The following is a 114,041-nucleotide window of genomic DNA, read 5'->3' as shown; positions in this document are numbered from 1 at the left end:
AATACGGTGCTCGACGCCACCGACGGCTACTGGACCGTGACGCTGAACGACGTCGCGCCCGACGGCCGCTCGCAGGTGTGGACCACCGGGCAGCTCACCGCGTCGCTGCGCGCGCTGGACGAGGGGAAGTCCACCCGCTCGGCCAACGGCGACTACACCTCGCCGTACCCGTACCTGACCCTGGACACGCGGCAACCGCTGGTGCCGGGCGAGGCCACGGCCATCGATCTGGGTCTGTTCGCCACGGACGGCGTCCTGCAGCCGGGCCATCGCCTGCGCATCGACGTCTTCGCCGGCAACTTCCCCAGCAGCATCCTGTTGCGCCCGCTGCTGAACGAGAGCGAACTGCGGCCGCAGCACATCGAGTTGGATCCGGATCGGCCGAGCTGGGTGAACATCCCGGTGATCGGCGATCCCGGCTGGTGACGCCGGTCGGCAGGTGAACACCGCGGCGATGCCCGGACCGGATGGTCCGGGCATCGCCGTTTTCGTGCGCCGTGCGCGAGAACCATGCCTTTCACCTGGGGCTACGGCATCGGCGAGATTGTTCTAGTCAACTCGACTAAAACGATGCTATGGTTGCCGCATGATCGAAGCGATGGTGCGAACCGACACCGGGGCCCGGCCCGACGACGTCGAGTTCCTGCGGTTTCCGGGCGGGGAGTGGTTCCTCAAGACCGGACCCGGATTCGACCCGGCCGCACCGCGATTCGCGGTGGTGCGCGGCGGCTTCCCGGATGATCTGCTGGCCCTGGGCATGTGGTCGGATCTGGTGCGGCGGCACGGGCAGCCGGCCCGCGTGCTCATGCCGTACATCCCCGCCGCGCGCACCGATCGCGATATCCCCTGCGGTGCCGCGGTGTACGCCGCGGTCATCACGGCTTTCGCCGACGAGCTGATCTACGCCGACATCCACTCGCCGCTGGCGGAATCGAAGCTGACCGCGAGCACGCTGGTCCCGATTCCGCTGGGGCCCTTGGCCGCCGCCGCGCTACCGCGCGACTACCAGGTGGTCATCGCACCCGACGCCGGCGCCCGCGCCCGGGCCGACGAGGTCGCCGCCGCGCTGGGCGGGCTCGAGGTGCGCTACGGCCGCAAGCGGCGCGACCCCGCGAGCGGGCGGCTCGGCGGCTTCGAACTCGATCCCGATGCCGTCGCCGGGCGCCGGGCCCTGGTCGTCGACGACGTCTGCGACGGCGGCGGCACCTTCGCCGGACTGGCGGCGGCCGGCGCGTTCGGCGCGGCCGAACGGGTGGATCTGTGGGTCACCCACGGCGTCTTCTCCGGCGGTCCGCGCCTGCGCGGCCATCTCGCGCCCTACGCCGCCGTCCACACCACCGACTCCCACCCCGGAGCCCACGCCGCCGACCTCGGCGACCGGCTGCGCATCGTCCCCATCGTCGAACACGCTCTCACGCAAGGAATCCTGTGATGTTCCGCAACGCCATCGATCCGCTGTTCCTGACCGACGCCTACAAGCTGGATCACCGGCGGCAGTACCCGGCGGGCACCACGCGCGTGTATTCCAATCTCACCCACCGCGGTTCGCGCGTCCCGGGCGTCGAGCACGTCGTGCACTTCGGGCTGCAGGCGTTCGTGACCGATGTGCTCGAGGACGCCTTCGGCCGCTTCTTCGCCGCCGATGTCGATCGGGTGTGCGCCGACTACGAACGCCGGGTGACCGCGATCCTGGGCCCGAACGCCATCGGCAGCCAGCACATTCGCGATCTGCACGCCCTGGGCTACCTGCCGCTGTCGATCCGGTCGCTGCCCGAGGGCACCCTCGTGCCGGTGAAGGTGCCGGTGCTGACCGTGGAGAACACGCACCCGGACTTCTTCTGGCTGACCAACTACATCGAAACCGCGCTCTCGGCGGCGATCTGGCAGCCGTCCACCTCGGCCACCACCGCCTGGCGGCTGCGCCGCCTGCTGGACGAGCGGGCCCGCGCCACCGGCGCACCCGCCGCGGCCGTGGACTTCCAGGGCCACGACTTCTCCTTCCGCGGCATGGCGGGCATCGAGGCGGCCGCGGCGTCGGGTGCGGGACACCTGCTCTCGTTCACCGGGTCGGATTCGCTGGTCTCGGAGGACTGGATCCGCTACTTCTACCCCGGCGACACCGGCGAGCCGCTGCTGGCCTCGGTTGCCGCGACCGAACATTCGGTCATGTGCGCGGGCACGCGGGAATCGGAGGACGAGACCTACCGCCGGCTGCTCGAGCTGTATCCCAGCGGCATCGTCTCGGTAGTGAGCGACACCTTCGACCTGTGGCGGGTGCTCACCCACACCCTGCCCGCGCTGCGCGAACGGATCCTGAGCCGGGACGGCACCCTGGTGGTGCGGCCCGACTCCGGTGATCCGGAGACCATCCTGTGCGGCACCGGCGCCGATGACAGCCCGGCGGGCCTGGGCGTGGTCCGCCTGCTCTGGAAGGCGTTCGGCGGCACGGTGAACGACGCGGGCTACAGGGTGCTCGACCCGCACGTCGGCGTCATCTACGGCGATTCGATCACCTACGATCGCGCCGACGCCATCACCGCCCGCCTGACCGCGCTCGGATTCGCTTCCACCACCGTCGTTTTCGGCGTCGGCTCGTACACCTACCAGTACGTCACCCGAGACACCTTCGCCTCCGCCATGAAGGCCACCTACGTCGAGGTGGACGGCGTCGGCCGGGACATCTTCAAGGATCCGGTCACCGACAACGGCACCAAACGCTCCGCGCGCGGACGGCTCGCGGTGCTGCGGGACGGGGAAGGGGAACTCTACGTCCAGCAGCAGGCCACCCCGGAACAGGAAGCCGCGAGCGAACTGCTGGAGGTATGGCGCGACGGGACCTTCCTGCGCCGCACGGGATTCGCCGATATCCGCGCCCGCCTCCGGGCCACGCTCGATCGCCCCGCGGTGGTTCCCCCGGCAACGGAGACTCCCGCGGCGGTGTGAGGTGGTGTTGCGGCACCGGGGCTTGCCGGTCAACGGGTGCGGCGAGTTCGGTGTGGCCCGAGGGAAGTGCGGGAAGCCGGGGTGTCCGGGGCCGCGCGCGACCGGCATCGCTCCGCCGGTGCGCAGCCCTCGCCGTCGGCGCCGCCGTGGTGCGGGACTCGTCCGAATGAGTCCCATTGCGGCGCTTGGGAGATGATGGGGCGGTGCTGAGCATTTTCGACGAGGAGTTCGCCCGCGATCCGTGGCCGGTGCTGCGGTCGCTGCGGGACGGCGGGGGAGCGCATCGGGTGGCCACGCCGGACGGGCCCCCGGCCTGGCTCGTCACCAGGTACGCCGACGTGCGCGAGGGTCTGCTCGACTCGCGCCTGTCGACGAATCTGCGCCACAGTGCGGGGGCGGACTACCGCGGCTTCGCGGTGCCCGAGCCGCTGGATGTGTTCCAGCGCAGCGAACTCGACGAACTGGCTCGGCTGCGCGGCCGGGTGACCGGGCAACTGCGCCGGTCCGGGGACTGGGGTGAGCGGGCGGGCAAGCTGGTGGCCGACCTGCTCGCCGAGCTGGACGGCGCGGGCGATTTCGACTTCGTCGAGCGGGTGGCGCTGCCGCTGCCCGCGCTCGTCCTCGGGGAGCTGCTCGGGCTGCCCGACGTCGAACGGGACGCGCTGGCGAGCTGGGCGGCGGCCACCCTGCGGCCCGATGCCGCACCGCGGGCCCGCGACACCCTGGCCCGGATGGCGGAGATCGTCGAAGCCGTCATCGCGCACGGCCGGGCCGGATCCGCGGACACCGTGCTCGGACGGCTGGCGCGCGACGAAAGTCGCGGTCCGGCAGCGGATTCCGGTGAACTGCCCGGGGTGCTGTTCTATCTGCTGTTCGTCTGGTACGAGGTGCTGATGGATGTGCTGGCCGGCGCGGTGCTCACCCTGTCCGGCCGTCCGGAACAGCTCGGCACGGTGCGCACGGCGCCGGACGCCGCCGTGGACGAACTGCTGCGCTTCCTGTCGCCGCAGGTGCTGGCCGGACCCCGGTTCGCCGTCACCGATCTGGTGATCGGGGGCAAGACCGTCGCGGCCGGGGAAACGGTGCTGCTGTGCCTGGCCGCGGCCAATCACGATCCCGAACGATTCACCGATCCGGGCGTTCTCGATCTGTCGCGCTCGCCCAATCCGCATGTGGCACTGGGGCACGGCGCGCACGCCTGCGTCGGGGCGGGGCTGTTGCGACCGGTGCTCGGTGCGGTGTTCGGCGAGCTGTACGCCCGGTGGCCGGGCCTGTGCGCCACGGTGCCGGAGCGAGAGGTGCGGTGGCGCTCGGGATTCCGGCATCGAGGGCCGCTGCGCCTGCCGGTGCACCCGGGAAGGACTTCGTGAACGGGGCGAGCGACTCTGGTCGCCCCATTCCGACTCCGCGTACGAACCTCATCGATTCCGCTGTCCTCCCCTTCGGGGACAGCGACATCGGTGAGCGGAACGAAGTAGGGACGAGTATATGATCGGCATCACCACCGCTGTCAACTGCAGGAGACAGGATTAGAATGGTTGCCGCACAACAGCATCCGTTCACCAGCGCGCTGAACAGCCTGATCGGCGGCATGCATCCGCCCGTGACCAGGGACAGCCGGGAAGTGGAGATCACCCACCGGGCGCTGGCCGAGGATATCGCGCGCACCACCGGTGTGGGCCTGTCGGCGAACTATCTGTGGAAGTTGCGTACCGGGCAAACGGTCAATCCCTCCTTCGAGACCCTCGAGGCGCTGCGCGTCTACTTCGGGCTCGACAGCCTCGATCCGCTGACCAATCCCGAGCTCGCCGTCGCGCGCGGCCGGGAATTGGCTCTGATCAACGCGCTCAAGGGAAAAGCCGACTCGGCGGCGCTGGAACTGGTGCTGCGCGATGGCCTGGCGCACGGTACCGTGCGGGCCGAGACCATCGTGGCCATGCTCGATGTGCTCCGGCGGATCGAGGCCGAAACCTATGGGGAAGACTTGTGAGACATGCGGATCGCGGTCTGGGAGAGCTCGGGGGATGAGCAATCCATGATGGATCATCGCCGATTGCGGCGCGGGTTGCGGGACCTCGGGTTGCCCGGCCGGTTCACCGTCGCCGAACTGGCCGAGGCCCTGGCCCGCCGTCGCGGCCGCCCCCTGCGCCTGCGCCCGGAACCGTTTCCGGTGGCCGGCCTGTCCGGTGGCCTGCTGGTGACCAGGGACATCGATTTCCTGGCCTACCAGAGCAATACCAGTGAACTGCACCAGGACCACATCGTGTGCCACGAGTTCGGGCATCTGCTCGCCGGCCACGAACCGGTCACCGTCACCGGCCAGGACGCCCTGCGCCTGCTCGCGCCGAACATCGATCCCGCGGTCGTGCGGCGCATGCTCGGCCGCTCGTGCTCTTCCGAGGCCGAGGAGCGCGAGGCCGAGCACATCGCGGATCTGCTGATGGCGCATCACATCACGCGCTGGACGCCACGCGCGGAATGGGTGCTGCCGGACACCACTCCCGCCGACATCCGGAATCTGCTCGACACGCTCGGTCCCGGAATCGACTGATACCCGGTGGAATTCGCTCTCGTCTACGGCAGCGTCGGCACGCTCGCCGCGGTGGTGTTCACCTGGCGCCTCGTCCTGGCCGTGCGCGGACCCCGCGGCAGCGCGCGCTGGGCTGTCGCCATCGCCATCGCCTGCACCGCGGTCGGTTTCGTCACCGCCATGCCCGCCGCCTACGAATGGGTCGCGCGGGTGAGCGGCGTTCCCAACCTGGCCACGCTCATCGTCTACTCCGCCATCACCACGGCGGTGATGGCGCAGATCGTCTGGACCACCTACCTGGTGGTCCCGGACGGGAACACGTCGCCGATCCGGAATGTCAACGCTCGCAACGTGGTCGTCGCCAACGCGGTGGTGGTCGCGATCATGATCGGGCTGTTCGCCGTCGCGCCGGTGCACGACGCACCGCACGCGACCGACTTCGATCACCACTACGCGACCGAACCCGTGGTCGACGCATTCCTCGCCATCTATCTCACCGCCTACACCCTGGCGCTGCTGCGCATCGTGGTGCTGTGCCGGGCCTGGCTGCCGCACGTGCGCGAACAGCCCTGGCTGCGCCGGGGATTGCGGCTGCTGACCGTGGGCTCGATCATCGCGGTCGGCTACAGCGTGGGCAAGGTCGTCGCGGTGGCGGCGGCCTGGGCCGGGATCGACGCGCGCACGCTCAACAGCGATGTCGCGCCGGCGTTCGCCAGTGCGGGCGCGACCGTCATGCTCGTGGGGTACCTGTGCCCGTCGCTGCTGCCGCGGGCGACGGCCGCGGTCCAGCGGATCCGGGCGCTCCCGAGGCTGCGGCCGCTGTGGACGGCGTTGCGGACCGCGGCCCCCGAGGTCGCCCGGGCCGCGCCGGAGACGCGCCGCGCGCCGCGGGACCTGGTGTACCGCAGGGTCATCGAGATCCGCGACGCCCTGCTCCTGCTGCAACCCCACCTGACGGCGCGGGACACGGCGCTGGCGGAGCGGGTCGCGGACCGGCTGGGTGTCCGGGAGCGGGACCGCGCCGCCGCGGTGGAGGCGGCGCGCATCGCCGTCGCCCTGCGCGCGTACGAGGCGGGTGCGGTGGCGGTGGACGGCGGGGAGAGCTTCCGCCGACCGGACCGGCCCACATTTCTGGGTGAACTCGGTTGGCTGGTAGCGGTTTCCACCGCGTACCGCAGCTCCCCGGTCGTCCCGGCGGTGCTGCTCGAAACCAGTGAATCCGTTCCGCCGCCATCGTGAAAAGTCCTGCACAGGACCGTATTACGGGACGTTGCGAAAAGTTCTCGGTACCCCGACCTGACGAATGCGCGAGTTGGGGCTATCCTTTCCGATGCGGGGGCGGTGTTCGGTATCCCCTTCATCGAACACCGTACCCGTCCAAATCTTTTGTACCGCTACGGATTACGGCTGCGGACTACCCTCGCCGGGGTCCGGCAGCAGGGTGTACATCCAGCGCCCCCGGTGCGGTTGTTCGCCGACGAAGATGCGCACGTGCACCTGGCGCCAGTCCCCGCCCGCGAGCGGGCGAATGGTCATGGGCCGCCATTCGAAGGCCGTCGGCGGGATGTCGGTGCTCCACAGCCGTTCGAAGTCCGGTGAGCGGGCGCACTCGCGTTTGATCTCCTCGATCCGCCTCGGATCGGCGACGCCGGGCGCCATGTGCCGGAAGGACTGCACCAGGATGTGCGCCTCGCGCTCCCAGTCCTGCAGCACCCGGCGGGCGCGCGGATCCAGCAGCGTGTACGCGATGATGTTCATGCCGGGTTCGAGCCCCGGGAATGTCCGCCTGAAGGGTTCGTTGACGGCCAGCAGGTCCAGCGCCAGCGCGGTCAGATAGCAGGCCGGGGCGGGGAGGCCGTTCAGGAATCGCAGCTCGGCGGCATCGGGTGCGGAGTGTTCGTTGGCGATGGCTGTCAGCTCCGGCTGCAGGACGGTGTTCGCGTAGTCCCGATACATTTGCGGAACGCTCAGCGCGTCGAAGAGCGCGCTCAGGGTGGTGTGGGTCGGCGGGCGGGTGCCCTGCTCGAGCTTCTGGATCAGGCCCTCGGAGACGCCGGCGATGCGCGCCAGCTCGGTGCGGGTCAACCGGGAGGCCTCGCGGCGTTCGCGCAGGTAACCGGCAATGGTCATATGGGGCTCGACCATTCGCACTACCTCCGAGAACTCACTACCCCCCATACCGTTGCTTTCCCGACAAACTACCGTCCGGGCGGGTCCGGCTCGCATCGGGGAGTCGCCGGACGGTTGCCGGGCTCGTACGCGGGAGATCTTCGGCTTTTTCGCAAAAGTGATCTTTCGTGCGACGCCCGACAGAGCCGGAGCTGGGTGATTTACTGGGGACTTGCTGTTGGGAACGTGTTCTTGTGCTGCGAGGTAAGTTCGATGGCTCGAAGGGTTCACAAGCTCGGCGCCGGATCCGGTGTCACCCACCACGGGCCGAGCGATCCCGTGCCGATGATGCCGCAATGGCTGGTCCCGCCGCCGGGAGCCCTTGTCGCACAGCCGGTCTCGAATCCGGTCGAGCGGCGGCGCGGTCCGCGGCCCGATGACGGCGCACCCGGGGGTGAGGTGCTGCTCGCGCTGCTCGGCACGCTGAGCCTGGGCGCGGCCGGAGTGCTGGCCGCGCACGGCGACGTCCTCATCGCGGTGTTGCTCGCGCTGACCGGCGGCTTCCTGCTCTATTTCGCGAACGTCATCCGGGTGCGCCGCCGCGCGATCTAGCGCCCGGATCGGCCGCTGTCCGGCCGCGGACAGCGGCCCGGTCGTGACCGGGCACGACAATCCGTAATCAATGTGCCATTGACAAATGGCGCATTGATCAATGATTGTCTGAAGTATGACGAGAACAGGGTCAAAGGCGACCTTTGTATCGGCGGTGGTACCCGAGACGGCCTCGCGGCAGGCACGACTCGCGGCACACGCGTCGGTGGCCGGCCTGCGACGGATCAACGGTTTGCTGCCGCGCAATCGGGTCGGCATCCAGGCTGGACGCGGGCTCATCGCCGGCGTCATGGCGGCTTTCGGGCCACCGCTGCCGGGCACCCGGGTGGACGCGGTGCGCGTCGGCGGGGTGCGCGGGGAGTGGGTGCGGGCCGCCGGCGTCGCCCGGGGCGAGCGGGCCATCTACTACATCCACGGCAGCGGATACGTGGTGTGCTCGGCGCGCACCCATCGCGGCCTGGCGTCGCGGCTGTCGAAGCTGACCGGGCTGCCGGTCTTCCTCGTCGACTACCGGCTGGCCCCCGAACATCGCTTCCCGGCCGCGGCCGACGACATCGACGCCGGCTACCGCTGGCTCCTGGACAGCGGCTTCCGGCCAGAGAATCTGGTGATCGGCGGTGACTCCGCGGGCGGGCACCTGGCACTGGACCTGCTACTGCAGAACCAGCGCGCGGGCATCGCGCAGCCCGCGGGCGTGTTCATGTTCTCCCCGCTCATGGATCTCACCCTCACCCTGGCCGAGAGCCGCGATCGCGCACTGCCCGATCCGATGGCGCCCGCGCGGACCGGTCGCCGCCTGATCGAGCTGTACACGCAAGGGCAGCGGGCGGATTCACCGCGCCTGCGCCTGGACATCGCACCCGGCTCGGCGCTCCCGCCGCTGCTGGTGCAGGCCAGTGCGGGCGAGATGCTCGCCGACGACGCCAGGCTGCTGCGCGACATGGCGGTCGCCGCCGGGGTGCGCTGCGACCTCGAACTGTGGCCGGGGCGTATCCACGTCTTCCAGGCGCTGCCGCTGCTGGTACCCGAAGCCGTTCCGGCACTGCGGCGTACCCGCGACTTCATCGCGTCCGCGCTCGCGGACGCCGCTCCCGCGAAAGTGAGCTGACCATGGGAATTCTGGACGGGCTGCTGCCGGTGTTCGGCGACCGGCGCTCGCACGCGGCCAAGGCCGTCGTCACCGGCGCGGGCAGCGGTATCGGACGCGCCTTCGCCCTCGAAATCGCCGCGCGCGGTGGGGAAGTGGTGTGCGCCGACATCGACAAGGATCGGGCCGACGAGACCGCCCGCCTGATCGAGCGCACCTACGGTCGTCCCGCGCACGCGGTGTTCTGCGACGTATCGCGCCGGGCGGACGTGGAGAGCCTGGCCCTGCACGCCGAACTCATCTTCGGCGGACCGCCGACCCTGGTCGTCAACAACGCCGGCGTCGGCATCGGCGGAAAGCCGGTGGGCGAGATCGGATTCGACGACTGGCAGTGGGCGATGGGCATCAACCTGTGGGGCGTGGTGCACGGCTGCGAGATCTTCGCCCCGCAGCTGCGCGCCGCCGGGCGCGGCGGGATCATCAATGTCGCCTCGGCGGCGGGCTTCGCCGCGGCCCCGGGCATGGCGGTCTACAACGTGTCCAAGGCCGGGGTGATGTCACTGTCGGAGACCCTGGCCGCGGAGCTGTCCGGCAGCGGGGTCGCGGTGACCGTGCTGTGCCCGACCTTCGTGCGGACCAATGTGGTGCGGGACGGGCGCATCGGCTCGGGCGCCTCGCGTCTGGCCGCCGAACTCATGCGCTGGACCGGGTTCTCGCCCGAGCGCGTCGCCCGCACCACCCTCGACTCGCACGATCACGGCCGGCTCTACGTGCTGCCCCAGCTCGACGCGCACGCGGTGTGGCTGCTCAAACGGCACTTCCCGGCGCTCTACGCGCACGGTCTCGGCGTACTCAATCGAGTACTGCCCCAAGAAAATTCGCCCGCCCCGGCCACCGGCGGGATTGGCACGGAAAAGACGGGAGTCTGACATGTCCTTCGACTTCGACAAGATGCTGAGCATGATCGAGGCCAAGCAGTGGGCGCTGGCCGACATCGACTGGGACGCACCGGGCGCCGAGCTCATCGCCCCGGACCTGCACGCCAAGCTCAAGCCCTTCATGGCCGATCTGATGTGGATCGAGAACGTGGGCGCGCGCGGATTCGCGGCCATGGCGCAGAAGGCCCCCACCGAGACCCTCAAGCAGATCTACCGGTACTTCCACGCCGAGGAACAGCGGCACGCCAACGCCGAACTGGCGCTCATGCGGCGCTGGGGCATGCTCGACGGGGACGAGATCCCGGAGCCGAACATCAACGTGAAGCTGGTGATCGACTTCCTGGACAAGCACGCCGACGACATGTCGCTCTCGTTCCTGGGCACCGTGATTCCCATGCTCGAGGTGGCGCTGGACGGCGCGCTGATCAAGTTCATCACCGACGAGATCGAGGATCCGGTCGCGCAGGAGGTGTTCAAGCGGATCAACAACGACGAATCCCGGCACCTGGCCACCGATTACGCGGTCATGGAGCTGCTCGGGCACGCCACCGCGCGCAAGCTCGCCGCGGAACTGGTCGGCGGCTGGGTCAAGCCGTCGTTCCTGATCGGTGTGCTCAGCTACGTGCCGCTGCTGAACAAGATGCGCGACAACATCGTCGAGATGGGCGTGGACGAGGAGAAGCTCTACGCGGCCATGCGCAAGTTCAAGGCGGTGGGCGAGCGCACCCCGATCGCGAACCGGGTGCCCATGTACCGCATCGTCAAGATGCACAGCGGCTGGGTGATCAACCGCGATCATCCCTACCACCTGTTCGCCGATGCCATGGTCAAGGTGACCGCGCGGATTCCGGAGCGCTTCCTGGGCGCCGCGCCCACCTGGTCCAAGGAACTCACCTACGAGCCGGTCGCGTGATGGCGACCGTGACCAAGCCGCTGGACGTGGCCGTCATCGGCGCGGGCTTCGCCGGTATCGGTGCGGCGATCCGCCTGCGGCAGAAGGGCATCACCGACTTCGCGATCTTCGAGCGCGATGCTCGGGTCGGCGGGACCTGGCGGGACAACACCTATCCGGGAGCGGCCTGCGACATCCCGTCGCGGCTGTACTCGTTCGGGTTCGCCCCGAACCCCGACTGGTCCCACACCTACTCCGGCAGCGGTGAGATCCTGGGCTACATCGAGTCCATGGTCGAGAAGTTCGGGATCCGCCCCTACATTCGCTTCGGGCACACCGTGACCGGGATGGTGTTCGACGAGACCAGCGGTCTGTGGGACATCTCCTTCGGCGCCGGTCGGCGAAAGGTCAAGGCGCGCACGGTCATCGTGGCGTCGGGACCGCTGTCGAACGCCAGCTTCCCGAAGATGCCGGGCATCGACGGTTACGAGGGGCACAAGATCCACAGTGCCCGCTGGGATCACGACTACGACTTCGCCGGCAAGAAGGTGGCGGTCATCGGCACCGGCGCGAGTGCGGTGCAGATCATTCCGGAGCTGGTGAAGTCGGCCGCCTCGGTCAAGGTGTTCCAGCGCACCCCGGGGTGGGTGCTGCCCCGGGTGAACCTGCGCACCAACGCGGTGACCAAACAGCTGTACCGGCAGGCGCCGCTGACCCAGAAGCTGGCGCGCGACGCGTGGTTCTGGGGCCACGAATCGGTGGCGCTCGGCGTGGTGTGGACCTCGCCGCTGACGCGCGTGGTGGAGTCGGTCGCACTGGCGCACTTGCGATCCCAGGTGCGGGATCCGTGGCTGCGGCGGCAGCTCACCCCGGACTTCCGGGCCGGGTGCAAGCGGCTGCTGATCAGCAACGACTACTACCCGGCGCTGCAGCGTGAGAACTGCAAGCTCATCACCTGGCCCATCGCGCAGCTCTCGCCCAACGGCATCCGCACCGCCGAGGGCATCGAGCATCAGGCCGACTGCATCGTGTTCGCCACCGGTTTCGATGTATCCAAAGCCGGTGCGCCCATTCCTATTACGGGGCGCGAAGGGCGGGTGCTGGGCGAGGAGTGGAGCCGGGGCGCGTACGCGTACAAGAGCGTCACCGTCGCCGGCTACCCGAACCTGTTCCTGACCTTCGGGCCGAACTCGGGGCCGGGGCACAACTCTGCGCTGGTCTACATGGAAGCCCAGATCGAGTACCTGACCGACGCGATCGCGCTGCTGCTGAAGCGGGATCTGCGCATGCTCGAGGTCCGGCGCGATCGGCAGGACCGCTACAACACCCGCATCCAGCGGCGCCTGGGCGCCACCACCTGGAACTCGGGCTGCCGCAGCTGGTATCTCACCGAGGACGGGTTCAACTCGACCATGTTCCCCGGCTTCGGCACCCAGTTCGTGCGCCAGCTGTCCCGGGTGGAGCCGGACGATTTCGTCCTGACTCCGCGCGACGCCGCCCGGGCGCCGAGTGCCGGGCACGGAATCTCGGTGCCGCTCGGCTAATGTCGTCACCAGGCGTGCCGTCCGTCTCCGCGATGCTTCCGCGCACCGCGGAGCGGACGCCGCGCCCGGTCGATCGGCAACCGCGCGACAGGGAGGGCGAGCACAGGATGGCGGAGTACCGCATCGACGATCTCGCCCAGGCCGCGGGCATGACCACCCGCAACGTGCGCGCGTACCAGGAACGCGGCCTGCTGCCCACGCCCACCCGGCGCAGCGGGCGCGCCCTCATCTACGACGAGTCGCACCTGGGGCGGTTGCGCATCATCGACGCGCTGCTGCAACGCGGCTTCACCTCCGCGCACATCGCGGACTTCATCACCAGCTGGGAGACCGGCAAGGATCTCACCGAGGTGCTCGGGCTGCAACAGGCGGTTACGGCTACCTGGGGGAAATCCGAAGCGCCGCTGGAGGTTCCGCGCGAGCTGGTGGATACGTTCCTGGGTGACGCGGAGTCGGCCCCGGTGACCGGGGCCGAGCTCGAGCGGCTCGAGAACCTGGGGTTGATCCGCTCACACGCGGACATCGTCGAGTTCACCCAGCCCGAGCTGCTCGCGACCTTCGCGGCGTTGCACGGGTACGGCTATGGACTCGACGGCCTCATCGACGTGTACGCCGAGGTCGGGCAGCGGGTCGACGACATTGCCCGGCTCATGGTGACCGCCGCGAAGGATCAGATAGTCGCCGACCACGGCCCGGGCTGGCTCCCGGACACCGACGCCGAAACCGCGGCGCTCACGAAGATGCTCAACCATCTGCGCGAACTCGGCGTGACCGCGGTCCAGAACACCCTCGCGCAGGCGCTGGATCGCGTCCTGCAGAAGGAACTCGGCTCGTATCTGGAGACGGCCGCCGAACAGCGCGGGGCGGAGAAGCGGCAACAGACCTGAGCGTCAGGCACCGTCCGCGCGGGTCGCCGCGTTCACTTGTTCGGTGCCACCGAGGCGGCGACCAGGGGGATCGGTGACATCCACGCCGCGACACAATGCGAGCCGGACGTTTAGCTTGGCGAAGGGGTTGCTACCGTGACGCGGTGACCCGAGCCACTGACGCGACCCAGACCGAAGCCCCGGCGGACGACGCCGTGCGGGCGTACTTCCTGCCGCTCGGCGCGGTCTCGGACGGTTACGACCGCCTGCTCGCGACCGAGTCGACCACCAGCGTGTGGGCCTCGACCATGCAGCACGGCGCGCCGCCCTCGGCGCTGCTCGCCCGGGCGGTGGAGCAGTGCGAGCCCCGGCCGGACGCCCGTATCGCGCGCCTGACCATGGAGATCCTGGGTCCGATCCCGGTGGCGGAGATCGACGTCCGGGCCTGGATCGAGCGACCGGGCCGTCGCGTGGAACTGGTCGCCGCCGAACTCGCGTCGATCCAGCCCGACGGTTCGCGCCGTGTGGTCGCCACCGCACGGGCCTGGCGGATCGGCACGAGCGACACCGAAGCGGTCGCCTGGTCCGGCGACCGCGCCCTGCCGCCCGTACCGGAGCTGGACGCCATCGACTGGGAGTTCCCCCCGGGCTGGGATGTCGGCTACGTCAAGACCGTGGACATGCGCCCGGTCCCGGATGCCGGCGGCGCGCGCCGGGTGTGGGTGCGCCCGCGCGGCGTCGTCGTGGAGGGCGAGGAGATCAGCCCCCTCGTGCGCGTGTTCTCGGTCGCCGACGTCGCCAATGGCGTTGGGGCCCGGCTGGATCCGGCGCAGTACACGTTTCTCAACACCGATCTGACCGTCGATCTCTACCGGCTGCCCGTCGGCGAGTGGATCGGCCTGGCGGTCGAGACCTCGATCGGCCCGGATGGCGTCGGCATGTGTGCTACCGAGCTGTACGACGAGCGCGGACCGATCGGCCGGGTGCTGCAGATTCTCGAGGTCCGCGCCCGCGGCTGATCTTCCGGCGGTACGTGCTGCGCTACCGCCGATGTTCGTGCGGGTGTGTGTCCGGAGTGTCGTCCGTAAGTGGTGGCGGTGGTCCACCACATCCCGGCTCGACATCCGGCCACACCCACGGTGACAAGGCTGAGCATCCAAAGCGCGAGCACAGTCTCACCGCTCGAATTCGACGACGACATCGTGCACGAGCACGGCGAAAATGGCGGTGTCCCAGGGATCGGCATCGGCTCCGTCGAGGATCGCGTCCAGCAGCGGCGCGTACGCCAGGTTGCCCTGCCCGTGATACCCCGCCGCTCGCGCGCTGGCCAGCACGGCCTGAATTACCAAGGCGTACATGCCCGCTCGCGAGGCGGCGATGACGCTGCCGTCGCTCTCGATCCGCCGCAGCAGTTTCTCGGTGCACTCGATGACCTCTGTGAGTGCGCGGATCTCGACGTCGCGCAGTGCGCCGAAGTCCCAGATGGGGGTGGAGTCGGAAAGATCGAACATGGTGGGACCTCCCGTGTTTCGGGTGGTGCGGGGGTGGATGGGTGGGTGGGGACAAGCACAGCAGGTGCCGTCGCTGCGGGTCGGACAAAATGGGATACCGATTTAGACTGGCCCATTTCCCCACGACACGACCCGAGTTCGCTGTACAACTGACCCATCTACTGAACCGGCTTGATTCGAGTTTCCGAACCGAGGATTCACCGATGGCCACCACAGATGATCATGGCGACTCAGCGTCCACGCTGCCCCGGCGTCAACTGGGCCGATTCCTTCGCGAGCACCGAGAGCGGAATGGGCTGACGATCGAGGGCGCGGGCAAGCTTGCCGACCTCTCCAAATCGGCACTACAAAGACTGGAATCCGGACGGAATCAACGCATTCAGAAGCAGGACGTCCGCGCCCTGTGCGAGGTCTACGGCGTCGATGACGCGGACGCGAAGCAGGCGGTCGAGCTGGTCGAACAGGCCCGTGCCAAGAGTTGGTTTCACGCCTTCGGGGGATTGTTCAGCGACGAGTTCAACATGTACATCGGGCTGGAAGCCTCGGCGCGCCGAGCGGTCATCTACCACGAGCAGATCCCCGGTCTGTTGCAGACCAAGGACTATGCGCGTGCCCTGATCGGCACCTTCTATCGAGATGGGTTGCCCGAGGAGGTAGATCGCCGCGTAGAGCTCCGAATGAAGCGCCAGAACATCGTGACCCGCAAGTCCGAGCCTCTCGAACTCGAAGTGCTGCTTCATGAATCGGCGTTGCATCGAGTAGTTGGCAACCGCGCCGTCATGGCTACCCAGCTCCGTCACTTGGCCGAGTTCGGCAAACGTCCGAATGTCTCGGTCCGAGTCCATCCTTTCGCGGCAGGGATGACCTGGGGGATTCTGCACGGCCAGTTCGTCATTCTCGAGTTCGGCACCGATCCGCACGGTCGCTCGATCGAGCCGTCGATTGTCTACCTCGAAGGCGGACCGAGCAGCGATGTTTACCTCGAGAAGGTGGATGAGGTTCGGCGTTACGATGGCCTGGCGTCAGATATTCGGCGTACCGCGCTGGGCGAGAACGAGTCACGAGATCTGCTGCGGCACGCAGCGAAGGAGCACGAGCGTGAACACTGATCTATCCGAGGCGCACTGGTTCAAGAGCACCTACAGCGAGTCGGGTGGCCAATGCGTGGAAGTAGCCTTCCTCGCCGCCGAGGCGGTAGGTGTCCGCGACTCGAAGAACCCGTCGGCCGGCGTGCTCATCTTCAGCTCCACGCAGTGGGCGGCATTCACCACGGCCCTCGGCAACAGCGGGTTCGCCCCCTCCGAATAGTCCCGCGATCGAACACGTCGACATACAAGCCCCGCCGAATCGCCCTTTCGTATCCGCTGTCCGATAACGGTGTCGAAGTGGTCCAGTCTGGAACCGGATAGTCTGGCCGTGTGCCGGGCAGGGAGAGCCGGGCTCGATCCATGCGAGGGGGCAATCATTGACGAAAGAGGCAGCCAGAGAACCTGTTTCGTCGGTCCAGCATGAACGTGGTCTGACATCTCGGTCGCTTCGTTGCTGGCGAATCATCTGGGTTGTCGCTGTTCTCGCACTACTGGGGGCCGGAGCAGCAATCCTGGAAGTGGACCCGCAGCGCTATTACCGGCTCGACTCCCTGCGCCTATGGTTCACACTTGCATGTTGGACAGCCGCGTTTCTCGTCTATGTCGCTTTCGGGCACCGGCTGGCCCGCAACCACATCAAGCTGTGGATCGGCTGTGCCACCCTCATCGGCATCGTAATGCTCCCTTTTTGGTTGCTGACTCTGTTTTTTGTCACCTCGCCGCCCCCCGAGGACCACATTCGAACTGTGCAGGTCCAACTCACCCCCGACGGCCGTGTCGAGGCCGTCACCCTGTACGGCGACTACATGATGAACAACTTCTGCCAGGTTTGGCTGCGTGAACCCGACGGGCTGTTCGCACGCCGGGTCCTGCTCTTGAACCGGACCAGGTCCGGCTGCCCCAACGTCCAGTTCCTCGACAACACCACGATCAGCATCGATCAACGTGACGGCCGGCCGCCCCTGACCACCACCTTCGATCCCGACCGTATGCAGGTGGCCGAGTCCTTCGCTCCGCAGCCCTGATCGCCTCTGTCGGTAGATCTTCCGCCGGTCCGCGCCGGTCGGTTCGGCCTCGCAGTAGCGGACATGTCCTGGCCTGGGACAGCGATCTCTAGGGACGCTGCCCGATGATGGCGTTCACCGCGATTCCGATGTGGTGAACGTTGGCGCGGTCCTGGTCGATCGGCGTGCTTTCCTGTTCGGACGCGGGTCCGCTCTGGATGTTGATGATCGATCGGCCGTTTCGGTCATTGTCGACCGAGACGACGATGGTTGAGCCGTGACTGGTGAGGCTGGTTCCGGTGAGGGCGGTGCATCGGAGGTTCTTCCAATCGATGTCGGGCGTGCGAGTGGGAAGGTGCTCCACCGCGCGCAGGGCCGCCGAGAACACTCGATGTGGCGCCGAATCCACTGGGAATCGCGCGACTTGCGCGCCCCGGACCGGGAAGATGTCGAACTCGTGGACCGTGCCGTTATTCGAAGACTTCAGCCGGCGTGCAAGTACCCAGGTTGTTCCGGCCACCACTGCTGCCAGCACCCCGAAGCCGACCGCGACCGAGCCACTCGCACCGAGAATCGACACAATCAGCCACGCCGATATCGCAGCGCCGGACACGATTGTGAGGAACGAGTTCACGCTTGCTGCCGCGAAATTGCTGTCTCGAGTTCGGGTCGCGGTCTGCGAGCGACCCAAGCCCCACTGTTCCGGCTGACTCGAGATCTGGGTCTGGTTGCGTGCGCGGCGAACAAGGACCGTGGCGATGACGGCCATTCCCAGAACGAACCCGGTCCCCGCGATGCCCGCTGCGATTCCCATGCCTTGCCAGGCGTCCGAGGGGGTTCCCTCGCCGACCGCGACGGTTACGCCGGTCGTGTAATCGGCTGTCAGCCTGTAGATTCCGCCTTGATCGGCGTGGAACGTATATCCCGCGCGGCCTTCGACATCGTTGATGCCGTAGGACATCGTCGAGGTGACGCTCTGTAATCGGACGAGTTCGCCGTTGGGGTCGGTCAGGGTTACGGCGACGTCCTCGGCCGGCGGTCGTTCCCCTGCGCCCGCGTATTCGAAATGAATGGTGTAGTCGCGATCCGCGGCCAGCATGATTTGACCGGAGCCGGGTGTCTCGACGCGCTGGAACTGTCCGATCTTGTCGGGAAGTTGGACCAGAGCATTGATTCCGAAGATCGAGGCACAGATGATCCCTGCAACGATCGCGGCGATACCCGGGACGATCCACCACAGCGACGGCGTGGGTTGCGGAGGCCGAGACCAGGTCGGTTGCGGCTGTGGGTATCCCGGGTAGCCCATGTCGAATCCTCTGTGGCGGTGCTGGACTCGGCCCAGCACGGCGTTCCCGGCCCGGTCGAGTAAACCCGAGTCGAACGGAGCACGCCTATTTCGTGTCAATACACAACACTACAATGCGACTCCGACAGACGGTGCGGCGTTCGGGAGCCGCGCCCAGCGATTCGTTCGACCGCGACAAGCTCCGGCTTTCCGGAGACGGTGTCGCCTGCGCGCTATCGGGATTCAGTCGGTGCCACAATCAGACTCGGATGGTAATGCTGCATCTCGATGAGGATGGCCTCGACCGAGTAGGGGTGAAGTCTTTCCGGGGATAGGAGTATTGCCCTATGGCCCCGAGCATTCGACGCCGTCGCATGGAGCACAGGTCCGTCCAACGGCATTGTCGGCTCCCACGGCGCCCACTCGTTGAGGATGATCTCGACCGTGTACGAAGGTCCGATCCTGCGTAACCGGACCGCGGCTACCTGGTGCCAGAGAATCTTGTCCATCTCCGGAATCAGGAGGCCTTCTCGGTCGAGGACGAGTTCGGGCTTGTTTCGAATCAACGCTGCCCACGAAACCGCAGTCGCGCCCAGCGAAATCATGAGAACGCCTCCGCCGTACACGATTCGCTGCAGCAGGCCCATCTCCTCAACCAGGATGAAGAGAACGGCAGCCGCAGCCCACATGGGGGACAGCACAGCGAACATGATCTGCACAGCGCGCGAACCCGGATAGATCGTTTGTTCGCTCATCGATTCCTCAAACACCCAGATCTCCACCCATGCCCGCCGGGCCAGGCGTGGTCTCAGCACGACTACGACACGGGATTGCTCCGAACTCGACCCGTCACATCACCGACCCACGGCTGGCCGTCATACCGATCTTCTCCGACCCGGGATCCGAACTCAACTCCGCTGAACCACACCTGAGTGATCCGGCGAACAGAACTCGAGACGTCCCATCCCCAAACGGCCGGTCCGGTTCAATGCTGCTGTCGGTCACTCTGGTTCATCATTCGGGGCCCGAGTCCCGATGTCGCGCACAGCAACACCGATGCGGTAGACGTTGGCGCGGTCTCTGCCGGCGGAGGAGGGACGGGCAGGACCAGGTGGGCCGCTTTGGATGTCGATGACGGATCCACCGTTGCCGTCGTCCTCGACCGAGATGTGGATGGCTTCACCGTAGCCGCTCAGACCGTATCCGGTCAGTGCCGTGCATCGCCTGTTCTCCCAATCGATCTCGACCGTGCGGGGCGGGATTTCTTCCAATGCACGCATCGCGGCAGAGAACACCCGAGCCGGTGGTTTCGATACCGGGAAACGCGCGAACTGAGAGTCGTGGACGGGAAGGATGTCGAATCCGCGGATCTCCCGGCCGTCGAGGTGCTCGGGGCGACGAATCAGGAGCCAGATGCCGCCGACGACGATGGCGGCCGCCACCGCGCATCCACCGGCTACGAGGTTGCTTTCGCCGAGAATGACCGCCACCGCACCCGCGAGGAGTGCGACACCGCTGATCACTCGGATGAATGTGTCGATAGGTACTCCCACCAGCGGCCTTTCAGTCCAACGGGATTCGAGGTGATTGATACTCGATGGAGAATCTGACGCCGGGCAGCCTCGGAGCATTCCGCCGACCACGAGATCGCCGACGAAGAAACATCATCGGCGGTGTCGCTAACCGGCCCAGAACCCGATGAGATCCTTTTTCTCGGTGACGGATCGGCGGAACCACGTGGCGAGGGGGTCCGCATAGCCGCCGTGGTCGTCGGGGCCCGCAGCGTTGGCTTCCCATTCGGGTAGCAGTTCGGCGCAGCTTTCCTTGCCGATAGAGCCCCAGCCGCACGAGTCGGTGAAGGGAAACAGGTCGCCATCCATGTCGCTGGCCAGGCTGAGGATCTCCTCGGGAAGTCGCTTGTAGCCGAACCAGAAATTGACGTCACCGATGTAGGGGCCGAGATCCTCGCAGACCAGTTCCAGCGCGGAGACGTAGTCATCGGCGTGGTTCTCTTCGAACGGCCCGCCGGCGAAGATCGCCTGGAGTGCCTGCGGATGCTGCGCGTCCTCGCAGCGGTAGCACTCCTCGCACTCGGCGCCTTCGCAGTCGGCGGCATCGCACGGCTCGCAACAGCCTTCGCTGGGATCATGGTTCGGCAGTTCGGCCAGCAGCCGCTCGAGAAACTCCTCGTCCTTGGACCCGATAACGGCCTCGATCTCCGCGAGATCGACCAGATACACGTGCAAGATATGTGACACGCTCGAATTCTATTCAGCCCCAATGACATCTGGACCTGGTTGAGTTGACGCCCAGGGTTCGGCTTGGGGAATGAGGCCGCCTTCGGGTGCGTTTCAAGGACTACCTCGTAACGGCATTCGTGTCGGCAGATCGTTGTCCAACAATCTGATTGGTCTTCCAGATAGCTGAGTAGCCACCTTCGGTCGGGCTGCTCGATGAGGGTCATCAGCGAGCTGGAGAACATCCTGATCTGCGTGGCGGTGCGGAATTCCTGGGTCAGGATCTGCCGGGCGCGGACCTGCACCATGGCTCTGCCGGTTGATCTTTCGCCTCCCGTGCTGACCGGATCGGTCAGTGCATAACCACCTTCGGGGAGGAAGAGGCTGCCCGACAGGCCATGTAGGCACGTTTCACTGCTCCGCGTCGCGGACCAACAGCGCGATCTGCACCCGATTGGTCACCCCCAGCTTGGTGAACAGGTTGCCGGTGTGCGCCTTCACCGTGGCGACGGTGACCTGCATCCGGGCCGCGACCTCCGGGTTGCCCAGCCCGTCCGCGATGGCTCGTGCGGTCTCCAGCTCGCGTTCGGACAGGGCGGACAGGCGTTTTCGTGCGGCGGCGCGGGAGCCGGCGCGGGCCTCGGCGGAACCCGGGCCGGTGGCCGCGGCGATCACCCGTGCGGTGACCGTGGGGGACAGCACCGGGTCGCCGGCCGCGACGCTGCGTACCGCGTCGGCGATTCGAGCGGGTGGGGTGTCCTTGAGGACGAAGCCGAGGGCGCCGGCGCGCAGGGCGCCGAGTACCAGCTCGTCGGAGTCGAAGGTGGTCAGCATCAGGATCGCCGGTGCGGCCGGGATCGTGCGCAGGTGCCGGGTGGTGTCGACGCCGTCGCGGCCTGGCATCCGAACATCCATCAGCACTACGTCGGGACGGTGTTCGTTGACCGCCTCGATCGCGGCGTCGCCGTCGGCGGCCTCGGCGACAACGGTCAGATCCGGTTCGCCGTCGATCACCAGGCGCAGCGCCATCCGGACCAACTGGTCGTCGTCGACGATGACCACGCGCACCGGGGCCTGTTCACTGTGCACTCATGCTCTTTTCTCGCGGTCGTGCTCCGGCCAGGGAAGGTGCGCGGTGAGAACGTACCCGTCGTCGGAAGTGCGGTGGTGGTCGAGTCTTCCACCGGCTAGGGAGATCCGTTCGGCTAGGCCCAGTAGACCGAAACCCGACGCCGGTGGCCGGGAGACAGGCGCGGCGGCCGCCAAGTTTCGGACGCTGACGTGCAATTCCCTGCCGGGGGTGCCTGCGACAGTGATGTGTACCGCTGCGGCCGGGGCGTGTTTCGCGGCGTTGGTCAGCCCTTCCTGAACCACCCGATACCCGGTCCGCCCAAGGGTTTCGGGCGCAGCAGCCGTCACCGTGCTGTCGAGCGTGACATCCAAACCCGACGAGCGAGCATCGGCCACCAGATCCGGGATCCGATCCAGTGTGGGTTGCGGTGGTTCGGGGCGGTCGGTGTCGGCGCGAAGAACGCCGAGGACGTCCCGAAGTTCCTCCAGCGCTTGGCGAGAGCCGTCGGCGATCCCGCGGACCAGCGTGCGCTTGTCCGTGTCCGCGAGGTCGTCGCGGTGTTCCAGGACCCCGGCCTGCATGGCTATCAGCGAGATTCGGTGCGCGAGCACATCGTGCATTTCCCGGGCGATGCGGTTGCGTTCGGTGGCCTGTGCCTGGGCCGTACGGGCGACCTGTTCGCGCTCCGCGCTGTGGGCACGGTCTCGCAGCGACCGCAGTTCCGAGCGCCGGGCGTCGATGGCCACACCGGTCGCCACCGCGATCCCCGCGCTCGCCGCCGGCAGCGCGAGTGAGAGCCAGATCGGGACCGGTGGCGTGTCGAGGGGGTAGAGGTGTTCGCTGAACTGCGCCGCGGCCACATACGCAAGCACGACCACTCCTAGCTCGGCCGGGCGGCGGCGAGTGGCGAGCGAGCACAGGGCCAGCAGCGCCGCACCGGTGGCCAATGCCGATGCGGCCGAGGCGATCGCGACCACCAGTGCGACGGTGAACGGAAAGCGCCGCCGCCATAGCAGCAGCGTCAGGCAGCCGAGGGCGATCAGCGGATCACCGGTGATGAACCAGGAGCAGGTATCGGCCGCACAACCCACCGGCAGCGCCGTGGCGACCGAGAACCAGAAGACCGTGCCGATTATCGCGGCCGCCGCCAGCCGCCAGGTCTGCTGCCATGCCCCGAGCCGAGGCGCGCCGACGGTGTCCATCGGGCCATTATCGCGACACCCACCTGCCGGAAGCAGCAGCCCAGCGGCCGATACGCCATGCGACTCGGGTCGGACAGCCACCTCGACTTTCGTCGAACACCGGGCCCCTCGCCGGAGCGATGTGCGGGCCGAGCCTGCGCGAAAGACTTGCCGTATGAGTCGACAACAGTTTCGAAATCTGAGCCTGCTGGCCGTACTCGCGCTCGCCGCGGCGCTGGTGGGGACCCTCGTCGTGACCGCCCGGCCGACCGAAGACCCGGCGGCGCAGGTGCGTTGGGGCGCGTGTCCGGAGGGCGTCGAGGATCCCGCGTCGGGACCCGCTCGACTGCAGTGCGCCACCGTGCCGGTGCCCCTGAACTACAGCGAACCCGACGGCGAGCGGATCGAGATCATGATCTCCCGGCTGGCGAGCGGGAATCCCGGCAAGCGGCGCGGGGTGTTGCTGCTCAACCCCGGTGGTCCGGGCGGCTCGGGACTGGATCAGCCCGCGTTCCTGGCCGCGCAGGGACTGCCCGCCGACGTGCTGGACAGCTACGACGTGATCGGCATGGATACCCGCGGCGTCGGGCATTCGGCGGCGGTGAGCTGCGGATTCACCGACGACCAAACGTATTTCGGCAACATCCCGCCGTACGCGGCGAACGACGCGGCGGTCACCGAGCGGGCCGCGGTCGCGCAGGGCGTCGCCGAGCAGTGTGCGGCCAATGACCGCGAGGGCCGGTTGCGGTACATATCGACGGCGAACATGGCCCGCGATCTGGACCGGATCAGGGCGGCGCTGGGTGAGGAGAAGGCCAGCTTCCTCGGCTATTCCTACGGGACCGCGCTCGGCGCCGCCTACGCCTCGATGTTCCCGGAGCGGGCCGACCGCATAGTTCTCGACAGCAACATCGGCAACACCTATCTCGACCACGACGGGATGCGCCTGTACGGCCTCGGCATGGAGGAGACGTTCCCCGACTTCGCCGTGTGGGCCGCCGCGCGCCACGACACCTACGGCCTGGGCCGCACCCCCGAGGAAGTGCGGGGGACGTACCTCACCCTCGCCGAGCGGCTCGACGCGAATCCGGTGGATGGGTTGGACGGCAGCCTCTTTCGGTTCGGCGCCTTCTTCACGCTCTATCGCTCGACGCTGTACGCGCCGACGGCCGAGAGCTGGAAAACACTGCTGGAAACCGGACGTCCGGGACCCGAGGGCGGCCGCCCACCCGGTACCGGAGCACCCGCGCCGACCGATAACGCCTGGACGGTCTTTCTCGCCGTCACCTGCAACGATGTCGAGTGGCGCGAGGATGTCCGGACCTACCACCGTGCCGTCGCCGAGGACCGGGAACGCTACCCGCTCTACGGCGCCGCCGCCGCGAACGTGATGCCCTGCGCCTACTGGAAGCTCGGCCCGTCCGAGCCACCGGTGCGGATCGACAACACCGGTCCGGCCGACGTACTGATCGTGCAGAACCGGCACGACCCGGTCACCCCGCGCCGCGGCGGCGAGCTGCTCGACGAAAAGTTCGGTGAGCGTTCACGTTTGGTGACCGTCGACGGAAGCGGCCACGGGGCGTACGTTCTCGGCGAGAACCGCTGTGCGACCGAGGTTGTCACCGGGTACCTGGTGGAGGGTGCGATGCCGGAGAACGACCTGACGTGTCAGGCGGGTTAGCGCTGGTGTCGGGGCGGCACGGTTCGGCTCTCCCGCTCGTCTAGTGCGGAGAAGTCGATCCGGCACCGCCGCAACGAGTTAGGCCTCGGACAGAGGCATCGGCGCGTACGGGGTGGGGAAGGCGTGGTTGTCGTCTACCTGTACGGGCCTGCCCAGTTGGGGGAAGGCGCGCTGGCCGCAGTCGGCGCGTTCGCAGACCTTGCAGCCTGCGCCGATGGGCACGGCCGAGTGGGGATCGTCGATCGGCAGGCTGTGGGAGTAGACCAGTTTGTGGGCGTAGGCCAGGTCGCAGCCCAGGCCGATCGCGAACTCCCTTTTGGGGGAGAGGTATCCGGGGGTGTTCTCGTCGGTCGTGCGGGCCAGCCACAGGTAATTGCGGCCGTCGGGCATCTGGGCGATCTGGGTGCGGATCCGGCCGGGGGTCGAGAACGCCTCGTGTACCACCCACAGGGGGCAGCTGCCGCCTACCCGGGAGAAGTGGAAAGCGGTGGCGGACTGGCGTTTCGAGATATTGCCCGCCCTGTCGGTGCGGACGAAGAAGAACGGCACGCCGCGTTCGCCCGGGCGCTGCAGGGTTGAGAGGCGGTGGCAGACGGTCTCGAAGCCGACCTCGAACTTCGAGGACAGCAACTCGATGTCGTAGCGCAGGGATTCCGCCGCATCGCGGAATTGCCGGTACGGCAGGATCAAGGCACCGGCGAAGTAGTTCGCCAAACCGATCCGCAGGACGCCCTGTGAGCGTTCGGGGACCGACTCCGCCGCGTCTATGAGTGCGGACATCGTCGCGGATTGGGTGAGAAACGCCAGCTGCGTTGCCAATTGGAAGGCGCGCTGGCCGGGGGAGAGTCGGCGGGCCAGTACCAGCAGGCGATCGTTCGGGTCGTAACTGCGCTTGGGGCCGGGCGCGTCCGGATCGTCCGTGCGGATCATGACCGCGACCCCGTGCTGTTCCCGCAGTATCCGCGTCAGCTGCAGATCCAGCCCGCCGATCGTCAAACCGTTGCGCGCGAACAGCTCTTCGGCGGCGGCGTCGAAGTCGGGTATGTGATTGCGCCGGTCGTAGAAGTAATCGCGGACATCCTCGTAGGGCCGCGACACCGTGGGATCGGTTGTCCCGCCGTCCATTCCGGCCGACATGCGCTCGATCTGCTCGGTCGCCCCGCGCAGCCGGCGATGCAGCCCGACCAGCATGTGCGCGGCCGCGGGAACGCGGGCCACCAGGTCGTCGATCTCCGCCGTGGTGATCCCCGGACCGTCGGTGCCCTCGAGGCCCAGCGTCATCCCGGAGTCGTCGGCGAACACATCGTGCAGCGCGGCGATCAGCCGGGCGTCGGTGTCGGCGGCGAAGAACCCCATGTCCAGATCGAAGGTGGAGTTGAGCCGCAGCAGCACCGGGACGGTCAGCGGACGCTGGTCGTGCTCGAGCTGATTGATGTAGCTGACCGATAGCCCCAAGGTCTTGGCCATGGCGGACTGCGACAGGCCGCGCTGCTCTCGCAACGTGCGCAACCGCCCGCCCGCATACATCTTCTGCATGCCGCCCAATCTAGCAACACACACTTTTACAACTTTCACAGTTTCACAGCCCCGCTTCCGCAAAAATAGGCATTTGCGGGGTATTTCCGGCTTCTACGGCGCTGTGTAGCGTGCGAAAAGTACCGATGAACTCGATCCGAATCCGTGCCCAGGAGGTCCCGGCCCGTGAAGAACCATCTCGTCCGCACCCACCGCTCCGCGGAAGCCTTCCCGCGTGCGGAGCACCTGGCCTGGCGTATCGCCGAGGTCGCCGCGGATGCCGTGGAGGTTGCTCCGGAGACCGAGGAGATGATCGTCAACCGGATCATCGACAATGCCGCCGTGGCCGCCGCCTCGGTCACCCGACGCCCTGTGGCCAACGCCCGCGCCCAGGCGCAGCGCCACGCCTACACCCCCGGCGCGACCGTCTTCGGCATCGAGGGCACCTTCTCCCCGGAGTGGGCCGCCTGGGCCAACGGCGTCGCGGTCCGCGAACTCGACTTCCACGACACCTTCCTGGCCGCGGAGTACTCGCACCCGGGCGACAACATCCCCTCGATCCTGGCCGTCGCGCAGCACACCGGCCGCAGCGGCCGCGACCTGATCCGCGGTCTGGCAACGGGTTACGAGATCCAGGTCGACCTGGTCAAGGGAATCTGCCTGCACGAGCACAAGATCGACCATGTCGCCCACCTCGGCCCCTCGGCGGCCGCCGGCATCGGCACCCTGCTCGGCCTGGACACCGAGACCATCTACCAGGCCGTCGGCCAGGCGCTGCACACCACCACCGCCACCCGTCAGTCCCGTAAGGGCGAGATCTCCAGCTGGAAGGCCTACGCCCCGGCGTTCGCGGGCAAGATGGCCGTCGAGGCCGTGGACCGCGCGCTGCGCGGCGAGGGCGCGCCCTCGCCCATCTGGGAGGGCGAGGACGGCGTCATCGCGTGGCTGCTCGGCGGCCCGAACAAGGAATACACCGTGCCGCTGCCCGGCCCGGGCGAGGCCAAGCGCGGCATCCTGGACACCTACACCAAGGAGCACTCGGCCGAGTACCAGTCGCAGGCTCCGATCGACCTGGCGTTCCGCCTGCGTGAGCGGATCGGCGACCTGAGCCAGATCGCCTCGATCGTGCTGCACACCAGCCACCACACCCACTACGTGATCGGCACCGGTTCCAACGACCCGCAGAAGTTCGACCCCAAGGCTTCTCGCGAGACCCTCGACCACTCGATCATGTACATCTTCGCGGTCGCGCTGCAGGACGGCGAGTGGCACCACGAGCGCTCCTACGCCCCCGAGCGCGCGCAGCGGCCCGACACCGTCGAACTGTGGAACAAGATCTCTACCGCCGAGGACGCGGAGTGGACCCGCCGCTACCACTCGATCGACCCGAACGAGAAGGCCTTCGGCGCGCGCGCCGAGGTGACGCTGAAGAGCGGCGAGGTCATCGTGGACGAGCTGGCCGTCGCCGACGCACATCCGCTGGGCGCGCGGCCCTTCGCCCGCGACCAGTACATCGCCAAATTCCGTACCCTCGCCGAGGGCGTCATCGCCCCCGCAGAGCAGGACCGCTTCCTCGAAGTGGTCCAGCGCGCGGGCGAGCTGTCTGCCGCAGAGCTCTCCGAGCTGAACTTCGTCGTCTCGGCAGACGTGCTCGCCCGCGCGCCCCAGTCCCCGAAGGGTCTCTTCTGATGACCGGCCTCCTCGCCGCCACCACCTCCGCCGCCGACAAGCGCGCGGCCTTCAAGGCCGGACTGACCTCGGGACGCATCCAGCGCTTCCCCGGAGCCTTCAATCCGTTGGTGGCCAAGCTGATTCAAGAGATCGGCTTCGAAGGCGTCTACGTCTCGGGCGCCGTCCTCTCGGCCGACCTGGGACTGCCCGACATCGGCCTCACCACCCTCACCGAGGTCGCCGGGCGCGGACAGCAGATCGCCCGGGTCACCGATCTGCCGGTGCTCATCGACGCCGACACCGGTTTCGGTGAGCCCATGAGCGCGGCGCGCACGGTCACCGTCGTGGAGGACGCCGGGATCGCGGGACTGCACCTGGAGGATCAGGTCAATCCCAAGCGCTGTGGCCATCTCGACGGCAAGGCCGTGGTCCCGACCGCGGACATGGTCCGGCGGTTGAGCGCGGCCGTCGCCGCGCGCCGGGATCCGAACTTCGTGATCTGCGCGCGCACCGACGCCGCGGGCATCGAGGGCATCGACGCGGCGATCGACCGGGCCAAGGCGTACGCCGACGCCGGCGCGGACCTCATCTTCACCGAGGCGCTGCACACCCCGGCGGAATTCGAGAAGTTCCGGTCCGCGGTCTCGATTCCCTTGCTGGCCAACATAACCGAGTTCGGCAAGTCCGAATTGCTCGCGGCCGAGGTACTCGAGTCGATCGGGTACAACGCGGTCATCTACCCGGTCACCACACTTCGCCTGGCCATGTTCGCGGCCGAGGCGGGACTGCGTGAAATCTATGCGCAGGGAACACAAGCGGGACTCCTGGACAAGATGCAGCATCGCAGCCGTCTCTACGAGCTCCTGCAGTACGAGCGATACAACGAATTCGACACGGATATCTTCAATTTCACTCTGGGGAGGAACCAATGAGTGCCGTATCGCGGAGCGATTCGATGGGGGGCGGTGGTCGGGCGGCGGGTGGGCCGGAGACCGCGATTCAGACCATATACAAGGGTCTCGCCGGCGTCGTCGTCGACACCACCTCGGTCTCCAAGGTGGTGCCGGAAACCAACTCGCTGACCTACCGCGGCTACGCGGTGCAGGATCTGGCGGCCAACTGCAGTTTCGAACAGGTCGCCTACCTGCTGTGGTACGGCGAACTGCCCAATGACACCCAGCTGTCGCAGTTCCTGCAGCAGGAACGGGCATCTCGGCGGGTGGACCGCTCGCTGCTGTCGCTCGTCGCCAAGATGCCCGACAACTGCCATCCGATGGACGTGGTCCGTACCGCCATCAGCTGGCTCGGTGCGGAAGACCCCGACGAGTGGGACAACTCGCCGAAGGCCAACCGCGCCAAGGCGCTTCGCATGATGGCCGTGCTGCCCACCATCGTGGCCGCCGACCATCGCAAGCGGCACGGACTCGAGCCCATCGCTCCGCACTCGCACCTGGGCTTCGCGGAGAACTTCCTGAACATGTGCTTCGGGAAGGTGCCCGCGCCCGAACTGGTCAAGGCGTTCGAGGTCTCGCTGATCCTCTACGCCGAGCACAGCTTCAACGCCTCCACCTTCGCCGCCCGGGTGGTCACCTCCACCCTGTCGGACATCTACAGCGCGGTCACCGCCGCCATCGGAGCGCTCAAGGGCCCGCTGCACGGCGGCGCCAACGAGGCGGTCATGCACGACATGATCGAGATCGGCGATCCGGCCCTGGCCGAGGAGTGGATGCGGAACAAGCTGGCCAAGAAGGAAAAGGTCATGGGCTTCGGCCACCGGGTCTACAAGAACGGTGATTCGCGGGTTCCGACCATGAAGCAGGCCTTCCTGGACGTCGCCGCCGTCACCGACGGCGCGAAGTGGGTCGAGATGTACGAGATCCTCGAGAAGACCATGACCGAGGCCACCGGCATCAAGCCGAACCTCGACTTCCCCACGGGCCCGGCGTATTACCTGCTGGGCTTCGACATCGAGGTGTTCACGCCCATCTTCGTGATGAGTCGTATCACCGGCTGGACCGCGCACATCATCGAACAGGGTGAATCCAACGCGCTGATCCGTCCGCTGAGTGAATACGTCGGCGTGCCACAGCGTTCCGTCGTCGCCTGATATCGACGTCCGGAACCGGGACGGCCCGCGCACACCCGCGCGGGCCGTCCACCGTTTTTCCCTGCGACATAACGCATTCGAGATTCTCCGACTCATGAGGTAGATCCACGTATGTTCTCCAAAGTGCTGGTGGCCAATCGCGGCGAGATCGCCATTCGCGCGTTCCGGGCCGCGTACGAACTCGGCGTGAACACCGTCGCGGTCTTCCCGTACGAGGACCGCAATTCCCCGCACCGGCTCAAGGCCGACGAATCGTACGAGATCGGCGAGGTCGGGCACCCGGTTCGCGCGTACCTGTCGGTGGACGAGATCATCGCGGCGGCACAGCGTTCGGGCGCGGACGCGGTGTATCCCGGATACGGCTTCCTGTCGGAGAACCCCGCGCTGGCGGCCGCGTGCGCGGAGGCCGGAATCACCTTCATCGGGCCGTCGGCGGAGATTCTCGAATGGACCGGTAACAAGGCGACGGCCATCGCCGCGGCCAAGGCCGCCGGGCTGCCGGTGCTCGCCTCGTGCCCGCCGTCCGCCGATGTCGACGAGCTCGTGCGGGCATCGGAGTCGATGGAGTTCCCGGTCTTCGTCAAGGCCGTGGCCGGCGGCGGCGGGCGTGGTATGCGCCGGGTCGATGATCCCGCGCTGCTGCGTGAGTCGATCGAGGCGGCCGCGCGCGAGGCGGAGTCGGCGTTCGGTGATCCCACCGTGTTCCTGGAGCAGGCGGTGATCAATCCTCGCCATATCGAGGTGCAGATCCTGGCCGATACGCACGGCAATGTCATTCACCTCTACGAGCGCGATTGCTCGCTGCAGCGCCGCCACCAGAAGGTGATCGAGCTCGCCCCGGCCCCGAACCTGGATCCCGAACTGCGGGACAAGATCTGTGCGGACGCGGTCGCGTTCGCGAAGCAGATCGGGTACAGCTGCGCGGGGACCGTGGAGTTCCTGCTCGATGAGCGCGGGAACCATGTGTTCATCGAGATGAATCCGCGTATTCAGGTGGAGCACACGGTGACCGAGGAGATCACCGATGTGGATCTGGTGCAGTCGCAGATGCGGATCGCGGCGGGGGAGTCCCTGCAAGATCTGGGCCTGAGCCAGGACTCGATCGTCATTCGCGGTGCGGCGTTGCAGTGCCGTATCACGACCGAGGATCCGGCCAACGGGTTCCGGCCCGACACCGGTCGTATCACCGGGTACCGCTCGCCGGGTGGCGCGGGCGTGCGCCTGGACGGCGGTGCGAACGTCGGCGCCGAGGTCGGCGCGTACTTCGACTCCATGCTGGTCAAGCTCACCTGCCGCGGACGCGATTTCACCACCGCGGTCGCCCGCGCCCGCCGGGCCGTGACCGAGTTCCGCATTCGCGGTCTCGCCACCAATATCGGCTTCCTGCAGGCTGTTCTGGACGACCCGGACTTCCAGGCCGGCCGCGTCACCACCTCGTTCATCGACGAGCGGCCCGAACTGCGCACCAAGCGCACATCGGCCGATCGCGCCTCGAAGATTCTGGACTACCTGGCCGACGTCACCGTCAACAAGCCGCACGGTCCGCGCCCGACCACGGTGTACCCGCACGACAAGCTGCCCGCCCTCGACATGACGGTGCCGCCGCCCGCCGGATCGCGGGATCGGCTCCTCGAGCTCGGACCGGAGGGGTTCGCCCGCGCGCTGCGCGAGCAGAAGGCCCTCGCCGTCACCGACACCACCTTCCGCGACGCGCACCAGTCGCTGCTCGCGACGCGGGTCCGGACCAGCGGGCTGCTCGCGGTCGCGGGGCACGTGGCGCGCATGACGCCGGAGCTGCTGTCCATCGAATGCTGGGGCGGCGCAACCTATGACGTGGCTTTGCGGTTCCTGTACGAGGATCCGTGGGAGCGTCTTGCCGCGCTGCGCGAGGCGGTGCCGAACATCAACCTGCAGATGCTGCTGCGCGGGCGCAACACCGTCGGCTACACGCCCTACCCCGAAAAAGTAACGCGCGCATTCGTTTCCGAGGCCGCGGCCACCGGTATCGACATCTTCCGCATCTTCGACGCCCTCAACAACGTCGACCAGATGCGCCCGGCGATCGACGCGGTGCGCGAAACCGGCACCACGCTGGCCGAAGTCGCGCTCTCGTACACCGGTGACCTGTCGAACCCGAACGAGGATCTGTACACCCTCGACTACTACCTGAAACTGGCCGAGCAGATCGTGGAAGCCGGTGCGCACGTCATCGGCATCAAGGACATGGCGGGCCTGCTGCGCGCGCCCGCGGCGACGACGCTCGTGACTGCGTTGCGCCGGGAGTTCGATCTGCCGGTGCATGTGCACACCCACGACACCCCGGGTGGTCAGCTCGCGACCTACCTCGCGGCGTGGCAGGCGGGTGCGGACGCCGTCGATGGTGCGTCGGCGCCGATGGCCGGAACCACCAGCCAGCCCGCGCTGTCGGCGATCGTGGCCGCGACCGCGAACTCCCCGTACGACACCGGCCTGAACCTGCAGAACGTGTGCGACCTCGAGCCGTACTGGGAGGCGCTGCGAAAGGTGTACGCGCCCTTCGAGTCCGGACTTCCGGGTCCGACCGGTCGCGTGTACACCCACGAGATTCCCGGTGGTCAGCTCTCGAATCTGCGCCAGCAGGCCATCGCGCTGGGCTTGGGCGATCAGTTCGAGGAGGTGGAGGCGAAATACGCTGCGGCGGACCGGCTCCTGGGCCGTCTGGTCAAGGTGACCCCGTCCTCCAAGGTCGTCGGCGACCTCGCCCTCGCCCTCGTCGGCAAGAACGTCGAGATCGACGACTTCGCCGCGGACCCCGCGCGTTTCGACGTCCCCGATTCGGTGATCGGTTTCCTGCGCGGGGAACTCGGCACCCCGGCCGGTGGCTGGCCCGAGCCGTTCCGGATCCGCGCCCTGGCCGGACGCGGCGCGGCCAAGCCGGAAACCCCGCTCACCCCCGAGGACGAAGCGGGCCTGAACGGCACATCCCCCGAACGCCGCGCCACCCTCAACCGCCTGCTCTTCCCCGGGCCGACCGCCGAGTTCCTCGCGCACCGCGAGAAGTACGGCGACATCTCCGCCCTGTCCGCCAACCAGTTCTTCTACGGCCTGCGCCACGACGAGGAACACCGCGTCCAGCTCGACAAGGGCGTCACCCTCCTGATCAACCTCGAAGCCGTCTCCGAGCCCGACGACCGCGGCCTGCGCACCGTCGTCTGCCTCCTCAACGGCCAGCTCCGCCAGGTCCAGGTCCGCGACCGCTCCCTCGCCCAGCAGGTCCCTCTCGCCGAGAAGGCCGACCCCGCCGACCCCGCCCAACTGGCCGCCCCCTTCTCCGGTGTGGTGACCGTCGCGGTGTCCCAGAGCGACCGCGTCGAGGCCGGCGACACCGTGGCCACCATCGAGGCCATGAAGATGGAGGCCGCGATCACCGCACCGCACGCGGGCGTGGTCGATCGCGTGGCGATCGGCAGGGTTCAGCAGGTCGACGGCGGTGATCTGTTGCTGGTGCTTTCGGGGAGCTGACCGGGCAGCTGTCAAGGCACGTGTCCACCAACTGAAACAGGTTCTAGAAATACCGCTCCCGGTCGCCTAGGGTGCAGGTGAATCGGCGTGAGAGTCGCTTCGCCGACCTTGGGAAGGGAAGTGTCCCGGTGGACATCACAGCCGCGGTTGCGCGCGGGGCGCAGGCCCCGCTCGGGCTCGAAGCCGTCACCCTCGAGGAGCCGCGCGCCGACGAGGTGCTGGTGCGGATCGTCGCGAGCGGGGTATGCCATACGGACCTGGTGACCAAGAGCGTGTTTCCGGCGGAGCTGCCGATCGTGCTCGGGCACGAGGGGGCCGGCATCGTCGAACAGGTCGGGTCGGGCGTCGACGACGTCAAGGTCGGCGACCACGTGCTGCTGACCTACAGCAGCTGCGGGGACTGCGGGCAGTGCGCCGCGGGTGTGCCGTCCTACTGCGAGAACTTCGTGGTGCGCAACACCTCGGGCGGGCGCTCCGACTTCACCTCACCGCTGAGCCAGGACGGGGAGCGGGTGATGGGGGTGTTCTTCGGGCAGTCCAGCTTCGCGACCCATGCGCTGGTCTCGCGACGCAGCGTGGTCGTGGTGGACGGCGACGTCGATCTCGTCGCCAGCTCCCCGTTCGGCTGCGGTGTGCAGACCGGTGCGGGCGCGGTCGCGAACGTCATGCGGCCGGCCGCACACGAGTCCATCGTGATCTTCGGGGTCGGCGGGGTCGGCATGTCCGCGCTGCTGGCCGCGCGGGCGCTCGGGGTCGAGAACGTGGTCGCGGTCGATCTGTCGGCCGAAAGGCTCACCCTGGCAAAGGAACTCGGGGCGGCGGCGACCATCGACGGCGCGGCCGAGGACGTCGTGGCCCAGATCCAGGCGGCTACCGGCGGCGGCGCGACCTTCGCCCTGGACACCACCGCGGCCAATCCGGTCATCGCCAAGGCGCTGCTGGCGCTGGCCCCGCGCGGCACCCTCGTGCTGGTCGGACTGGGCGAGGCCACGATGGACTTCGAGATCGGCCATCTCATCGGCAACGGCAAGGCCGTGCGCGGCTGCATCGAAGGCAGCTGCGACCCGCAGGAATTCATCCCGCAGCTGATCGAATGGCATCGGGCGGGCAAGTTCCCGATCGAGAAGATCTCCCGGCGCTACGCGTTCGACGAGATCAACACCGCGCTGCACGACGCCCACGCGGGCACGACCATCAAGCCGATCCTGGTGCTGTGAATCGCGGGCCCGGCGTGATCGCCGGGCACTAGGCCGATCCAGGGCCGCACCGGTAACCGGTGCGGCCCTCGATCTTTCACCGATGTCGCTTCGCGGCTACCCGCCGGTCCCGCCGCCCCCATCACTGCCACGTGATGGATGGGCGCCCACTCACTGCGGGCGCAGGACCACGAGCCCCGGGGTGGTGCCGACGTACTCGGCGAACGGCGTATCCACCACCTGGTACGCGGCCAGCGAACTCGCGTTGCGGAAGACCGGGCCGTTCGGGGTCCGCACGAAAATGCCCACGTGCGTGACATCGAGGCCCGGCAGATCAGCGTAGGCAGCGACATAATCACCGGTGCGCAGCTGCGAGACGACCGCGTCGTTCACCGCGCCCGCCGGGATGTAGGTGATCGCACGGTCTACGGCGGGCAGACCGGGCAGATAGGAACCGCCATCGCCCTTGACGTTCAGCCGCTTCGGCACGCTGACCGCGGCGGGGGACAGGGTCCCGGTGATGTCGGTGGCCGCGATCCGGGGCGTGTTCGCCCAGTCGGTGAAGAAGTGCTTGCGCTTGGCGAACGCGACTTCGCCGCCGGCGTACCGGGTGTCGACGAGATTGGCGACGAACTCCGCGCGGGTCGTCGACCGTGTGAGCGCCTCGACGTAATCGAGGAAGGTGAAGCAGTCCACCCGGCGCAGGTCGACGATCAGCTCCTCGGGCCGGTCCGCCGATCCGACGAGCATGTTCGCGCCGTACGGCGTGCCGAGGAAGCGCGCGGACAGCAGCTCGATCAACTCGCCCTTGCCGATGCCGGCGGGCGCGTCGCGACGCACGGCCAGCAGCTGGTCGATCTCGCTCGCGCTGACTTCGTCGATGGCCGGATTCACCGGCGCGGCGACCGCCGCCGGACCCATCAGACCGGCGCCACCGGCCAGCATCAGCACCACGAGCAGTATGCGAGCGATGACGCGCAAATCGCCTCCACGGAACGATCGATCGGTGAGCAGACGCCCTCCACCGTAACCCGGAGCGGCGCGCCGCAGGGGAGTAAGACTCCGCCGGAGCAGAACCAACCGCACTGTCAGGATTTGGAAACCTGCCGTTTATCAACGGGTGCCAGACTTCGCACACCCATACCCGCCGAATCTGTCGTAGGGTGCGGGCGTCGTTCCAGCTGATCAGAAGTTGAACGCCGCTGCGAGCACGCGGCAGCGGTGCGGAAGAAGTAGGCCCAGCAGGTGTTTTCTCGCTCGTCCATGCGCGCCGCGGCGGCGCTGATTGCCGCAGGCATTCTCACCGTTCTCCTGCCGTCGGCCCTGTGTACCGCCGCCCCGGAACCGAGTGAGCCGGACGCGCCACCCGCCGCGGTCGCCCCACCCGGCGCCGTCGTCGCGCCCAACGGGTCGTACGTCGTGCGGTCGCGGACCGAGCAGGACCGGCACCTGGTGTTCACCGTGTACTCGGTCGCCATGGACACCGAACTCACCGTCGAGGTGCAGCGCCCGGCCGACACCACCGTGCCGCGCCCGATCCTGTACCTGCTCAACGGCGGCAGCGGCGGCATCGGCATCGGCACCTGGGATCACCAGACGCGCGCGGAGGAGTTCCTGGCGGACAAGAGCATCAACGTGGTGCAGCCGATCGGCGGCGCCGGGTCGTACTACACCGACTGGCGCTCACCCGATCCGCGCCTGGGCGTGGTCAAGTGGAAGACCTACCTGACCGAGGAACTGCCGCCGCTCATGAACGCGGCCCTGGGCTCGAACGGTGTGAACGCCATCGCGGGCGTGTCGATGTCCGGCACCTCGGTGCTGCAACTGCCGATCGCCAAGCCCGGCCTCTACAGCGCGGTGGCCGCCTACAGCGGCTGCGCCCGGATCTCCGATCCCATCGGGCAGGCGTTCGTGCGGCTCACCGTCGGCTACAGCGGCAGCGACGCGGCGAACATGTACGGCGGTTCGGAGGATCCGCACTGGATCGCCAATGATCCGTACCTGAACGCGGAGGGGCTGCGCGGAATCGAGCTCTACCTGTCCAGCGGCAACGGCCTGCCCGGGCCGTACGACCGGGTCGGCGACCGCCGCATGGTCGGCACGGGCGTCGGCGCGCTGGCGAATCAGCTGCTGGTGGGCGGCATCATCGAGGCCGCCACCGACCAGTGCACCCGGAGCATGGGCGAGCGGCTGGACGAACTCGGTATCGCGGCCACCGTCGTGCTGCGGCCCTACGGCACCCATTCCTGGGGTTACTGGGACGACGAACTGGTCGCGTCCTGGCCGGTGCTCGCGCGCGGGCTCGGCGTCTAGCCGGACACGGCCCCGGCGCGTATCGCCGCCGGGGCCGGTCTCGGCTCTCAGGCCGGGTCGGTGGTGAACAGGTTGAGCTTGTAGGTGGTGACCGGGGGCGCCCAGCCGAAGAGCTTGGCCACGGCACGGTATTTGAACGGCCAGTCGCGGGCCACGGCCGGCTGCGGCTGGGCGAAAGTGCGCGAATCCTGCAGGCGCAGACCGTGCTGTTGCAGGGTGGCCGGATCGTCGCAGACCCACTGCATGCGCGCGGTGACCGCCTGGAAGACCGGATTGCGGTCCTGGCTCTTCATCATGAGCTGCCCGCCGGTATCGAAAGCCAGTGGAGTGGAAGGGAATCGGGTAGCGAGCTGGCGTAGCACCGCGTGCACGCGCTCGGCCGGGAAGTAGAGCAGCACGGCCTCGCTCAGCAGGAACAGCGGTCCGCCGCGCTCGGTGACCCGCTCGAACCAGTCGGTGTCGAACAGCGACCCGGCGATCATGGTGTAGCGGTCGCCGTCCTGGAAGAATCTGCGCCGCAAGGACATCGTGTCCTCGACGTCGAGGTCGAACCAGCGCAACCGGCCGTTGTCCAGCCGGTCGAATCGGGTCGAGAGACCACAGCCGAGGTCGACGACGGTGCCCTCGGGGTGCTCGCGCAGGAACCCGCGCACGTATTCGTCGAAGATGGAGGCGCGCAACACCGAGCCGGACAGCGAGGGGCCGCGGAAACCGGTGAAGTCGTAGTCGATGGCCTCGACGAGCTCGATCGCGCGCCGGTCGTTCAGGACGCTCGGCCGCCGCCGCGCGTCCTGTGCGCGGCCGTACAGCGGAATCAACAGTGTTTCTTGGATCGCACCCAGCGACACCTGTTCACCCATGATCGAAGACTAACTTAGGGTGACCTTACACGGCCAGGTGTTTATGGCCGGGGGATTCGATCCCGAATCGGGGGGTAGTGCCGGAACAGGGATGAATCGGAGCGTGCCGAATCGGCGCGCGAGGAGGTGTCATGACGCAGAGTTGGCAGCAGCGCATCGCGCGGACCCCGCGCAAACACGCCGGCGAGGGCATCGAGGACGGTGTCAACATCGTCGGAATCGTGCTGATCGGCCTGGGCATACTCGGCCTCGGCCTCACCCTGGTCGCCGGCGGTTACGGATTCGGGGGCTGGGCCGTGATCGCGGGCGTGGCCAGCGTCCTGCTCTTCCTGGCGGGCGGGGTCGTCCTCGCGCTGGAGTGGCGTCGTCAGCGCGCGCACCGCAGTGCGAACGAGCCTGTGCGACAGGGACATTGATGTACGCGCAGCCGGTGCGGTGGCCGCGGTCATCGCACCGGAGCGGACCCGCGGAACGGAATTCGACCCCGCGGGTGAGGCTCGGCGGAGAGGGAAGCACGTGGCGGGGACTCGGCGCACGCAGGCCGAGCGGCGGGCCGAAACGAGCCGATTGCTCATCGACGCGACCATTCTGACGATCGTCGAGGCCGGATACACGGGGGTCACCGTCAAGGAAGTCTGCCGGCGCGCGGGGGTGTCGCACGGCGGACTCTTCGGCCGTTTCGACACCCTCGCGGATCTGGTCGCCGCCACGGCCGAAGAGGTCGGCAGGCGGCGGATGGAGCAACTCGCCACCGGGATGGAGGAGTTGCCCGACTACGGCGACATCGGCGAGGTGCTCGCGCGGTGGCGCACGGTCGCACACGATCCGCTCAACGCCGTCTGGCTGGAACTGACCGTCGCCGCCCGGACGGATTCCGCACTGCGCGAACGACTTCGAGCGGTACGAGCGGCCTACTCGCCGCTACCCCGGACCAACGGCGCGACCATCCCGGCGCTGCGCGGGCTCACCCCCGAGCAGCTGTCCGCCCTGGATTCGCTGGTGAGCACGTTCTTCGACGGCGACGCCATCCACACCGCCTTGCGCCCGCTGTCCGACGCGGACGCGCCCCGGGTCGAACTGCTCGCCGCCGTGCTGCGGCACTACCTGGACGACCGGCGCGATCCCGCGTGATCGGTCGGGTCGTCGCCCGGTGTCCACGCGCACCGGCACGGCCCACCGTGCGGGGTTCGAACGGTTTACCGTGGGGAGATGACCGAAGTCCGACGCCGGGCACCCCGGCAGCGCCGGTCCCGCGAGACGGTGGAGATCGTGCTGGAAGCTGCCGCGCAGATGTCCTCGCGCGAGGGGCTGGCGGCGACGACCAACCGGATCGCGGAACGGGCCGGCGTCTCGATCGGCACGCTCTACCAATACTTTCCGGACAAGCACGCGCTGCTGCGCGCGCTCGCCGAACGCCACCTGCGCGACGGCGCGGCCCGGCTGGAGGTGGTGTTCGCCGAATTGCGCCGAACGGAACCGCCTTTCGAGCAGACCCTGCGGACGATCCTGGACACCGTCGTCGAACTGCACCGTGATCGGCCGGTCCTGCACGCGCTCATGCACCGCGTCGCCCCGCGCGACATGCTGGAACTGGCGGAGCTGCGCGCGTTCGAGGAACACCTCGCCGACGAGGTCGCCGACCACCTGACGCGCTGCGGCCGCGGCGGTCCCGACCCGGCGCTGACCGCCCGGACCGTGGTGCACGGCCTCGACACCCACCTGCACCGCGTCCTGATCCACCGTTCCGTGGACACCGACCAGCTGATGGACCTGGTGTACCGGCTACTCGGTGACCCGCCCCGGCGCCCCGGATCCGCCGAAACGAGCGCTCGGTGAACTGATTTCGATCGGACGGCTCGCAGCCGGAGAACTCGGTGCCCGACGCTCGACGTGAGCGGTCCGGCGAGGCGGGTGAGCCGTCATCGACCGGCAGTTCCGGTCAGTCGATGGTCCGTGTAGAACCCGAGGCGGGCGAGCGCACCGCCGCGAGGACCCCGCGCAGGGCATCGGCCAGCTGATCGATGCCGGGCTCCTCGACGGGGAAGTGGCCGCAGCCGTCGAGGAGTACGAGTTCGGTAGGCACGGTGAGCTTTTCGAGGAAGCGAGCGCTCAGTTCCGGCGGCGTCCAGCGATCCTCGGCGGGATGTACCAGGGTGACAGGGGTTTTCGCGAACAGCTCCGGTGCGGTGTGGCGGTATCGGAGGAAGCTCGACAGGAACCCCAGTGGCACCCGGACCCCGCCGCCGCGGGGATCGTGCGCGCACAGCCGTGTCAGGGCGGGGTCCAGGCTCATGTTGCGCATGTCGACCAGCCACCGGATCGGGACCCGCACCCCGCCCAGCACCGGTTCCACCGCGCCCAGCAGGGCGGGCGCGAACGGGCCGGTGAACGACCAGCGCGCGGCGGCCCGCCGGGCGGCCGGGTCCGCGGGATCGAGCAGGCAGGTCGCCACGACGTGCGCCACCACTCCGGTCCGGGCCGCCACCTCGTAGGCCAGCATGCCGCCCATGCTCGCCCCGAACACCACCAGCGGCCGCGGATCCGATGCCGCCTGCTCCCTGGCGAATTCGCACAGCAGCTCCACCCAGTCGCCGTACCGCACCGAGCGCGGGCGCGGCTCGACCGTGTCCCCGTACAGCGGCAGGTCGATGGCGAGCACCTCCGCGCCCGCCGGTCCCGCCTGCGCGGCCAGCGGCCAGAGCAGGCCCGCGTGCCCGCCCCCGCCGTGAATCGCCAGGACCCGCACGGGCGCGTGCGGGTCGACGGTCCGCGCCACGTGGACGCGGCGGCCCCGCCACTCCCACCAGGTGGACACCGGCTCGAGGAACGGGTCCGACACGAACCGCGCCGGAACGAATTTCAGGTATTCGCGATACTCCATGCCCTCAGCGTCGAGCCGATTCGGTCGGGTGACAACTCGCGTCCGCGTTCCGGTCGCCGATGCTCGAAAGCCACGCTGAGCTGCGTCGATGACAGCTCCACGCGCGGCCCCGAGCCGGTTGCTCATGTTTGCGCGGCCGAGTGGCGCGCCGGTGTGGTCAGCGGCGCCCGGCTCCACCCCGGACCGTGGTCATCGCCCACCCGGTTTACCCCGCCCGCACCCGCCCTGCCCGGTCCCCGCCGCCGAGCCGCGTGTACTTCGGACCGAGCCAACCGGTTTCCGGCGACCGCGTCGCCGTCCACGCTCAGCTGCCTGTGCTGATACCGCCGCTCTCGACCGCCAGCAGGTGGAACGCGGTCTTGCCCGCCAGCCCGAAGTTGTTGTCCGACACCAGGATCAGGGAGCGGGCACCGCCGCGCAGGGCGGGTCCCCAGGTCATGCCCTCGGCGCACTGCGGGTCTATGCCGTTGGCGGTGAAATCGAACAGCAGCTTCTTGCTCATCGCGCGGGCGGTGGCGGGCGCGACCGCCAGGCCGGTCACCGGATCCGCACCGGCGACCGAGGTTTCGTAGATGCGGGCGGTGAAGCCGGTACGCGGGTCGTAGCCGCGCTCCAGGGTCAGGAATCGGCCGGCATCGAGCGGGAGGATCTCCGCGACACCGGCGGCGGACGGTATCGCCCCGGGTGCGACCCGGTCGGTGGGATAGATGTACTCGGCGAGATCGGCGCCGGTGGCGACCTGGATCTGCACCAGCCGCGCCCGGCTCTCCAGCTCCGTGCCGGCGGCCGGACCGTCCTGCACGAGCGCGTTCTCGCTGACCGCGACCAGTGCGGTGTTGTCGAACGACGGTGCCATGGCCTCGAATCCGAGGTTGTCGCGGATACCCGCGACCGGCGCGCCCGCATCGTCCAGTTCCGGGGTGAAAGCGGCCGGGACGGGCAGGTCGCGCACGAAGGACCCGTCCATGGCCGCCTGCCGCAGGAAACCCGGGCGGCCGGTCTTGGCCTCGCCCTCGCTCGTGTAATAGAAGCCCTGTTGCGTCGGCAGCCAGCGAATCGACTCGGTGTCCGCCGCGCGCGGCGCGTACGGCCGGCCATCGTTGTCGCGCAACTGAATCAGGGTGTCGAAGCGTGGCTGACCCAGCATGCCGTCCGCGCCGATCGGCAGCTCGAGGGTGTAGGCCCGCACCGGCCCCTGCTCGCCGCGGTTGTCGCTGACGGCCAGATAGCTTCGCGCGGCGGGGCTGTAGTCGAGGCCGGACAGTCCGCCCACCGGGAACCCGCCGAAGCTCAGATCGTCGGGCAGCGTCACCGAGTTGACGTAGCGCACGCCGAGGCCGCCGAGGTCGGCCGCGGCGGGCGCGGGCTCGGCGACGGGAGCGATCGCGAGCCCGACGCCCGAGACGGCGGCGAGCAGAACGGTACCGGTGCGGGGGAACTTCATCGTTCGAGAGCCTTTGCGGAGAGGGGACTGTGCGCCGTCAGCGTGACCACAGCGGGCCCCGCCTGCCAGATCCCGTCCCGCTCAACGACTTCGCGCCGGGAAACGCCGGGGCGGCCCGTCGAGGCCGTGGCATGATGCCGCACCGCCCGGAGCCGGCCGCCGCGGTTCCGCCCGAACGCGCGAGGGTTGCTCGATAGTTACTGCGGCGCTGAGGAACTGCCTGGCAACCTTCTGAAACGCAAAATCCCGGCGTCGCCGGGGTGGGCGATTTGCCGGGATCTTGAAGTGCGCGAGGCGGGACTTGAACCCGCACGTCCGTGGACACCAGAACCTAAATCTGGCGCGTATGCCAATTTCGCCACTCGCGCTAACGGTACGACCGTCCAAACTCTACCGGGCCTCGCGAGGAACCAGAAGCACCGGGCGGGCGTGGCGTACTGGTCGGTAACCCTACCTGGGCTTATAACGATTTGGTAACCGCCAATGTGAGGGGCCCTCATATTTCCTTCACCGATGTAACCGGCCTCACCAGCGCCTTCAAACATGAGGGAGGGTCATGTTTCTGAATGTTCTGGTACGTCCGTCCCGAAATACCCGGGAGTACGCCGGAGGCCCGCGACCAAACATGAGGAGATCCTCATGATTTTGTGGAATCCTCGCCATCTACCAGGGCCAGTAGGCCGGAGGAACACCTGCGCACCGTGAGCGCGGCCCAGTCCTGTGGGGGCGGGCCGCCAGGAGAAGGAAGTCGAACGTCTTGACGATCAACGAGAGCACCGGAACCGGATCCAAGGCCAGGCTTGCGGGGAAGAGTCGGGAAAGCGGAGTCAGGTCGTCACTGCTCGATCGGTTGCTGGCGGGCGCCCCGTACGCGTTGGCCTTCGGTGGCCAGGGCGCCGCCTGGCTCACCGAACTGGAGGAGATCGGGCGCGATTCCGCGCTCGAGCCCGAGCTGACCGCGCTCGTCAACGAGGCGGCGCAGGCGCTCGAACCCGTTGCGGCGCAGCTGCTCGTGGTCCGCCCGGTCGGTTTCGACCCGATTGCCTGGATGCTCGAGGAAGAGCTCGCCGACCCGGACCAGGGGGAGGTGTCGGCGGCGCCCACAGCGCAGGTGCTGCGCTCGGCCGCGGTCTCCATGCCCGGTGTCTTCCTCACCCAGATCGCCGCCCTGCGCGCGCTGCGCCTGCAGGGCCTGGACATCGTCGCCCAGCCGCCGGCCGCGGTCATCGGCCACTCCCAGGGCCGCATCGCCGCCACCGCCGCCGAGGCGCACGGCCGTCGCGATGCCGAACTGCTCGCCATCGCCCAGCTGATCGGCGCCGCCGCGGGTCTGGTCGCCCGCCGCCGCGGCCTCATGCCCATCGGTGAGCGTTCCCCGATGGTCGCGGTCTCCAACGTCGATCCCGAACAGCTGCAGGCCGTCGTCGACGAGCTCGCGCTCGGCGTGGACGAGTCCAAGGCCGCCGTGCTGTCCATCCGCAACGGCCGCCGCCGCGCGGTGCTCAGTGGCCCGGTCGCCCAACTCGACCGAGTCCGTCAGCGCTGCACCGAAATTCACGACGAGCAGGCCGCCGAGCGCGAGGGCAAGAAGCGCGGCGGCGCGGTCTTCGCCCCCGTCTTCGAGGACATCCCGGTCGAGGCCGCGTTCCACCATCCCGCCCTCGGCGAGACCGTGGACGTCGTGCGCGGCTGGGCCGAGCAGTGCGGCCTCGACGCCGAACTGGCCGCCGCTCTCACCCAGGAGGTCCTGGTCGACCCGATCGACTGGGTCACCATCGTCGACACCACCGTCGCCGACGGCGCGCAGTGGATCCTGGACCTGGGCCCCGGCGACCTGCTGACCCGCCTCACCGCGGGCTCGCTCAAGGGCACCGGCGTCGGCGTGGTCGCCGCCTCCACCCGCCCGGGCCAGCGCAGCCTGTTCACCCCCGGCGCGGCCCCCGAGGTCGCCCCCGCCTGGTCCGAGTTCGCGCCCAAGCCGGTGCGCCTGCCCAACGGCCGCGTCGTGGTCGAGACCGCCTTCACCCGCCTCACCGGCCGCTCGCCCATCCTGCTCGCGGGCATGACCCCGACCACGGTGGACGCCAAAATCGTTGCGGCCGCGGCCAACGCGGGCCACTGGGCCGAGCTCGCCGGCGGCGGTCAGGTCACCGAGCAGATCTTCGCCGACCGCGTCACCGAACTGAAGCAGCTGCTGCACCCGGGCCGCTCGGTGCAGTTCAACTCGCTGTTCCTGGACCCGTACCTGTGGAAGCTGCAGCTCGGCGGCAAGCGCCTGGTGCAGAAGTCCCGGGCCGCGGGCGCGCCGTTCGACGGCGTCATCGTCACCGCCGGCATTCCCGAGCTGGACGAGGCCGTCGCCCTCATCGAGGAGCTCAGCGAGGTCGGCATCACCCATGTCGCCTTCAAGCCCGGCACCGTCGCCCAGATCCGCGCCGTGCTCCGAATCGCGGACGCCGCACCGGATTACGCGGTCATCATGCACATCGAGGGTGGTAAGGCCGGTGGCCACCACTCCTGGGAAGACCTCGACGACCTGCTCATCGACACCTACGCCGAACTGCGCAGCCGCGCCAACGTGATCGTCTGCGTCGGCGGCGGCATCGGCACCCCCGAGCGCGCCACCGAGTACCTCACCGGCGCCTGGTCCAAGAGCTACGGCTACCCGGTCATGCCGCTGGACGGCGTGCTGATCGGCACCGCCGCCATGGCGACCCTCGAGGCCACCACCGCCCCCGAGGTCAAGCAGCTGCTCGTCGACACCCCCGGCACCCCGGACTGGGTCGGCGCGGGCACCGCCGCGGGCGGAATGGCTTCGGGCCGCAGCCAATTGGGCGCGGACATCCACGAGATCGACAACTCCGCCTCGCGCACCGGCCGCCTGCTCGACGAGGTCGCCGGCGACGCCGAGGCCGTGGCCGCCCGCCGTGAGGAGATCATCACCGCGCTCAACGGCACCGCCAAGCCGTACTTCGGCGACGTCGGCACCATGACCTACACCGAATGGCTCGAGCGCTACGTCGAGCTCGCGGTCGGCCTGGACCGGCGCAGGGACTTCGACTGCGGCGGCGACTTCGGCGATGCCATCAGCGACGCCACCGCCTCGGTCTGGCTCGACATCACCTGGCGCGCCCGCTTCGCGGACATGATGCGCCGCACCGAATCCCGGCTCAACCCGGCCGATCGCGGCGAGATCGCGACCCTGTTCGCCGACGACTCCGCCTTCGAGGAGCCGGTGCGCGCGCTGTGCACCCTCAAGGAGGCGTACCCGGCCGTCGCGACCACCGTGCTGCACCCGGCGGACGTCCCGTTCTTCGTCTCGCTCTGCAAGACCCCCGGCAAGCCGGTCAACTTCGTGCCCGTCGTGGACGGCGACGTGCGCCGCTGGTGGCGCTCGGATTCGCTGTGGCAGGCCCATGATCCGCGCTACTCCGCCGATCAGGTGTGCGTCATCCCCGGCACCGTTGCCGTCGCCGGCATCACCCGCGTGGACGAGCCGGTCGGCGAACTGCTCGACCGTTTCGAACAGGACACCGCGTACTCCCTGGTTCGCGCGGGCGTCGTCCCGGCCGCGGTCGACGGCCGCCGCCGCGCCGATGTCACCGCGGGCGCGATCGACATCGTGCTGGCCGCCCCGGACGTGCAGTGGTCCGGCCGCACGACCGTCAACCCGATCCACCGCCTCGGCGACCTGAACGACTGGGTCACCACCGAACAGGGCGCGCACCACGCGTCCACCGGCGCCACCCTGACCCCGGTCACCGGACCCGAATCCGACCACTCCTACGTCGAATTGGCGGTGCCGCTGCTCGGCCGCGACGCCGTCCGGATCCGCATCACCGTGCCGGTCACCGTCTACAACGGCGGCGCGCCGGTCATCACCGAGGCCGACGCCGACGTGGCCATGTCGGCGCTGCTGGCCGTGGCCGCCGGGCAGTCGCTGCCCGAGGTCAAGACCGTCGACGGAGCGAAGGTCGCGCACCTGAACGTGGCCTGGAGCCCGGACCTGATCGCCGATCACGCCGGCGTCACCGGCTCCGGCCTGCCCGACGGGCTGAGCACCCTCGGCCGCACCGTGCCCGACGTGCTGGTCGGCGCGTGCTGGCCCGCCGTCTTCGCGGTGCTCGGCGCCACCCGCACCGCCGACGACCGCAGCGTCATCGAGGGCATGCTCGACCTGGTGCACCTGGATCACCGGATCCAGCTCAACGGCGAACTGCCTTCCGCGGCAAGCGTTCTCGCCGTCAAGGCCGAAGCCGCCGAAACCATCGACACCGACATGGGCCGGGTCGTGGAGGTGCGCGTGCGCATCTCCGGCATGCTCGACAAGCCCGAGACCGGCATGTCGATGCCGATCGTCGCCACCCTCACCGAGCGCTTCGCCATCCGCGGCCGCACCGGCGCCGGCGAACTCGCCGATCCGCCGCGCGCCGCCGGCGTGCTCTCGGAGCAGGCGAAGGACACCCCGCGCCGCCGCCGGCGCGACGTCACCCTGGTCGCCCCGCGCGCCATGGCCGCCTTTGCACAGGTCTCCGGCGACTTCAACCCCATCCACACCAGCGACTCCGCCGCCAAGCTGGCCGGTCTGGGCAGCCCGATCGTGCACGGCATGTGGCTCTCGGCCGCCGCCCAGCACGCGGTCTCGGCCGTCGACCTCGCGGACAAGGTGCCCCCGCGCACGCTGACCGCGTGGACCACGCGCTTCCTGGGCATGGTCCGGCTCGGCGCGCAGATCGACGTGCGCGTGGAACGCGTCGCCGTGGATCAGGGCGCGGAGGTCATCGAGGTCTCCTGCCGCATCGAGGGCGATCTGGTCATGACCGCCACCGGTCGCGTCGCCCCGCCCAAGACCGTCTACGCCTTCCCGGGCCAGGGCATTCAGACCAAGGGGATGGGTCTGGACGCGCGCACCCGCTGCAAGGCCGCCAAGGCGGTCTGGGACGACGCCGACAAGCACACCCGCGAGGCCCTCGGCTTCTCGATTCTCGCCGTCGTGCGCGACAACCCGACCTACCTCAAGGCGCGGGGCGTGGAGTACCGGCACCCGCAGGGCGTGCTGCACCTGACCCAGTTCACCCAGGTCGCCATGGCGACCCTCGGTGTCGCGCAGGTCGCCGAACTCCGCGAGGCGGGCGTCTTCATCGAGGGCGCCATGCTGGCCGGTCACTCGGTCGGCGAGTACAACGCGCTCTCGGCCGTCGCCGGGGTGCTGCCGCTGCACGCGGTGCTCGAGGTGGTGTTCCAGCGCGGTTCGGCCATGCACGAGCTGGTCCCGCGTAATGCCCAGGGCCTGAGCGACTATCGGATGGCCGCCATCCGGCCCTCGCAGATCGGCGTCGCCGACCACGAGGTCGTCGACTTCATCAACGGCATCGGCGAAGCCTCCGGCGAGTTCCTCGAGGTGGTGAACCTCAACCTGCGCGGCGCCCAGTACGCCATCGCGGGCACGGTCGCCGGCCTCGACGCCCTCGAGGCCGAGATCGAACGCCTGCGCGCCATCACCGGCGGCAAGCGCGCCTACATCCTGATCCCGGGCATCGACGTGCCCTTCCACTCCACCGTGCTGCGCGCGGGCGTCCCGGACTTCCGCACCAAGCTGCAGGGCCTGCTGCCCGAGGACCTGCACCCGGAGGTACTGGTCGGCCGCTACATCCCGAACCTGGTGCCGCGCCCGTTCAGCCTCGAGCGCGAATTCATCCAGGAGATCGCGGATCTGGTGCCCTCCGAGCCGCTCGCCGAGGTGCTCGCCGCGTGGGACGACTGGGCCGCCAAGCCCGTCGAACTGTGCCGCGTGGTGCTCGTGGAGCTGCTGGCCTGGCAGTTCGCCAGCCCCGTGCGCTGGATCGAGACCCAGGATCTGCTCTTCACCGACGTCGAGCACGGCGGTCTGGGCGTCGAGCGGTTCGTCGAGGTCGGCCTGGCCGCCACCCCGACCACCGCCAACCTGGCCTCCAACACCCTGAAGCTGCCGGGCTTCTCGAACACCGTGGTCGAGGTGCTCAACATCGAGCGCGAGTCCGGCATCGTCTACGCCACCGACACCGATCCCGCGCCGGTCGACGAGCCGGAGGAGACGCCCGCCGAGACCGCTTCCACCGCAAGCGCTCCCGTCGCCGCCGCGCCGGCCGCCGCCCCGGTGTCCTCCGGTGGCCCGCGTCCGGACGACATCGCCTTCGGCGCCGCCGACGCCACCCGCGTGCTCATCGCGCTGTGGACCAAGCTGCGCATGGACCAGATCGGTCCGGTGGACACCATCGAGGGCCTGTGCGACGGCGTCTCCTCGCGGCGCAACCAGCTCCTGGTCGACCTCGGCGCGGAACTCTCGCTCGGCGCCATCGACGGTGCGGCCGACGCCGACATGGGCGCGCTGTCCGCCACCGTCGAGCGCCTGGCCCGCACCTACAAGCCGTTCGGCTCGGTGCTGACCGACGCCATCGGCGATCACCTGCGCAAGGTCTTCGGCCCCTCCGGCAAGCGGCCCGCCGCCATCGGCGAGCGCGTCAAGAAGGTCTGGGATCTGGGTGACGGCTGGGTCAGCCACGTCACCGCCGAGGTCTCGCTCGGCACCCGCGAGGGCGCCAGCGTGCGCGGCGGGGACATGGGCGGGCTCGTCACCGGCGGGCTCAACGACGGCGCGTCCGTCGACGCGGCCATCGACGCCGCCGTGCAGGCCGTCGCCGCGCGCCGCGGGATCGCGGTATCCATGCCGTCCGCCGGTGGCGGCGGGGGCGCGACGGTCGACGCCGCCGCCCTGGGTGAATTCACCGAGCAGATCACCGGCAACACCGGTGTGCTCGCCACCACCGCCCGGGTCATCCTGGAGCAGCTCGGCCTGGCCGAGCAGATCTCCGCGCCCGAAGCCTCCGACGACACCCTCGTCGATCTGGTCTCGGCCGAATTGGGCACGGACTGGCCGCGTCTGGTGGCCCCCGCGTTCGACGCCAAGAAGGCGCTGCTCATCGACGATCGCTGGGCCAGCGCCCGCGAGGATCTGGCCCGGCTGTGGCTGGGCGTGGACGCCGACGCCGCCGACCTCGACGTCGAGGGCTACCTCGGCGCCGGCTCCGCCGTTGCCGCCCAGGCGAACTGGTGGCGCGAGCGCGCCAAGAGCGAGGCCCGCTCGGTGCTGGCCGGGGTCTACGGCCGGATCGCCGAGGCCGCCGTCACCGTCGAAGAGCCGGGCGTGTGGTCCTCCGACATCGCCGTGATCACCGGCGCCAGCAAGGGTTCCATCGCCGCGGCCGCGGCCGGGCGCCTGCTGGCCGGCGGCGCGACGGTCATCGCCACCACCTCCTCGCTCAACGACGATCGGATCGGCTTCTACAAGAAGCTGTACCGCGAGCACGCCCGCAACGGCGCGACCCTGTGGGTCGTGCCCGCGAACATGGCCTCCTACAGCGATGTCGACGCGCTCGTCGAGTGGATCGGCAACGAGCAGGTCGACAACGCCGGTGGCGCCAAGGTGCTGGTCAAGGAAGCGATGATCCCGTCGCTGCTGCTGCCCTTCGCCGCGCCCCGCGTCGCCGGTGACCTGGCCGACGCCGGCGCCCGCGCCGAAATGGAGATGCGGGTCCTGCTCTGGTCGGTCGAGCGCCTCATCGGCGGGCTGTCCAAGGTCGGCGCGGACCACAACGTGGACGCGAAACTGCATGTGGTGCTTCCGGGTTCGCCCAACCGCGGCATGTTCGGCGGTGACGGCGCGTACGGCGAGTCCAAGGCCGCGCTCGACGCCGTGGTCGCCAAGTGGCGCGCGGAGAAGTCCTGGGCCGAGCGCGTCACCCTGGTGCACGCGCTGATCGGCTGGGTGCGCGGCACCGGCCTCATGGGCGGCAACGACCCGCTGGTCGAGGCCGTGGAGAAGGCCGGCGTGCACACCTGGTCCACCGCCGAGATGGCCGACGAGCTGCTCAAGTGGTGCACCTCGCGGGCCCGCATCGTCACCGCGACCGGACCGCAGCAGATCGACCTCACCGGTGGTCTGGCGCGCGCCAAGCTGGACCTGCCCGCCCTGGCCAAGGAAGCCCGCGAGCAGGCCGAAGCCGTCGACGCGGACGCCGAAGAGGATGCCGCCGCGACCATTTCGGCCCTGCCCGCCCCGCCGACCCTGAGCTCGAAGCTGCCCGTCCCCGAATGGGGCACGGTCACCGCCGACCTCGACGACATGGTCGTCATCGTCGGCGCGGGCGAGCTCGGACCCTACGGTTCGGCGCGCACCCGCTTCGAAATGGAGGTCTCGGACCAGCTCTCGGCCGCGGGCGTGCTCGAACTGGCCTGGACCACCGGTCTGGTCACCTGGGAGAACGATCCCAAGCCGGGCTGGTACGACGCCGAATCCGGTGACTACGTCGCCGAATCCGAGCTGGCCGAGAAGTACCACGACACCGTGGTCGAGCGCTGCGGCGTGCGCCGCTACGGCGACGACGGCGCCATGATCGACAACACGGTGCCGCTGCTCACCTCGATCTTCCTCGACAAGGACCTGACCTTCGTCGTGAACAGCGAGGCCGAGGCGCGGGCGTTCCACGCCTCCAGCCCCGAGCAGACCGTCATCACCCCCGTCGAGGGGTCGGGCGACTGGCAGGTGACCCGCAAGGCGGGCACCGAGATTCGCGTCCCGCGCAAGACCAAGCTCTCGCGCTTCGTCGGCGGCCAGATCCCCACCGGCTGGGATCCGACCCGCTTCGGCATCTCCGCCGACATGGCGGCCTCGGTCGACCGGGTCGCGCTGTGGAACATCGTCTGCACCGTGGACGCGTTCCTCGGCTCCGGCTTCAGCCCGGCCGAGCTCATGAGCTGGGTGCACCCGGCCATGGTCGCCAACACCCAGGGCACCGGCATGGGCGGCATGTCCTCGATGCGCTCGCTGTACATCGACAACCTGCTCGGTGAGCCGCGCGCCAACGACATCCTGCAGGAGGCGCTGCCGAACGTCGCTCTCGCACACGTGGTGCAGAGCTACGTCGGGTCCTACGGCGGCATGATCCACCCGGTCGCGGCCTGCGCCACGGCGGCGGTCTCGGTCGAGGAGGGCGCGGACAAGATCCGGCTCGGCAAGGCCGATCTGGTCGTGGCCGGCGGCTACGACGACCTCGGCATCGAGGGCATCGTGGGCTTCGGCGACATGTCCGCCACCGCGGACTCGGCCGTCATGTCCGCCAAGGGCATCAGCGACCGCTACTTCTCCCGGGCCAACGATCGCCGTCGCGGCGGCTTCGTCGAATCCCAGGGCGGCGGAACGGTATTGCTCGCCCGCGGCAGCGTCGCGCTGGAGATGGGCCTGCCGGTGCTCGGCGTCGTGGCCTACGCCCAGTCCTTCGCCGACGGCGTGCACACCTCCATCCCGGCGCCCGGCCTGGGCGCGCTGGGCGCGGGCCGCGGCGGCCCGGAGTCCAAGCTGGCCAAGGAACTCGGCAAGCTGGGCGTGTCGCCGGACGAGATCGCGGTGATCTCCAAGCACGACACCTCCACCGCCGCCAACGATCCCAACGAGTCCGAGCTGCACGAGCGGCTCGCGACGGCCATAGGCCGCTCGGAAGGCGCTCCGCTGTTCGTGATTTCGCAGAAGACCCTCACCGGTCACGCGAAGGGCGGCGCGGCGGCGTTCCAGATGATCGGCCTGTGCCAGGTGCTGGAACAGGGCGTCATCCCGCCCAACCGCAGCCTGGACTGCGTGGACGAGAAGATGCGCGCCTACCCGCACCTGGTGTGGGTGCGTGAGGCCCTGGACCTGGGAGATCGCTTCCCGCTCAAGGCCGGTCTGGTCACCTCGCTCGGCTTCGGACACGTCTCGGGCCTGGTGGCGATCGTGCACCCGCAGGCGTTCGTGGCCGCCATCGACCCGGACAAGCGCGAGGAGTACCAGCGCCGCGCCCAGGAGCGTCAGCTCGCCGGCCGCCAGCGGATCACCGAGGCCATGTGCGGCGGCGCCCCGCTGTACGAGCGTCCCGCCGACCGCCGCCTCGGCGGCGACGGCACCCCGGCCAAGCAGTCGCGCCAGCTCGAGGCCGATCTGCTGCTCTCGCCCCAGGCCCGTTTGGGCAGCGACGCAACCTATGTCGCCGTCCCGCCCGGCCCGGCCTGCCGGTAACCCCCGGCCCGCCCCGCCGGTAGCGGCGGGGCCGAGTGGGACGCGGCACAACTGAACCCACGACCAGCGGAGCCTACGGAACCGTAGGCTCCGCTGGTATGTTGCGCCCATTGGATCGCACAAGAAGGAATCGAGGAGTCCCCACAAGTGACAATCCTTGGTATCGGGCTGGATTTGGTCTGCATCTCCGAATTCGCCGAACAACTGGAACGCACCGGAACCACCATGATCCGGGAGAGTTTCACCGCTGGAGAACGGCGCTACTGCCAAAGCAAGGGCACCGATCCCGCACGCAGCTACGCCGCCCGCTGGGCCGCCAAGGAAGCGGTGATCAAGGCTTGGGCCTCATCGCGTTTCGCGCGCAGCCCGCAGATCGGTGACAACCCGTACCCGCTCATCGAGGTCGTCAACGACGCCTGGGGGCGGCCGAGTATCAAGCTGCACGGGCTCGCGGCGGAATTCCTGCCGCGGGTGCGGGTGCATCTGTCGCTGACCCACGACGGGGACACCGCTGCCGCCATGGTGGTGCTGGAGGATCCGGGCGAGCTAGCGGACCTGCTGCAGAACTGAGAGCTATCGTGCGCCGGCCGGGGCCGCTCGGCTTCAGTTGGCCTCGGGTTCGAGCGAGTTGCGTTGCCCGCCCGTGCGCGATTCCTTCTCCGCGATAAGCAGATACGCGACCATGAGTCGCTTGAGTTCGGCCACGGCGTCCTCGTGCGCCAGGCCGTCCTGCACCGAGAAATTCAGCATCGAATAGACGACGTGCACCAGCACCTGCGCCATCATGGAGCGGCGCCCCCGCGGCGTGCGCGGCATGAGCTGGCGCAGCATCAGCGCGACGGCCTCGGCGAACTCCCGCTCGTGAATCGCGCCCGTGGCGCGCGTGGAGGGCGTGGACTGCATCGCGAGCCAGACCTCACGGCGCGACGGGTCCGTCATCCACAGGTCGGCCAGGTGATCGACCAGCGCGTTCATGTGCCGCAGCCAGTCCATGGACGGAATCTCGCCGTGGAAGTCGGCCAGCTCCTGTGAAACAGCCACCAGGTCTTGGCGATTGAGTTCGCAGACGATGACGTATTTGTTGGCGAAGAACTGGTAGAGGGTGCCGATCGGTACCTCCGCGCGGGCGGCGACCTCCTCGCAGGTGAACGATTCGAAGCCGACCTCGACCAGCAATTCGCGCGAGGACTGCAGCAGCGCGTCGAACTTTCGTTTACTTCGTTCCTGCGTCGGGCGGCGACGCGGCATGAGTTCCTGCGGGTCGTCCTGCAACTCCAACGCAGGGTCCGGTCGCCGTGTCGACCTGGTTCCCGTGCGCGCATCCACGTTCACAGCCTAGAGGTAGCGACACTCCGATGACACGCTGCGGTAGTTCGTGTGTCCCCATCTCGCCCCGTTTTTTACCCATCCGGACCCGGGAATGGCGACGAACCTCCATCGCAGCTGCTTCCCGGCTGTCTCGACATAGAGGTAAACGACCAGAACAATAGCGACCTTGGAAGGCTGATCTGTGGTTCCCACCTCAGTAGTTCGTTCCGCGGTGACCATCGGTGTCGCCACCGAGCGCGGTACCGTGCGTGCCGTGGCCCTCGCCGACACCGGCGACAAGTTGCCCGAGCGCGTGGTGCTGGAGCGGGTGGAGAAGATCACCGGCGATACCAAGGCCGATCTGGCCGCCGCCGTCGAGTTGGTCCTCGAGGAACTCGCGGGCAAGTTGAGCCCCGATCGCGACATCGTCGGTGCGGCCGTGGCCTACCACGATGCCGCCGAACGCCGCGCCATCGTCACCAAGCTGGCCGCCGGCCCGTGGCACGAGGCGTCCATGGTGTCGGCCAAGGCCGCGCATCTCGCGGTGGCTCGCGCCATGACCTGGGTGGACGAGTTCGAGGATCTCGCCATCTGCGAGGTCGTGCCCGGCGCGCAGACCTTCTCCCTGATCGACCCCGAGCGCACCCGCGTGCTCGCCTCGGTCACGCTGAACGGCGGCGGCACCACCGAGGAGGCCATGCGCGCCGCGGTCACCGCGGCCTGGGATCAGTTCGACGCGGCCGGGGTCAAACCGGACGCCGTGGTGCTGATCGGTTCCGCCGCAAGCGGTCCCGCGGTCGTCGGCGCCCTGGAGGCCGGCTTCGGCGCGCCCGTCATCCCGTGCGCGGTGGCCACCGCGGCGCCCGCCATCGGCGCCGCGCTGTCGGCGCTGCCCGAGGTCGAGTACGCCGGTGAGGCGGCCGAGCGGATCCGCCGGGCCAGAGGCACCGCCGCGCTCTTCGCGGCGGCGAGCGTGCTCGCGGGCGGCCTGGTCGCGGGCGGCGTCTACTCCGCGAGCAGCGGGTCCAAGACGGTGCCCGAGCCCATGCTGGCCGACTCCCGCGTCACCACCGAGGCGCAGCCGGTCGACCTGCACACCACGGCCCCGGCCGAAGCCGCGCCGGTCGAAACCGCCCCGGTGGACACCGGTTCGGCGGGCGCGTTCGCGGACGCGCTGCCCGAGGACGCCGCCGTGCCCACCGAGGTGCTGGCGCCGATGCTGGAAGCGCCCGCGCCGGAACCGGATCCGGAGATCGTCGTCATCGATCCGGCCACCCTGAACTGGGGCGGGGCGCTCGATTCGCACGCCGAGGCGCGTCCCTCCAAGCCGCTGGTGAAGTCGCAGCCCGAGCCCCAGACCGGCGGCAATTTCGACTCCATCATCCCCGCGCCGACGCATCCGGTCGGGTCGCCCGCCGAGGGCGGGCTGTTCCCGGGCGAGATCGCGCCGCCCGCTTTAGGCACCCCCGAGTTCGCGAGCTGGTGGGACGGGCACTGGCGCATGATGCTGCAGTGGGCCGCCCAGACCATGCCCCGCGTCTGAGGCGCTGACAGCGCGCGTCCGGCGCGAAATGCCCTGCGCGGGAATCTGATTCTCGGCGCGTGCGGGGGCTGCACCGAGATTCGAGGAGTCCCGGCCCGGTGGGGGCCGGGACTTCTCTGTGTCGTGGGCCGGATCACCCGGCCCCGGGTATCAGACCGACAGTTCCCGGCGCAGCTTGGCCACGTGACCGGTGGCGCGCACGTTGTACTGCGCGACCTCGATCTTGCCGTCCGCGTCGACCAGGAACGTGGACCGGATGACCCCGGTGACGGTCTTGCCGTACATGGTCTTCTCGCCGAAGGCGCCGTAGGCCTGCAGCACCTCTTTGTCCGGGTCCGACAGCAGCGGGAAGGTCAACTCCTCGGCGTCGCGGAACTTGGCCAGCTTGGCGGGCTTGTCGGGCGAGATCCCGATGACCTCCAGCCCGGCGCCGTTCAACTCGGCGAGGCTGTCCCGGAAATCGCAGGCCTGCTTGGTGCAGCCGGGCGTGCTGGCGGCCGGGTAGAAGTAGACGATCACCTTGCGGCCGCGGTAGTCGGCCAGGGACACCTCCTTGCCGTCGGCATCGGGAAGTGTGAAGGCGGGCGCGGTGTCGCCGGGACTGAGTCGGTGGTTCTCGGTCATGCCGCCACCGTAGTAGACGGGCGCGATGCGGTGTGAGCGATACACTCCACAGCACCGCTCGTAAGCGGGCGCGCGAGCCGCAGTCCGGCCGCGCGCGGGGCCTCGAGACGACAGTGCCGCTGAACGCGGCTTTCAGACAGGAGTGTGACGTGGCGAGAGATACCGAGGCGATCGAGCGGGAGATCGAGGCCGCGCGAAGCCGGCTCGCGAACACCCTCGACGAACTCGCGGTGCGGGCCGATCCGCAGCGGTTGGCCGACAACACCAAGCACGCGCTGATCGCGAAGGTGAACGAGCCGAAGATCAAGTACAGCCTCATCGGCGCGGGTGCGCTGGTCGTGACGCTGGTGCTGGTCAAGATTTTCCGCTGAACCCGGCGTAGCGATACGGGACCACGAGAAACCCCCGGTGCCATCGGCACCGGGGGTTTCTCGTAGTCCGGGGTGAATCAGACCGTCGGGCAGGCGAATCCGTCGCCGTCCGGGTCCAGGTGCGGGCCGTAACCGGGCTCGCCGCGGAAGAGCGGGGCGCGGCCGGCATGCCGGGCCTCGTCGCAATTCTTGTACGAGCCACCGGCGGAGCCGGTCTGGGCCAGGTTGGCCGAGCCGGTGGCGCCCGAGCCGGTATCGATGGTGGACGACCCGGTGCCGGAGGATCCCGTGGGCACGTTGGCGAGGGCAACCCCGTGGGCTGCGAAGGTCGTCAGTCCCGCGACGCTGGCGGTGACGAGAAGCCGGCGAACGTTCATGTATTCCTCAATGTCGGCGCAATAGGTTGGTATAGGCCCGGTTCGGCGCGGATTGCCACCGCTGCCGCGGGGTTGCGGCACGGTGGCCGGTACGGGTCCGGCGTCTACTGTTTCTGCGGACCGTTGCATTGTCAACCGGATGAGCTATTCATCCAGGTAAAAGGCTACGGACCGACGCCCCCGCGAAGGTGTTCCGCGGGAAGGGGTCCCGTCCGTTCGCTCCGGAAATCGCTACTGCGGGTAACGATCTCCGGCCGTGCGTCGTGGACGAATTTCCCGTACTTTACGACACGTTCGCCGCCGCGGCCGCGTGCGCGCCGATACACCGGGTTAGTGTCCATGTCAACTAAAGCGGGATATCATGGACCGCATGGTTCGTTGGCTGAGCGACGAAGAACAGGCGACCTGGCAATCCTATATCCGGCTGCGGCAGCGCATGGATGCCGCGATCGCCGCCGGACTGACCCGTGACGGACTGTCCACCTCGGACTACGAGGTGCTGGTCGCGCTGTCCGCGGCGAACGGGCAGTTGCGCGCGAAGGATCTGGGCGCGGAGATCTGCTGGGACAAGAGCAGGCTGTCCAAGCACCTGTCCCGCATGGCCGCGCGCGGACTCATCGATCGCTGTCGGGCCGTCGACGACGCGCGGGGGCGCGAGGTGCGACTGACCGAGGCCGGGCGGCGGGCGCTCGAAGCCGCCGCGCCCAATCACGTGGAACTGGTGCGGCGGCTGTTCATCGACGAGATGGACGCGGGCGAGGCCGCGGCGCTGCGCTCGCTCGCGGACCGGGTGGTCACCGAGGCCGAACGCACCGATCTCGGCTAGCGCTCGGTGTCCGGCCGATCGAACTGCGCGCGCTTCCAATCGCCGAACGGCTCGTCGCGCTCGCGCACGGCCTCGCGGAAACCGGCGGTGGCCGAGCGCATCTGGAAGGCGTAACCCTCGCGGGTGTGCCGGGAGATGCCGTCGAACACGGTGCTGATCATGCCGGAGTTCAGCACGCCCTGGCCGAGCAGCGCGCTGTTGAGCGCCAGTTTGGCCATGACGAGCTGATTGATCGGCACCTGCGAAATACGGTGCAGCAGATCCTCGGTGCGCTCGTCGAGTTCGGCCGCGGCGGGCGCCTCGATGGCCAGGCCCCATTCGGCGGCCTGGGCGCCGCTGAGGCTGTCGCCGGTGAACAGCAGGCGTTTGGCCCGCTGATCGCCGACGCGGTGGGCCCACATGCCCGCCGCGGGAATGCCCCAGGTCCGGGTGGGCGGATAGCCGAAGCGGGCGTCGGCGGCGCAGATGATCTGATCGGCGTACAGCGCGATGTCGGTGCCGCCGGCGATGGCGAACCCGTGCACCTTGGCCACGGTCGGCTTGTTCGCGTGCAGCAGGCTGGCGAAACCGCGGTTGAAGCGCGACATCATGGCGTAGTCGACCATGGGATCCCAGGTGCCCCACGGATTGTGGTTGCGGGCCTGCACCACCGGATCGAGCACGGTGCCCTCGGTGGGCTGCGCGCCCGGCGCGGGTTCCATGCCGTTCTCGGCGAAGATCGACAGGTCGTAGCCGCCGCAGAAGCCCTTGCCGCGCCCGCTCACCACGATGACGTGCACGCGGGGATCGAGATCGGCGCGCTCCACCGCGGTGGCCAGCTCGATCGGGGTGTCCGCGGTGATGGCGTTGCCGCGTTCGGGCCGGTTGAAGGTGATGCGGGCGATGCGGCCGGTCACCTCGTAAGTCAGTGTGCGTCCGGTGAATTCGCCGTCGGGGGCGGGGCGGTCGGCGAAGAGCGAATCGTCGCCGCCGGTCAGCTCATCGCGCCAGGCGGCGGGCCGGGTTCCTGCGTGGTTCTCGAAGTCGGGTGACACTCAAGCAGTGAACCCCCGTTCATTTCTTGCTGTCAAGGGTCCGGTCAGCTGAGCCAGGGCGTGACCGGGGGTTTCACCCAGAGAATCTTCTCGTCGGCCTGCTCGCGCCGCGCGGCCGGATGGCCGGGATTGCGCGCGGCCCAGGAGTCCTTCTCCGCCAGCAGCCGCGCCACGACCTGCCAGGTCTCGTCGGTGCTCGGCGGATTCGCCTCGGCGGCGCGGGCCAGCTTGCGCCGCTCGGCCATGGGCATGGCGAGCAGTTCGGCCCCGGAGATGTCGCGCTGCCAGGTGTAGGCGGCCAGTCGCCGCGCCTTGTCCATGCGGCTGCTGGAGGCGGAATCGGAATGGGCGAAGTCGTTCATGGGCTGCTCACAGGGTTGGGGAACGTCGCTCAGCCTAGTCCAGGGCGGTGACACCGATCCCCGGCGACCGCGCCGCCCCGATCTGCGGCAACCGGACCCCGCGGGGGTGGCGGGCCACTACCGTGGTGGGATGCCGGATGCCAGGGGAGCCGCTGACGTGTTCACCATCGAGACGGCCACCGCCGCGGACTGGTCCCTCGTTCGCGAGTGGGCCGCCGCCGAGGGCTGGAATCCGGGGGAGCGCGACATCGCCGCCTTCTTCGCCCAGGATCCCGAGGGCTTTCTGCTCGGCCGCCTGAACGGGCAACCGGTCTCGGCGATCTCGGTGGTCAACTACGGGACCGAGTACGCGTTCCTGGGGTTCTATCTCGTGCGGCCCGACCGGCGGGGCACCGGACTGGGCCTGGCGACCTGGAAGGCCGGGATCGCGCACGCCGGCTCCCGGACCATCGGCCTGGACGGCGTCCCGGATCGGCAGGACGACTATCGGCGCAGCGGATTCGAACTCGCCTATCGCAGTGCGCGATTCGTCGGCGTTCCCGCCGTGCCCGTGCCCGGCGCCGCCGTGCGCGCGGCCACCGCCGCCGACGCGCCCGCCCTGCATCGCTACGACTCCGGCTGCCTGCCCGCCGATCGGCCCCGGTTCCTGGACGCCTGGCTCGCCGAGCCCGGGCACCACACGGTGGTGCGCGAGGTCGACGGCGTCGTGTCCGGCTTCGGAACCGTCCGTCCCGCACGGGATTCGCTGCGGGTGGGACCGCTGTTCGCCGACAGCGCGGCCGATGCCGGGGAACTGGTCGCGGCGCTGGCCGCGCATGCCGGCGGCCGGGCGCTGGCGATCGACGTGCCGCTGACCAACGCGCCCGCGGTCGAACTGTTCGAGAAGGCCGGGCTGACACCGACCTTCGATACCGCGCGCATGTACACCGGGCCGCTGCGGGCGCACCGGCAGGATCGGGTCTTCGGGGTGACGAGCCTCGAACTCGGCTGAGGGCTCGCCGAAGTCAGAGCGGCCGAATGGATTCGGCCAGCCGGGCGGCCGCGTCGAGGTCGATGGGGGCGTCGGTGTCGCTGAGCCAGGTGATCCACCAGCGCTGCTCGCCCGAGCGCACGACCGCGGCGTAGACCTCGGCGGTGGTGGCGCCGGTGTCGTCGAAATCGACACGGTAGAAGCAGGATTTGCCGGTGGTGTCCCGGCCGGTGAGGTCGTGGCTCGCCTCGTCGATCCGCTGTCCGGAGTCGGGGAAGAAGAACTCGCCCATCCCGCCGCCGAGCTCGCAGGCGGCGCGCGCGTCGTCGGATTCGGCGGCGGCGAACAGGGATTGGTCCAGGCGGCCCAGCAGGATCATGCCGTCGGCGCCGTCGATCCGGGTCAGCGCGGCCTGGCCGAAGACCAGGCCGCCGCCGTCCTGCTGGGGCATCTCCTCCCACCCGGCGGGGGCGGCGAAGCTCATGCCCGCCGCGGAGCTGGTGATCCGGTCGCCCGCGCCGGTGTCCCGGGTGTCGCGCCACTGCCCGAGCGCCAGCACGCCCAGGGCGGCCAGCGCGGCGATCAGCGCGATCACACACCCGAGCACGATCAGGCGCGCGGTGCGCGGCGCGATCGCGGAGTCCGCCTCGGGCACGGCGGTTTCCGGTGACCACTGCGGGTTGGGGTCCACTCGGCGACGCTAACAATCACGCCGAACCGGACAGGGCGGCTCGCCGCGCCGGGAGATCACGATCGGGCCACCCGCAGGCGGGAAAGGCCCCCGGCAGCTACCGGGGGCCCGGATGGGTGTTCGGCAGCGGTCACGAGACCGCACCGATGTAGCCGCCGATCGCGGCGCCGATGGCGCAGCCGAAGATCGCGCCGACCAGGAAGAACCAGATCCCGATCAGAACGCCGACGACGCAGCCGATGACCGCGCCCGCGAAGATGGCTCCGCCGCCTCCGGTGGCGTGCATGAAGGGCAGGTCCTGCGCGGTGATGGCCGCGGCCGCCGGTGTGGGTCCACCGACCGGGGCGAGCGCGAGTTCGGTCTCGCTGTTCAAGGTCGGGGTCACCTCGAATGCCCCGCCGGTGTCCAGGCGCAGGGTGGTCGGTATCGCCCCGACCACGGCTCCGTTGTCCGCGACGACCTGTACCGCGTCCGGGGTGACGACGAATCTGCCGTTCGCCAGCGTGACGACGGCGTTCGAATGATCGGCGGCGAGGGTCGTGGTGTACCCGACCGACCCGTCGGCGCCGCTGTAGCTGAGCCCGGCCTCACCATGCGCTGTCGCCATCGTTATCCCGGTGGCCGCCACCGCGAATACCGCGGTGGCCAAGAGCTTCCGTATGAACATGGTCCTTCCAATCCGTGCGGGGTTTCCCTCTGACGCGTTCCCCCGACGAACGGCTTCGGCTGTACTGGCTAATCGCACGCAATCGGAAATGTGTTTCCGGTCACACTCGATGGAAGCCTCGGATGTGATCGCCCACGGAGATGTATAAGGCTCCGGCCGCACTCGAAACCTGTTCGCCCACCGCTGCGATGCCGGGCGTGTGCGGCTTCGGCGATCTTGCTCGTGCCAGATGCGGTATCCGAGTGAGTGATTCGGGAGCGGGGCGAATGTGGTTCTGCTCACGTTCGGTGTGGGGAGCGGGATCGCGGGTAATCGGGCGACCCGCCGAAGGGATCGGGGCCGGCATCGATTCGGCAACAAAAGAAGAAGGCCCCCGGCGAATCGCCGGGGGCCTTCTGAAGTGCGCCATCAGGGACTTGAACCCCGAACCCGCTGATTAAGAGTCAGCTGCTCTGCCAATTGAGCTAATGGCGCATGCTCCGTGCTTCGCGGCCTCTCCCTCTCGGTGTCGGCCTCTCTGCGGTGCGGTAGAAACATTAACAGGCTCTGCCGCGAAATATGAAATCGCCTGGTTGTCGGTGGTTTTTGCGTGGTTCGAAGATCTCCTCGAACGGTGTTAACGAAGTGCGGCCCGCGGGTGATGAACCGGATGAACCCCGAGGGGTCCGGACGCGTTGTCGTTTGTCAGGTCGGTGGTGCCTGGCAGAATGACTGCAGGCGTGATCTCGACCTGATCCCCGCGGGCGTGGTGGGTCGAACACGTGTGGTCGGGGCCGAATCCTCGGTGTCCAGCTGCGCACCGAGACGTGAATTGGGGTTGCAATGAGTATTGGTCAGGGTCGGCTCCGGTCGAGCCGGCGCCGTTCGACGTGGCTGGGGTCGACGGCGGTGCTGTCCGTCCTCGCCCTCGCCCTGGTGGGCTGTTCGTCGAGCACACCCGATTCCTCTTCGGTCGCAATCGATTCCAACCCCATCAGCGAGCTCGTCAAGCCGAAGCTGATCGCACCGGTCAAGGACGGCCAGAAGGGCTTCTCGCCCGCCGATCCGCTGGTGCTGAAGGTCGAGGACGGCAAGCTCAGCTCGGTCACGCTGACCAACCCCGAGGGCCGCGCGGTCGCGGGGGAGATGGCCGCGGACGGCCGCTCCTGGAAGCTGACCGAACAGCTCGGCTTCGCGCGCACCTACACCCTCAAGGTCGAAGCCATCGGCCTGGGCGGTGCGAGCAGCACCTCGCTGAGCTTCGCCACCATCTCCCCGAACAACCGCACCCACCCCTACCTGCTGCCCGGTGAGAACGAGGTCGTGGGCATCGGTCAGCCGGTGGCCATCCAGTTCGACGAGAACATCCCGGACCGCAAGGCCGCGCAGAACGCCATCAAGATCACGACAACCCCCGCGGTCGAGGGCGCGTTCTACTGGGTGAACAACCGCGAAGTCCGTTGGCGGCCCGAGCATTTCTGGGCGCCGGGCACCAAGGTCGACGTGGCCGTGCAGGTCTACGGCCGCGATCTGGGCAACGGTCTGGTCGGCGACACCGACATCACGTCGAGCTTCACCATCGGCGACGCGACGATCTTCACCGCCGACGACGACACCAAGCAGGTGACGGTCGAGAAGAACGGTCAGGTCGTGCGCACCATGCCGACCTCGATGGGCAAGAACAGCACGCCCACCGACAACGGGATCTACATCGTCGCCGACCGGCACGACAAGATCATCATGGATTCCTCCACCTACGGCGTCGCGGTGAACTCGCCCGACGGCTACAAGACGCCGGTGGACTGGGCGACCCGAATCTCGTACTCGGGCATCTTCTTCCACTCCGCGCCGTGGTCGGTCGGGGCGCAGGGTTCGTCGAACACCAGCCACGGCTGCCTCAACCTGAGCCCGGAGAACGCGCGCTGGGTGTACGACAACGCCAAGCGCGGTGACATCACCATCGTCAAGAACACCGTGGGCGGGACGCTCTCGGGCGTCGACGGCCTCGGTGACTGGAACATTCCGTGGGAGCAGTGGAAGGCCGGCAACGCCGACGACAACCGCTGAGTCAGGACAGCGAAGGGGCGCCGACTGTGTAGTCGGCGCCCCTTTCGCATGCTCGAAGTGTGCGCTGGAACCCGTCGGGGGTTCGGCGTCAGAAGCCGTCGCCGGGCTTCTTCTCCAGGTTGCCGCAGCCGAAGCTGGTCTCGCCCAGGATCGTCCAGGCGCTACCGGTGACCGCGCAGAGCGAGTCGAATTCGCCGAAGAGCAGCTTGTCGAGGTTGGGCAGGCCGAACGAGCCGGTGCCGGTGGAACCGGTGGTGGCCAGGCCGCCCGAGGTGCCGGTGTTGATGTCGTCGGATGATCCGCCGGAACCGGGAGCGATCGTCTGCATCGGGTCGTCGTTCTTCTTCTTTTCGGCGACCGAGTTCGGAACTTCGGACAGGACGATGTCCGCGCTGGCTGCGGGAGCGGCGACCATGATGGCCGCGGTGGCTAGCAAGGTGGTGACGGCGGAACGATTCACGTGGATCTCTCTGGTCGAGCATTGGAAAACGGGGGCCCCGACGCCGCCCGGGTGTCGCCCAGCAGTTTACGAAGATCGAGTGTCACGCGCCACAAATTCCGATACAGTGCCACGTCCGTCACAGCGAAGCGTTATGTCCGAGCCCTCGGCATCCTAGATCGGCGTCGAATGCGTGATATCAATCTGCGGTAGCGCTATCATTGATAGCAACCCTGAGGAGCTGATATCAGATGAAGAGCGTTGTGGTGCGGAACCTATCCGAGGAAGTTCATCGCGCGATAAAGCAGCGTGCGGCCGCCCACGGGCGCAGTGCCGAAGCCGAGCTGCGGCAGATCATCACCGATGCCGTGCAGCCGCCCGGCCGGATCAAGCTCGGATCGCTCCTGGCCGGCATCGGGCGTGACGTCGGGCTGACCGATGACGAGCACGCCGTTTTCGACAACCGGGATCGCACGCCGGCCGAGCCTCTGGAGTTCGACTAGTGATCATTCTCGACACCAATGTCATCAGTGAACCGCTGCGCAAGGCTCCCGATGCGGGAGTGATCGCCTGGATCGACGCTCAGAACCTCGAGACCCTGTACCTGACCGCCGTGACCGTCGGTGAATTGCGTTACGGCGCTGCGCTACTGCCCGACGGCCGCCGCCGTGACATTCTGCTCGAACAGCTCGAGCATCACCTGCTGCCGCTGTTCGCCGGGCGCGTGCTGCCCTACGACCTGGACGCGGCCGAAAGCTATGGACGCTTGATGGCTGCCGCGCGAGCCGCGGGATCTGCCGTCGCGACAGCCGACGGCATGATCGCCGCCATCGCGGACGTGTCGAAATTCAGTGTGGCCACGCGGGATGTCACCCCGTTCGTGGCGGCGGGGATACCCGTGATCGACCCGTGGCGCTAGCCCGCCGCGATCCACCCGCGCACGGATTCGCGTGATCACCGCCCGTTGGCGGGGGCGCGATGCCAAGCGATGGTCTTTTCGATCTCGGTCAACGCGGCCACCTGGGCTGGGCTCAGTAGATCGGTGAAGTGCCGGGCGATCGACGCGTGGTGTCACGGTGTGGCGTCGCGCGGGGCCGTGCGGCCGGCCTCGGCCAGCGGGACGTCGTCCACAGCGAAGCGTTATGTCCGAGCCCTCGCCGCGGGCAGGATCCGGGCCACCGCGCGCACCGGGGCGCCGTCCGCGCCGGGGATATGCAGCGGAAACAGGGACGCTTCGACCGTGTCCCCGGCCTCCTGCGCGGCCAGTACCGCCGCCAGTCCGGTGAGGTTCTCGGCGATCACCGCGTGTGCCCGGCACAGCACCAGATGCGCCGGAATGTCGTGCGCGGGGGTCGGGTCCACGCTGAGCGCGTCGATGCCGACGGTCCGAACTCCGGCGTCGACGAGATAGCGGGCCGCCCGCACGCTCAGGAACGGGTGGCCGAGGTAGTCGTCCGTCCCCCAGAAATCCGACCAACCGGTGCAGATCAACACGATCTGTCCGGGTGCGACCCGCCCCTCGAACGCCTCGGCCCCGATGGCCGTGCGCGTCGCGAGTCCCCGCGCGTCGATGACGACCGCCGGCCCCGTGAAGCGTTCCAGCGGCACCGCGTCCAGGGCGGGCAGCGCGTCGTCGATATGCCGGGGTGCGTCGACGTGGGTTCCGCTCTGTGACCCCATGTGCACCCGCAGCACGTTGACCCCGGCCCCCGGCACCGTCAACGCCGGCTCGATCGCCACCTCCGGGTCGCCGGGATAGACGGGCATGCCGCTGCGCAGTGGAACCGACAGATCGATGAGTCGCACCCCGTCAGCCTCGCGAACCGGCCCGGTCCGCCGCAACCGGCGCGCCGCGCGAGTGCGGGGCCGGAGCTATCCGGTGGTCCGATTCCGGGCGACGGCCTGTTCGATCTCGGTCAGGGCGGTCAGCTGGGCCGGGGTCAGCAGGTCGGTGAAGTGGCGGGCGATCGATGCCCGGTGTGCGGGTGTGGCGTCGCGCAGGGCCGTGCGGCCGGCCTCGGTCAGCAGGACGTCGTCGCCGCGCCCGTCGCGTTCGCAGGCTTCCCGGGCTATGAGACCGCGTTTCTCCATGCGGCCGAGTTGGCGGGACAGGCGACTGTGTGGCCAGTGCAGGTGGGCGGCCAGTCCGCGCACCCGGACGCAGGAATCCGGGGTCCAGAGGTCGTCGATTCCGGTGAGTACCTCGTAGTCGGGCATGGACAGGCCGGTGTCCTGCTCCAGTTCGCGGGCGATCTCGGCGTCGGCGAACAGGTGCAGGCGGCGATAGGCGTGCCAGGCGTCGAGGTCGCGAGCGGTGGGGCGGGACATGGGGTCAGTTTAGCCGATTCTGTTTACATGTAACGAAGTTGCCGCTAGGGTTTGCGTTACATGTAACGGAGATGGAGGCAGGGTCATGAGTGGTATCGAGCGGAACGTCGAGAACGCGGGAATCGTGTTGCACACCCAGGCTTTCGGCGACGCCGGCAACCCGGCGATCGTGCTGCTGCACGGCGCGGGGGATTCCATGCTGGCGTGGGACGAGGAGTTCATCGAGCGGCTGGTGGCCGGCGGACGCTACGTAATCCGCTATGACGCACGGGATTCCGGTAGGTCGTCCAGCTCGGAGGTCGGCGCGCCGCCGCACGATCTGCGCGACCTGGTGGGTGACGCGCTCGCGGTCCTGGATGCCTACGGTCTGTCCGCCGCCACGCTCTACGGCATGTCGGGCGGATCGGCCGTGGTGCAGTTGCTCGCCATCGAGCACCCCGAACGCGTTGCCGCCGTGGTGCTCTCGTCGTCGACCCCGGGTGGCCCGGGCCACGGGGCCGACGATCTCCCGCCCATGACCCTCGAGCTCGCAGCCTTCTTCGGCGGCGCGGCGCCCGAACCGGACTGGTCCGACCCGGCCGCGGTGGCGGAGTACCTGGTCGCCGCCGAACGCCCGTTCGCCGCCACGTCCCGCCCCTTCGACGAGACCGCCCGCCGCGCCCAGGCGACCCGGGTCGTGGCCCACGCCTCGAACATCGCCGCCCAGCTGACCAACCCGTTCCTCCTGGACCCCGGCCCCTCCTGGCGCGACCGCCTCGCCGAGGTCACCGCCCCCACCCTGGTCCTGCACGGCGACGAGGACCCCCTGTTCCCCCTCGCCCACGGCAAGGCCCTGGCCGCCGCGATCCCCGGCGCCCGCCTGCACGTTCTGGCCCACACCGGCCACGAGATGCCCCCGCGCGCGGAATGGGACGCGATCGTCGCGGCCGTCCTGTCCCTGACCGACCCCACCGCCTGATCGGGCGCGGTGACGTTCCTCGGTGCGAATGGATCGGGTCATCGCGTGACCTCCGGCGTAAGCACGGGGTATGTGTGGGTGTGCCGCTGGAAAACACCGTGCAGCACTGTGTTCCGGCACCGGCGACGCCCTCGGGCGAGCGGAGCGTTCGGGACATGCCGACGGCTCCGGTCCAGTCGGACCGGAGCCGTCGCAGCACGCCACGCTCTGGGCTACCGCGCCGGCACTTCCTCCCGCGCGGGCTGCTTGCGCAGCACCGAGTGTTTGCGGCCGTAGGCAACGTAGACGAGCATGCCCAGGGCCATCCAGATCACGAAGCGCAGCCAGGTCTCGATCGAGAGGTTGAGCATCAGCCAGAGGCAGGCCACGGCGGCCAGGATCGGGATCAGGGGGACCAGGGGGACGCGGAAGCCGCGTTTCAGGTCGGGGCGGGTGCGGCGCAGGATCGGCACGCCCACCGCGACCATGACGAAGGCGACCAGGGTGCCGATGTTCACCATTTCCTCGAGGGTGCCGAAGTCCACGAAACCGGCCAGCAGGGCGCAGACCACGCCTACCAGGACGGTCAGGCGGACGGGGGTGCCGTGGTCGCCGGTGCGAGCCAGTGAGCGGGGGAGCAGGCCGTCGCGGGACATCGCGAACAGGATTCGGGTCTGGCCCAGGTACATGACCATGACTACGGTCGACAGGCCCGCGATCGCGCCGACGGAGATGATGTTCTTCACCCAGGTGTCGCCGTGGATGGCGAAAGCCGTTGCCAGGGTGGCGTCCTCGCCCTGCAGCTCGGTGTAGGACACCATGCCGGTGAGGATCAGCGAGACCGCGACGTACAGGACCGTCACGATGGCGAGCGAGCCGAACAGCCCGCGCGGGACGTCGCGCTGCGGGTTCCTGGTCTCCTCGGCCGTGGTGGCGACCACGTCGAAGCCGACGAACGCGAAGAACACCAGGCTCGCCGCGGACAGCAGGCCGAACCAGCCGAACGAGGTGCCGCCGGAGCCGGTGAGCCAGGCGAACAGCGACTGGCGCACGCCCTCGGCGTGCTCGGAGGGCTGCGACGGCGGAATGTACGGCGAGAGGTTGGACGCCTTGAAGTAGGTCGCGCCGACCACCAGCACGAGCGCGATGACGCCCAGCTTGATGGCCACCGCCACCGCCGAAACCCGCGAGGAGAGTTTGGTTCCCGTCGCCAGCAGCGTGCCGACCACCACGATGATCGCCACCGCACCCCAGTCGAACCGCAGCGATCCGAGCTCGATCGACACCTGGTGCCCGAGCAACTCGCCCAGATACTGCGACCAGCCCTTGGCCACGACCGACACCGCCAGCGCGAACTCGAGGATGAGATCCCAGCCGATGATCCAGGCGATCACCTCGCCGAAGGTGGCGTACGCGTAGGTGTACGCGCTGCCCGCCACCGGCACCGTCGACGCGAACTCCGCGTAGCACAGCGCCGTCAGTCCGCAGGCGATCGCCGCGAAGACGAAGGCCAGCGACACCGAAGGCCCGGCAACGGAACCCGCCGTCCGCGCGGTGAGGGTGAAGATGCCCGCGCCGATGACCACGGCCACACCGAAGATGGTGAGGTCGCGGGCCGTCAGGTCCTTGCGGAGCTTGGAATCCGGGTCGTCGGTGTCCCGGATCGACTGTTCAACGGATTTGGTGCGGAACATGCCGCTGGTGATCGCCACGTACTGTCTCCTCCTCGAAACTTCCGGCTCCGCGGTCAGTTCGCCCGCGGAATGGCGTCCAGGCGGCGCTCGGCGAATCGGTTCGCCGCCGCCCCCGCGCCGATGCCCTCGCCGCGCGCGACGGTGATGATGTCGCGACAGCGGTCGTAGATGCGGGCCACATCCGATTCCACGTCCGCCGCTGTGGCCGAACGCAATTCGCCCTCGACCTGGATCAGCCCGCCGGCGTTGGCGACGAAATCGGGAACCCAGGTGATGCCGCGCTCACCGAGGGCGTGTTCCACCACCGGGTGCGCGAGCTGGTTGTTGGCCGCGCCGCAGACGAGTTTCGCTTCGAGCGCCGCCACGCTGTCCTCGGTGAGCGTGCCGCCCAGCGCGCACGGCGCGTAGACGTCCACCGGCGCGGTCCGCACCGTGCTCAACAGTCGCACCGCGGGATCGGCCTGTGAAATCCGTTGTAACGCGGCCTCGTTCACGTCGCTGACGCACACCTCCGCGCCGTCGGCGAGCAGCAGCGCGACGAGCTCGCCGCCGACCTTGCCCGCGCCTTCCACGCCCACGGTGCGCCCGGCCAGGGACGGTGTGCCCCAGACCGCCTCGGCCCCGGCCCGCATGGAGTGGAAGACCCCGAGCGCGGTGAGGCGGGCGCTGTCGCCGGAGCCGCCGGCGGCGACGCTGCGACCGGTCACGTGCGCGGTGTGACGGCCGATGAGGTCGAGGTCGCCGGTGTCGGTGCCGACGTCGCCCGCGGTGATGTACCGGCCGCCGAGGGTGTCCACGAAGCGCGCGTACGCCGCCAGCAGCGCTTCGGTTTTCACGCGGGCGGGATCGCCGATGATGACGGCCTTGCCGCCGCCGAGATCCACCCCGGCCGCCGCGGCCTTGTAGGTCATACCCCAGGACAGGCGCAGCACGTCCTGCAGCGCGGCGGACTCGTCGGCGTACGGGTAGAACCGGGTGCCGCCGAGCGCGGGGCCCAGTGCGGTGGAGTGAATGGCGATGATCGCCTTCAAACCGGTCCGGTCGTCCTCGCAGAACACCACCTGCTCGTGGCTGCGCGGGCTCAGCTCGTGTGAGCGGGCGAAAACCCCTGCGTCGGTGTGCATTGCGGTCACGGGTGCTTCCTTTCTGGATGCCCTGCCCGGTGCGGCCGGGTGGGCCGCCGGGGCGGGGCGCTGGTCGCCGCTGTTCACGGCGGGAGGCCGGGAGTCGGCCGGGGGGTCTCGGTTCGCCGGGCCTCGCGTGTCGGGTGGCCCGGACGGGCGGTGTCGCATGGTCGGTTCAGGCCGAAGCGTGCGGGTCGTGGTTCTCGTCTTTCATTGCGGTACTTGCTATTTCGTGCAATACGAGCAAGTCTGCGCAGAGGTCCGGGCCGCCGTGCCGGTGCGGTCGCGGCGGTCGGAATCGATTCGGGTCGGGATGGTGGATCAGGGGGCGTGATCGGCGCTTGTCGTCGTCCCGATCACCCGGTCGCCCCTCATGCGACCGGGTGATCCGGACCTCGGACGTGCCGGAGCCGGATCAGTAGTCGATGCCGAGCTCCCGCAGTCCGGAGTGGTAGAGCTCGACGGTGCCGAGCTTGATGTCCTCGTAGCCGCGCACGAGATCGGGTAGTCCGGCGGCCCGGACCGCGGTGTCGTAGCCCGCGGTGTCGAGCTCGGCGGCGAGCCGCCGCACCAGGCCGGTGTAGTGGGACAGCAACTCCCGCTCCACCTTTCGCACGTGCGCGTAGCCGAAGGGATCCAGTCGCGTGCCGCGCAGGACCTTGCCCTTGGCGAGAACCTTCAGCGCCACATGTGATTTCGGCCCGAGCCCGATCTTCTTCTTGCGACCGAGCGCGCGCAGGACCGGCGGATGCAGTTTGTAGGTGAGTTTCTCGCCACCGGGCACCTGCGCCCGGACCTCGGCCAGGAAGGCCGGATCCACCAGCAGGCGCGCCACCTCGTACTCGTCCTTGTACGCGGTGAACTTGAACAGTCCCCGCGCCACGGCCGCGCTGAAGTCGGTGCGGTCGGTGATCGCGCGCTCGGCCGACCACGCCAGCCGCACCGTATCGAGGTACCGGCGGGCGACCTTGACGTTCTGGTAGGCGACCAGCTCGCCGGCCCGGCGCTCGACGAGTTCGCGTACCTCACCCTCGAAGGGGGTGTCCGCCAAGAGATTCGCGGGAAGCGCGGGCACGCGGGCCGGCGCTCGCACCGCGTCGACCGCCGCCGCGAAGGCCGCCGGATCCGCGATCGCCACCCGCCCCCAGCGGAAGGCCGCGATATTCGCCGGCACCGCGACGCCGTTGATGCCGATCGCCTCCTCGATCGCCGCCGCGGGCAGCCGCAGCCCGCCGGTCTGCACGGCCGCGCCGACCATGAGGAAGTTCGCCGCCGCGGTGGTGCCGAACAGCTGTTCCGCGGCCGCGAGCGCGTCGAAGTGATGCAGCGAACGGGACACGGTCGCAAGGCGATCCAGCAGATCGGCGACCGGCGGATGCGCGACGGACCGGTCGTACACCATGTCCCCGGTCGGCGTCTCGCTCGTCGATGCCACCGTGATGGTGCCCGCCGGATTGCCGTACTGCAGGTAGCGGTGATCGGCGGCGGTCAGCAGATCGATGGCCAGTACGCAGTCGGCGCTGCCGGGCGTGAGTCGATTCGACGGTTCGAGCGCGGTCGTGGAGAAGCGCAGATGCGAGACCACGGGACCGGCCTTCTGGCTCAGTCCGATCTGATCCAGGCTCTCCACCTCGTACCCGGCGCGCAGCGCGGCCGTGGCCAGTACCTGATTGACGGTCACGATGCCGGTGCCGCCGATGCCCGCGAGCAGCACGTTCTGCGTGCCGACCGGTGCGCCGAACGCGAGGTCGGCTACGGCCGGCGGTTCGGCGGTCGTACGCCCGGAACCCTTGCGGCCCTTCTTGTCCGGGGATACCTCGACGGTGACGAAGGACGGGCAGTCACCGTCCAGGCAGCTGTAGTCGGTGTTGCAGGAGGTCTGATCGATCCGGGTCTTGCGGCCGAACTCCGTCTCGACCGGTTGCACCGACAGGCAATTGGACTTGGTGCCGCAGTCGCCGCAGCCCTCGCACACCGCCTGATTGATCACCACGCGGGTGTTCCGGGTGGGCAGGGTGCCGCGCTTGCGCTGACGGCGGGCATCGGCCGCGCAGTGCTGGTCGTAGATGATCACGGTGACGCCCTCGACCTCGCGCAGCAGCCGCTGCGCCTCGTCGAGCCGGTCGCGGTGCCACAGCAGCGTGCCCGGGGCCAGCGCACGCCGCCTGTGCCGCTTGGGATCATCGGCGCAGATGATGATGCGGCGCACACCCTCGGTGGTGAGCTTGTGCGTCAGTCCCGCGACGGTGAGCCCGCCCTCCACGTCCTGCGCGCCGGTCATGGCGACCACTTCGTTCCACAGCACCTTGTAGGTGATGTTCACCCCCGCCGCCACGCACGCCTGCACCGCCAGCTGCCCGGAGTGGAAGAACGTGCCGTCGCCGATGTTCTGGAACAGGTGCGGGACATCGGTGAACGGGGCCTGCCCGATCCACTGGCTGCCCTCGCCGCCCATCTGGGTGAGCCCGGTGACCGCGCTGTCGCCGCGCCCGGACATGGTGACCAGGGTGTGGCAGCCGATCCCGCCGCCGCCGATCGAGCCCTCGGGCAGCGCGGTGGAACGATTGTGCGGGCAGCCGCTGCAGAAGTAGGGGGTGCGCTTGGCCGCGAGCACTTCCAGCGAGAGTGCCGGGGGAGCGGCCTTTTTCAGCTCGACGCGATCGCGCAGCACCCGGCGCAGCGGCCCGAGTAGTCGCCCGGGGGTGAGTTCGCCGTCGGAGGGCATGAGCGCCGCGCCGCGCTCGTCCAGCTTGCCGACGATGCGCGGCGGTGCGACCGTGCCGTAGAGGATCTCGCGCATCTGGGTTTCGATGAAGGCGGTCTTGTCCTCCACCACCACGATCTGCTCCAGCCCCCAGGCGAATTCGGTGACCTGCTGTGCGCCCAGGGGATACGGCATGCCGATGCGCAACAGGCGAATGCCCGCGCGGTGCAGGGCGGCCTCGTCGACGCCCAGGTCGAGCAGGGCCTGTCGCACGGCGTCGAAAGTGGTTCCGGTGGCGGCTATTCCGAGACGCGCCGTGGGCGGGTCGACCTCGATCACGTCCAGGTTGTTCGCGGCCCCGAAGGCGCGCACCACATCCCAGCGCGGGCCGTACAGATCGGCCTCGGCGAGCACGCTGTCGGTCGGTGCCGCCATGGGCCGTTGCCGGTAGCGGAAAGGCTTGCCCTCCCAGTGGACTTCGGGCACCGTCACCGTGAGGTCGGCGACCGAGCCGTCCACGGTCCACGCGCCGTCCGCCACATCGGCGACGATCTTGAGCGCGACCACGCAGCCCGAGGCGCGCGAGAGGGCCACGCCCCGCATACCCATGGTGATGATCTCTTCGGCGTTGCGCGGGAACAGCACCGGCACACCCATGGCGGCCAGGGACCGTTCGCTGACCGCGGGCACCGTCGAGGATTTCGAGGCCGGGTCGTCGCCGACCAGCAGCAGCACCCCGCCGCGGGCGTTGACCCCGTACATGTTCGCGTGCCGGATCGCGTCGGTGGCGCGGTCCACGCCCGGGCCCTTGCCGTACCAGACCCCGACGACCCCGTCGTGGGTCGGATTGCCCGCGGGTAGATCGGCCTGGCTGCCCCAGACCGCGGTGGCGGCCAGTTCCTCGTTGAAGCCGGGCACGAAGGTGATGTCGTGTTCGGTGAGCACGGTCGGCATGCCCAGCAGCATCTTGTCGACCCCGCCGAGCGGGCTACCCTGGTAGCCGGAGACGAAGGTCGCGACCCGGTGCCCGGCGCGCATGTCGCGCACGTGCTGTTCGACCAGCAGTCTGGCGATGGCCTGAACGCCGGTGAGCAGGACCGGGCCGGAGCCCGAGCGGTAGCGGTCGGCCAACTCGTACGGCGCGGTGGTCCGCGGTAGCGAGGACGGGCAGGCAACGCTGGTCATGAACTACTCACCACTCTTCCCACAGCCCAGGTCGTGAGCTGCGAACGAAGGGACGTAAAGCAATCGGTGCAGCGAAACTTGCCGGGATGGGGTGAGGGTGTCAACAGTCGGTCGAAAAACTGATCAGACTGCTCAAAAGTGATCTGCGGCACTCGCGAGCGGGCAGCATTCTGCTCGAGCGCGAAGAGATCCGCATCACATCAGGGCGTGCCGGGATTTCGGGTCAAATGCTCGACCAGCGGCAGGCAGCGGTATTCGATCGGCGTGGCCAGGGCGAGCATCGTCTCGGTGTGTTTGACGCCGGCGATGGTGTGCACCTGCTGCATGATCGCCAGCAGATCCTGCTGCGACCGGGCCGCTATGCGCACGAGCAGATCGGCGCGGCCGGTGGTGGCGTGCACTTCCAGGACGTTCGGAAACGCGCGCAGCGCTTCGACAATGGCGTCCATCTTGTTCTGATCGAGTTCCACGCCGACATAGGCGTGCACCGCGAAACCCAGGGCCTGCAGATCCACGTTCGGCGGATAGCCGCGCACCGCCCCGGCCGATTCCAGGCGTTTCATCCGGGCCTGCACGGTATTGCGGGCGACCCCCAGCCGGGACGCCAATTCCAGGATCGGCGTTCGCGGGTCGCGCGCCAATTCCGCCAGCAGCGCGGAATCCAATGCGTCGATCTTGATGGTCATGCCGCATTCTGGCACAGCGATTCCGGTGCGAATTCAGGCTGCGCCGGGCGGTCGTTCGAATTGTTCGGCGATGCGCACGAGCAGGTCGGCGGGGTCCGCGGGCGGGGCCTGACGGCGCCAGACCGCCCGGAACTTGCGGGTGAGGGCGGCGTCGGCGACGGGGACGGCCACGAGTGCGCCGGAGCGCAGGTCGGGTTCGGCGATCAGGCCGCTCAGGATGGCCGGGGCGAGGCCGCCGCGCGCGGTCGCCAGGATGGCGGCGGCCGAGCCCAATTCGGCTGCGGGGCGGGCGGGTTCGGCGGTGGCGGCCAGGATCTCCCACACCGTGTCGCGGGTGCCGGAGCCGGGTTCGCGCCACAGCAGGGCGGTGCGGGCCAGCTCGGGGACGGTCACCGCGGTGCGCCGCGCCCACGGGTGCCCGGGCGCGACCACGACCACCAGGTCGTCGCCGCCCAGGACCCGGCTGACCAGCTCGGCCGGCGGATGCGGCCCTTATGAGGTGCGCACCGTTCGCCGGCTACCGCCGGGCCCCGTCCCCGCGATGGTTGAACCGTGCCCCTGCACCTTCTCGAACCGGCGGGCACCGATCTCCAGGGAGGCTTGCAATGACTTTCGTCATCGGCGCGGATTGCGTGGATGTGCTCGACCGCGCCTGCGTGGAGGAATGCCCCATCGACTGCATCTATGTCGGCGGCCGCATGGCCTACATCCAGCCCGACGAGTGCATCGACTGCAACGCCTGCGAACCCGCCTGCCCCGTCGAGGCGATCTACTACGAGGACGACATGCCGCCCGGGCAGGAGGATTTCGTGACCGAGAACGCACGGTTCTTCACCGACGTCCTCCCGGGCCGGACCGAGCCCGTCGGTTCTCCCGGCGGCGCCGCGAGAGTCGGTGCGGTGGGCGCGGATACGGAGTACATCGCGAACTTCCGGCCGTAGCGCGGGAGCGCGGAAAACGACGAAGGCCCCGATCCGGAGATCGGGGCCTTCGTTCTCGGGTGACCGACGGGACTCGAACCCGCGACAGCCAGGATCACAACCTGGTGCTCTACCAACTGAACTACGGTCACCATCGCCGGTTGTTTCCGGCGCGATAGATCGTAGCGCGACCCGGCGCCGAGAACCTAATCGGCTGGTTGGGTCGTATTTTCGGTCTGCTTTTCGGCATTCAGTTCGGCGGCGACGGCGGCGATCTCCGCGGTCGACGGGCCGGGGGCGGGGACGAACGCGGTGCGGCGGTAGTAGCGGAGCTCCTTGATGGACTCCTTGATGTCGGCCAGGGCGCGGTGCGACAGGCCCTTCTCCGGCTGGCCGAAGTAGATGCGCGGGTACCAGCGGCGGGCCAGCTCCTTGATCGAGCTGACGTCGATCATCCGGTAGTGCAGGTGCGCGTCCAGGGTGGGCATGTCGCGAGCCAGGAAACCGCGATCGGTGGCAATCGAATTGCCGGCCAGCGGCACGGTGCGCGGGGTCGGCACGTACTGCTTGATGTAGTCCATGATCTGCTGCTCGGCCTCGGCCAGGGTGACCGTGGAGCGCCGGACCTCGTCGGTGAGCCCGGAGCGCGCGTGCATCTCCACCACCACCGGCGGCATGGCTGCGAGGGCGGCGTCGTCGGCGTGGATCACGATGTCCACACCCTCGCCGAGGATATTGAGGTCACTGTCGGTCACGAGCGCGGCGACCTCGATCAGCTTGTCGCTGTCCAGGCGTAGGCCGGTCATCTCGCAATCTATCCACACCACTTTGTCTGACACCTGGGAAAGGGTAGTCGTTTCGCCTTCCCCGACCCCCGCGCCCGGCCGCGTCGGCCCACTCTTGCCGTTCGACCGGGCATTATCTTTGCCAGCGCGCCGCGAGAACCAGGCGGTCGGCATGTTGGTTGGGCAGTTCGTCGGAGCAGTCGCAGTTGGCAGAGCAGACGGAGGGAAGCGCGATGACCACCCCGCAGGAGAAGGCAGCGGCGGCACGGAAGGCCGCCGAGGACGCGGCGCGGCTCGCTGCGGAAGCGGCGGCGGCCGCCGAGGCCGCCGAACAGGAGGCCGCGGCACAGGAAGCGGCCGACAAGGCCGCGGCCGAGCCGGCGCAGGGGTCGAAGACCGGCGCGGGCAAGGCCGCCGCCGCCGACGCGACCCCCGCCGCCGCCGACACCGCCGCCGCGCAGAGCATCGCGGCGGGCTACGCCTTCGAGGGCCTGGCCCTCGAACTCGGCACCGTCATCGTGAACGGGACCGTGCACCCCGACGCGCGGGTGCGCATCCCCATGAAAACCATGAACCGGCACGGCCTCATCGCGGGCGCGACCGGCACCGGCAAGACCAAGACCGTGCAGGGCATCGCCGAACAGCTCTCCGCCGCCGGGGTTCCGGTGGTGGTGGCCGACATCAAGGGCGACCTCTCGGGATTGGCGCAGCCCGGCCAGGAGAACGACAAGATCCGCACGCGCGCACAGGAAACCGGTGATCCGGACTGGAAGCCGACGGGCTTCCCGTGCGAGTTCGTCTCCCTGGGCACCGACGGCATCGGGGTGCCGATCCGCGCCACGATCACCTCCTTCGGCCCGATCCTGCTGTCGAAGGTGCTCGGGCTCAACGAGACCCAGGAATCCACGCTCGGGCTGATCTTCCACTGGTCGGATCAGAACGGCTTCCCGCTGCTCGATCTGAAGGACCTGCGCGCGGTCATCACGTTCCTGACCAGTCCCGAGGGCAAGGAGGAGCTCAAGGGCATCGGCGGCGTCTCGGCGACCACCGCCGGCGTCATCCTGCGCGCACTGGTCAACCTCGAGGCCGACGGCGGCGACACCTTCTTCGGTGAGCCGGAGCTGGATCCGGCGGACCTGCTGCGGGTGGCCGGCGGGCAGGGCGTGATCACCCTGTTCGAACTCGGCGCGCAGGCCGCGCGCCCGCAGATGTTCTCGACCTTCCTCATGTGGGTGCTCGCCGATCTGTTCCAGACGCTGCCGGAGATCGGCGACATGGACAAACCCAAGCTGGTCTTCATCTTCGACGAGGCGCACCTGCTGTTCACCGGGGCGTCCAAGGCGTTCCTGCAGCAGGTCGAGCAGACGGTCAAACTCATTCGTTCCAAGGGCGTCGGCGTCTTCTTCTGCACCCAGCTGCCCACCGACATCCCCAATCCGGTGCTCTCGCAACTGGGTGCGCGCATCCAGCACGCGCTGCGCGCCTTCACCCCCGAGGACCAGGCGGCGCTGTCCAAGACGGTGCGCACCTACCCCAAGACCGCGGTCTACGACCTCGAAAAGTCGCTCACCTCTTTGGGTATCGGAGAGGCCGTGGTCACGGTGCTCTCGGAGAAGGGCGCCCCGACCCCGGTGGCGTGGGCGCGCATGCAGCCGCCGCGCTCGCTCATGGACACCATCGGTGACGACGGAATCCGTTCCCGCGCACAGCAGTCCACGCTGTACGGCAAGTACGGACAGACCATCGACCGGGATTCGGCCTACGAGATCCTGGCCGAGAAGCTCGCGGCCGCCGCCGCGGCGGCTCCGGAAGCGCCCCCTGCGCGCGGCCGGGCCAAGGCGGAGCCGATCGACGAATCCATGGCGGAGAAGATCGTGAACAACACCGCGTTCAAGAACTTCCTGCGCTCGGCGGCCACGGTCGCCGGCCGGGAGATCAGCCGCAGCATCTTCGGCACCCGGAAGCGCTGACGCGTTCGCCGGATTCGGTTGCGGCTTGTGCCGCAACCGAATCGGGCCCGCCGCACCCGCTCATCCCACGTCGCGGGCGAGCAGATCCTCGATGGTCTCGCGCCGCACCAGCTCCCGGCTCTGCCCGTCGCCGACCGCGACGATCGGCGGGCGGCCGACGCCGTTGTAGGACGAGGCCAGGCTGTGGTGATAGGCGCCGGTGCAGGGCATGGCCAGCACCTCGCCCGGGCGCAGGTCGGCGGGCAGCCGGATGCCGGTGGCCAGGATGTCCCCGGCCTCGCAGTAGCGCCCGGCGATGGTCGCGGTCATCTGCTCCCCGGTCGGGTGCCGATTGGCCACGACCGCCTCGTAGTGCGCGCCGTACAGCGCGACGCGCGGGTTGTCGCTCATGCCGCCGTCCACGGTCACGAAGGTGCGGCCCTCGATGTGCTTGACGGACAGCACGCGGTACAGCGTCACCCCGGCGCGCGCGACGATGGCGCGGCCCGGCTCGAGCGCGATCTTCGGGCGCGGGAAGCCGTGCCGGGCGCAGGCCGCGTCCAGGCCGTCGTCGATGACGTCCGCCAGTTCGGCCAGGTTCATCTCGGCGTCGCCGCTGCGGTACGCGACCGCGTGCCCGCCGCCGAGGTCGAGATCGCCGAGGGTGATGCCGAAGGCGGCCTGGATGCGGGCCATCTCGCCGACCATGCGGCGCACGGCCTCGCCGTAGTGGAAGGGATCGTAGATCTGCGAGCCGATGTGGCAGTGCAGGCCGATCAGATCCAGATTGGGCTGGCGCAGAATGCGTTCCACCGCCTCGGCCACCAGATCGCTGCCGATGGGGAACCCGAATTTCTGGTCGGTGACACCGGTGCGCACCGCCGGATGACCGTGCACGTCGATGGCGGGGGAGATGCGCAGCAGCACCTGCTGCGGGCGGGTGGCCAGCGCGGCCAGCAGCGGGATCTCGGTGAGCGAGTCGATCACGATCCGGCCGACGCCACAGTTGACGGCGGTCTCCAGTTCCGCGAAGGGTTTGCCGTTGCCGTGCAACACGATTCGGCGCGGATCGGTCCAGGAGGCCAGGGCGGTGGTGAGTTCGCCCGCCGAGCACACGTCCAGGGATAGGCCCTCATCGCCTATCCATTCCGCGACCGCTCGGGTGAGCAGGGCCTTGCCCGCGTAGATGATCTCGGCGTCCGGGAACGCCCGGCGGTAGGCGCGGCAGCGTTCGCGGATCTCGCCCTCGTCGAGCACGTAGGTGGGGGTGCCGTACTGATCGGCGATATCGGCCAGGGCCACCCCGCCGACGGTGATGCGACCGTCGGGGTCGTAGTGCGTTTCGCGCGGCCACACCGCCGGATCCAGGCGGGGCAGCATGCCTCCCGACCGCAGCGACGGGAAGATGTCGAGCAGCGTCACGGTGTCTCCTGTGTCGTCCCCGTCGTTCGGTGGGCGGGGCCGACTCCAGGACTACGCCGCTACACGTGGTCGTGGACGAGTCGCTACGCCGCCTTGACGGGTGCGAACCCGATCTTGACGGAAATCGGTCGGGGAGCCGGGTGGGACGGAAGGCACGAGCGCGTGCGCCGACACGGGAACGGCCCGATCCCGCCGGGCTGACCGCCTGCGAGATCGGGCCGTGCGACGTCGTACGAGGCCGGACTAGCCGCCGAGCTTCTTGTACGCGGCGCCCGCGACCACGGAGGTGATCGCGCGCGGCCCGAACTGCCCGGCCAGGCTCATGCCCTTGCTGATCAGGCCCGGGACCACGCGCATCTTGTTCCGCGCGAGGGCGTCGATGGTGATCTTGGCGGTGTGCGCGGCGGTGACCCAGATGAACTCCGGGATCTTGCTGCCGACCTCGTCCTGATCCGGGTTGTCGGTGCGCACCGGGCCGGGAGCCAGCAGCGTGACGTGCACGCCGTACTCCTTCATCTCCCCGCGCAGCGACTCGGCGAAGGTGTTGGTGAAGGCCTTGGAGGCGGCGTAGGTGGCGTTGTTCGGGATCGGCATGTTGCCCGCCGCCGAGCCGGTGACCAGGATGCCGCCGCTGCGCCGCTCGATCATGTTCGGCAGCACCGCCAGGGTCAGGTCCTGCACGGCGACGGCGTTGAGCTCCATGATGTCGCGCTCGTAGTCCAGGTCCAGCTTGGCCAGCGGGCCGAAGGTCGCCACGCCGGCGTTGTTGCACAGAATGGCGATGTCGCGGCTCGCGAGCTCCTTGGCCAGCGGCGCGCGCTGCTCCCGGTTGGACAGGTCGACCGCCCGCACCTCGGCGACGATCCCGTACTTCTTGGTCAGCTTCTCCGCCAGCGCGGTCAGCAGTTCCTCCCGCCGCGCCACGAGAATCAGCGAGTACCCGCGCGAGGCGAGCTCTTCGGCGAGGGCGACCCCGATCCCGGAGGACGACCCGGTGACGACGGCACGATTTTCAGCGGTAGGCGCAGGCAAGCTCACGAGGGCGAAGCCTACCCATAGTCGGCCCGCGCGCGGAGGGCGAGTGCGAAGCGAATTCGCTCCGGGCCGTAACCGCGCGAGCCCCCGCCGAAATCGGCGGGGGCTCGACGAGTCGCGATGATCAGGGGCGGGGTTTGGGTTCCATGAAGGCGATGCCCCAGTTCACGTGGCCGCGCCAGACGCCGGCGATCCGGCCGCCCTGGACCGCGGGCTTCGGATCGCCGATGGGACCGCCGGTCGCGCGGACGGCGGCCACCGCCGCGTCCAGGTCGGTGGTCAGGAACGCGACGCCGACCAGGGCCGGGGGCAGGCCGGAGGCCACCGCCTCGATGAAGGGCTCGCCGACGCGGTAGAAGGCCATCTCGGGGCCTTCGGGGCCGCGCGGGAAGAAGCGGCGGCGCGGTGGAATGCCCAGTACCGCCGAGAGATCGGCGACGGCGGCATCCATCTCCGGTGCCCAATAGACGACGTGGTCGATGATGGTGACGCCGTTCGGGTGCGCGATCGCTACGTCGTCGTCCCCGGCATGCTCGCGTGGTGAGACGCCGGGTTCGGGACGCAGCGTTCCGGCGGTCCTCGGCTCGGCAGCGCCGAGGTACGGCACACCGAGAGTGTCCGGGGCGGCGTGGGTTTCGTCGAAGCCCCAGGCGGCCTCGCCCAGGACGCAGGTGACCTGCCCGACCCGGAACGTGCCGTCGGTGACGGTGAAACCCAGTGCCGCCCAGGCCTGCTCGGATCCGGGCAGGCCCAGGCGGGTGAGGTTCGGCATTACAGCGCCGCGGCCAGGCGGGTGCCCTGGTTGATCGCGCGCTTGGCGTCGAGCTCCGAGGCCAGGTCGGCGCCGCCGATGAGGTGGAACTTCACCCCGGCCTCCTGGAGCGGGGCCTCCAGGTCGCGTACGGATTCCTGTCCGGCGCACAGGATCACGTTGTCGCACTCGATCACGGTGGGGCGCTCGCGCTTCTCGCCGTAGCTGATGTGCAGGCCGCGATCGTCGATCCGCTCGTAGTTCACGCCGCCGATCTGCTCCACGCCCTTGGCCTTGACCGCGGCCCGGTGCACCCAGCCGCTGGTCTTGCCCAGATCCTTGCCGAAGGACGAGGACTTGCGCTGCAGCAGCACCACCTCGCGGGCGGCGGGAGAGGGCCTGGGCGCGGTGAGGAAGCCCCGCGCGTCCGGATCCTCGGTCACGCCCCACTCCTCTTCCCACTCGTCCAGCTTCAGGCTGGGATGGCCTTCCACGGTGAGGAATTCGCTCACGTCGAAGCCGATGCCGCCCGCGCCGATGACCGCGACCTTCTTGCCGACCGGCTTGCCGTCGCGCACCAGTTCGGCGTAGGTGAGGACCTTGGGATGGTCCACGCCCGGGATGTTGGGAATGCGCGGCTTGACGCCGGTGGCGAGCACGATCTCGTCGTAACCGCCCGCGATGAGCCGCGCCGCGTCCACCCGCGTGTTCAGATGCACACTGACACCGGTGATCTCGAGCTGGCGCGTGAAGTAGCGGATGGTCTCGTTGAACTCTTCCTTGCCCGGGATGCGGCGCGCGATGTCGAACTGGCCGCCGATCTTGTCGTCGGATTCGAACAGATCGACCCGGTGCCCGCGCTGGGCCAGGCTCACCGCGGTGGACAGGCCGGCCGGCCCCGCGCCGACGACCGCGAACTTGCGGGTGCGCCGGGTGGGCAGCAGCACCAGCTCGGTCTCGTGGCCCGCGCGCGGATTCAACAGGCAGGACACGGTTTTCATCTGGAACGCGTGATCGAGGCAGGCCTGGTTGCAGGCGATGCAGGTGTTGATCTCGTCATCGCGCGCCTCCTGGGCCTTGCGCGCCCAGTCCGGATCGGCCAGCAGCGGCCGCGCCAGCGACACCAGGTCCGAGTCGCCGCGGGTGAGGATCTCCTCCGCGGTCTCGGGCATGTTGATCCGGTTCGAGGCGCACACCGGGATGCTCACCACGTCCTTGACCTTCGCGGTCCACTTCACGAACGCCCCGCGCGGCACCGAGGTCACGATGGTCGGAACCCGTGCCTCGTGCCAGCCGATGTCGGTGTTGATGATGGTCGCGCCAGCGGCCTCGACGTCCTTGGCCACGGCCTCGATCTCGTCCCAGGTCTGCCCGTTCTCGACGAAATCGGCCATGGACAAACGGAATACGATGATGAAGTCGGGTCCGACGGCCTTGCGCACCCGGCGCACGATCTCCCCGGCGATGCGCCGCCGGTTCTCCGAGCTGCCGCCCCACTTGTCCTTGCGCCGGTTGGTGCGCGGCGCGAGGAACTGGTTGATGAAATAGCCTTCGCCGCCCATGATCTCGACGCCGTCGTACCCGGCGAACTTGGCCAGGTGGGCGCAGCGCGCGTAGTCGTCGATGGTCTGCTCGACGCCCTTGGACGAGAGCGCGCGCGGCTTCAGCGGATTGATCGGGGCCTTGATGGCCGATGCCGAAACACTGCCGGGCATATAGGAATAGCGGCCCGCGTGCAGGATCTGCAGCGCGATCTTGCCGCCCTCGGCGTGCACCGCCTTGGTGATGGCGCGGTGGCGGTAGGCCTCGGTCTTGTTGGTCAGCTTCGCGCCGAAGGGCATCAGCCAGCCGGTGCGGTTGGGGGCGTAGCCGCCGGTGATGATGAGGCCGACACCGCCTTTGGCGCGTTCGGCGAAGTACGCCGCGAGCCGGTTGGTGTGCCAGGCCCGATCCTCGAGACCGGTGTGCATGGAACCCATGACCACGCGATTGCGCAGCGTCGTGAATCCCAGGTCCAGGGGTTCGAACAGATGCGGGTAAGCGCTCATCGCCGAGTGCCTTTCGGGTCGGACGCCTGCGACCGGGCTGAGTCGCGTTCGAGGGCGTCGAGTACTTCGTCACACCAGTCGACGAATCCCTGTTCGACGCGAATTCCGCCGCGCAGAACCAGGTACTGGTGCAGTTTTCGCCCGGAGAGCTGGTCCGGGTCGGGGTAATCGGTCTTCTCGAAGGTGCGGTAGATCTCGAGCCGCTGGGCGTGCTGGTCGCGATGGCGCCGCCATTCGGCGATCAGGGCCGGGGTGTCGGCCAGCGCGGCGGCGCGCAGTTTCACGCCGAGTTCGTTGCGCATCGGGCCGGTGTCGCTGGGTTCGGCGATCCAGCGGGTGAGTTCGGCGCGGCCCGCGTCGCTGACGGTGTACACCTTCTTGTCGGGGCGGCCCTCCTGCGCCACGGCTTCGGCGCTCACCCAGCCCTGTTCTTCCATACGCTTGAGCACGCGGTAGATCTGCTGGTGGGTGGCGTTCCAGAAGAAGCCGATGGATTTGTCGAAGCGCCGCGCGAGGTCATAGCCCGAACTGGCGCGTTCGGTCAGCGATACCAGCAGCGCGTGTTCGAGGGCCATGCGACGAGGGTAACTGAGACGGTACGTACTATGCAATTTAGTGCATAGAGTCGGCCGCGCGTCGCGTGGTCCCCGGTGTGCCGGGCGCACACGGTCCGGTGCCGGGTGCGCGCGGCGGCTCCGCCGGGTGCGCGGACTGTGCGATTCGGCACGACGGGACGCGCGCGGTCGCCTAGTCTGCGCGCATGGCGGAAGCATCCGGACGGGCCGCGGGCGACGAGGCGGTCGGGCAGGCCACGGGACGCGGTCCGGTGATCGCCTGGGGACTCTGGGACTGGGGATCGTCGGCGTTCCAGGCCCTCGTACTGACCTTCGTCTTCTCGGTGTACCTGACGGACAAGGTCGGCGAGAACCTGCCCGGCGGCGTCTCGGCCAGCGCCTGGCTGGGCTGGGCGCTGGGTGCGGGCGGGCTGCTGGTGGCGGTGACGGCCCCGGTCAGCGGACAGTGGTTCGACGCCGCCGCGCGGCGCAAGTTCTCCCTCGGGGTGCTCACCGCGCTGACCGTGCTGCTCATGGCGCTGATGTTCTTCGTCCGCGACGACTACCACTACCTGTGGCTCGGGCTGGTGCTGCTGGCGCTGGGCACGGTGACCTTCGAACTGGCCGGCGTGCCGTACAACGCGATGCTGCGCCAGGTGTCGACCCCGGTGACGGTGGGCCGGATCTCCGGATTCGGCTGGGCCATGGGCTATTTCGGCGGCATCGTGCTGCTGCTCATCTGCTACGTCGGTTTCATCGCCGGTAAGGGCGACACCCGCGGCGTCCTCGGCGTCACGACCGAGGGCGGCCTCAACATCCGCCTGGTGGTGCTGCTGGCCGCCGTGTGGTTCGCGATCTTCGCGCTGCCGCTGTTCTTCCGGGTGCCGGAGGTGCCCCGCACCGACGCCGATCCGGGTGCGGCCGTGCGGGTTTCGGACGGCGTGCGGGGCTCGCGCGGCCCGCTGGGGTGGCTGCGCGCCATCGGCACGTCCTACCGGGTGCTGTGGCGCGATATCCGCGAGCTGTGGCACACCGATCGCCGCACGGTGTGGTTCCTCATCGCCAGCGCGATCTTTCGCGACGGCCTGGCCGGCGTGTTCACCTTCGGCGCGGTACTCGCGGTGCGCGTCTACGGTTTTCACGATTCGGACGTGCTGCTGTTCGGCATCGCCGCGAACGTGGTGGCCGCCATCGGCGCGCTGGCCACCGGGCGGTACGACGATCGCGTCGGCCCCAAGCCGGTGATCGTGGTGTCGCTGGCCGCCATGATCGTGTGCGGACTGGTGCTGCTCGCGGTGTCGGGTCCGGTGCTGTTCTGGGTGTTCGGGCTGGCGCTGGCCGGATTCGTCGGTCCCGCACAGGCGTCCTCGCGATCGTTCCTCGCGCGTCTCGCGCCGCCCGGCCGGGAGGGTCAGCTGTTCGGGCTCTACACGACGACGGGCCGCGCCGTGTCGTTCCTGGCGCCCACCATGTTCGGGGTGTTCGTGTGGGTCACCGATTCCGAGCGCTTCGGCATCATCGGCCTGGTGCTCGTCCTGATCGCGGGCCTGGTCGCGCTCCTGCCGGTGCGCCACGCGGACCTGAAGGGGCGATGACCCCCTAGGTCCGCCAGGACGCCATGCCCAGTGCGATCAGCCGGACCTGCAGCACCGCGCGCTCGGCGATGCGCGGCCGATCACGGGCCTCGGCCACCACGTAGTCCGCGATGCGATCCGCGACCGTGGAGACGATGAGATCGGCGGCCAGCTCCAGGTCATCGGGGGACCAGGCGTCCAGGGCGCGCACCCGGGACAGGTCCACGACCAGTTCGCGCACGATGAGCTGCATCTCGACCGCGATGGCGCCGCGTAGGCTCGCCGAGCCGCCGTGCCGCTCCCGGATCAGGAAGCCCCACAGGTCGCGCTTCTCGTCCACCTGCTGGAAGACGAAGCGGACGGGCGCGGACAGCCCGGCGTCGGGGTTGCGGCGGGTTTCACGCAGCGCCAGGCGCAGCTGCCGCACACCTTCTTCCACGAGCGTGGTGCCCAGTTCCTCGAGCGAGGCGAAATGCCGGTAGAACGCGGTCGGGACGATGCCGGCCGACCGGGCGATCTCGCGCAGGCTCAGCGCCGCGAAACCGCGTTCGGCCGCGAGTGCGAGGGTGCCCTCGAGTAGCGCGGAACGGGTGCGCTCCTTGCGCTCGACTCTGGTTGCTGCCTGCTCGCTCACGTCGATGAGCATACATTCGTTCACATTCGTCCCCTTGCTCAGATGTCGTGCGCGTCACATGAACTGCCGGTTGAACTGGACGGGCCCTACCCGGCAGACTAGATGAGTGTACAGATGTACACCGAAATTGAGAGAGTCTCGAACGGCTCCCGATCCGGTGCGCATCGAATGAATGCGAGGCATCACCGGCAAGCCCCCGATGATGCGACAGGAGGCCCGCATGGTTGGACTCATCGACCTCGTGCAGACATTGACCAGTCCGCACCCGCTGGACCGCTACCTGGAGCTGGTCCGCCCCACCCTCACGCTGCGCGACCTGCGCGCCGAGATCACGCACGTGCGACGGAGCGCGGTCGGCTCGGTGACGCTCACGCTGCGCCCCAATCGCAAGTGGTCCGGGCACGAGGCCGGGCAGTACGTGCAGATCGGCGTCGTCATCGACGGCATCCGCCACACCCGCTGCTACTCGCCGGTCAACGCGGCGAACCGCCGGGACCGCCACATCGAGCTCACCATCAAGGCGCACCCGCAGGGGCTGGTGTCGAACTACCTGCACGAGAACGCGATTCCCGGCATGGTCGTCGACCTCTCGCCGGCGATGGGCGTCTTCGCCCTGCCCGAGCAGCGGCCGGAGCGGCTGATTCTGCTCAGCGGCGGCAGCGGCATCACCCCGGCGCTGTCGATGCTGCGTACCCTGGCCAACGAGGGGTATGACGGCCGGGTGCTGTTCCTGCATTACAACCGTTCGCCCGAATGGGTGCCGCATCGCACCGAGCTCGAGGCGATCGCCATGCAGCACAACAACATCCAGGTCGAACTGCTGTACCCCGAACTGGGACAGGACCCCAATTTCGGGTACGACGAGCTCGAGCGGCTCGCGCCCTGGTTCGCGACGGCGCAGACCTACCTGTGCGGCCCGCCCGGCCTGATGAAGGCGGTTCGCACCGTCTACGAGGCCGAACAGCTCACCGACCGACTGCATTCGGAGGAGTTCACGCTCACCGCCGCACCGGCCGACCCGGCCGACGTCGAGGGCGAGACCACCTTCTCCGGCAGTGGCAAGACCACCGCCAACACCGGCGTGAGCCTGCTGGAGCAGGCCGAATCCGCCGGGCTCACACCGGAATACGGCTGCCGCATGGGGATCTGCTTCTCCTGCACCTCGATCAAGGTCAGCGGCTGCACGCGCAACCTGCGCACCGGCGAACTCGACTCGGATCCGGATCAGCCCATCCAGCTCTGCGTCAGCGCCGCGGTCGGCGACGTCGACATCGCCATCTGACACACGCTTCCCGACCCATTGCTATCTGCACCATCAAGGAGACAGATCATGGCAATCCTCACCGAAACCCCCGACGGTCCCCTCGTACTGAGCCCCGAGCAGGTCGAGGACATCGGCCGCGAGCTCGACGAGATCCGCGCCCGCGTCGTCGCCGACCTGGGCGAGCGCGACCGCGAATACATCTACTCGATCATCAAGGCGCAGCGCGGCTTCGAGATCGCCGGGCGCGGCCTGATGTACCTGGGCTTCCTGCCCCCGTTCTGGCTGGCCGGCGTGGCCTCGCTGTCGGTGTCGAAGATCCTGGACAACATGGAGATCGGCCACAACGTCATGCACGGCCAGTACGACTGGATGCGTGAACCGGGCCTGAACTCCCGCGTGTTCGAGTGGGACACCGTGTGCCCGGCCGATCAGTGGCGGCACTCGCACAACTACATGCACCACACGTACACCAACATCCACGGCATGGACCGGGACATCGGCTACGGCATCCTGCGCATCGACGAGCAGCAGAAGTGGAACCCGCTGTACCTGGGCAACCCGGTCTACGCGTTCCTGCTCATGCTCGCCTTCGAGTGGGGCGTCATGGGCCACGACCTCGAGGTCGAGAACATCGTCCAGGGCAAGCGCAAGTGGTCCGACATCAAGGCGCTGGTCAAGGGCCAGATGCGCAAGGCCGGACGCCAGGTGCTCAAGGACTACGTGGTCTTCCCGGCGCTGACCGGACCGCTGTTCCTGTCCACCCTGGCCGGTAACTTCACCGCCAACATCGTGCGCAACCTGTGGACGTTCTCCATCATCTTCTGCGGGCACTTCCCGTCCGGCGTACAGACGTTCACCCAGGAACAGACCGAGGACGAGACCCAGGGCGAGTGGTACGTGCGCCAGATGCTCGGTTCGGCCAATATCGACGGCGGTCGGCTGTTCCACATCATGAGCGGCAACCTCTCGCACCAGATCGAGCACCACCTGTTCCCGGATCTGCCGGCGAACCGCTACCCGGAGATCGCCCCGCAGGTGCGCGCACTGTGCGAGAAGCACGGTCTGCCGTACAACACGGGGTCGTTCAGTAAGCAGATCGGGTCGGTCTGGGCCAAGATCTTCAAGCTGGCGCTGCCGCCGGTGCTGGCTGGGAATTCGCAGCCCAGCGGTGTTATCGTGATGCGCCGGGGGCAGGCTAGCGAAGTGGGCGTGTAAATGATCGGGAAATTCGAAAGCAACAAGGATCTCATCCAGGAATTGACGTCGTCCGGGGCACGGCACGTCGGCAATATCGCATCGATCATCACCGGCACGGTCGCCGATGTGACCAAGGAGATCGGTGACTGGATCACCGACGCGATCGAGATGCGCGAGGCCGCCGCGGCGGCCGCCGCCGACGCTGCCGCCCAGCGCGAGACGGCCGCGGATCCGGCCTTCGACGACGTCGACCCGGCCTTCGGCGAGGATCCGGCCGGTGACCCGCGGATCGCCGACGGCGCTGCACCGCAGTCGAATTCGGCTTCGTCCGAGTTCATCGACGCCGAGATCGTCGAACACCGCAATTCCTGACCGGACCGCCCGGGTGTGGTAGCCCGGGCGCGTCCGACCCGAAAGTGGCTGGGGCGCGGGGAGATTGCCGGGCGGTCGTTACCAGACCGGCAATCTCCGCCGATGCTGCGCCACCTCGGTGATCAAGTCCTTGTAACCGTCGGCGAGTTCGGCGAGGCGATACCACTGCAGGTGCGCCTCGCTGTCCACGCCGTGCCGGGCGGCGTCGCCGTTGCGGCCCTCGCCCAGGTGCGGGCCGGTGCGTCGTCGCATCCGCCCGTCGGTGCTCTTCGAACGCGGCGCATCGGGCTCGGGAACTCCCAGAGCCTGTTGCGCCGCAACCCATTTCGAGGCCATTCGATCGATGACCGCGCCCAGGGTCTCGGTGTGCAGCGAGGCTCCGGAGCGGTGCGGGATGTTGGCCGCCACCCAGTCGTTGATGCGGGCCACCAGCAGCAGTCTGCGCTCGTCGATGGCTTCGATCTGCCGGATGTGTTCGGCGACCTGCCCGGCCGCGGTGTCCGAATCGTGTGCGGCGGTGTGGGCCCGGCGTCGGCGCTCGTGGCACAGCGCCAGTTCATGGGCCGTTTCCAAGACTTCGTGGTCGCGGCTGCGCGGATGCGGCGAGCCGTTGCGTGAAGCGGTGTCGGGTGAATCGGTGATGGGTTCCCGGAAGGCGCGCAGCAACAGTGATGGCGATGGGAGCTCGGCCCCGAACCCCGCTCCGGTGTAGTCGGTTGCCATGGTTTCCCACCCTCAGCGTTGTGTGTGGATGCGCCAGGGCCGAGGGGGATTCGGGGAGGGGCTCCCCTCGGCTCCGGCGCAGACCCGTACCCCGGGATGCACAGCCCACCACAAACGGCACGGAAAAAAACCGGGAATTTCGCGACGATGCGATGGGAAGACTGTCCGGAAAATACGGGACATATTCAGGAAAGCGCGATAGTCGGACGGGCGCAACCATCCGGCGCTAGATCGTCGAAGCTGCCGGAGAATCGTTATACAGCATTACAACTCGGTCACGTGGGCGCTGCGTTTGGTGGCGGATCGACACCTGTGGCCCGCTGTCGTTCACAGGTCGTGGCCTGCTCGTCCGCCGGGACCGCCGGCCGAGGCGTTTACCGAAGCGCATGAACAGCTACTACTCCGGCGCGCCGGACGCGCCGCGCCGCGTACTCGATTAGCCTGGGTATTCGTGCCCGCCTATGCGTCGTCACCCGAATTGCGGTTCGGTTTCATGTTCGCGCTGGAAGACCCGGAGCGAATCGCCGAAGTCGTGCGCACCCTCATCGTGCGCCGGCGGGTGTCGGTTTTCCGCCTCGCCCACCTCTCGGACGACAACGGCCCGCCCGAGCGGTATGTCGTCAACTGGGCTGCGGTGCCCCAGATTTCGGTCACCACCGCGGTGCCGGACCCCGAGGCGCTGCGCGCCAGCGGAACGATGCTGGTCAACGCTTTTCTGGGTGAGGACGGCGAAGTCAGCCTCTACGCGGCCGAACCCAACGCCCCGCAGTAGTGTGGCGGGCGACACATCCCAATTCAGCAATCTCTCAGCTACCGGCCAGGGACCTGTAAGGGTCGATCGGCAGGGTAGGTCACGTCGCCGGTTGGAAAGCCCGGCAGGCGATGTAACCAACAGAGAGGTTGAACAATGATCCCGGTCATCATCGACACTGGCTCCGCTGCCCTCAACGGCCTGTTCAGCACCGGCTCGGCCGCGCTGAGTGGAATCCTGAACACCCTCTTCACCGGTTCTTTCGGCTAAATCCTAATCCCGCGAAGGGTTTTCGGGTACACGCCCCGGATGCGATCAGCATCCGGGGCGTTTTCGCGCGCTCACCGCAGCGCCCGGGGCGCGGCCTCGTAGATGCGCCGCACCACGTCCTCGATGTCCGGCTCCTCGATCGACAGGTCCCGCACCTCCGCGCGCGCCGAGACCGCGGTGAGCAGCTGTGCGGCCGTGGTGTTCTCGGTGTCGAAGGCCAGTCGCTGGCGCATGCCGTCGCCCACGCTGTCCAGGAGTTTCGCGCCGGGCAGGTCGGTGAGATCGGCCGTGGGCTCGGCCAGGTCGACGGTCAGCACCCGGCGGGCGCCGACCGTGGCGGCCAGTCCGGTCAGCGAACCGTCGTAGACCAGGCTGCCGTGATCGACCACCAGCACCCGTTCGCACAGTCGCTCGATGTCGCCCATGTCGTGGGTGGTCAGCAGCAGGGTGGTGCCGCGCCGGGTGCGCTCGTGCCGCAGGAATTCCCGTAATCGCTGCTTGGACAGCACATCCAGGCCGATGGTCGGCTCGTCCAGGATCACCAGTTCGGGGGAGTGCAGCAGCGCCGCCGCCACCTCCGCGCGCATGCGCTGCCCGAGGGAGAGCTGACGCACCGGCGTGTCCAGCGTGCCGCCCATCTCCAACTGCTCGACGAGTTCCTCGGTGCGCGCGGCGGCCGCGCGCGGCGCGAGCCGGTGAATGGCCGCCAGGATCGAGAACGATTCGCGCAGCGGCAGATCCCACCACAGCTGTGAGCGCTGCCCGAACACCACCCCGATCCGGCTCGCCAGCTCGCGCCGCCGGCGCACCGGATCCAGTCCGCAGGTGCGCAGCCGGCCCGCGGTCGGCACCAGGATGCCGGTGAGCATCTTGATGGTCGTGGACTTGCCCGCACCGTTCGCGCCGATGTAACCGACGGCCGCACCGCGTTCCACGCTGAAGGTCATATCGTCCACGGCGGTGAGCACCTCGCGGGTGCGGCGCAGTCCGCGATCCTTGCGACGCAGTACGAAAGTCCGGGTCAGACCGTTGGTTTCGATGATCGCGTCGGTCATCCCCCACCTCCCTGATAGTGCCGTGTACCCAGCCGCCACGCGGTCAGCGCCAGGACCCACACCCAGAGTGCCGCCACCGGCGAGCACCATGCCAGCCACCCGGGCAGCAGTGCGGGCCCGGGTATGCCGAGCAGCGCGATGGCGGGCAGGTAGGAGGTGAAGGCGACCGGGATGAGAAATCCGAAGACGAGTTTCATCGGTGTCGGGAACACCGACGTCGGTTGCATCGAGGCGTACGAGCCGCCGTAGGTGAACGCGCCGGTGAGCTCGGCGCCGTCGATGAGATAGAACTGCACCCCCGCCGCGCAGACGAACAGCCCGGCGAAGATGGCCACACCCGAGACGAGCGTGATCGCGAACAGCGCCAGATGCGCCGCGCTCCAGTCGATGTCGTTGCGGGCGATGCCGATGCCGAGCACGGTCGCCGCCACCGCGATGCGGGCTATGCGGCGCAACGCGATATCGCTGGTCACCAGTTGCAACAGCAGCGGCTGCGGGCGCAGGTAGAACGCGTCCAGGGTGCCCATGCGGATGTAGGTGGGCAGGGTATCGGCGTGCCCGACGATCATGTCTGCCAGCGCGAAGGCGGTATTGCTGAGACCGAACAGCAGCAGCATGGCGTTCAGGTCCAGGCCGCCGAGCTGCGGCACGTTCGCGAAGATGACCCACATCTCCGCGAATTCGAGCAGCCCGATCAGGAAGGCCGCGGCGATGTCGGTCGCGAAGGACAGGGGATAGGCCCGCTGCGCGCGGATACGCGAGCCCCAGACGGCGCGATAGGGCGCGAACCGGGAGGGCCTGGCCTCGCCCGCATCGACGGTCTCAGCCACCCTGCACCTCCAGTTTGCGGCGGCCCGCGCGCAGCAGCGCCTGTCCGACGGCGATGAGGGTCGCGAGCCAGAACAGTTGCACGGCAACGATGTACAGCGCGCCGACGCCCGCGGTGCGGCCGGACAGGACGTCGATGGGCAACTGCAGCATGGACGGGAACGGGGTGGCGTAGGCGATGGCCTGCAACCAGCCGGGGAACAGGTGCACCGGTGCGAAGAGCCCGGCCAGGAAGGTTCCGCAGATCATGTGCAGGGCCCGCAGGCCGCGCGTCTCCACCAGCCAGAAGCCGCCCAGGCACACCGCGAACATGGACAGGAACGAGATGGCGACGGCCAGCAGCAGGCTGATCGCGCCCAAAAGGTAGGGCCCGGCGGTGTCGGGCATGGCCAGGCCGAAGGTGAGCGCGCCGATCGCGACGCTGGGCAGCGCGCGCGGGATGAGCGTGCACAGCGCGCGGCCGAGATACTCCGCGAGATGGGCGAATTGGATGTCGATGGGTCGCAGGAAGTCGATCGCGACGTCGCCGCTGCGGATGCGTTCGACGATGTCGGGCAGGGTCCAGAACGCGATGGCGCCGAGCAGGCCCTGCGACAGCCAGGTGTAGGCGCCGATGGTGCCGTGGTCGTAGCCGCCGAAGTCGCTGTTGGCCGCGACCGCGGCGGTGAGCACCGCGGCCCGGACGAACCCGAACACGACATTGGTGACCAGCCCGGCGAACATGGCGAGCCGGTAGTACGACTGCCTGCGGAAACCGGCTTTCACCAGCCGCCAGTAGACCCCCACCTCTGCACGCACAAGAGGTTGACACTACAAGTGAACGGGGATGCGCGCCAGAAGAATCCGGCCATCTGTCCGAAAAATGTGGAATAGGGGTGTTCACCGAAGGTTCGCGGCGTTATGCTCGCCGCGTCTCGTGCGAGACCTGCGTCACTCGTTCCGGGTTCGCCGAGGCCGTCATCGGATTCGCCGAAAACCATCGCGCTCCGCGCCCGTCAGTGATAGAAACAATCTCGTTTCACTTTGCTGCGACGCTAGGACCCACCGATGACCATTGCCGAGACGACCGTTTTCGAGACGCTCGAATCCAATGTGCGCGGCTATTGCCGGTCCTGGCCGACGGTGTTCGACACCGCGCGCGGCAGCTGGATCACCGACGAGAGCGGCCGGGAGTACCTCGACTTCTTCGCCGGCGCGGGCGCGCTCAACTACGGGCACAACAATCCCGTGCTCAAGGCCGCGCTCATCGAGTACCTCATGCGCGACGGGGTCACCCACAGCCTGGACATGGCCACCTCGGCCAAACGCCGTCTGCTGGAGACGATCCGCGACGTGGTGCTCGCCCCGCGCGGCCTCGACTACAAGGTGCAGTTCCCCGGCCCGACGGGCGCGAACGCCGTCGAGGCCTCGCTCAAGCTGGCCCGCAAGATCACCGGCCGCACCACCGTCCTGAACTTCACCAACGCCTTCCACGGCATGACCCTGGGCGCGCTGTCGGTCACCGGCAACGCGGCCAAGCGGGCGGCCGCGGGCGTCCCGCTGGTGCACGCCACCCCCATGCCCTACGACGGCTATCACGCGGCGGGCGACGATCTTTCGTGGATGCGCAAAGTCCTGGACGACACCTCCTCGGGCGTGGACAAGCCGGCCGCGGTGATCGTGGAGACCATCCAGGCCGAGGGCGGGGTGAACGTGGCCCGCGCCGCGTGGCTGCGGCACCTGGCCGAACTGTGCTCCGCGCGCGGCATTCTGCTCATCGTCGACGACGTGCAGATGGGTTGCGGCCGCACCGGTCCCTTCTTCTCCTTCGAAGAAGCGGGCATCACCCCCGACATCGTCGCGCTGTCCAAGTCCATCGGCGGCTACGGTCTGCCGATGGCGCTGGTCCTCATGCGCTCGGACCTGGATGTCTGGGCGCCCGGCGAGCACAACGGCACCTTCCGCGGGAACAACGCGGCCTTCGTCACCGGCGAGGTCGCCCTGCGGCACTACTGGTCCGACAACGCGCTCGAGACCGCGACCCTGGCCAAGGGCGAACTGATCCGCCGGCACCTGAGCGAAGTGGCCGCGGAGTTCCCGGGCATCTCGACCCGCGGCCGCGGACTGGTGCACGGCCTGGTCTTCGAGAACGACGCCTCCGAGGCCGCCAAGGTCAGCCGGATCGCGTTCGAACTCGGCCTGCTCGTCGAAACCTCCGGTCCCTGTGAGGAAGTGGTGAAGCTGCTGCCGCCGCTGACCACCACCGAGCAGGAGATCACCCACGGCCTCGGCCTGCTCAGCCAGGCCGTGGAGATCGTGCGCGGCGCGCACTAGCGCCCGGCACGCCGAGCGCGTCCGCGCTCACCCCGACCGTGCCCGTACGGGCACCACGAACGTCGGCGCCGCCCACACCGGTGCCGACCGGTGCCGGGCTCCCAGCTGCGGAGGGAGCCCGGCATCACCTCTGTTCCGGCACAGGCTGTTTCGGCGGTGTCGTCTCAGTCGAAATTGCGCAGGAACCAGGACTGCAGTTCGGCGTCGGTCTTCGGCCCGTTCTCCGGATCGTCCGCGGCCTGCGCGCAGATCACGTAGATCAGCCGGGCCGATGTGTGCGCGGCCAGCAGACAGGATTTCGCGGGACTGTAGCTCGCGTCGGTGTAGCAGAGAAAGCGGCCGACCTCGGCGCCGTCGCGGCGCCACTCCGCGTCCTGGGACGTGCCGCCGCCGCACGCGCGGCCGGGGAACTGGGCCAGGTCGGCCTGATAGATGGCCGAGGTGGTGCGCTCGTCGGGCAACCCGAGGATCTGCACGAACGGACTCCCCACCCGGCCCGAGCAGACCAGTACCGCTGTCGCCGCGCCGACCGGCGGGTCCGAGTGCACGCAATTGGCCCGGGTGTAGGTCTTTTCCACGCGGGTGAGCAGATCGCGGTCCGCGTCGGTGAAGAAGTCGGGATCGAGACCGTACTCCGGCGCCACGAACTGGCCGTGATGGTTCTTGGCGACGTAGTCGCGCAGCGGGGACTCGCCCGGTGTCGCCCAGCTGAAAACCGCCAGGGCCAAGGCGGATTCGTTGGTCACCGCCAGGCTGGGCTGCGGCGCGTCGGGGGAGACGGTGCGGTCGGCGAAGCAGGTCTGCCTGCCCGCCGCCTTGCCGTCGATGCCGAGCGAGACCCCGTCCTTGCCCGCCGGATCGTGCGGGCAGTTCGTGCCGCGGAAGGTGCCCAGGAAGATCTGACCGTAGTAGTCGCGCAGATGCTCGACCGTGCGGAAGCGCCAGAACTGGGCGGTGGGCGCGGACGCGGCGGGGTTCGCGGCGCAGAACACCACGGCGGTCGTGGTGTTGTCGGTGTTCACGTGCAGGCAGTTCACCCGCTTGTACCCCGCCCCCGCCGCGATCGAGAGCAGCTCCACGTCGGGACCGTTCAGCGCGGTGTCGTCGGGCAGCGGCGTCCCCGCGAGGCCGGGCCGGGTCACCGCCCAGCCCGCGAATCCGATCGACGCGGCGACCAGGACGACGACGCCGAGCAGGGTGAGAACGCGGCGGATCCGGCCGGTGTCACGAGATTCGCGGGCGTCCGCGGCGGTGCTCGCGGCCGAGCCCCGCGGCGCCGGGCCGATGCCGGGACCCGACGCGGCCGGGGACGGTGGCCGCGTCGAGTGTCGATCCGAACGCACCGTGCGGGAATCGGGCTGTGCCGCAGCGGTATCCGCGGGGGCGTACGGCGACGCGGCGCGGGTGTACGGTCGTGCACCGGAGGATTCCGGCGGGGCCGTGAGCGCCGCGCGGGCCGCGACCGCGAGTTCGCCCGCGGTGCGGAAGCGGTCGGCGGGATTCTTCGCCAGGCCGCGGGCCACCACGGCGTCCAGCGCCGCGGGGATACCCGGGCGCAGGGCGCCGGCTTTCGGGGGCCGGTCGAACAGGTGGGCCCGCATCAGCTGGACATTGGTATCTCCGGTGAAAGGCCGTGCGCCGGTGAGACATTCGAACAGCACGCAGGCCACGGCGTAGATGTCGGCGGCGGGGGTGAAGTCGCGGTCGGTGAAGCGCTCGGGGGCCATGTAGCGGAACGAGCCGACCGCCGCGCCGTCGGTGGTGAGCGAGTCGTCGGTGGCCGACTGCGCGATGCCGAAGTCCACCAGGTACGCGAAGCCGTCGCGGGTGAGAAGGATGTTGTCCGGCTTCACATCCCGGTGCAGCAGGCCGTCGGCGTGCGCGGCGTCCAGCGCCGCCGCCAGCTGCTCGACGATGCCGACCGCGCGCTCGGGCGAACCCGGCCCGGCCCGGTCGAGCAGCGCGCGCAGATCCTCGCCGTCGACCAGGCGCATGTCGATGAACAGCCTGCCCTCGATCTCGCCGTAGTCGTGGATGGGGATCACGTGGGCTTCGCGCAGGCGGGCCGCGGCACGCGATTCGCGCTGAAAACGCTGCCGGTACACCGGATCGTGGGCGAGCCGCTCGGGCAGCACCTTGATGGCCACCGTGCGGTCCTTGACCGTGTCGTACGCCTGATAGACCTCGCCCATGCCGCCGCGCCCGATGAGCCGGTCCAGCCGATAGGGGCCGAATCGCGTGCCCACCGCGATGGTTCGGTGCTCACCGGTCATCTCGCGTCCTGCTTTCCGCTCGCCCGAAGTCGGTCAGGGAACGGTGCGCACGTCACATCCGCCAACGGCCCCGTCGTCGAGTTATCGAGCGCGCGCTCGCGGGTGATAACGCCACGCCGCCGACACCGCCCGTTCACGAACATCCCGGACAGTGGGGCGATGAGCGGCGAACGGGGCACAGCGGTGGGCGGCACGTCCGGAGCGGCGGCGGACGCCGACGGCCGGGGGATCCCCGGCGCGGCGATGGATGCTGACGAAACGGGTGTCGCCACGGCGGATCGCGGGGTCGCCACCGCCGGACACGGGGCCGACGCGGTTCATGCCGGGGCCGATGGGGTTCACCCCGGGGTCGTCCGCGCGATCGCGACCGTGGACGAACTCTGGCTGTTGCTGGCGGACTGCGCCGACGCGTGGGACATGCCCGACCGCAGCGGGGACCCCGTCGACATCCTGGACCACGACCGGCAGTGCGCGGAGCTGCTGCGCGCGAGCTTTCCCGCCGACGCCGAACTCCAGGTCGCGGGGCTGGTGCACGACATCGGGCACGTGCTGGTCCCCGGTGACGACGAAGGGCACGGACGGCACGGCGCGGCCGCGGTGCGCGGACTCCTCGGCGACCGGGTGGCCCGGCTGGTCGAGCTGCATGTCACGGCCAAGCGCTACCTGGCCGCCGCCGACCCCGTCCATGCCGCCGCGCTCTCGGCCTCGAGCCTGCGGACCCTGGTGGCGCAGGGCGGGCCCATGACCGCCGCGGAACGGCTCGTCTTCGAATCCGACCCGGACTTCGACGCCGCCCTGGCCCTGCGCCGCGCCGACGACGCGGGCAAGGTCGTCGGCCTGACGGTGCGACCGCTCGGGGCGTGGCGCGAGCTCGTCGAGCGCGTGGCCGCCGCGGCGGCGTAGCGGCTCGGACCGGGACACGCCTCACCGCCGCGAGGCGCGCGCGGTGAGAGGCATAGGATCGATCTATGCCACTGTCGCCGCGCGTCCCGGATCTGGCCGCGCTCGAGCTGCTGCTCTCGGTGATCGAACAGGGCAGTCTCGGCCGCGCGGCCAAGGCGCACGGGATCAGTCAGCCGTCGGCGAGTTCCCGCATCCGCTACCTGGAACAGCTGGTGGGCGTCCCGGTGCTGGAGCGCACCACCCTCGGATCCCGGCCGACGGCCGCGGGCGCGCTGATCGCGGAATGGGCGCGCGAGGTGGTGGACGCCGCCGCGCGCCTGGACGCCGGCATCGACACCCTGCGCGGGCAGCGGGATTCGCGCCTGCGGGTGGCGGCCAGCGCGACCATCGCGGAATACCTCTTCCCCAAATGGCTCGTGGCCCTGCGCACCCGCGCGCCCGACACCTCGATCGCGCTGGTCTCGGGTAACTCCGCCGATGTCGGCCGGGCGGTGCTCGAGGGGCGCGCCGAGATCGGATTCGTGGAAAGTCCGCAGGTGCCGGGTGATCTGGAGAGTCACACGGTGGCGCGCGATCGCCTGGTGGTGGTGGTCGCGCCGGGCCACTCGCTGGCGCGGCACCGCGCGGTCGGCGCGGCGGAACTGGCGCGCACCCCGCTCATCTATCGCGAGCCCGGATCGGGCACCCGAATCTCGTTCGAACGAGCCATGACCCGGGCGATCGGGGAATGGAGTCCGGCGGTCGTGCTCGAGCTGTCCTCCACCACCGCGATCAAGACCGCGGTCGCCGAGGGCGTGGCCCCGGCGGTGCTCAGTTCCCTGGCGGTGGCCGGCGAATTGGCCGAGGGCACCCTGGTCTCGCCCGAGGTGACGGGTCTGGATCTGGAGCGCACGCTGCGCGCGGTCTGGCCGCGCGGGCAGCGGCCGGCGGGCCCGGCCCGCGATCTCTACGCGATCGCCCGCCGCCCGGCGTAATCGCCACGGCCCAGCGTACTTCCAGCGCACCCTTCCCACCCGTCTCATCCGTCACCCGTTCGCTCGCCTACCGTTTCCTCGCAGGGTTCGCAGCGTGAAGGCTCAAGTGCGCCAACAGGTCCCGCCGCCGCGACCTAGGGGTTATGGTCACGGAATGGTGCGAACCGCCGTCGCCGCAGACTCGGACGAGCCAGACCGTCCCTCACCTGCCCCGCGACCACGTCTGGAGGTGGTGACCGGCGTGCCCGAGCCGGAAACCCCTCAGCTACCCCCGCTCGGCCCGAATGTGCTGGCAGCGGCCGATATCGAACGGCTATCGGCGGGCGCTCGGCACCGGATAGCCGCCTTCGTGCATCTGCAGCTCGCGGACCTGGAGGAAATGCCGGATCCGCTGCCGCCGCGGCAGCCGGAGACCGATAGCCCGTAGTCCTGCGATACGGGGTACTTGCGAAGTTTGTGCAGACCGCCGCGTTTCGACGACGATTCCTGGGACATTGCCGGATAGCCGATCCCGCGCGCGAGCTGGCAGGGTGGGTGACGTCACTTCCGGTCACCGTCTGCATCGCGGAGCAACGCATATGAGTATTTCGGCGGGCAGCGGTGTCATCCGCGTCTCGGCACTGGTCTGCGCCCTGCTGGCCTGCGGCGCGCACACGGCGGCGGGCGTTCGGGCCGAACCGGATTCGACCACCTGGTACGTGAGCGCGGCGGCCCCGGCCGGCGGCGCCGGAACCCGGGACGCGCCCTTCGGATCGCTCGCCGCCGCCGCGACGGCCTCGCGGGCCGGAGACACCATCGTGGTGCGCGCGGTCGCGCCCGATATCGCGCCGTTGGACGGCGGCATCGCACTCAAACCCGGGCAGCGCCTGGTCGGCGAGGGCCCGCCGGTCATCGGAGCGCCCGCGGGCTCGGCCCTGCCGCGCATCACCAACACCACCGGGGAGAACGACGGCGACGCCGTCCGGCTGGCCGAGCGCACCGAGGTCGGCAACCTCGTGATCGCCGGGGCGCGGCGCGGCGGGATCTACGGGAACGACGCCGTCGACACCGTGATCACCGGAAACGATGTCTCCCAGACCAATCGGGGCTGCGCCGACGGATTCATGATCGGCCCGTTCACCCTGCCGCCCGGGCTGCCGCTCGGCGTGGCCGTGCCGCCGCTGCCGGACTTCGTCACGCTCAACAACGGCTGGGCCGCCATCATGACCGACTTCACCACGGGCGCCGGGTTCACGCGCATCGCGGGAAACAGCGTGCACGACACCGCCTGTGGCGACGGCATCGACATTCGCGCGCACGGCACCAGCCGGGTGCACGCCGAGGTCACCGGAAACGATCTGCGTGCCATCAACCTCGGGCTGCTGAAACTCTCGGTGCTCGCGCTGGGGGTGCAGGCCGGGGATTCGGCGCAGCTCACCGCGGCCTTGAACGGCAACGCGCAGACCCGGATCGCGTCACCGGCCGACACCCCGCTCAACCGGATCGCCGACAGCGAGGGCGTCTTCCTCAACGCCGCGGGCCGGGCGCGCATGGATATCACCATCGACGACAATCATTTCCGCGACGGCCACGGGAACTTCTCCGCCAACGGCCTCGAATACGTCAGCACCAATGGCGCCCCCGTGAGCCGGGTGCGGGTGCGGAACAGCAGTTTCGAGAATGTCACCGGCGACATCATCGAGAATTACAACCTCAGCACCGAGGGCGCACAGCAGTCGCTCACCCTGGAGAACGTGCGCGCGCACCATTCGGAGTTCCCGGCGGCCATTCTCAATCCGCTGGTCCCGGCCAATCTCGGAACCTGTCTGGTGACAACGAATTTCGGACGGGACGCGCGCACCGAGCTGACGGTGGCCGATTCCAGTTTCGGCGGATGCAGCGCCGACGGCATCGGGGTCATCGCCTATACGCCCGCGGGCGGCGCCCCGGCCACCGGCGCGCTCACCTTCGACATCCGCGACACCGCGATCGAGGGCGTCGCCGCGAACGGCATCAACATCGTCAACGTCGGCGACACCGCGGTCCTGCGCGGCGCCGTCGCCCGCACCACCGTGGCCGGGGCGGCCGGGAATCTCCTCCGGATCGACAACGGCGGGGGCGTCATCGGCAGCGCCGCACTGGAATTCGGTGCGGGCGCGCTGGACGGCAGCCCCCGGGCGTGCCTGGCCGACCCGCATCCCCGGGTGCTGGTCACCGGGATCGCGGTGACCTGCGTGCCGTGAGCCCGGCTCAGCCGGTCTGAATCCCGGAGGCGACCTTGACCACTACCTGGTCGGTGGTCACCTCCTGGACGGTGACGTTCATGCCGTCGGCGGGCTGGGTCTCGCCGACCGGGACGCGCACCTCCTGCCCGGCGACCCGCAGCGTCACCGTATTGCCGTTCACGGCAACGAGTTCGGCGTCCACACCCAGCACGCTGGCCTTGGCGTTCACGCCGCGGTCGAAGGTGATGGTGCAGCCGGTGATGGTGCAGTCCGACTTGCTGCCCGGGCCCTCGGCCGAGCACGCGGACACACCCAGCGGAACCAGCAGGGCGAAAACGGGAACGGCCATCAACCGTCGAAAGCGCACATCGTCAGTGTAGTGCGCCCGCGCCGGTCGGCGGCCGTGCTCGCGGGTGCTGCTCAGGTGCGGAGGACGCGATTGTTCACGCGCAGTAGAAACAGACCCCGTTGGCGGGCAACTGGGTGAAACAGTCCGAGCACACCGGTGCGCGCACGGGCTCGGGATCGGGCTCCGGCGCGGGCGCCGCGGCGGTCTTGCCCATGGTCATCCGGCGCTTGGCCGCGACCTTCGGGGTGAGCGGCGGGACGCCGCCGTCGGCCGGGATCTGCGCACCGTAGAACTGGTAGCACTGCCAGCGGGCGTAGGCCGCGTGCAATTCCAGGTCGTCCGGAATGGGCAGGCCCGCGAGTTCCAGGACGTATTTGTAGGCGTCGCCCACCGTGTGGTTCTGGCGTACGCACAGCGCCGAGAGCGGCGGTTCGCCCGCGCTGTGGCAGCGCCGGGCCACCTTGCGCAGAATGGCATCCATCCAGGTGCGGGTGGGGGCCTTGGTGTGCACGCCCGAGGTTTCCTGCACGCGCTCGGCCAGTTCGTTGACCGTGACGAAATGTCCGTACCCCGTTGCGGTTTCGGCCAATTCGGCGTGCGCGGCCAGCGCCCACGCGATAGTCGCCTCACGGAACGGCACCGCGGTGCCGTCGCCCGCCCGCCATGCTCCCGCCATCGTGGATACGGTCTCCTTCATCACCCGTCCAAGTTATCGCGCCGGGTGCCGACGACGCCAACGGACTCCCGAATTATCGCGAAAACTCTTCGCAAACCGACTGGTTCTCCGGTGGATTCCCGTGTGCGGCAAGAAGTTCTATATCGCCGGCGCGGGCGGCGACGATAGAATGAGCCGGATTCGTACTCACGCCCCATCACCGTTGCCGGTCGCGCGTTCGCCCCGGTAGAGGTGGGGTTCGCGCCGATTCGCTCCAGCCCCCGGGCGGCTCGGCCGCCGCTGCCAGCTGCCCGAGGGGGCCGTATGTACGCCAGCGAGAACACCGGCGGCAGTTGTGATTCGGGCAATCATGCGCCCGGTCGCGCATCGTGTTCCGGGCCACAGTGCGGTGCGCGGACCGAGGCGCCCGGCGCCGTCCGGGACGAGGTGGGTGCTGCCTTCCAGCAGTGGACCGTGGTGGCGGTGGTGCTGCACGCCGGCGTCGTGGCGCCGGTGCCGATCGGCGTGGTCGTGGCCGCGGATCTCGCGCTGGCCGCCGATCAGGTGTGCGCCCGGTTGCCCGCGCCCCGCGCGCTCGCGGGCACGCCGTACCTCGTCGCCTCCCCGTGCGCGCCGGAGGTCCGGGTGGGCGACGTGGGCGGCGCGCGATCGCTCAGCTGGGTGAACCGCCCGCAGTGGTGCGGCGGCTGGAGCTCGACCGAATGGGTGCCCGCCGTCGGCGGGTTGCGGGTCCTGGATCCGGCGAGCCGGCGCGGCGCCGAGCGCGCGCCCGGGGGAGCCTGACGGACTCCCGGCGCGCCTTGCGGCTGCCGATTCACCTGCGGCAGAAGAGCATTGGTGTCGTTCTGGTCCACCGTCGCGCGTCTGCCCGAGGCCGTAGATCGCAGCCCTCCGGTGTCGAAGGGCTGCCGGGTATCCGGGGAATCAGGCGGAGACGAGGAACTCGCCCGCGGGCGGGGTGAGCATGCCGATATTCGGATTGTGGCTCAGCTTGGGCAGTTCCACGTGCCGTGCGTCGGGCAGCACCTCGGTGATGGCGCGGGCGGCGGTGCGCAGCAGTTTGTCGCTCTTGCCGCCGGAAATGACCAGCGTCGGGACCGTGACCCCGGCCCAATCCCGCTCGCGCAACGCCTCGCCGCGCATGAACGGCTCCATCACCGCCCAGCAGTGCGGCGTCGAACTCGCGGTGGCGAGCAGGTTCTTCCACATCGGGGTGAAGGGCATGACAGCGGTGAAGAATCGGGGAATGCCCATCGCCTTGGTCATGTAGAACTTCACCGTCTCGGCGCGCCTGTCCTCCTTGACCAGCGTGTGCAGTGTGGACGCCAGATCCGCGGCGGGAACGAAGTTTTCGTGATTCACCACGAACGGCGGCTCGAAGGCCACGACCTTGGTGATGCCCGGGACCCGGCCCGAGGCCGCGGCCCGCAGCGCGAGGCCCGCGCCCGAGGACCAGCCGAACAGCGAGGCCGCGCCGCCGACTTCCGCCACCAGGGCGGCGAGATCGTCGATCTCGTTCTCGACGTCGTACACGCCGGGGGTGTCGGTGCTGTCACCGCGGCCGCGGCGGTCGTAATTGATGACGGTCAGGCCGTAGTCGTCGGCCAGTCGCTGGGCCAGTTCCACCATTTTGGGGAACTGCCGATAGCTGAAGGCCCCGCCGATCAGAATCACCGTTCCGGCCCCGCTGCCCGTGACGCGATCGAACGCGATGGTGTTTCCGGCCGGAGTAACGATGGTCTCCATTGTCGGGCGCCTTTCCTCGAATACCTGCGGCCAAAGGTGTTGTGCCGTCGGATGTCGAGACGGCGGCCGAATCCGGGATTCATCGGAGGGCTCGACGATTCGATTGTGACTTGGGTCACCAATAGGGTGCGGGCTCAGCCGTTCGCGAGGTGGTGCCGCAGCAGGACGGCGAACTGGTTGCGAGCGTCGTCGAAGGGGTGGCTCGATTTCAGCGCGCGGGACTGCACGATCGCGCCCTCGATGATCGAGAGCAGCAGGCCCGCGAGCGAGCAGGCGGCCGCGCGGTCGATGCCCGCGCTCACCAGGCCGTCGGCCAGCCGGGCGGTCCACTCGGCGAAGGCCTGGCCCGCGGCGGACTGCACGGTCGGATCGAGTTCGTCCAGGGCCGCGGCCATCATGAACGAACCGGCCCGATAGTCGCTGGATTCGAGTTCCATGCGCCAGAACGCGAGTAGATCGTCGAGCCACTGCTCGGGGGAGGTCGCGGTGGCCAGCGCGTCGGCCATCCGGCTGACGTGCGAGTACACCACGCGGGACACGATGCGTGCCGCCGCCTCGACGAGTTCCCCCTTGCCGGCGGGGAAGTGCTGATAGAGCGAGTTCCGTGAGGCATTGCTGCGCTTGAGCAGTTCACTGAGGCCCGCCGCGTGCACGCCGTGCTCCTGCACCGTCGCGATCGTGCTCGCGATCAGCCGAGCCCGAGGTCCCGCAGTCATGAATGGTCCTCCAACTTTTACCGTCAACCCTTGCTTGAACCGATCGGTTCATGTTAGACGTATCTCTGTGAACCGATCGGTTCATTCGGAGAGGAACACCATGCCCGCCCACATCGCCACCGCAGCCCCGGTGACCCATGCCGCCACCCTCGGCCTGGGTGTCTATCGACCCCGCCGGGTAGTCCCCAACGCCGAGATCGTCGACCGCATCGACTCCTCGGACGAATGGATCCGCACCCGTTCCGGCATCGAGTCCCGGCACTGGGCCGATTCGGACGAGACCATCGTCTCCATGAGCACCGCCGCCGCGCGTGACGCCCTCACCGCAGCGGGCATCACCGCCGAGCAGATCGACGCGGTCGTGCTCGCGACCTCGTCGCAGATGGTGCTCGGGCCGTCGGCGGGCGCGGTGGTCGCGACCGAACTCGGCATGCAGGACACCGCCGCCTACGACGTCTCGGCCGGCTGCGCGGGCTTCTGCTACGCCCTCGGCAACGCCGCGGCCCTGGTGCGTGCGGGCCAGGCCCGGTACGTGCTGGTGATCGGCGTCGAGCGGCTCTCGGACCTGCTCGACACCAGCGACCGGACCTGCGCGTTCATCTTCGCGGACGGTGCGGGCGCGGTCGTGGTCGGACCGTCGGACACCGAGGGCATCGGACCGGTGGCCTGGGGCTCGGACGGCAGCCAGACCGCGGCCATCAAGCAGGACAAGGACTTCGCGCAGTACTTCGCCGAGGTCGCCGCCGCCGAGGCGAGCGGCGGGACGACCGTGCGCCCCTACATTCGGATGAACGGCACCGCTGTCTTCCGCTGGGCCGTCACCTTTTTGGAGAAGGCGTGCCGGGACGCGCTGGACAAGGCGGGCGTGAGCGTCGAGGACCTCGACGCCTTCGTTCCGCACCAGGCCAACAGCCGGATCACCGACGCGCTGACCCGCGCGCTGCACATGCCGGAGAACATCGCGGTCGCCCGCGACATCGTCGAGACCGGAAACACCAGCGCCGCTTCGATTCCCATGGCGATGGAGCAGTTGTTGCGCTCGGGTGGCGCCAAAGCGGGGGACACCGCGCTGCTGCTCGGCTTCGGCGCCGGGCTGGCCTACGCGGGCCAGGTCATCACCCTGCCCGCCATCTCCTGATCCGCGCACCACGGAAAACGGGCCCCGGCGCGAGGTGATCGCGCCGGGGCCCGTGGTGAACGAATGGATATCGGGAGTTCGAGTGCCGCGCTCAGTCCGGCCGCGCGTGCCTGCCGCCGCCGGCGGGCGCGGCGAAGGGCGGCGCGAACAGCGGCTGCGCCCGCCCCGCTATGTCGGAGTCGGAGATGCGAGGCAGCTCCGTGGTGGGACGATCGGCGCCGCGCCGCAGGCTGTCTATGAAGGCATCCAGACTTCCGTAGCGATTCAGAATCTCCGCCAGCAAGCGCTGGGCGTCGGGTCCCTGCATGGGTCGCAACGCTAGCCGCGAAAACCGTGGTGATCGACGTTTGTGCGCGGTCTTGGCACGAAAAGTCAGTGGTCGAGCGGTATGTATTCGCGCCGGTCGCTTGGGCGTTTCGCGGAGTCCGTCACCGGTGATGCCCGTGATGCGGACGGGACGTCCGCGAATCGGTCCGGTTCCGGGCGAATTCCGGGCTGCGGTCCCTATCGCGACCCGTGCCCTCAGTTGTTCTTGGGCACCAGGATTCCGGTCAGGTCCGCGTTGCGGATGGGGGTGTCCGGGTTGGCCTGCGCTTCACACATGAGCCCGATGGCGGTGATCGAGGCGTCGATGGTGTCGGGGTTCGGGTCCGAGGTGGAGCTGTCCTGCTCGAGGTATTTGCGCACGGTGATGCGCTGCTTGTCCCGGGACTGCTCGGTGAACTCGCTGCAGGGCGTGTCGCCCCCCTTGTTCACGATTTCCTCGGCCTCGGTGCAGGCGCCGAGCAGCAGCGCCGCCAGCAGTCCGGAGAGCACCAGGGGCGCCCGGCGGCGTCGCGTGCGATGACTGTTCATGGCTCCGCATTTCCCGCGCCCCACCCGATCAAACGCGCGTCGTTCGACCGAATAGTCTGGATTTGTACGGGTATTGCGGATCCGATGAAGGAGGCCGCACCATGCTCGACATCGGCCGGACAGCGGCGCTCCGGGGTTCGTTTCGTGACCCGCGCCGCTGACAGCCCCGGCCGCCGGGATCGCGGCGAGACCGAAATCGAACGGCTGGACCGCAATTGGAACAGCCTCATGCAGGAACTGCGCGTGGTGCAGACCGGAGTGCAGCTGCTGACCGGGTTCCTGGTCACCCTGCCGTTCCAGAGCAGGTTCGCCGATCTCTCCGAACCGTGGCGGGTGCTGTACCTGGTGATCATGGCGGCCTCGCTGACCGCGACGGTATGCCTGACCGCGCCCGTGGCCGCGCATCGAATGCTGTTCCGGCGCGGTCGTTTGGCGAGTGTGGTGCTGACCGCGCACCGCTACGCCATCGCCGGCCTCTGCCTGCTCGGGATCACCCTCACCGGGGTGGCCGCGCTCATCTTCGACGCTGTCGCCGGCGCCCGGGCCGGAGTGGTGGCCGGGGCGGTCTTCGGGCTGACCTTCACCGTCGTCTGGATGGTGCACCCGCTGCGGCAACGCCGCACGACCCGGCCCGCGTCCGGCTCCACGGTGAACTGACCCGACCGGCGCGAGACTTCGTGCCCGCGAACGAGAACGGGCCCCGCCTCCGAGGGGGAGGGCGGGGCCCGTTGGGGGCGGCCTGGGCGCGGCCGGTCACGCAGCGGACAGGTTGCGTGAACGTTCGCGCCCGGCGCGGTCTACTTGGCGCCGGCCGAACCGGTCAGTGCCTTGATGATGTCGGTGATCCCGCCCGGCAGGACGGTGTTGCTCTCGGCCCGGCCCGGAACGCCAACGGACAGCGTCGAATTCGCGGAGCCCTGGGTGATGACGATCTCGTACTTGCCGTTCGCGGGCGGCGTCCACGGCACGTTCACCGATCCGCCGGTGGGGGTGACGGCGTTGGCGACGACGGCGCCGTTGGCCGTGATGGTGACCGGACTCGTCGCGTCCGAGCCCGAGACCGTCACCACAATGCGGCAGGCGGTGGCCCCGACGACGCAGTCCTTGCCCGTCTCGGCGCCTTCGACCTTGGCGCCGGTCACCTGCGCCGACGCCGGCGCGGCCAGCAGCACGGGCGCGAGCGCCGCGGTCAGCCCCACCGCGGCCAGAGTTCCGATCGAAAGTTTCGTCATATCTCCACTACTTCTTTCCGGCGGCCAGGTGGCCACCCGGTCCGAACAGTAGTGAAACACGCTTGTTTCAACAAGGGGCGCTTTCGAATATGCGAACAACTTCGCAGAGTATCCGAATTCGCCGCGTCAATGACCGGATTCGGCCTCGGCTCGCAGGCTGCTCGCGCCCGAAATCAGGGCGCCCACCGCCAGTGTGAGAAGCAGGAGGCCCCAGCGGAATTCGAGGGGCTTGCTCAGCTTCTCCGACAATTGGGTGAAGGCCATCGTCGTCGCCAGCAGGAGACCGGCGGACTCGGCGACGGCCAGGGTCAGGACCACGCGATTCACCGTGGGGGAGGGATGTTTCTGGAGAACCGCGGTAATGGCGAGGAGCAGCAGGAGTCCGGCCAGCAGCCAGCCGACATTCGGCGCGGCGTCCCGCAGGTCCCAGAGCGAGTAGTTCGTTCTTTCGCTGCGCCGGTTCTCGAGCCGTTTCGTGGTGCCGAACAACGGCGCGAACAGCGCCGCGCCGACGGCGACCGCGCCGCCCAGCGTCAATATGATTCCGGGGCGTGGCGCGGATTGCAGGCGCATCCATTGGTCTGACACGGTCGCAGTTTACGTACGGGCGTGCCACCTTCGCCGGTCGGCGAAATAGCGCGCAACCCCGGGGCCGGGTCCCGTCTCACCCCGCCGCGGCGCGGCCGGCGTCCGGTAACTCCTCGTTGCCGGATCGATGATTTGTCGGTACCCGGCTCGGGCGTGGCGCGCACCCTCGGCGTGTTCCCCGGCGGCGGTGCCGTCCCGGTGCTCGTGAGTCGGGGCCCGGCGCCGGGGGTTTCGGCGCGGACCCGTGCGCACGGCGCGCCGACGCGCGCGGGGTACGGGAGAAAGACTGGCGCGCTTGCGGTTTGGCGGGCGCGTGCGGCGGGTACCTCTGAACCTGGCTTGTGGGCACAGGTCAGAGGTCTCGGCGCCCCCGGCAGGAATCGAACCTGCGACCTAGGGATTAGAAGGCCCTTGCTCTATCCAACTGAGCTACGGAGGCAGCGCGGTGCATCGTGGGCGATGCGGCCACCAAACACCATTGCCCATATCGGGCGCGGTGTCCAGCGCGTTGAGTATAGCGAGCGTCCAGATTAGGTAAGTGCGCTTAGCTAGCAACCGATCGGCGCGTCGGGCCGGTAGTGCAGACCGCAGGACCGTAAACCCCCGGGAAGTCCGGACCCCCGCTCCGAACTACCCTGAGCGTATGTCGTCACCGCAGGACTCGCCCGCAGCAGCTGAGGTTCAGGCGCACCGGTCGGGCTCGGGGGTGACTTTCACCGTCGTCGCAGCGATGGCGGGTGCGCTGGCCGCGGTGGCGGCCGCGCTGGTGGTCGGACTTTCCGCCTCGCAGGCCCTGAGTTTGCTGGGGATTCCCGATCCGGGACCGCTGACCACGTACGGCCTGCCCGCCGTCCGCGCGGTCGCCGATCTCGCCGCCGCGATCGCGGTCGGATCGCTGCTGTTCGCGGCGTTCTTCGTGCCGCCGCAGCCCAACGGGGTGCTCGACGTCGGCGGGTACCGGGCGCTGCGCCGGGCGGGCAACGCCGCGCTGGTGTGGGCCGGCGCCGCGGCCCTGCTGGTGCCGCTGACGCTGTCGGACACCACCGGGCAACCCTTCGTCGACTCGCTGCGCCCGGAATCGGTGTGGCGTGCCGCGAATCAGGTCGACGTGGCCGGATCGTGGCGCTACACCGTGTTCTTCGTGCTGGCCCTGGCCGTCGGCTGCCGGCTCGCGCTGCGCTGGGGCTGGACCCCGGTGCTGCTGGTGCTGTCCATCGTCTGCTTGCTTCCGGTCGCGCTGACCGGGCACTCGTCCTCGGGCGGCGCCCACGACATCGCCACCAACAGCCTGATCCTGCATCTGCTCGCCGCCTGCTTCTGGGTGGGCGGACTGTTCGCGGTGCTGGCCTACGCGCTGCGCGAGGGCAAATACACGGGCCTGGCCGCCCGGCGCTTCTCCCGGGTCGCCACGATCGCGATCGTGGTCATCGCGATCAGCGGCGTGATCAACGCCTGGGTGCGGGTGCCGTTCGGCGAGCTGTTCACCACGACCTACGGCCGGCTGGTGCTCGCCAAGACCGCCGCCCTGCTGCTGCTCGGCCTGATCGGGCTCGCGCAGCGCCGCCGCGCACTGCCCGCCCTGGAACGCGATCCCGGCGATCGCGGCGCGCTGATCCGCTTCGCGGGCGTCGAGGCCCTCGTCTTCGCGGCGACCTTCGGCATCGCGGTCGGCCTCGGCCGCACGCCGCCCCCGGATCCGCGCTCGGTGCCCACCCCGGCCGAGGTGGAGATCGGCTATAACCTCGCCGGCCCGCCCACCGCCGCGCGCCTGCTGCTCGACTGGCGCTTCGATCTGATCTTCGGCACGCTCGCCCTCGTGCTGGCCGTGGTGTACCTGCGCGGCGTCCTGCGCCTGCGCGCCCGCGGCGACGCCTGGCCGATGGGCCGGACCATCGCCTGGATGTCCGGGTGCGCGGTGCTGCTGATCGGCACCAGCTCCGGCATCGGCCGCTACGCCCCGGCCATGTTCAGCGTGCACATGGGCCAGCACATGATGCTGTCCATGCTCGCGCCGATCCTGTTCGCCCTGGGCGGCCCGGTGCTGCTGGCCCTGCGCGCGCTGCCGCCCGCGGGCCGGGACGCCCCGCCCGGACCCCGCGAGTGGATCCTGGCCGGGGTCCACAACCCGGTGTCCCGCTTCATGACCCAGCCGGTGGTGGCCTCGGTCTTCTTCGTCGCCGGTTTCTACGTGCTCTACCTGGGCGGGGTCTTCGACCAGTTCGTCGGCTCGCACGGCGCGCACCTGCTGATGAACCTCCACTTCCTGCTGAGCGGGTACCTCTTCTACTGGGTGGTCATCGGCATCGATCCGAAACCGCGCCAGGTCGAGCCGCTCGCCAAGCTGGGCATGGTGTTCGGGTCGCTGCCCTTCCACGCATTCTTCGGCATCGCGCTGATGAGCATGACCACGGTGCTGGGCGGCTGGTTCTACCGCGGGCTCGGCCTGGGCTGGAACAACAACCTGCTCGACGATCAGCACACCGGCGGTAGCCTCGCGTGGGCCAGCGGTGAGATCCCACTGGTGGTGGTGATGCTCGCGCTGCTCATTCAGTGGTCGCGCAGCGACAAGCGACTGGCCACCCGGCTGGATCGCGCCGCCGAGCGTGATGACGACGCGGATCTGGCCGCGTACAACGCCATGTACGCCGAGCTGGCCCGTCGCGATCGAGAGGTTCGCAAGTGAGTGATCGCCGTCCCGCACCACCCGAGCACCGGGCTCGGAAGATCAAGCGGCTGTACCGATCCGACGTGCGCCGGGCGCGCAGGCTGCTGCTCGGGCACACCCGCAAGACGCCGGTCTTCCACACCGAGGTGCTCGGCCCGCGCGGGCCGATCCCGGTCACGCTGAAGCTCGAGCATCTGCAGCACGGCGGCACCTTCAAGGTGCGCGGCTGCCTGAACGCGCTGCTGCAGTCCGGTTCCCGCACCGGCAAGGTGGTGATCGCCTCCGGCGGTAACGCCGGCATCGCCGCGGCGCTGGCCAGCGCGCTGCGCGGACTGTCCTGCACGGTGGTGGTGCCCGAGTCCGCGCCGCACACCAAGGTCGCGGCCATGTGGTCGCACGGGGCCGAAGTGCTGTGGCACGGAACCACTTACGCCGAGGCGCACCGCTACGCCTGCAAACTCGCCGGTGAGCGCGGCGCGATGCAGCTGCACGCCTACGACCTGCCCGAGATCGTGGCGGGCGCGGGCGTGGTCGGGCTGGAGATCGAGGAGCAGGTGCGCGGCAGGCCGCCGGTGCTGGTCGCGGTCGGCGGCGGCGGTCTGGTGGCCGGGATCGCGGTGGCGCTGGGACTGCGCGGGCGGGTCATCGGCGTGGAGCCACAGGGCGCGCCGACCCTGCACGCCGCGCTCGCCGCGGGTCACCCGGTGGACGTCGACGTGTCGAGTGTGGCCTCGGATGCCCTGGGCGCGAACCGGATCGGCGCCATCGCGATGGAGGTGGCCCAGCGCTATCAGGTGCGGTCGCTGCTGGTGAGCGACGACGCGATCGTGATGGCGCGGGAGTACCTGTGGCGCGAGTTCCGCATCGTGGTCGAGCCGGCCGGCGCGACGGCGCTGGCCGCCATCCAGAGCGGGGTGTACGTCCCGGCGCCGGGGGAGCGGCCGGTCATCGTGCTGTGCGGGGCGAACACCGACCTCGCCACGCTGTAGGAGTCGGGCGCGGAGACCTCCCGCCGCACTCGCTGGGCGCGATGGGCCGATCGAGCGCGCGGTCGTCACGGCGGCGGGGTTTTGGCGCAGCGGCTGTTCACATCGGGCGAGGTTGTCCACAATCTGTCATAGCCGCTGGTGCGGGTGGGTGCCGGCGGTCACGCTGGAGGGGTCGGACAGTTCGGTGAAACAGCGAGGGGGACAGCGATGTACGAGGCCAACACCACCGTGATCGGCCGGGTGGTCACGCATCCGGTGCGCAGGCAACTGCCCAGCGGCGAGCAGATGCTCAGCTTCCGCCTGGCCAGCACCACCCGCCGCTACGACGCCGCGCACAGCGCGTGGGTCGACGGCGGTACGCTCTATCTCACCGTCACCTGCTGGAAGCAGCGCTTCGCGGAGGGCGTGGAAGCCTCCCTGCAGCGCGGCGATCCGATCATCGCCTACGGTCAACTGCGCTCGAACGAGTACACGACCCGGGACGGTGTGGAGCGCACCGACCTCGAGATGCGCGCCACCGCGCTCGGGCCGGACCTGGGCCGTTGCGTCGCCCCCGTCCAGCGAAAACACTTCGGCCACGCCGACCTGCCCACACCGGCCGCACAGCCCCCCGCCGATGCCGACCGCGCCGGAGAACCGGCAACTCAACACAGTTAGGCTTGCCCATATGGCTGAGTTCATTTACCAGATGACCAAGGTTCGAAAGGCGCATGGCGACAAGGTCGTGCTCGATAACGTGACCTTGAACTTCCTGCCCGGCGCCAAGATCGGTGTCGTCGGCCCGAACGGCGCGGGTAAGTCGAGCGTCCTGAAGATCATGGCCGGACTGGACCAGCCGAACAACGGCGATGCCTGGCTGGCGCCGGGCGCGACCGTCGGCATCCTCATGCAGGAGCCGGAACTCAACGAGGCGAAGACCGTGCGCGGCAACGTCGAGGAGGGCCTCGGCGAGATCAAGGTGAAGCTGGACCGCTTCAACGAGATCGCCGAGCTCATGGCCACCGACTACTCCGATGAACTCATGGAGGAGATGGGCAAGCTCCAGGAGGAGCTCGATCACGCCGACGCGTGGGACATCGACTCCCAGCTCGAGCAGGCCATGGACGCGCTGCGCTGCCCGCCGCCGGAGGAGCCCGTCACCAACCTCTCCGGTGGTGAGCGCCGCCGTGTCGCGCTGTGCAAGCTGCTGCTGAGCCAGCCCGACCTGCTGCTGCTCGACGAGCCCACCAACCACCTCGACGCCGAATCGGTGCTCTGGCTCGAGCAGTTCCTGGCCAAGTACCCGGGCGCCGTCCTCGCGGTCACCCACGACCGGTACTTCCTGGACAACGTGGCCGAGTGGATCCTCGAGCTCGATCGCGGCCGCACCTTCCCCTACGAGGGCAACTACTCCACCTACCTGGAGAAGAAGGCCGAGCGCCTCGAGGTGCAGGGCAAGAAGGACCAGAAGCTGCAGAAGCGCCTCAAGGACGAGCTCGCCTGGGTTCGCTCCGGCGCCAAGGCGCGTCAGGCCAAGAACAAGGCGCGTCTGGGCCGCTACGAGGAAATGGCCGCCGAGGCCGACAAGATGCGCAAGTTGGACTTCGAGGAGATCCAGATCCCCGCGGGTCCGCGCCTGGGCAGCATCGTGGTCGAGGTCGAGCACCTGGACAAGGGCTTCGGCGATCGCGTGCTCATCAAGGATCTGTCGTTCAGCCTGCCGCGCAACGGCATCGTCGGCGTCATCGGCCCGAACGGTGTCGGTAAGTCGACGCTGTTCAAGACGATTGTCGGCCTGGAGCAGCCGGACAGCGGCACCGTGAAGGTCGGTGAGACGGTCTCGCTGAGCTACGTCGACCAGAACCGCGCCGGCATCGACCCGAACAAGAACGTCTGGCAGGTCGTGTCCGACGGCCTGGACTTCATCCAGGTCGGCAACCAGGAAATGCCTTCGCGCGCCTACGTTTCGGCGTTCGGCTTCAAGGGCCCGGATCAGCAGAAGCCGGCCGGGGTGCTCTCCGGTGGTGAGCGCAACCGCCTGAACCTCGCGCTGACCCTCAAGCAGGGCGGCAACCTGATCCTTCTCGACGAGCCCACCAACGACCTCGACGTCGAGACCCTGGGCTCGCTGGAGAACGCGCTGGAGAACTTCCCCGGCCCCCGATGAGGGTGAAGGCGAGGTACAGCTGGGCCAGGTTCTGCGCCTGCGACCACAGCAGCACCGCGACGACACCCACC

At 69.0% G+C, this 114,041-nt stretch carries 102 protein-coding genes, 4 tRNA genes and 2 pseudogenes (1 of these 108 running past the window's edge); 56 read left to right on the top strand and 52 right to left on the bottom strand.

What is annotated here, in order from left to right; all coding sequences use genetic code 11:
* The 7 genes from ACWDOP_RS21705 to ACWDOP_RS21675 form a co-directional block, all read left to right on the top strand.
* Nucleotides 1-426, top strand: the 3' end of a protein-coding gene (locus ACWDOP_RS21705; RefSeq protein ID WP_456346522.1) for a CocE/NonD family hydrolase. The gene continues 1,614 nt to the left of window position 1, outside the view; only the last 426 of its 2,040 coding nucleotides appear in the window; its start codon lies beyond the left edge, outside the window; the stop codon is at nt 424-426.
* Between the two features lie 160 nt (nt 427-586).
* Nucleotides 587-1,432, top strand: a complete 846-nt coding sequence (locus tag ACWDOP_RS21700; RefSeq protein WP_456346521.1) for a hypothetical protein — start codon at nt 587-589, stop codon at nt 1,430-1,432.
* Entirely contained in the window at nt 1,432-2,943 is a 1,512-nt protein-coding gene (locus ACWDOP_RS21695) for a nicotinate phosphoribosyltransferase (RefSeq protein WP_456346520.1), read from the top strand. The genes ACWDOP_RS21700 and ACWDOP_RS21695 overlap by 1 nt, the downstream gene beginning before the upstream one ends.
* Before the next feature lie 203 nt (nt 2,944-3,146).
* Nucleotides 3,147-4,313 carry a cytochrome P450 gene (locus ACWDOP_RS21690; protein WP_456346519.1) on the top strand — a complete coding sequence of 389 codons (1,167 nt, stop codon included), beginning with the start codon at nt 3,147-3,149 and terminating at the stop codon, nt 4,311-4,313.
* Between the two features lie 164 nt (nt 4,314-4,477).
* Nucleotides 4,478-4,933 carry a hypothetical protein gene (locus tag ACWDOP_RS21685; protein WP_456346518.1) on the top strand — a complete coding sequence of 152 codons (456 nt, stop codon included), beginning with the start codon at nt 4,478-4,480 and terminating at the stop codon, nt 4,931-4,933.
* A 3-nt stretch (nt 4,934-4,936) separates the two neighbouring features.
* Nucleotides 4,937-5,494 (top strand): hypothetical protein, encoded by a 558-nt coding sequence (locus ACWDOP_RS21680; protein ID WP_454205342.1) that lies wholly within the window; start codon nt 4,937-4,939, stop codon nt 5,492-5,494.
* A 6-nt stretch (nt 5,495-5,500) separates the two neighbouring features.
* A complete protein-coding gene (locus ACWDOP_RS21675; protein ID WP_456346517.1) occupies nt 5,501-6,712 on the top strand; it encodes an MAB_1171c family putative transporter in 1,212 nt (403 codons plus the stop codon).
* A gap of 162 nt (nt 6,713-6,874) precedes the next feature.
* On the opposite strand, the gene ACWDOP_RS21670 is transcribed toward ACWDOP_RS21675, so the two are convergent.
* Nucleotides 6,875-7,618, bottom strand: a complete 744-nt coding sequence (locus tag ACWDOP_RS21670) for an MmyB family transcriptional regulator (RefSeq protein ID WP_456346516.1) — start codon at nt 7,616-7,618, stop codon at nt 6,875-6,877.
* A 237-nt stretch (nt 7,619-7,855) separates the two neighbouring features.
* Between ACWDOP_RS21670 and ACWDOP_RS21665 the strand changes: the two genes are divergently transcribed.
* From ACWDOP_RS21665 to ACWDOP_RS21635, 7 genes are all read left to right on the top strand, one after another.
* Entirely contained in the window at nt 7,856-8,194 is a 339-nt protein-coding gene (locus ACWDOP_RS21665) for a hypothetical protein (protein ID WP_456346515.1), read from the top strand.
* Nucleotides 8,195-8,309: 115 nt separating this feature from the next.
* Nucleotides 8,310-9,302, top strand: coding sequence for an alpha/beta hydrolase (locus ACWDOP_RS21660; protein WP_456346514.1), 993 nt, complete (start codon nt 8,310-8,312; stop codon nt 9,300-9,302).
* 2 nt (nt 9,303-9,304) lie between these two features.
* On the top strand, nt 9,305-10,210 hold the full coding sequence (locus tag ACWDOP_RS21655) for an SDR family NAD(P)-dependent oxidoreductase (RefSeq protein WP_454205337.1): 906 nt from the start codon (nt 9,305-9,307) through the stop codon (nt 10,208-10,210).
* A 1-nt stretch (nt 10,211) separates the two neighbouring features.
* Nucleotides 10,212-11,132, top strand: coding sequence for a ferritin-like domain-containing protein (locus ACWDOP_RS21650; RefSeq protein WP_454205336.1), 921 nt, complete (start codon nt 10,212-10,214; stop codon nt 11,130-11,132).
* Nucleotides 11,132-12,655, top strand: coding sequence for a flavin-containing monooxygenase (locus ACWDOP_RS21645; RefSeq protein WP_456346513.1), 1,524 nt, complete (start codon nt 11,132-11,134; stop codon nt 12,653-12,655). Before ACWDOP_RS21650 ends, ACWDOP_RS21645 begins: the two co-directional genes overlap by 1 nt.
* A gap of 107 nt (nt 12,656-12,762) precedes the next feature.
* Nucleotides 12,763-13,542, top strand: coding sequence for a MerR family transcriptional regulator (locus tag ACWDOP_RS21640; protein WP_456346512.1), 780 nt, complete (start codon nt 12,763-12,765; stop codon nt 13,540-13,542).
* Between the two features lie 143 nt (nt 13,543-13,685).
* Entirely contained in the window at nt 13,686-14,540 is an 855-nt protein-coding gene (locus tag ACWDOP_RS21635; protein ID WP_456346511.1) for a thioesterase family protein, read from the top strand.
* Nucleotides 14,541-14,696: 156 nt separating this feature from the next.
* Here the strand turns inward: ACWDOP_RS21635 and ACWDOP_RS21630 are convergent, their stop codons facing one another.
* Nucleotides 14,697-15,032 (bottom strand): hypothetical protein, encoded by a 336-nt coding sequence (locus tag ACWDOP_RS21630; protein WP_456346510.1) that lies wholly within the window; start codon nt 15,030-15,032, stop codon nt 14,697-14,699.
* A 203-nt stretch (nt 15,033-15,235) separates the two neighbouring features.
* Here ACWDOP_RS21630 and ACWDOP_RS21625 point away from each other — a divergent pair, with 203 nt between their 5' ends.
* From ACWDOP_RS21625 to ACWDOP_RS21615, 3 genes are all read left to right on the top strand, one after another.
* Entirely contained in the window at nt 15,236-16,141 is a 906-nt protein-coding gene (locus ACWDOP_RS21625) for a helix-turn-helix domain-containing protein (RefSeq protein ID WP_456346509.1), read from the top strand.
* On the top strand, nt 16,131-16,340 hold the full coding sequence (locus tag ACWDOP_RS21620; RefSeq protein WP_456346508.1) for a DUF397 domain-containing protein: 210 nt from the start codon (nt 16,131-16,133) through the stop codon (nt 16,338-16,340). Before ACWDOP_RS21625 ends, ACWDOP_RS21620 begins: the two co-directional genes overlap by 11 nt.
* Nucleotides 16,341-16,638: 298 nt before the next feature.
* Nucleotides 16,639-17,145: a hypothetical protein gene (locus tag ACWDOP_RS21615; RefSeq protein WP_456346507.1), complete on the top strand. Its 507-nt coding sequence runs from the start codon at nt 16,639-16,641 to the stop codon at nt 17,143-17,145.
* Between the two features lie 88 nt (nt 17,146-17,233).
* Here ACWDOP_RS21615 and ACWDOP_RS21610 read toward each other — a convergent pair whose 3' ends face one another.
* The 6 genes from ACWDOP_RS21610 to ACWDOP_RS21585 form a co-directional block, all read right to left on the bottom strand.
* Entirely contained in the window at nt 17,234-18,430 is a 1,197-nt protein-coding gene (locus ACWDOP_RS21610; RefSeq protein ID WP_456346506.1) for a hypothetical protein, read from the bottom strand.
* A 212-nt stretch (nt 18,431-18,642) separates the two neighbouring features.
* A complete protein-coding gene (locus ACWDOP_RS21605; RefSeq protein WP_456346505.1) occupies nt 18,643-19,191 on the bottom strand; it encodes a hypothetical protein in 549 nt (182 codons plus the stop codon).
* 219 nt (nt 19,192-19,410) lie between these two features.
* Nucleotides 19,411-19,932, bottom strand: a complete 522-nt coding sequence (locus ACWDOP_RS21600; RefSeq protein ID WP_456346504.1) for a hypothetical protein — start codon at nt 19,930-19,932, stop codon at nt 19,411-19,413.
* Nucleotides 19,933-20,088: 156 nt separating this feature from the next.
* The gene (locus ACWDOP_RS21595; protein ID WP_456346503.1) at nt 20,089-20,667 is read right to left on the bottom strand and encodes a DUF7691 family protein; all 579 of its coding nucleotides are present in this window, start codon (nt 20,665-20,667) and stop codon (nt 20,089-20,091) included.
* Between the two features lie 390 nt (nt 20,668-21,057).
* Nucleotides 21,058-21,735, bottom strand: coding sequence for a response regulator transcription factor (locus tag ACWDOP_RS21590; RefSeq protein WP_456346502.1), 678 nt, complete (start codon nt 21,733-21,735; stop codon nt 21,058-21,060).
* On the bottom strand, nt 21,736-22,920 hold the full coding sequence (locus ACWDOP_RS21585) for a sensor histidine kinase (protein ID WP_456346501.1): 1,185 nt from the start codon (nt 22,918-22,920) through the stop codon (nt 21,736-21,738). It lies immediately after the preceding gene.
* Nucleotides 22,921-23,074: 154 nt separating this feature from the next.
* Here ACWDOP_RS21585 and ACWDOP_RS21580 point away from each other — a divergent pair, with 154 nt between their 5' ends.
* A complete protein-coding gene (locus ACWDOP_RS21580) occupies nt 23,075-24,580 on the top strand; it encodes an alpha/beta hydrolase (RefSeq protein ID WP_456346500.1) in 1,506 nt (501 codons plus the stop codon).
* 78 nt (nt 24,581-24,658) lie between these two features.
* Here ACWDOP_RS21580 and ACWDOP_RS21575 read toward each other — a convergent pair whose 3' ends face one another.
* Nucleotides 24,659-26,116 (bottom strand): short-chain fatty acyl-CoA regulator family protein, encoded by a 1,458-nt coding sequence (locus ACWDOP_RS21575; RefSeq protein WP_456346499.1) that lies wholly within the window; start codon nt 26,114-26,116, stop codon nt 24,659-24,661.
* A gap of 165 nt (nt 26,117-26,281) precedes the next feature.
* On the opposite strand from ACWDOP_RS21575, the gene prpD reads away from it, so the two are divergent.
* The 5 genes from prpD (at nt 26,282) to ACWDOP_RS21550 (ending at nt 34,591) form a co-directional block, all read left to right on the top strand.
* Nucleotides 26,282-27,784, top strand: a complete 1,503-nt coding sequence (gene prpD / locus ACWDOP_RS21570; RefSeq protein WP_456346498.1) for a 2-methylcitrate dehydratase PrpD — start codon at nt 26,282-26,284, stop codon at nt 27,782-27,784.
* A complete protein-coding gene (gene prpB, locus ACWDOP_RS21565) occupies nt 27,784-28,698 on the top strand; it encodes a methylisocitrate lyase (protein ID WP_456346497.1) in 915 nt (304 codons plus the stop codon). Before prpD ends, prpB begins: the two co-directional genes overlap by 1 nt.
* A gap of 23 nt (nt 28,699-28,721) precedes the next feature.
* Nucleotides 28,722-29,873 carry a bifunctional 2-methylcitrate synthase/citrate synthase gene (locus ACWDOP_RS21560; protein WP_456346496.1) on the top strand — a complete coding sequence of 384 codons (1,152 nt, stop codon included), beginning with the start codon at nt 28,722-28,724 and terminating at the stop codon, nt 29,871-29,873.
* A 111-nt stretch (nt 29,874-29,984) separates the two neighbouring features.
* Entirely contained in the window at nt 29,985-33,374 is a 3,390-nt protein-coding gene (locus tag ACWDOP_RS21555) for a pyruvate carboxylase (protein ID WP_456346495.1), read from the top strand.
* A gap of 128 nt (nt 33,375-33,502) precedes the next feature.
* On the top strand, nt 33,503-34,591 hold the full coding sequence (locus tag ACWDOP_RS21550) for an NAD(P)-dependent alcohol dehydrogenase (RefSeq protein WP_456346494.1): 1,089 nt from the start codon (nt 33,503-33,505) through the stop codon (nt 34,589-34,591).
* 150 nt (nt 34,592-34,741) lie between these two features.
* On the opposite strand, the gene ACWDOP_RS21545 is transcribed toward ACWDOP_RS21550, so the two are convergent.
* The gene (locus ACWDOP_RS21545) at nt 34,742-35,515 is read right to left on the bottom strand and encodes a DUF1460 domain-containing protein (protein ID WP_456346549.1); all 774 of its coding nucleotides are present in this window, start codon (nt 35,513-35,515) and stop codon (nt 34,742-34,744) included.
* 318 nt (nt 35,516-35,833) lie between these two features.
* On the opposite strand from ACWDOP_RS21545, the gene ACWDOP_RS21540 reads away from it, so the two are divergent.
* The gene (locus tag ACWDOP_RS21540) at nt 35,834-36,883 is read left to right on the top strand and encodes an alpha/beta hydrolase (protein ID WP_456346548.1); all 1,050 of its coding nucleotides are present in this window, start codon (nt 35,834-35,836) and stop codon (nt 36,881-36,883) included.
* Nucleotides 36,884-36,930: 47 nt separating this feature from the next.
* On the opposite strand, the gene ACWDOP_RS21535 is transcribed toward ACWDOP_RS21540, so the two are convergent.
* Complete coding sequence (locus tag ACWDOP_RS21535) at nt 36,931-37,743, bottom strand: class I SAM-dependent methyltransferase (protein WP_456346493.1); 813 nt, start codon at nt 37,741-37,743, stop codon at nt 36,931-36,933.
* 131 nt (nt 37,744-37,874) lie between these two features.
* Here ACWDOP_RS21535 and ACWDOP_RS21530 point away from each other — a divergent pair, with 131 nt between their 5' ends.
* From ACWDOP_RS21530 to ACWDOP_RS21520, 3 genes are all read left to right on the top strand, one after another.
* Nucleotides 37,875-38,159 carry a hypothetical protein gene (locus tag ACWDOP_RS21530; RefSeq protein WP_454207359.1) on the top strand — a complete coding sequence of 95 codons (285 nt, stop codon included), beginning with the start codon at nt 37,875-37,877 and terminating at the stop codon, nt 38,157-38,159.
* A 100-nt stretch (nt 38,160-38,259) separates the two neighbouring features.
* A complete protein-coding gene (locus tag ACWDOP_RS21525; RefSeq protein ID WP_456346492.1) occupies nt 38,260-38,874 on the top strand; it encodes a TetR/AcrR family transcriptional regulator in 615 nt (204 codons plus the stop codon).
* A 78-nt stretch (nt 38,875-38,952) separates the two neighbouring features.
* Entirely contained in the window at nt 38,953-39,579 is a 627-nt protein-coding gene (locus ACWDOP_RS21520; RefSeq protein WP_456346491.1) for a TetR/AcrR family transcriptional regulator, read from the top strand.
* Between the two features lie 103 nt (nt 39,580-39,682).
* On the opposite strand, the gene ACWDOP_RS21515 is transcribed toward ACWDOP_RS21520, so the two are convergent.
* From ACWDOP_RS21515 to ACWDOP_RS21505, 3 genes are all read right to left on the bottom strand, one after another.
* Nucleotides 39,683-40,624 carry an alpha/beta hydrolase gene (locus ACWDOP_RS21515; protein WP_456346490.1) on the bottom strand — a complete coding sequence of 314 codons (942 nt, stop codon included), beginning with the start codon at nt 40,622-40,624 and terminating at the stop codon, nt 39,683-39,685.
* Nucleotides 40,625-40,928: 304 nt separating this feature from the next.
* A complete protein-coding gene (locus ACWDOP_RS21510) occupies nt 40,929-42,068 on the bottom strand; it encodes an esterase-like activity of phytase family protein (RefSeq protein ID WP_456346489.1) in 1,140 nt (379 codons plus the stop codon).
* Nucleotides 42,069-42,354: 286 nt separating this feature from the next.
* A tRNA-Leu gene (locus tag ACWDOP_RS21505) sits at nt 42,355-42,436 on the bottom strand.
* Between the two features lie 389 nt (nt 42,437-42,825).
* On the opposite strand from ACWDOP_RS21505, the gene ACWDOP_RS21500 reads away from it, so the two are divergent.
* Nucleotides 42,826-52,155 (top strand): fatty acid synthase subunit beta domain-containing protein, encoded by a 9,330-nt coding sequence (locus tag ACWDOP_RS21500; protein ID WP_456346488.1) that lies wholly within the window; start codon nt 42,826-42,828, stop codon nt 52,153-52,155.
* A gap of 147 nt (nt 52,156-52,302) precedes the next feature.
* The gene (acpS, locus tag ACWDOP_RS21495; protein ID WP_454207373.1) at nt 52,303-52,725 is read left to right on the top strand and encodes a holo-ACP synthase AcpS; all 423 of its coding nucleotides are present in this window, start codon (nt 52,303-52,305) and stop codon (nt 52,723-52,725) included.
* A 33-nt stretch (nt 52,726-52,758) separates the two neighbouring features.
* On the opposite strand, the gene ACWDOP_RS21490 is transcribed toward acpS, so the two are convergent.
* Nucleotides 52,759-53,403, bottom strand: a complete 645-nt coding sequence (locus tag ACWDOP_RS21490) for a TetR family transcriptional regulator (RefSeq protein WP_456346547.1) — start codon at nt 53,401-53,403, stop codon at nt 52,759-52,761.
* A 292-nt stretch (nt 53,404-53,695) separates the two neighbouring features.
* Between ACWDOP_RS21490 and ACWDOP_RS21485 the strand changes: the two genes are divergently transcribed.
* Nucleotides 53,696-55,006: a hypothetical protein gene (locus tag ACWDOP_RS21485; RefSeq protein WP_456346487.1), complete on the top strand. Its 1,311-nt coding sequence runs from the start codon at nt 53,696-53,698 to the stop codon at nt 55,004-55,006.
* Between the two features lie 150 nt (nt 55,007-55,156).
* Here the strand turns inward: ACWDOP_RS21485 and bcp are convergent, their stop codons facing one another.
* The gene (gene bcp, locus ACWDOP_RS21480; protein WP_456346486.1) at nt 55,157-55,630 is read right to left on the bottom strand and encodes a thioredoxin-dependent thiol peroxidase; all 474 of its coding nucleotides are present in this window, start codon (nt 55,628-55,630) and stop codon (nt 55,157-55,159) included.
* Nucleotides 55,631-55,779: 149 nt separating this feature from the next.
* On the opposite strand from bcp, the gene ACWDOP_RS21475 reads away from it, so the two are divergent.
* A complete protein-coding gene (locus ACWDOP_RS21475) occupies nt 55,780-56,001 on the top strand; it encodes a DUF3618 domain-containing protein (RefSeq protein WP_354989321.1) in 222 nt (73 codons plus the stop codon).
* A 77-nt stretch (nt 56,002-56,078) separates the two neighbouring features.
* Here the strand turns inward: ACWDOP_RS21475 and ACWDOP_RS21470 are convergent, their stop codons facing one another.
* Nucleotides 56,079-56,378: an excalibur calcium-binding domain-containing protein gene (locus ACWDOP_RS21470; protein ID WP_454207379.1), complete on the bottom strand. Its 300-nt coding sequence runs from the start codon at nt 56,376-56,378 to the stop codon at nt 56,079-56,081.
* 370 nt (nt 56,379-56,748) lie between these two features.
* Between ACWDOP_RS21470 and ACWDOP_RS21465 the strand changes: the two genes are divergently transcribed.
* On the top strand, nt 56,749-57,204 hold the full coding sequence (locus ACWDOP_RS21465; protein ID WP_456346485.1) for a MarR family winged helix-turn-helix transcriptional regulator: 456 nt from the start codon (nt 56,749-56,751) through the stop codon (nt 57,202-57,204).
* Here the strand turns inward: ACWDOP_RS21465 and ACWDOP_RS21460 are convergent.
* Nucleotides 57,201-58,238, bottom strand: coding sequence for a crotonase/enoyl-CoA hydratase family protein (locus ACWDOP_RS21460; RefSeq protein WP_456346484.1), 1,038 nt, complete (start codon nt 58,236-58,238; stop codon nt 57,201-57,203). The two genes, ACWDOP_RS21465 and ACWDOP_RS21460, sit on opposite strands and share 4 nt — an antisense overlap.
* Nucleotides 58,239-58,282: 44 nt before the next feature.
* Nucleotides 58,283-58,600, bottom strand: a complete 318-nt coding sequence (locus tag ACWDOP_RS21455) for a hypothetical protein (RefSeq protein WP_456346483.1) — start codon at nt 58,598-58,600, stop codon at nt 58,283-58,285.
* A 130-nt stretch (nt 58,601-58,730) separates the two neighbouring features.
* On the opposite strand from ACWDOP_RS21455, the gene ACWDOP_RS21450 reads away from it, so the two are divergent.
* A complete protein-coding gene (locus ACWDOP_RS21450; RefSeq protein WP_456346482.1) occupies nt 58,731-59,591 on the top strand; it encodes a GNAT family N-acetyltransferase in 861 nt (286 codons plus the stop codon).
* Between the two features lie 13 nt (nt 59,592-59,604).
* Here ACWDOP_RS21450 and ACWDOP_RS21445 read toward each other — a convergent pair whose 3' ends face one another.
* From ACWDOP_RS21445 to ACWDOP_RS21435, 3 genes are all read right to left on the bottom strand, one after another.
* Nucleotides 59,605-60,261, bottom strand: a complete 657-nt coding sequence (locus ACWDOP_RS21445) for an APA family fibronectin-binding glycoprotein (protein ID WP_456346481.1) — start codon at nt 60,259-60,261, stop codon at nt 59,605-59,607.
* Nucleotides 60,262-60,391: 130 nt separating this feature from the next.
* The gene (locus ACWDOP_RS21440) at nt 60,392-60,928 is read right to left on the bottom strand and encodes a hypothetical protein (protein ID WP_456346480.1); all 537 of its coding nucleotides are present in this window, start codon (nt 60,926-60,928) and stop codon (nt 60,392-60,394) included.
* 401 nt (nt 60,929-61,329) lie between these two features.
* Nucleotides 61,330-61,402, bottom strand: a tRNA-Lys gene (locus ACWDOP_RS21435).
* 348 nt (nt 61,403-61,750) lie between these two features.
* Here ACWDOP_RS21435 and ACWDOP_RS21430 point away from each other — a divergent pair.
* Entirely contained in the window at nt 61,751-62,974 is a 1,224-nt protein-coding gene (locus ACWDOP_RS21430; RefSeq protein ID WP_454207390.1) for a L,D-transpeptidase, read from the top strand.
* 88 nt (nt 62,975-63,062) lie between these two features.
* Here the strand turns inward: ACWDOP_RS21430 and ACWDOP_RS21425 are convergent, their stop codons facing one another.
* On the bottom strand, nt 63,063-63,434 hold the full coding sequence (locus ACWDOP_RS21425) for a hypothetical protein (protein ID WP_454207391.1): 372 nt from the start codon (nt 63,432-63,434) through the stop codon (nt 63,063-63,065).
* 230 nt (nt 63,435-63,664) lie between these two features.
* Here ACWDOP_RS21425 and ACWDOP_RS21420 point away from each other — a divergent pair, with 230 nt between their 5' ends.
* Both ACWDOP_RS21420 and ACWDOP_RS21415 read left to right on the top strand, forming a co-directional pair.
* A complete protein-coding gene (locus ACWDOP_RS21420) occupies nt 63,665-63,916 on the top strand; it encodes a FitA-like ribbon-helix-helix domain-containing protein (protein WP_454207393.1) in 252 nt (83 codons plus the stop codon).
* On the top strand, nt 63,916-64,332 hold the full coding sequence (locus tag ACWDOP_RS21415; protein ID WP_454207395.1) for a PIN domain-containing protein: 417 nt from the start codon (nt 63,916-63,918) through the stop codon (nt 64,330-64,332). Before ACWDOP_RS21420 ends, ACWDOP_RS21415 begins: the two co-directional genes overlap by 1 nt.
* A gap of 221 nt (nt 64,333-64,553) precedes the next feature.
* Here ACWDOP_RS21415 and ACWDOP_RS21410 read toward each other — a convergent pair whose 3' ends face one another.
* Nucleotides 64,554-65,219 (bottom strand): cyclase family protein, encoded by a 666-nt coding sequence (locus tag ACWDOP_RS21410; protein WP_456346479.1) that lies wholly within the window; start codon nt 65,217-65,219, stop codon nt 64,554-64,556.
* Nucleotides 65,220-65,285: 66 nt separating this feature from the next.
* Complete coding sequence (locus tag ACWDOP_RS21405) at nt 65,286-65,741, bottom strand: MarR family winged helix-turn-helix transcriptional regulator (protein ID WP_456346478.1); 456 nt, start codon at nt 65,739-65,741, stop codon at nt 65,286-65,288.
* 85 nt (nt 65,742-65,826) lie between these two features.
* Here ACWDOP_RS21405 and ACWDOP_RS21400 point away from each other — a divergent pair, with 85 nt between their 5' ends.
* Nucleotides 65,827-66,699, top strand: coding sequence for an alpha/beta fold hydrolase (locus ACWDOP_RS21400; protein ID WP_456346477.1), 873 nt, complete (start codon nt 65,827-65,829; stop codon nt 66,697-66,699).
* 212 nt (nt 66,700-66,911) lie between these two features.
* On the opposite strand, the gene ACWDOP_RS21395 is transcribed toward ACWDOP_RS21400, so the two are convergent.
* The 5 genes and pseudogenes from ACWDOP_RS21395 to ACWDOP_RS21375 all read right to left on the bottom strand — a co-directional run.
* Nucleotides 66,912-68,372 (bottom strand): APC family permease, encoded by a 1,461-nt coding sequence (locus ACWDOP_RS21395; RefSeq protein WP_456346546.1) that lies wholly within the window; start codon nt 68,370-68,372, stop codon nt 66,912-66,914.
* Between the two features lie 53 nt (nt 68,373-68,425).
* Entirely contained in the window at nt 68,426-69,496 is a 1,071-nt protein-coding gene (locus tag ACWDOP_RS21390; RefSeq protein ID WP_456346545.1) for a Glu/Leu/Phe/Val family dehydrogenase, read from the bottom strand.
* A gap of 415 nt (nt 69,497-69,911) precedes the next feature.
* A complete protein-coding gene (locus ACWDOP_RS21385; protein WP_456346476.1) occupies nt 69,912-73,385 on the bottom strand; it encodes an indolepyruvate ferredoxin oxidoreductase family protein in 3,474 nt (1,157 codons plus the stop codon).
* Nucleotides 73,386-73,585: 200 nt separating this feature from the next.
* On the bottom strand, nt 73,586-74,071 hold the full coding sequence (locus tag ACWDOP_RS21380) for an Lrp/AsnC family transcriptional regulator (protein WP_454207408.1): 486 nt from the start codon (nt 74,069-74,071) through the stop codon (nt 73,586-73,588).
* A gap of 33 nt (nt 74,072-74,104) precedes the next feature.
* Nucleotides 74,105-74,563 (bottom strand): annotated as a pseudogene (locus tag ACWDOP_RS21375) (LysR substrate-binding domain-containing protein); the annotation flags it as partial.
* A 113-nt stretch (nt 74,564-74,676) separates the two neighbouring features.
* Here ACWDOP_RS21375 and fdxA point away from each other — a divergent pair.
* Nucleotides 74,677-75,012, top strand: a complete 336-nt coding sequence (fdxA, locus tag ACWDOP_RS21370; RefSeq protein WP_456346475.1) for a ferredoxin — start codon at nt 74,677-74,679, stop codon at nt 75,010-75,012.
* Nucleotides 75,013-75,070: 58 nt separating this feature from the next.
* Here the strand turns inward: fdxA and ACWDOP_RS21365 are convergent.
* Nucleotides 75,071-75,143: transfer RNA gene (locus tag ACWDOP_RS21365), tRNA-His, on the bottom strand.
* Nucleotides 75,144-75,197: 54 nt separating this feature from the next.
* Nucleotides 75,198-75,830 (bottom strand): oligoribonuclease, encoded by a 633-nt coding sequence (gene orn / locus ACWDOP_RS21360; protein ID WP_454207414.1) that lies wholly within the window; start codon nt 75,828-75,830, stop codon nt 75,198-75,200.
* A gap of 179 nt (nt 75,831-76,009) precedes the next feature.
* Between orn and ACWDOP_RS21355 the strand changes: the two genes are divergently transcribed.
* Entirely contained in the window at nt 76,010-77,746 is a 1,737-nt protein-coding gene (locus ACWDOP_RS21355) for a helicase HerA-like domain-containing protein (RefSeq protein ID WP_456346474.1), read from the top strand.
* Nucleotides 77,747-77,806: 60 nt separating this feature from the next.
* Here the strand turns inward: ACWDOP_RS21355 and lysA are convergent, their stop codons facing one another.
* The 5 genes from lysA to ACWDOP_RS21330 form a co-directional block, all read right to left on the bottom strand.
* Complete coding sequence (lysA, locus tag ACWDOP_RS21350; protein ID WP_456346473.1) at nt 77,807-79,147, bottom strand: diaminopimelate decarboxylase; 1,341 nt, start codon at nt 79,145-79,147, stop codon at nt 77,807-77,809.
* Between the two features lie 243 nt (nt 79,148-79,390).
* Nucleotides 79,391-80,185 carry a mycolate reductase gene (gene cmrA / locus ACWDOP_RS21345; protein WP_454207420.1) on the bottom strand — a complete coding sequence of 265 codons (795 nt, stop codon included), beginning with the start codon at nt 80,183-80,185 and terminating at the stop codon, nt 79,391-79,393.
* Nucleotides 80,186-80,306: 121 nt separating this feature from the next.
* Nucleotides 80,307-80,954 carry a VOC family protein gene (locus ACWDOP_RS21340; RefSeq protein WP_456346472.1) on the bottom strand — a complete coding sequence of 216 codons (648 nt, stop codon included), beginning with the start codon at nt 80,952-80,954 and terminating at the stop codon, nt 80,307-80,309.
* Nucleotides 80,954-82,981 (bottom strand): FAD-dependent oxidoreductase, encoded by a 2,028-nt coding sequence (locus ACWDOP_RS21335; protein ID WP_456346471.1) that lies wholly within the window; start codon nt 82,979-82,981, stop codon nt 80,954-80,956. Before ACWDOP_RS21335 ends, ACWDOP_RS21340 begins: the two co-directional genes overlap by 1 nt.
* Entirely contained in the window at nt 82,978-83,556 is a 579-nt protein-coding gene (locus ACWDOP_RS21330) for a PadR family transcriptional regulator (RefSeq protein ID WP_454207426.1), read from the bottom strand. The genes ACWDOP_RS21335 and ACWDOP_RS21330 overlap by 4 nt, the downstream gene beginning before the upstream one ends.
* Nucleotides 83,557-83,741: 185 nt before the next feature.
* On the opposite strand from ACWDOP_RS21330, the gene ACWDOP_RS21325 reads away from it, so the two are divergent.
* Nucleotides 83,742-85,130 (top strand): MFS transporter, encoded by a 1,389-nt coding sequence (locus ACWDOP_RS21325; protein ID WP_456346470.1) that lies wholly within the window; start codon nt 83,742-83,744, stop codon nt 85,128-85,130.
* A 4-nt stretch (nt 85,131-85,134) separates the two neighbouring features.
* On the opposite strand, the gene ACWDOP_RS21320 is transcribed toward ACWDOP_RS21325, so the two are convergent.
* Complete coding sequence (locus ACWDOP_RS21320) at nt 85,135-85,755, bottom strand: TetR family transcriptional regulator (protein WP_454207490.1); 621 nt, start codon at nt 85,753-85,755, stop codon at nt 85,135-85,137.
* A gap of 208 nt (nt 85,756-85,963) precedes the next feature.
* Between ACWDOP_RS21320 and ACWDOP_RS21315 the strand changes: the two genes are divergently transcribed.
* The 3 genes from ACWDOP_RS21315 to ACWDOP_RS21305 are packed head-to-tail and all read left to right on the top strand — an operon-like array spanning nt 85,964 to nt 88,576.
* Nucleotides 85,964-87,025 (top strand): ferredoxin reductase, encoded by a 1,062-nt coding sequence (locus ACWDOP_RS21315; protein WP_456346469.1) that lies wholly within the window; start codon nt 85,964-85,966, stop codon nt 87,023-87,025.
* 48 nt (nt 87,026-87,073) lie between these two features.
* Nucleotides 87,074-88,222 (top strand): fatty acid desaturase family protein, encoded by a 1,149-nt coding sequence (locus ACWDOP_RS21310; protein ID WP_454207432.1) that lies wholly within the window; start codon nt 87,074-87,076, stop codon nt 88,220-88,222.
* Complete coding sequence (locus ACWDOP_RS21305; RefSeq protein ID WP_456346468.1) at nt 88,223-88,576, top strand: hypothetical protein; 354 nt, start codon at nt 88,223-88,225, stop codon at nt 88,574-88,576. It begins immediately after the preceding gene.
* Nucleotides 88,577-88,654: 78 nt separating this feature from the next.
* Here ACWDOP_RS21305 and ACWDOP_RS21300 read toward each other — a convergent pair whose 3' ends face one another.
* The gene (locus tag ACWDOP_RS21300; protein ID WP_454207434.1) at nt 88,655-89,299 is read right to left on the bottom strand and encodes a DUF4254 domain-containing protein; all 645 of its coding nucleotides are present in this window, start codon (nt 89,297-89,299) and stop codon (nt 88,655-88,657) included.
* A gap of 451 nt (nt 89,300-89,750) precedes the next feature.
* Between ACWDOP_RS21300 and ACWDOP_RS21295 the strand changes: the two genes are divergently transcribed.
* Nucleotides 89,751-90,071, top strand: a complete 321-nt coding sequence (locus tag ACWDOP_RS21295) for a hypothetical protein (protein WP_454207436.1) — start codon at nt 89,751-89,753, stop codon at nt 90,069-90,071.
* A gap of 320 nt (nt 90,072-90,391) precedes the next feature.
* Here ACWDOP_RS21295 and ACWDOP_RS21290 read toward each other — a convergent pair whose 3' ends face one another.
* From ACWDOP_RS21290 to ACWDOP_RS21280, 3 genes are read right to left on the bottom strand one after another with little or no spacing between them, the layout of a single operon-like run.
* Entirely contained in the window at nt 90,392-91,375 is a 984-nt protein-coding gene (locus ACWDOP_RS21290) for an ABC transporter ATP-binding protein (protein ID WP_456346467.1), read from the bottom strand.
* Nucleotides 91,372-92,205, bottom strand: a complete 834-nt coding sequence (locus tag ACWDOP_RS21285) for an ABC transporter permease (protein ID WP_456346466.1) — start codon at nt 92,203-92,205, stop codon at nt 91,372-91,374. The genes ACWDOP_RS21290 and ACWDOP_RS21285 overlap by 4 nt, the downstream gene beginning before the upstream one ends.
* The gene (locus tag ACWDOP_RS21280) at nt 92,198-93,001 is read right to left on the bottom strand and encodes an ABC transporter permease (RefSeq protein ID WP_454207443.1); all 804 of its coding nucleotides are present in this window, start codon (nt 92,999-93,001) and stop codon (nt 92,198-92,200) included. Before ACWDOP_RS21280 ends, ACWDOP_RS21285 begins: the two co-directional genes overlap by 8 nt.
* Before the next feature lie 249 nt (nt 93,002-93,250).
* On the opposite strand from ACWDOP_RS21280, the gene ectB reads away from it, so the two are divergent.
* Nucleotides 93,251-94,516, top strand: a complete 1,266-nt coding sequence (gene ectB, locus ACWDOP_RS21275) for a diaminobutyrate--2-oxoglutarate transaminase (RefSeq protein WP_454207444.1) — start codon at nt 93,251-93,253, stop codon at nt 94,514-94,516.
* 164 nt (nt 94,517-94,680) lie between these two features.
* On the opposite strand, the gene ACWDOP_RS21270 is transcribed toward ectB, so the two are convergent.
* The gene (locus ACWDOP_RS21270) at nt 94,681-96,789 is read right to left on the bottom strand and encodes a protein kinase domain-containing protein (RefSeq protein ID WP_456346465.1); all 2,109 of its coding nucleotides are present in this window, start codon (nt 96,787-96,789) and stop codon (nt 94,681-94,683) included.
* A 159-nt stretch (nt 96,790-96,948) separates the two neighbouring features.
* On the opposite strand from ACWDOP_RS21270, the gene ACWDOP_RS21265 reads away from it, so the two are divergent.
* The 4 genes from ACWDOP_RS21265 (at nt 96,949) to ACWDOP_RS21250 (ending at nt 100,888) form a co-directional block, all read left to right on the top strand.
* Nucleotides 96,949-97,692 carry an HD domain-containing protein gene (locus tag ACWDOP_RS21265; protein WP_456346464.1) on the top strand — a complete coding sequence of 248 codons (744 nt, stop codon included), beginning with the start codon at nt 96,949-96,951 and terminating at the stop codon, nt 97,690-97,692.
* Nucleotides 97,693-97,757: 65 nt separating this feature from the next.
* A complete protein-coding gene (locus ACWDOP_RS21260) occupies nt 97,758-98,666 on the top strand; it encodes a LysR family transcriptional regulator (protein ID WP_456346463.1) in 909 nt (302 codons plus the stop codon).
* Nucleotides 98,667-98,820: 154 nt separating this feature from the next.
* Entirely contained in the window at nt 98,821-99,093 is a 273-nt protein-coding gene (locus ACWDOP_RS21255; protein WP_456346462.1) for a hypothetical protein, read from the top strand.
* A 151-nt stretch (nt 99,094-99,244) separates the two neighbouring features.
* Nucleotides 99,245-100,888, top strand: a complete 1,644-nt coding sequence (locus ACWDOP_RS21250; RefSeq protein ID WP_456346461.1) for a hypothetical protein — start codon at nt 99,245-99,247, stop codon at nt 100,886-100,888.
* A gap of 7 nt (nt 100,889-100,895) precedes the next feature.
* Here the strand turns inward: ACWDOP_RS21250 and ACWDOP_RS21245 are convergent, their stop codons facing one another.
* Both ACWDOP_RS21245 and ACWDOP_RS21240 read right to left on the bottom strand, forming a co-directional pair.
* On the bottom strand, nt 100,896-101,237 hold the full coding sequence (locus tag ACWDOP_RS21245) for a hypothetical protein (RefSeq protein WP_456346460.1): 342 nt from the start codon (nt 101,235-101,237) through the stop codon (nt 100,896-100,898).
* Between the two features lie 76 nt (nt 101,238-101,313).
* Nucleotides 101,314-101,916 carry a hypothetical protein gene (locus ACWDOP_RS21240; protein ID WP_454207456.1) on the bottom strand — a complete coding sequence of 201 codons (603 nt, stop codon included), beginning with the start codon at nt 101,914-101,916 and terminating at the stop codon, nt 101,314-101,316.
* Nucleotides 101,917-102,198: 282 nt separating this feature from the next.
* Between ACWDOP_RS21240 and ACWDOP_RS21235 the strand changes: the two genes are divergently transcribed.
* The gene (locus ACWDOP_RS21235) at nt 102,199-102,678 is read left to right on the top strand and encodes a hypothetical protein (RefSeq protein ID WP_456346459.1); all 480 of its coding nucleotides are present in this window, start codon (nt 102,199-102,201) and stop codon (nt 102,676-102,678) included.
* Between the two features lie 141 nt (nt 102,679-102,819).
* Here the strand turns inward: ACWDOP_RS21235 and ACWDOP_RS21230 are convergent, their stop codons facing one another.
* Both ACWDOP_RS21230 and ACWDOP_RS21225 read right to left on the bottom strand, forming a co-directional pair.
* The gene (locus ACWDOP_RS21230; RefSeq protein ID WP_456346458.1) at nt 102,820-103,641 is read right to left on the bottom strand and encodes an alpha/beta fold hydrolase; all 822 of its coding nucleotides are present in this window, start codon (nt 103,639-103,641) and stop codon (nt 102,820-102,822) included.
* Nucleotides 103,642-103,775: 134 nt separating this feature from the next.
* Entirely contained in the window at nt 103,776-104,357 is a 582-nt protein-coding gene (locus ACWDOP_RS21225; RefSeq protein ID WP_454207462.1) for a TetR/AcrR family transcriptional regulator, read from the bottom strand.
* Between the two features lie 100 nt (nt 104,358-104,457).
* Here ACWDOP_RS21225 and ACWDOP_RS21220 point away from each other — a divergent pair, with 100 nt between their 5' ends.
* Nucleotides 104,458-105,495, top strand: a complete 1,038-nt coding sequence (locus ACWDOP_RS21220; RefSeq protein WP_454207463.1) for a beta-ketoacyl-ACP synthase III — start codon at nt 104,458-104,460, stop codon at nt 105,493-105,495.
* 91 nt (nt 105,496-105,586) lie between these two features.
* On the opposite strand, the gene ACWDOP_RS21215 is transcribed toward ACWDOP_RS21220, so the two are convergent.
* Entirely contained in the window at nt 105,587-105,802 is a 216-nt protein-coding gene (locus tag ACWDOP_RS21215) for a hypothetical protein (protein ID WP_456346457.1), read from the bottom strand.
* Nucleotides 105,803-106,017: 215 nt separating this feature from the next.
* The gene (locus tag ACWDOP_RS21210) at nt 106,018-106,350 is read right to left on the bottom strand and encodes a hypothetical protein (RefSeq protein WP_454207467.1); all 333 of its coding nucleotides are present in this window, start codon (nt 106,348-106,350) and stop codon (nt 106,018-106,020) included.
* A 144-nt stretch (nt 106,351-106,494) separates the two neighbouring features.
* Here ACWDOP_RS21210 and ACWDOP_RS21205 point away from each other — a divergent pair, with 144 nt between their 5' ends.
* Nucleotides 106,495-107,007 (top strand): DUF6328 family protein, encoded by a 513-nt coding sequence (locus ACWDOP_RS21205; protein ID WP_456346456.1) that lies wholly within the window; start codon nt 106,495-106,497, stop codon nt 107,005-107,007.
* A 140-nt stretch (nt 107,008-107,147) separates the two neighbouring features.
* Here the strand turns inward: ACWDOP_RS21205 and ACWDOP_RS21200 are convergent, their stop codons facing one another.
* The 3 genes from ACWDOP_RS21200 to ACWDOP_RS21190 form a co-directional block, all read right to left on the bottom strand.
* Nucleotides 107,148-107,582 (bottom strand): hypothetical protein, encoded by a 435-nt coding sequence (locus ACWDOP_RS21200; RefSeq protein ID WP_456346455.1) that lies wholly within the window; start codon nt 107,580-107,582, stop codon nt 107,148-107,150.
* A 126-nt stretch (nt 107,583-107,708) separates the two neighbouring features.
* Nucleotides 107,709-108,170: a hypothetical protein gene (locus tag ACWDOP_RS21195; RefSeq protein WP_456346454.1), complete on the bottom strand. Its 462-nt coding sequence runs from the start codon at nt 108,168-108,170 to the stop codon at nt 107,709-107,711.
* A 365-nt stretch (nt 108,171-108,535) separates the two neighbouring features.
* Nucleotides 108,536-108,609, bottom strand: a tRNA-Arg gene (locus tag ACWDOP_RS21190).
* A 204-nt stretch (nt 108,610-108,813) separates the two neighbouring features.
* Here ACWDOP_RS21190 and ACWDOP_RS21185 point away from each other — a divergent pair.
* From ACWDOP_RS21185 to ettA, 4 genes and pseudogenes are all read left to right on the top strand, one after another.
* Nucleotides 108,814-110,853 carry a cytochrome c oxidase assembly protein gene (locus ACWDOP_RS21185; RefSeq protein ID WP_456346453.1) on the top strand — a complete coding sequence of 680 codons (2,040 nt, stop codon included), beginning with the start codon at nt 108,814-108,816 and terminating at the stop codon, nt 110,851-110,853.
* The gene (locus ACWDOP_RS21180) at nt 110,850-111,824 is read left to right on the top strand and encodes a threonine/serine dehydratase (protein ID WP_454208871.1); all 975 of its coding nucleotides are present in this window, start codon (nt 110,850-110,852) and stop codon (nt 111,822-111,824) included. The genes ACWDOP_RS21185 and ACWDOP_RS21180 overlap by 4 nt, the downstream gene beginning before the upstream one ends.
* A 207-nt stretch (nt 111,825-112,031) precedes the next feature.
* Nucleotides 112,032-112,481, top strand: coding sequence for a single-stranded DNA-binding protein (locus ACWDOP_RS21175; RefSeq protein ID WP_454208870.1), 450 nt, complete (start codon nt 112,032-112,034; stop codon nt 112,479-112,481).
* Between the two features lie 10 nt (nt 112,482-112,491).
* Nucleotides 112,492-113,961: pseudogene (gene ettA / locus ACWDOP_RS21170) on the top strand (energy-dependent translational throttle protein EttA); the annotation flags it as partial.
* Nucleotides 113,962-114,041 lie beyond the last annotated feature (80 nt).

The organism is Nocardia sp. NPDC003693 (assembly GCF_053981095.1).
This window is presented reverse-complemented; position numbering and strand designations above follow the sequence as displayed.

Excerpts from the sequence above, each read along its gene's own strand:
- ACWDOP_RS21465 (WP_456346485.1), top strand. The coding sequence starts at position 56,749 with ATGGTTCGTTGGCTGAGCGACGAAGAACAGGCGACCTGGCAATCCTAT.
- ACWDOP_RS21380 (WP_454207408.1), bottom strand. The coding sequence starts at position 74,071 with ATGACCATCAAGATCGACGCATTGGATTCCGCGCTGCTGGCGGAATTG.
- ACWDOP_RS21450 (WP_456346482.1), top strand. The coding sequence starts at position 58,731 with ATGCCGGATGCCAGGGGAGCCGCTGACGTGTTCACCATCGAGACGGCC.
- ACWDOP_RS21235 (WP_456346459.1), top strand. The coding sequence starts at position 102,199 with ATGTACGCCAGCGAGAACACCGGCGGCAGTTGTGATTCGGGCAATCAT.
- ACWDOP_RS21330 (WP_454207426.1), bottom strand. The coding sequence starts at position 83,556 with ATGGCCCTCGAACACGCGCTGCTGGTATCGCTGACCGAACGCGCCAGT.
- ACWDOP_RS21680 (WP_454205342.1), top strand. The coding sequence starts at position 4,937 with ATGCGGATCGCGGTCTGGGAGAGCTCGGGGGATGAGCAATCCATGATG.
- ACWDOP_RS21240 (WP_454207456.1), bottom strand. The coding sequence starts at position 101,916 with ATGAAGGAGACCGTATCCACGATGGCGGGAGCATGGCGGGCGGGCGAC.
- ACWDOP_RS21400 (WP_456346477.1), top strand. The coding sequence starts at position 65,827 with ATGAGTGGTATCGAGCGGAACGTCGAGAACGCGGGAATCGTGTTGCAC.
- ACWDOP_RS21455 (WP_456346483.1), bottom strand. The coding sequence starts at position 58,600 with ATGAACGACTTCGCCCATTCCGATTCCGCCTCCAGCAGCCGCATGGAC.
- ACWDOP_RS21265 (WP_456346464.1), top strand. The coding sequence starts at position 96,949 with ATGAGCGGCGAACGGGGCACAGCGGTGGGCGGCACGTCCGGAGCGGCG.
- ACWDOP_RS21540 (WP_456346548.1), top strand. The coding sequence starts at position 35,834 with ATGCGCGCCGCGGCGGCGCTGATTGCCGCAGGCATTCTCACCGTTCTC.
- ACWDOP_RS21545 (WP_456346549.1), bottom strand. The coding sequence starts at position 35,515 with ATGCTGGCCGGTGGCGCCGGTCTGATGGGTCCGGCGGCGGTCGCCGCG.
- ACWDOP_RS21520 (WP_456346491.1), top strand. The coding sequence starts at position 38,953 with ATGACCGAAGTCCGACGCCGGGCACCCCGGCAGCGCCGGTCCCGCGAG.
- ACWDOP_RS21385 (WP_456346476.1), bottom strand. The coding sequence starts at position 73,385 with ATGACCAGCGTTGCCTGCCCGTCCTCGCTACCGCGGACCACCGCGCCG.
- ACWDOP_RS21225 (WP_454207462.1), bottom strand. The coding sequence starts at position 104,357 with ATGACTGCGGGACCTCGGGCTCGGCTGATCGCGAGCACGATCGCGACG.
- ACWDOP_RS21685 (WP_456346518.1), top strand. The coding sequence starts at position 4,478 with ATGGTTGCCGCACAACAGCATCCGTTCACCAGCGCGCTGAACAGCCTG.
- ACWDOP_RS21440 (WP_456346480.1), bottom strand. The coding sequence starts at position 60,928 with ATGTTCATACGGAAGCTCTTGGCCACCGCGGTATTCGCGGTGGCGGCC.
- ACWDOP_RS21695 (WP_456346520.1), top strand. The coding sequence starts at position 1,432 with ATGTTCCGCAACGCCATCGATCCGCTGTTCCTGACCGACGCCTACAAG.
- ACWDOP_RS21315 (WP_456346469.1), top strand. The coding sequence starts at position 85,964 with ATGGTTGGACTCATCGACCTCGTGCAGACATTGACCAGTCCGCACCCG.
- prpB (WP_456346497.1), top strand. The coding sequence starts at position 27,784 with ATGACCGGCCTCCTCGCCGCCACCACCTCCGCCGCCGACAAGCGCGCG.
- ACWDOP_RS21300 (WP_454207434.1), bottom strand. The coding sequence starts at position 89,299 with ATGGCAACCGACTACACCGGAGCGGGGTTCGGGGCCGAGCTCCCATCG.
- ACWDOP_RS21405 (WP_456346478.1), bottom strand. The coding sequence starts at position 65,741 with ATGTCCCGCCCCACCGCTCGCGACCTCGACGCCTGGCACGCCTATCGC.
- ACWDOP_RS21625 (WP_456346509.1), top strand. The coding sequence starts at position 15,236 with ATGGCCACCACAGATGATCATGGCGACTCAGCGTCCACGCTGCCCCGG.
- ACWDOP_RS21335 (WP_456346471.1), bottom strand. The coding sequence starts at position 82,981 with ATGAGCGCTTACCCGCATCTGTTCGAACCCCTGGACCTGGGATTCACG.
- ACWDOP_RS21200 (WP_456346455.1), bottom strand. The coding sequence starts at position 107,582 with ATGACGAAACTTTCGATCGGAACTCTGGCCGCGGTGGGGCTGACCGCG.
- ACWDOP_RS21700 (WP_456346521.1), top strand. The coding sequence starts at position 587 with ATGATCGAAGCGATGGTGCGAACCGACACCGGGGCCCGGCCCGACGAC.
- ACWDOP_RS21630 (WP_456346510.1), bottom strand. The coding sequence starts at position 15,032 with ATGTTCGATCTTTCCGACTCCACCCCCATCTGGGACTTCGGCGCACTG.
- bcp (WP_456346486.1), bottom strand. The coding sequence starts at position 55,630 with ATGACCGAGAACCACCGACTCAGTCCCGGCGACACCGCGCCCGCCTTC.
- ACWDOP_RS21395 (WP_456346546.1), bottom strand. The coding sequence starts at position 68,372 with ATGTTCCGCACCAAATCCGTTGAACAGTCGATCCGGGACACCGACGAC.
- ACWDOP_RS21430 (WP_454207390.1), top strand. The coding sequence starts at position 61,751 with ATGAGTATTGGTCAGGGTCGGCTCCGGTCGAGCCGGCGCCGTTCGACG.
- ACWDOP_RS21555 (WP_456346495.1), top strand. The coding sequence starts at position 29,985 with ATGTTCTCCAAAGTGCTGGTGGCCAATCGCGGCGAGATCGCCATTCGC.
- ACWDOP_RS21340 (WP_456346472.1), bottom strand. The coding sequence starts at position 80,954 with ATGCCGAACCTCACCCGCCTGGGCCTGCCCGGATCCGAGCAGGCCTGG.
- ACWDOP_RS21580 (WP_456346500.1), top strand. The coding sequence starts at position 23,075 with ATGAGTCGACAACAGTTTCGAAATCTGAGCCTGCTGGCCGTACTCGCG.
- ACWDOP_RS21175 (WP_454208870.1), top strand. The coding sequence starts at position 112,032 with ATGTACGAGGCCAACACCACCGTGATCGGCCGGGTGGTCACGCATCCG.
- ACWDOP_RS21490 (WP_456346547.1), bottom strand. The coding sequence starts at position 53,403 with ATGCCGCGTCGCCGCCCGACGCAGGAACGAAGTAAACGAAAGTTCGAC.
- ACWDOP_RS21640 (WP_456346512.1), top strand. The coding sequence starts at position 12,763 with ATGGCGGAGTACCGCATCGACGATCTCGCCCAGGCCGCGGGCATGACC.
- ACWDOP_RS21530 (WP_454207359.1), top strand. The coding sequence starts at position 37,875 with ATGACGCAGAGTTGGCAGCAGCGCATCGCGCGGACCCCGCGCAAACAC.
- ACWDOP_RS21320 (WP_454207490.1), bottom strand. The coding sequence starts at position 85,755 with ATGCTCATCGACGTGAGCGAGCAGGCAGCAACCAGAGTCGAGCGCAAG.
- ACWDOP_RS21665 (WP_456346515.1), top strand. The coding sequence starts at position 7,856 with ATGGCTCGAAGGGTTCACAAGCTCGGCGCCGGATCCGGTGTCACCCAC.
- ACWDOP_RS21215 (WP_456346457.1), bottom strand. The coding sequence starts at position 105,802 with ATGCAGGGACCCGACGCCCAGCGCTTGCTGGCGGAGATTCTGAATCGC.
- ACWDOP_RS21610 (WP_456346506.1), bottom strand. The coding sequence starts at position 18,430 with ATGGGCTACCCGGGATACCCACAGCCGCAACCGACCTGGTCTCGGCCT.
- ACWDOP_RS21210 (WP_454207467.1), bottom strand. The coding sequence starts at position 106,350 with ATGAACAGTCATCGCACGCGACGCCGCCGGGCGCCCCTGGTGCTCTCC.
- ACWDOP_RS21355 (WP_456346474.1), top strand. The coding sequence starts at position 76,010 with ATGACCACCCCGCAGGAGAAGGCAGCGGCGGCACGGAAGGCCGCCGAG.
- ACWDOP_RS21645 (WP_456346513.1), top strand. The coding sequence starts at position 11,132 with ATGGCGACCGTGACCAAGCCGCTGGACGTGGCCGTCATCGGCGCGGGC.
- ACWDOP_RS21310 (WP_454207432.1), top strand. The coding sequence starts at position 87,074 with ATGGCAATCCTCACCGAAACCCCCGACGGTCCCCTCGTACTGAGCCCC.
- ACWDOP_RS21250 (WP_456346461.1), top strand. The coding sequence starts at position 99,245 with ATGAGTATTTCGGCGGGCAGCGGTGTCATCCGCGTCTCGGCACTGGTC.
- ACWDOP_RS21420 (WP_454207393.1), top strand. The coding sequence starts at position 63,665 with ATGAAGAGCGTTGTGGTGCGGAACCTATCCGAGGAAGTTCATCGCGCG.
- ACWDOP_RS21670 (WP_456346516.1), bottom strand. The coding sequence starts at position 7,618 with ATGGTCGAGCCCCATATGACCATTGCCGGTTACCTGCGCGAACGCCGC.
- ACWDOP_RS21260 (WP_456346463.1), top strand. The coding sequence starts at position 97,758 with ATGCCACTGTCGCCGCGCGTCCCGGATCTGGCCGCGCTCGAGCTGCTG.
- ACWDOP_RS21185 (WP_456346453.1), top strand. The coding sequence starts at position 108,814 with ATGTCGTCACCGCAGGACTCGCCCGCAGCAGCTGAGGTTCAGGCGCAC.
- ACWDOP_RS21470 (WP_454207379.1), bottom strand. The coding sequence starts at position 56,378 with ATGAACGTTCGCCGGCTTCTCGTCACCGCCAGCGTCGCGGGACTGACG.
- ACWDOP_RS21220 (WP_454207463.1), top strand. The coding sequence starts at position 104,458 with ATGCCCGCCCACATCGCCACCGCAGCCCCGGTGACCCATGCCGCCACC.
- ACWDOP_RS21575 (WP_456346499.1), bottom strand. The coding sequence starts at position 26,116 with ATGCAGAAGATGTATGCGGGCGGGCGGTTGCGCACGTTGCGAGAGCAG.
- ACWDOP_RS21305 (WP_456346468.1), top strand. The coding sequence starts at position 88,223 with ATGATCGGGAAATTCGAAAGCAACAAGGATCTCATCCAGGAATTGACG.
- ectB (WP_454207444.1), top strand. The coding sequence starts at position 93,251 with ATGACCATTGCCGAGACGACCGTTTTCGAGACGCTCGAATCCAATGTG.
- ACWDOP_RS21560 (WP_456346496.1), top strand. The coding sequence starts at position 28,722 with ATGGGGGGCGGTGGTCGGGCGGCGGGTGGGCCGGAGACCGCGATTCAG.
- ACWDOP_RS21325 (WP_456346470.1), top strand. The coding sequence starts at position 83,742 with ATGGCGGAAGCATCCGGACGGGCCGCGGGCGACGAGGCGGTCGGGCAG.
- ACWDOP_RS21535 (WP_456346493.1), bottom strand. The coding sequence starts at position 37,743 with ATGGGTGAACAGGTGTCGCTGGGTGCGATCCAAGAAACACTGTTGATT.
- ACWDOP_RS21650 (WP_454205336.1), top strand. The coding sequence starts at position 10,212 with ATGTCCTTCGACTTCGACAAGATGCTGAGCATGATCGAGGCCAAGCAG.
- ACWDOP_RS21270 (WP_456346465.1), bottom strand. The coding sequence starts at position 96,789 with ATGACCGGTGAGCACCGAACCATCGCGGTGGGCACGCGATTCGGCCCC.
- fdxA (WP_456346475.1), top strand. The coding sequence starts at position 74,677 with ATGACTTTCGTCATCGGCGCGGATTGCGTGGATGTGCTCGACCGCGCC.
- ACWDOP_RS21230 (WP_456346458.1), bottom strand. The coding sequence starts at position 103,641 with ATGGAGACCATCGTTACTCCGGCCGGAAACACCATCGCGTTCGATCGC.
- ACWDOP_RS21390 (WP_456346545.1), bottom strand. The coding sequence starts at position 69,496 with ATGCACACCGACGCAGGGGTTTTCGCCCGCTCACACGAGCTGAGCCCG.
- ACWDOP_RS21585 (WP_456346501.1), bottom strand. The coding sequence starts at position 22,920 with ATGGACACCGTCGGCGCGCCTCGGCTCGGGGCATGGCAGCAGACCTGG.
- ACWDOP_RS21660 (WP_456346514.1), top strand. The coding sequence starts at position 8,310 with ATGACGAGAACAGGGTCAAAGGCGACCTTTGTATCGGCGGTGGTACCC.
- ACWDOP_RS21515 (WP_456346490.1), bottom strand. The coding sequence starts at position 40,624 with ATGGAGTATCGCGAATACCTGAAATTCGTTCCGGCGCGGTTCGTGTCG.
- ACWDOP_RS21255 (WP_456346462.1), top strand. The coding sequence starts at position 98,821 with ATGGTGCGAACCGCCGTCGCCGCAGACTCGGACGAGCCAGACCGTCCC.
- ACWDOP_RS21290 (WP_456346467.1), bottom strand. The coding sequence starts at position 91,375 with ATGACCGACGCGATCATCGAAACCAACGGTCTGACCCGGACTTTCGTA.
- ACWDOP_RS21655 (WP_454205337.1), top strand. The coding sequence starts at position 9,305 with ATGGGAATTCTGGACGGGCTGCTGCCGGTGTTCGGCGACCGGCGCTCG.
- ACWDOP_RS21510 (WP_456346489.1), bottom strand. The coding sequence starts at position 42,068 with ATGAAGTTCCCCCGCACCGGTACCGTTCTGCTCGCCGCCGTCTCGGGC.